The sequence below is a fragment of the Vibrio sp. QJM3NY_35 genome (assembly GCF_057785915.1).
In genome coordinates this window covers 1-115,343 of the sequence record NZ_CM173507.1, presented here as the reverse complement: position 1 = coordinate 115,343, position 115,343 = coordinate 1, and the positions used below count along the sequence as shown (strand labels likewise).

General features: G+C 45.6%; 91 protein-coding genes, 10 tRNA genes and 3 rRNA genes (1 of these 104 running past the window's edge). 36 read left to right on the top strand and 68 right to left on the bottom strand.

What is annotated here, in order from left to right:
• The 8 genes from gspJ to gspC form a co-directional block, all read right to left on the bottom strand.
• On the bottom strand, positions 1–247 hold the 5' portion of the coding sequence (gspJ, locus tag AC3CH3_RS00520) for a type II secretion system minor pseudopilin GspJ (RefSeq protein ID WP_019826472.1). It extends 503 nt beyond the left edge of the window; 247 of the gene's 750 nt are visible here — the first part of the coding sequence; its start codon is at positions 245–247; its stop codon lies beyond the left edge, outside the window.
• Positions 234–629, bottom strand: coding sequence for a type II secretion system minor pseudopilin GspI (gene gspI, locus AC3CH3_RS00515; RefSeq protein WP_019826474.1), 396 nt, complete (start codon positions 627–629; stop codon positions 234–236). Before gspI ends, gspJ begins: the two co-directional genes overlap by 14 nt.
• The gene (gene gspH, locus AC3CH3_RS00510) at positions 616–1,209 is read right to left on the bottom strand and encodes a type II secretion system minor pseudopilin GspH (RefSeq protein ID WP_017062484.1); all 594 of its coding nucleotides are present in this window, start codon (positions 1,207–1,209) and stop codon (positions 616–618) included. The genes gspI and gspH overlap by 14 nt, the downstream gene beginning before the upstream one ends.
• A gap of 95 nt (positions 1,210–1,304) precedes the next feature.
• The gene (gene gspG, locus AC3CH3_RS00505; RefSeq protein WP_017062485.1) at positions 1,305–1,748 is read right to left on the bottom strand and encodes a type II secretion system major pseudopilin GspG; all 444 of its coding nucleotides are present in this window, start codon (positions 1,746–1,748) and stop codon (positions 1,305–1,307) included.
• An 87-nt stretch (positions 1,749–1,835) separates the two neighbouring features.
• Positions 1,836–3,056 (bottom strand): type II secretion system inner membrane protein GspF, encoded by a 1,221-nt coding sequence (gspF, locus tag AC3CH3_RS00500; RefSeq protein WP_488537485.1) that lies wholly within the window; start codon positions 3,054–3,056, stop codon positions 1,836–1,838.
• 1 nt (position 3,057) lies between these two features.
• Complete coding sequence (gene gspE / locus AC3CH3_RS00495) at positions 3,058–4,560, bottom strand: type II secretion system ATPase GspE (RefSeq protein WP_488537484.1); 1,503 nt, start codon at positions 4,558–4,560, stop codon at positions 3,058–3,060.
• Positions 4,560–6,584 (bottom strand): type II secretion system secretin GspD, encoded by a 2,025-nt coding sequence (gene gspD, locus AC3CH3_RS00490; RefSeq protein WP_210447244.1) that lies wholly within the window; start codon positions 6,582–6,584, stop codon positions 4,560–4,562. Before gspD ends, gspE begins: the two co-directional genes overlap by 1 nt.
• A gap of 41 nt (positions 6,585–6,625) precedes the next feature.
• A complete protein-coding gene (gspC, locus tag AC3CH3_RS00485; protein WP_488537483.1) occupies positions 6,626–7,507 on the bottom strand; it encodes a type II secretion system protein GspC in 882 nt (293 codons plus the stop codon).
• A 330-nt stretch (positions 7,508–7,837) separates the two neighbouring features.
• Between gspC and hslR the strand changes: the two genes are divergently transcribed.
• From hslR to AC3CH3_RS00465, 4 genes are all read left to right on the top strand, one after another.
• Complete coding sequence (gene hslR / locus AC3CH3_RS00480) at positions 7,838–8,224, top strand: ribosome-associated heat shock protein Hsp15 (RefSeq protein ID WP_017067336.1); 387 nt, start codon at positions 7,838–7,840, stop codon at positions 8,222–8,224.
• Positions 8,225–8,242: 18 nt separating this feature from the next.
• Positions 8,243–9,136 (top strand): Hsp33 family molecular chaperone HslO, encoded by an 894-nt coding sequence (hslO, locus tag AC3CH3_RS00475; RefSeq protein WP_488537482.1) that lies wholly within the window; start codon positions 8,243–8,245, stop codon positions 9,134–9,136.
• A 337-nt stretch (positions 9,137–9,473) separates the two neighbouring features.
• On the top strand, positions 9,474–11,099 hold the full coding sequence (gene pckA / locus AC3CH3_RS00470) for a phosphoenolpyruvate carboxykinase (ATP) (protein ID WP_136977385.1): 1,626 nt from the start codon (positions 9,474–9,476) through the stop codon (positions 11,097–11,099).
• A gap of 154 nt (positions 11,100–11,253) precedes the next feature.
• Entirely contained in the window at positions 11,254–13,224 is a 1,971-nt protein-coding gene (locus tag AC3CH3_RS00465) for an AsmA family protein (RefSeq protein ID WP_488537481.1), read from the top strand.
• A 47-nt stretch (positions 13,225–13,271) separates the two neighbouring features.
• On the opposite strand, the gene AC3CH3_RS00460 is transcribed toward AC3CH3_RS00465, so the two are convergent.
• From AC3CH3_RS00460 to AC3CH3_RS00450, 3 genes are read right to left on the bottom strand one after another with little or no spacing between them, the layout of a single operon-like run.
• Entirely contained in the window at positions 13,272–14,207 is a 936-nt protein-coding gene (locus AC3CH3_RS00460; RefSeq protein ID WP_048612442.1) for a bifunctional GNAT family N-acetyltransferase/hotdog fold thioesterase, read from the bottom strand.
• A gap of 16 nt (positions 14,208–14,223) precedes the next feature.
• Complete coding sequence (gene dtd / locus AC3CH3_RS00455) at positions 14,224–14,658, bottom strand: D-aminoacyl-tRNA deacylase (protein WP_004735590.1); 435 nt, start codon at positions 14,656–14,658, stop codon at positions 14,224–14,226.
• Positions 14,630–15,571, bottom strand: coding sequence for a virulence factor BrkB family protein (locus tag AC3CH3_RS00450; RefSeq protein ID WP_488537480.1), 942 nt, complete (start codon positions 15,569–15,571; stop codon positions 14,630–14,632). The genes dtd and AC3CH3_RS00450 overlap by 29 nt, the downstream gene beginning before the upstream one ends.
• Before the next feature lie 42 nt (positions 15,572–15,613).
• On the opposite strand from AC3CH3_RS00450, the gene AC3CH3_RS00445 reads away from it, so the two are divergent.
• Both AC3CH3_RS00445 and AC3CH3_RS00440 read left to right on the top strand, forming a co-directional pair.
• Positions 15,614–16,255, top strand: a complete 642-nt coding sequence (locus AC3CH3_RS00445) for a DUF2959 domain-containing protein (RefSeq protein WP_488537479.1) — start codon at positions 15,614–15,616, stop codon at positions 16,253–16,255.
• 31 nt (positions 16,256–16,286) lie between these two features.
• A complete protein-coding gene (locus AC3CH3_RS00440; RefSeq protein ID WP_019826495.1) occupies positions 16,287–16,817 on the top strand; it encodes an AAA family ATPase in 531 nt (176 codons plus the stop codon).
• A 183-nt stretch (positions 16,818–17,000) separates the two neighbouring features.
• Here the strand turns inward: AC3CH3_RS00440 and typA are convergent, their stop codons facing one another.
• Positions 17,001–18,836, bottom strand: a complete 1,836-nt coding sequence (gene typA, locus AC3CH3_RS00435; RefSeq protein ID WP_017059220.1) for a translational GTPase TypA — start codon at positions 18,834–18,836, stop codon at positions 17,001–17,003.
• Positions 18,837–19,398: 562 nt separating this feature from the next.
• Between typA and glnA the strand changes: the two genes are divergently transcribed.
• From glnA to gepA, 5 genes are all read left to right on the top strand, one after another.
• Complete coding sequence (gene glnA, locus AC3CH3_RS00430) at positions 19,399–20,808, top strand: glutamate--ammonia ligase (protein ID WP_019826498.1); 1,410 nt, start codon at positions 19,399–19,401, stop codon at positions 20,806–20,808.
• A 226-nt stretch (positions 20,809–21,034) separates the two neighbouring features.
• On the top strand, positions 21,035–21,598 hold the full coding sequence (locus AC3CH3_RS00425; RefSeq protein ID WP_488537478.1) for a DUF4124 domain-containing protein: 564 nt from the start codon (positions 21,035–21,037) through the stop codon (positions 21,596–21,598).
• A 168-nt stretch (positions 21,599–21,766) separates the two neighbouring features.
• Positions 21,767–22,843: a nitrogen regulation protein NR(II) gene (gene glnL, locus AC3CH3_RS00420; protein ID WP_488537477.1), complete on the top strand. Its 1,077-nt coding sequence runs from the start codon at positions 21,767–21,769 to the stop codon at positions 22,841–22,843.
• 121 nt (positions 22,844–22,964) lie between these two features.
• A complete protein-coding gene (glnG, locus tag AC3CH3_RS00415) occupies positions 22,965–24,368 on the top strand; it encodes a nitrogen regulation protein NR(I) (RefSeq protein WP_488537476.1) in 1,404 nt (467 codons plus the stop codon).
• Positions 24,369–24,475: 107 nt separating this feature from the next.
• On the top strand, positions 24,476–27,046 hold the full coding sequence (gene gepA / locus AC3CH3_RS00410; RefSeq protein ID WP_488538144.1) for a phosphodiesterase GepA: 2,571 nt from the start codon (positions 24,476–24,478) through the stop codon (positions 27,044–27,046).
• An 85-nt stretch (positions 27,047–27,131) separates the two neighbouring features.
• Here gepA and hemN read toward each other — a convergent pair whose 3' ends face one another.
• The 5 genes from hemN to AC3CH3_RS00385 form a co-directional block, all read right to left on the bottom strand.
• Positions 27,132–28,523, bottom strand: a complete 1,392-nt coding sequence (hemN, locus tag AC3CH3_RS00405; protein WP_488537475.1) for an oxygen-independent coproporphyrinogen III oxidase — start codon at positions 28,521–28,523, stop codon at positions 27,132–27,134.
• A gap of 283 nt (positions 28,524–28,806) precedes the next feature.
• Positions 28,807–29,295, bottom strand: coding sequence for a DUF2489 domain-containing protein (locus tag AC3CH3_RS00400; protein WP_488537474.1), 489 nt, complete (start codon positions 29,293–29,295; stop codon positions 28,807–28,809).
• 6 nt (positions 29,296–29,301) lie between these two features.
• Positions 29,302–29,859, bottom strand: coding sequence for a Der GTPase-activating protein YihI (gene yihI / locus AC3CH3_RS00395; RefSeq protein ID WP_488537473.1), 558 nt, complete (start codon positions 29,857–29,859; stop codon positions 29,302–29,304).
• Complete coding sequence (locus AC3CH3_RS00390) at positions 29,859–30,497, bottom strand: class I SAM-dependent methyltransferase (protein ID WP_488537472.1); 639 nt, start codon at positions 30,495–30,497, stop codon at positions 29,859–29,861. The genes yihI and AC3CH3_RS00390 overlap by 1 nt, the downstream gene beginning before the upstream one ends.
• A 557-nt stretch (positions 30,498–31,054) precedes the next feature.
• Positions 31,055–31,672, bottom strand: a complete 618-nt coding sequence (locus AC3CH3_RS00385; RefSeq protein WP_012602993.1) for a c-type cytochrome — start codon at positions 31,670–31,672, stop codon at positions 31,055–31,057.
• Positions 31,673–31,820: 148 nt separating this feature from the next.
• Here AC3CH3_RS00385 and yihA point away from each other — a divergent pair, with 148 nt between their 5' ends.
• Complete coding sequence (gene yihA / locus AC3CH3_RS00380) at positions 31,821–32,480, top strand: ribosome biogenesis GTP-binding protein YihA/YsxC (protein WP_019826517.1); 660 nt, start codon at positions 31,821–31,823, stop codon at positions 32,478–32,480.
• 218 nt (positions 32,481–32,698) lie between these two features.
• Complete coding sequence (locus AC3CH3_RS00375) at positions 32,699–33,298, top strand: GTP-binding protein (protein WP_488537471.1); 600 nt, start codon at positions 32,699–32,701, stop codon at positions 33,296–33,298.
• A 266-nt stretch (positions 33,299–33,564) separates the two neighbouring features.
• Here AC3CH3_RS00375 and spfP read toward each other — a convergent pair whose 3' ends face one another.
• The 4 genes from spfP to hemB form a co-directional block, all read right to left on the bottom strand.
• Complete coding sequence (spfP, locus tag AC3CH3_RS00370) at positions 33,565–33,612, bottom strand: small protein SpfP (protein WP_438356636.1); 48 nt, start codon at positions 33,610–33,612, stop codon at positions 33,565–33,567.
• Between the two features lie 193 nt (positions 33,613–33,805).
• Entirely contained in the window at positions 33,806–36,604 is a 2,799-nt protein-coding gene (gene polA, locus AC3CH3_RS00365) for a DNA polymerase I (RefSeq protein ID WP_488537470.1), read from the bottom strand.
• A gap of 679 nt (positions 36,605–37,283) precedes the next feature.
• Positions 37,284–37,718: a GNAT family N-acetyltransferase gene (locus AC3CH3_RS00360; RefSeq protein ID WP_488537469.1), complete on the bottom strand. Its 435-nt coding sequence runs from the start codon at positions 37,716–37,718 to the stop codon at positions 37,284–37,286.
• Positions 37,719–37,793: 75 nt separating this feature from the next.
• The gene (gene hemB, locus AC3CH3_RS00355) at positions 37,794–38,837 is read right to left on the bottom strand and encodes a porphobilinogen synthase (protein WP_017060158.1); all 1,044 of its coding nucleotides are present in this window, start codon (positions 38,835–38,837) and stop codon (positions 37,794–37,796) included.
• A gap of 208 nt (positions 38,838–39,045) precedes the next feature.
• On the opposite strand from hemB, the gene AC3CH3_RS00350 reads away from it, so the two are divergent.
• A complete protein-coding gene (locus AC3CH3_RS00350) occupies positions 39,046–39,807 on the top strand; it encodes a TatD family hydrolase (protein ID WP_019826526.1) in 762 nt (253 codons plus the stop codon).
• A 342-nt stretch (positions 39,808–40,149) separates the two neighbouring features.
• Positions 40,150–41,457 (top strand): IS4 family transposase, encoded by a 1,308-nt coding sequence (locus AC3CH3_RS00345; protein ID WP_488537011.1) that lies wholly within the window; start codon positions 40,150–40,152, stop codon positions 41,455–41,457.
• A 61-nt stretch (positions 41,458–41,518) separates the two neighbouring features.
• On the opposite strand, the gene tatC is transcribed toward AC3CH3_RS00345, so the two are convergent.
• The 7 genes from tatC to rmuC all read right to left on the bottom strand — a co-directional run bounded on the left by tatC (position 41,519) and on the right by rmuC (position 47,819).
• The gene (gene tatC, locus AC3CH3_RS00340; RefSeq protein WP_017060156.1) at positions 41,519–42,274 is read right to left on the bottom strand and encodes a twin-arginine translocase subunit TatC; all 756 of its coding nucleotides are present in this window, start codon (positions 42,272–42,274) and stop codon (positions 41,519–41,521) included.
• Positions 42,275–42,386: 112 nt separating this feature from the next.
• Entirely contained in the window at positions 42,387–42,794 is a 408-nt protein-coding gene (gene tatB, locus AC3CH3_RS00335) for a Sec-independent protein translocase protein TatB (protein WP_019826529.1), read from the bottom strand.
• A gap of 3 nt (positions 42,795–42,797) precedes the next feature.
• Positions 42,798–43,052, bottom strand: a complete 255-nt coding sequence (tatA, locus tag AC3CH3_RS00330; RefSeq protein WP_017060154.1) for a Sec-independent protein translocase subunit TatA — start codon at positions 43,050–43,052, stop codon at positions 42,798–42,800.
• A 54-nt stretch (positions 43,053–43,106) separates the two neighbouring features.
• Positions 43,107–44,741, bottom strand: coding sequence for a ubiquinone biosynthesis regulatory protein kinase UbiB (gene ubiB, locus AC3CH3_RS00325; RefSeq protein ID WP_488537468.1), 1,635 nt, complete (start codon positions 44,739–44,741; stop codon positions 43,107–43,109).
• Positions 44,738–45,343 carry a ubiquinone biosynthesis accessory factor UbiJ gene (locus AC3CH3_RS00320; protein WP_017063051.1) on the bottom strand — a complete coding sequence of 202 codons (606 nt, stop codon included), beginning with the start codon at positions 45,341–45,343 and terminating at the stop codon, positions 44,738–44,740. Before AC3CH3_RS00320 ends, ubiB begins: the two co-directional genes overlap by 4 nt.
• Positions 45,344–45,441: 98 nt before the next feature.
• On the bottom strand, positions 45,442–46,221 hold the full coding sequence (gene ubiE, locus AC3CH3_RS00315; RefSeq protein WP_026012235.1) for a bifunctional demethylmenaquinone methyltransferase/2-methoxy-6-polyprenyl-1,4-benzoquinol methylase UbiE: 780 nt from the start codon (positions 46,219–46,221) through the stop codon (positions 45,442–45,444).
• Positions 46,222–46,286: 65 nt separating this feature from the next.
• The gene (gene rmuC, locus AC3CH3_RS00310) at positions 46,287–47,819 is read right to left on the bottom strand and encodes a DNA recombination protein RmuC (RefSeq protein WP_048612430.1); all 1,533 of its coding nucleotides are present in this window, start codon (positions 47,817–47,819) and stop codon (positions 46,287–46,289) included.
• 138 nt (positions 47,820–47,957) lie between these two features.
• Here rmuC and AC3CH3_RS00305 point away from each other — a divergent pair, with 138 nt between their 5' ends.
• Positions 47,958–48,854, top strand: coding sequence for a DMT family transporter (locus AC3CH3_RS00305; protein ID WP_488537467.1), 897 nt, complete (start codon positions 47,958–47,960; stop codon positions 48,852–48,854).
• Between the two features lie 141 nt (positions 48,855–48,995).
• Here AC3CH3_RS00305 and AC3CH3_RS00300 read toward each other — a convergent pair whose 3' ends face one another.
• The 3 genes from AC3CH3_RS00300 to ftnA all read right to left on the bottom strand — a co-directional run bounded on the left by AC3CH3_RS00300 (position 48,996) and on the right by ftnA (position 51,358).
• Positions 48,996–50,189 carry a BaiN/RdsA family NAD(P)/FAD-dependent oxidoreductase gene (locus AC3CH3_RS00300; RefSeq protein WP_488537466.1) on the bottom strand — a complete coding sequence of 398 codons (1,194 nt, stop codon included), beginning with the start codon at positions 50,187–50,189 and terminating at the stop codon, positions 48,996–48,998.
• 249 nt (positions 50,190–50,438) lie between these two features.
• On the bottom strand, positions 50,439–50,762 hold the full coding sequence (uspB, locus tag AC3CH3_RS00295; RefSeq protein ID WP_009848060.1) for a universal stress protein UspB: 324 nt from the start codon (positions 50,760–50,762) through the stop codon (positions 50,439–50,441).
• A gap of 68 nt (positions 50,763–50,830) precedes the next feature.
• Positions 50,831–51,358 (bottom strand): non-heme ferritin, encoded by a 528-nt coding sequence (ftnA, locus tag AC3CH3_RS00290; protein WP_488537465.1) that lies wholly within the window; start codon positions 51,356–51,358, stop codon positions 50,831–50,833.
• A gap of 189 nt (positions 51,359–51,547) precedes the next feature.
• Between ftnA and uspA the strand changes: the two genes are divergently transcribed.
• Positions 51,548–51,982, top strand: a complete 435-nt coding sequence (gene uspA, locus AC3CH3_RS00285) for a universal stress protein UspA (RefSeq protein WP_017060149.1) — start codon at positions 51,548–51,550, stop codon at positions 51,980–51,982.
• A 52-nt stretch (positions 51,983–52,034) separates the two neighbouring features.
• Entirely contained in the window at positions 52,035–52,913 is an 879-nt protein-coding gene (locus AC3CH3_RS00280) for a carboxylate/amino acid/amine transporter (protein ID WP_019826545.1), read from the top strand.
• Between the two features lie 112 nt (positions 52,914–53,025).
• Here AC3CH3_RS00280 and AC3CH3_RS00275 read toward each other — a convergent pair whose 3' ends face one another.
• The 3 genes from AC3CH3_RS00275 to AC3CH3_RS00265 all read right to left on the bottom strand — a co-directional run bounded on the left by AC3CH3_RS00275 (position 53,026) and on the right by AC3CH3_RS00265 (position 57,772).
• Entirely contained in the window at positions 53,026–53,616 is a 591-nt protein-coding gene (locus tag AC3CH3_RS00275) for a hypothetical protein (protein ID WP_488537464.1), read from the bottom strand.
• Between the two features lie 141 nt (positions 53,617–53,757).
• Entirely contained in the window at positions 53,758–54,537 is a 780-nt protein-coding gene (locus tag AC3CH3_RS00270) for a class I SAM-dependent methyltransferase (RefSeq protein WP_488537463.1), read from the bottom strand.
• A gap of 112 nt (positions 54,538–54,649) precedes the next feature.
• Positions 54,650–57,772: an EAL domain-containing protein gene (locus tag AC3CH3_RS00265; protein ID WP_488538143.1), complete on the bottom strand. Its 3,123-nt coding sequence runs from the start codon at positions 57,770–57,772 to the stop codon at positions 54,650–54,652.
• Positions 57,773–57,898: 126 nt separating this feature from the next.
• On the opposite strand from AC3CH3_RS00265, the gene asnC reads away from it, so the two are divergent.
• Positions 57,899–58,363, top strand: a complete 465-nt coding sequence (asnC, locus tag AC3CH3_RS00260) for a transcriptional regulator AsnC (RefSeq protein WP_008218581.1) — start codon at positions 57,899–57,901, stop codon at positions 58,361–58,363.
• 102 nt (positions 58,364–58,465) lie between these two features.
• Here asnC and prlC read toward each other — a convergent pair whose 3' ends face one another.
• Entirely contained in the window at positions 58,466–60,508 is a 2,043-nt protein-coding gene (prlC, locus tag AC3CH3_RS00255) for an oligopeptidase A (protein ID WP_488537462.1), read from the bottom strand.
• Between the two features lie 279 nt (positions 60,509–60,787).
• Between prlC and AC3CH3_RS00250 the strand changes: the two genes are divergently transcribed.
• The 3 genes from AC3CH3_RS00250 (at position 60,788) to AC3CH3_RS00240 (ending at position 63,553) form a co-directional block, all read left to right on the top strand.
• On the top strand, positions 60,788–61,627 hold the full coding sequence (locus AC3CH3_RS00250) for a 23S rRNA (adenine(2030)-N(6))-methyltransferase RlmJ (RefSeq protein WP_048612424.1): 840 nt from the start codon (positions 60,788–60,790) through the stop codon (positions 61,625–61,627).
• Positions 61,628–61,815: 188 nt separating this feature from the next.
• The gene (gene gorA / locus AC3CH3_RS00245; protein ID WP_488537461.1) at positions 61,816–63,171 is read left to right on the top strand and encodes a glutathione-disulfide reductase; all 1,356 of its coding nucleotides are present in this window, start codon (positions 61,816–61,818) and stop codon (positions 63,169–63,171) included.
• 130 nt (positions 63,172–63,301) lie between these two features.
• Positions 63,302–63,553: a DUF6482 family protein gene (locus AC3CH3_RS00240; protein WP_248638680.1), complete on the top strand. Its 252-nt coding sequence runs from the start codon at positions 63,302–63,304 to the stop codon at positions 63,551–63,553.
• A gap of 92 nt (positions 63,554–63,645) precedes the next feature.
• Here AC3CH3_RS00240 and AC3CH3_RS00235 read toward each other — a convergent pair whose 3' ends face one another.
• From AC3CH3_RS00235 to AC3CH3_RS00185, 11 genes are all read right to left on the bottom strand, one after another.
• Positions 63,646–64,887 carry an NADH:ubiquinone reductase (Na(+)-transporting) subunit B gene (locus AC3CH3_RS00235; RefSeq protein ID WP_488537460.1) on the bottom strand — a complete coding sequence of 414 codons (1,242 nt, stop codon included), beginning with the start codon at positions 64,885–64,887 and terminating at the stop codon, positions 63,646–63,648.
• Between the two features lie 198 nt (positions 64,888–65,085).
• Complete coding sequence (locus tag AC3CH3_RS00230) at positions 65,086–66,054, bottom strand: SPOR domain-containing protein (RefSeq protein ID WP_488537459.1); 969 nt, start codon at positions 66,052–66,054, stop codon at positions 65,086–65,088.
• Between the two features lie 187 nt (positions 66,055–66,241).
• On the bottom strand, positions 66,242–67,180 hold the full coding sequence (locus AC3CH3_RS00225; protein ID WP_004735541.1) for an ABC transporter permease: 939 nt from the start codon (positions 67,178–67,180) through the stop codon (positions 66,242–66,244).
• A gap of 2 nt (positions 67,181–67,182) precedes the next feature.
• On the bottom strand, positions 67,183–68,160 hold the full coding sequence (locus tag AC3CH3_RS00220) for an ABC transporter permease (protein ID WP_004735540.1): 978 nt from the start codon (positions 68,158–68,160) through the stop codon (positions 67,183–67,185).
• Between the two features lie 180 nt (positions 68,161–68,340).
• Positions 68,341–69,894 (bottom strand): ABC transporter substrate-binding protein, encoded by a 1,554-nt coding sequence (locus AC3CH3_RS00215; RefSeq protein WP_054548018.1) that lies wholly within the window; start codon positions 69,892–69,894, stop codon positions 68,341–68,343.
• A 94-nt stretch (positions 69,895–69,988) separates the two neighbouring features.
• Positions 69,989–71,716 carry a dipeptide ABC transporter ATP-binding protein gene (locus AC3CH3_RS00210; RefSeq protein WP_488537458.1) on the bottom strand — a complete coding sequence of 576 codons (1,728 nt, stop codon included), beginning with the start codon at positions 71,714–71,716 and terminating at the stop codon, positions 69,989–69,991.
• A 946-nt stretch (positions 71,717–72,662) separates the two neighbouring features.
• Positions 72,663–72,739 (bottom strand) — tRNA-Pro (locus AC3CH3_RS00205).
• Positions 72,740–72,794: 55 nt separating this feature from the next.
• Positions 72,795–72,870 (bottom strand) — tRNA-His (locus AC3CH3_RS00200).
• A 44-nt stretch (positions 72,871–72,914) separates the two neighbouring features.
• Positions 72,915–72,991, bottom strand: a tRNA-Pro gene (locus AC3CH3_RS00195).
• 77 nt (positions 72,992–73,068) lie between these two features.
• Positions 73,069–73,144, bottom strand: a tRNA-His gene (locus tag AC3CH3_RS00190).
• A gap of 48 nt (positions 73,145–73,192) precedes the next feature.
• Positions 73,193–73,269: transfer RNA gene (locus AC3CH3_RS00185), tRNA-Arg, on the bottom strand.
• 298 nt (positions 73,270–73,567) lie between these two features.
• Between AC3CH3_RS00185 and AC3CH3_RS00180 the strand changes: the two genes are divergently transcribed.
• Positions 73,568–73,981 (top strand): c-type cytochrome, encoded by a 414-nt coding sequence (locus tag AC3CH3_RS00180; protein ID WP_488537457.1) that lies wholly within the window; start codon positions 73,568–73,570, stop codon positions 73,979–73,981.
• An 81-nt stretch (positions 73,982–74,062) separates the two neighbouring features.
• Here the strand turns inward: AC3CH3_RS00180 and rep are convergent, their stop codons facing one another.
• Positions 74,063–76,081: a DNA helicase Rep gene (gene rep / locus AC3CH3_RS00175; RefSeq protein WP_017061960.1), complete on the bottom strand. Its 2,019-nt coding sequence runs from the start codon at positions 76,079–76,081 to the stop codon at positions 74,063–74,065.
• 180 nt (positions 76,082–76,261) lie between these two features.
• On the opposite strand from rep, the gene AC3CH3_RS00170 reads away from it, so the two are divergent.
• From AC3CH3_RS00170 to ubiK, 4 genes are all read left to right on the top strand, one after another.
• The gene (locus AC3CH3_RS00170) at positions 76,262–76,843 is read left to right on the top strand and encodes a TetR/AcrR family transcriptional regulator (RefSeq protein WP_017629442.1); all 582 of its coding nucleotides are present in this window, start codon (positions 76,262–76,264) and stop codon (positions 76,841–76,843) included.
• A gap of 18 nt (positions 76,844–76,861) precedes the next feature.
• A complete protein-coding gene (locus AC3CH3_RS00165; protein ID WP_019820916.1) occupies positions 76,862–77,968 on the top strand; it encodes an efflux RND transporter periplasmic adaptor subunit in 1,107 nt (368 codons plus the stop codon).
• 11 nt (positions 77,969–77,979) lie between these two features.
• Positions 77,980–81,102, top strand: a complete 3,123-nt coding sequence (locus tag AC3CH3_RS00160) for a multidrug efflux RND transporter permease subunit (RefSeq protein WP_488537456.1) — start codon at positions 77,980–77,982, stop codon at positions 81,100–81,102.
• Between the two features lie 119 nt (positions 81,103–81,221).
• A complete protein-coding gene (gene ubiK, locus AC3CH3_RS00155; RefSeq protein ID WP_004740921.1) occupies positions 81,222–81,473 on the top strand; it encodes a ubiquinone biosynthesis accessory factor UbiK in 252 nt (83 codons plus the stop codon).
• 309 nt (positions 81,474–81,782) lie between these two features.
• Here ubiK and ilvC read toward each other — a convergent pair whose 3' ends face one another.
• Positions 81,783–83,267, bottom strand: coding sequence for a ketol-acid reductoisomerase (ilvC, locus tag AC3CH3_RS00150; protein ID WP_017061965.1), 1,485 nt, complete (start codon positions 83,265–83,267; stop codon positions 81,783–81,785).
• Positions 83,268–83,413: 146 nt separating this feature from the next.
• On the opposite strand from ilvC, the gene ilvY reads away from it, so the two are divergent.
• A complete protein-coding gene (gene ilvY / locus AC3CH3_RS00145; protein WP_488537455.1) occupies positions 83,414–84,304 on the top strand; it encodes an HTH-type transcriptional activator IlvY in 891 nt (296 codons plus the stop codon).
• A 117-nt stretch (positions 84,305–84,421) separates the two neighbouring features.
• On the opposite strand, the gene AC3CH3_RS00140 is transcribed toward ilvY, so the two are convergent.
• From AC3CH3_RS00140 to AC3CH3_RS00090, 11 genes are all read right to left on the bottom strand, one after another.
• Positions 84,422–84,512 (bottom strand) — tRNA-Ser (locus tag AC3CH3_RS00140).
• A 69-nt stretch (positions 84,513–84,581) separates the two neighbouring features.
• Positions 84,582–84,697 (bottom strand): 5S ribosomal RNA (rrf, locus tag AC3CH3_RS00135).
• 97 nt (positions 84,698–84,794) lie between these two features.
• Positions 84,795–87,688: ribosomal RNA gene (locus AC3CH3_RS00130) — 23S ribosomal RNA — on the bottom strand.
• A gap of 345 nt (positions 87,689–88,033) precedes the next feature.
• Positions 88,034–88,109: transfer RNA gene (locus tag AC3CH3_RS00125), tRNA-Val, on the bottom strand.
• A gap of 29 nt (positions 88,110–88,138) precedes the next feature.
• Positions 88,139–88,214, bottom strand: a tRNA-Ala gene (locus AC3CH3_RS00120).
• A 25-nt stretch (positions 88,215–88,239) separates the two neighbouring features.
• Positions 88,240–88,315: transfer RNA gene (locus tag AC3CH3_RS00115), tRNA-Lys, on the bottom strand.
• 2 nt (positions 88,316–88,317) lie between these two features.
• A tRNA-Glu gene (locus tag AC3CH3_RS00110) sits at positions 88,318–88,393 on the bottom strand.
• 122 nt (positions 88,394–88,515) lie between these two features.
• A 16S ribosomal RNA gene (locus AC3CH3_RS00105) occupies positions 88,516–90,070 on the bottom strand.
• Together the 16S, 23S and 5S rRNA genes with 5 tRNA genes alongside form the textbook arrangement of a ribosomal RNA operon.
• Positions 90,071–90,599: 529 nt before the next feature.
• Positions 90,600–91,127 (bottom strand): menaquinone-dependent protoporphyrinogen IX dehydrogenase, encoded by a 528-nt coding sequence (gene hemG, locus AC3CH3_RS00100; protein WP_019825599.1) that lies wholly within the window; start codon positions 91,125–91,127, stop codon positions 90,600–90,602.
• A 10-nt stretch (positions 91,128–91,137) separates the two neighbouring features.
• Entirely contained in the window at positions 91,138–92,595 is a 1,458-nt protein-coding gene (locus AC3CH3_RS00095) for a TrkH family potassium uptake protein (RefSeq protein ID WP_010433127.1), read from the bottom strand.
• A gap of 34 nt (positions 92,596–92,629) precedes the next feature.
• Positions 92,630–93,253, bottom strand: coding sequence for a YigZ family protein (locus AC3CH3_RS00090; RefSeq protein ID WP_019825597.1), 624 nt, complete (start codon positions 93,251–93,253; stop codon positions 92,630–92,632).
• Positions 93,254–93,480: 227 nt separating this feature from the next.
• Here AC3CH3_RS00090 and fadB point away from each other — a divergent pair, with 227 nt between their 5' ends.
• The 3 genes from fadB to acuI all read left to right on the top strand — a co-directional run bounded on the left by fadB (position 93,481) and on the right by acuI (position 98,064).
• Positions 93,481–95,652 (top strand): fatty acid oxidation complex subunit alpha FadB, encoded by a 2,172-nt coding sequence (gene fadB, locus AC3CH3_RS00085; RefSeq protein ID WP_488537454.1) that lies wholly within the window; start codon positions 93,481–93,483, stop codon positions 95,650–95,652.
• A gap of 26 nt (positions 95,653–95,678) precedes the next feature.
• Entirely contained in the window at positions 95,679–96,842 is a 1,164-nt protein-coding gene (fadA, locus tag AC3CH3_RS00080) for an acetyl-CoA C-acyltransferase FadA (RefSeq protein ID WP_019825592.1), read from the top strand.
• Between the two features lie 241 nt (positions 96,843–97,083).
• Positions 97,084–98,064: an acrylyl-CoA reductase (NADPH) gene (gene acuI, locus AC3CH3_RS00075; protein WP_060983442.1), complete on the top strand. Its 981-nt coding sequence runs from the start codon at positions 97,084–97,086 to the stop codon at positions 98,062–98,064.
• 134 nt (positions 98,065–98,198) lie between these two features.
• Here acuI and AC3CH3_RS00070 read toward each other — a convergent pair whose 3' ends face one another.
• Together AC3CH3_RS00070 and AC3CH3_RS00065 are read right to left on the bottom strand one after the other, a co-directional pair.
• Positions 98,199–99,140, bottom strand: coding sequence for a LysR family transcriptional regulator (locus AC3CH3_RS00070; RefSeq protein WP_004736673.1), 942 nt, complete (start codon positions 99,138–99,140; stop codon positions 98,199–98,201).
• Between the two features lie 156 nt (positions 99,141–99,296).
• The gene (locus AC3CH3_RS00065; protein WP_004736674.1) at positions 99,297–99,482 is read right to left on the bottom strand and encodes a hypothetical protein; all 186 of its coding nucleotides are present in this window, start codon (positions 99,480–99,482) and stop codon (positions 99,297–99,299) included.
• 149 nt (positions 99,483–99,631) lie between these two features.
• Between AC3CH3_RS00065 and tusA the strand changes: the two genes are divergently transcribed.
• Positions 99,632–99,883 (top strand): sulfurtransferase TusA, encoded by a 252-nt coding sequence (gene tusA / locus AC3CH3_RS00060; RefSeq protein WP_004736675.1) that lies wholly within the window; start codon positions 99,632–99,634, stop codon positions 99,881–99,883.
• Positions 99,884–99,966: 83 nt separating this feature from the next.
• On the opposite strand, the gene AC3CH3_RS00055 is transcribed toward tusA, so the two are convergent.
• Entirely contained in the window at positions 99,967–100,221 is a 255-nt protein-coding gene (locus AC3CH3_RS00055; protein WP_488537453.1) for a hypothetical protein, read from the bottom strand.
• Between the two features lie 151 nt (positions 100,222–100,372).
• Positions 100,373–100,927 carry a TMEM165/GDT1 family protein gene (locus AC3CH3_RS00050; protein ID WP_488537452.1) on the bottom strand — a complete coding sequence of 185 codons (555 nt, stop codon included), beginning with the start codon at positions 100,925–100,927 and terminating at the stop codon, positions 100,373–100,375.
• A gap of 420 nt (positions 100,928–101,347) precedes the next feature.
• Here AC3CH3_RS00050 and glyQ point away from each other — a divergent pair, with 420 nt between their 5' ends.
• The 4 genes from glyQ (at position 101,348) to AC3CH3_RS00030 (ending at position 108,126) form a co-directional block, all read left to right on the top strand.
• Entirely contained in the window at positions 101,348–102,262 is a 915-nt protein-coding gene (gene glyQ / locus AC3CH3_RS00045; protein ID WP_017632669.1) for a glycine--tRNA ligase subunit alpha, read from the top strand.
• 2 nt (positions 102,263–102,264) lie between these two features.
• On the top strand, positions 102,265–104,331 hold the full coding sequence (gene glyS / locus AC3CH3_RS00040; RefSeq protein ID WP_048610822.1) for a glycine--tRNA ligase subunit beta: 2,067 nt from the start codon (positions 102,265–102,267) through the stop codon (positions 104,329–104,331).
• Between the two features lie 202 nt (positions 104,332–104,533).
• The gene (locus tag AC3CH3_RS00035) at positions 104,534–106,621 is read left to right on the top strand and encodes an alpha-amylase (RefSeq protein ID WP_488537451.1); all 2,088 of its coding nucleotides are present in this window, start codon (positions 104,534–104,536) and stop codon (positions 106,619–106,621) included.
• A gap of 254 nt (positions 106,622–106,875) precedes the next feature.
• Positions 106,876–108,126 carry a valine--pyruvate transaminase gene (locus tag AC3CH3_RS00030; protein ID WP_488537450.1) on the top strand — a complete coding sequence of 417 codons (1,251 nt, stop codon included), beginning with the start codon at positions 106,876–106,878 and terminating at the stop codon, positions 108,124–108,126.
• 106 nt (positions 108,127–108,232) lie between these two features.
• On the opposite strand, the gene AC3CH3_RS00025 is transcribed toward AC3CH3_RS00030, so the two are convergent.
• The 5 genes from AC3CH3_RS00025 to dnaA form a co-directional block, all read right to left on the bottom strand.
• Entirely contained in the window at positions 108,233–108,667 is a 435-nt protein-coding gene (locus AC3CH3_RS00025; protein ID WP_488537449.1) for an Hsp20 family protein, read from the bottom strand.
• Positions 108,668–109,171: 504 nt separating this feature from the next.
• On the bottom strand, positions 109,172–111,589 hold the full coding sequence (gene gyrB, locus AC3CH3_RS00020; RefSeq protein ID WP_488537448.1) for a DNA topoisomerase (ATP-hydrolyzing) subunit B: 2,418 nt from the start codon (positions 111,587–111,589) through the stop codon (positions 109,172–109,174).
• A 17-nt stretch (positions 111,590–111,606) separates the two neighbouring features.
• A complete protein-coding gene (gene recF, locus AC3CH3_RS00015; RefSeq protein ID WP_017080844.1) occupies positions 111,607–112,686 on the bottom strand; it encodes a DNA replication/repair protein RecF in 1,080 nt (359 codons plus the stop codon).
• 53 nt (positions 112,687–112,739) lie between these two features.
• Entirely contained in the window at positions 112,740–113,840 is a 1,101-nt protein-coding gene (dnaN, locus tag AC3CH3_RS00010; protein WP_010433159.1) for a DNA polymerase III subunit beta, read from the bottom strand.
• Positions 113,841–113,921: 81 nt separating this feature from the next.
• The gene (gene dnaA, locus AC3CH3_RS00005; RefSeq protein ID WP_019825569.1) at positions 113,922–115,343 is read right to left on the bottom strand and encodes a chromosomal replication initiator protein DnaA; all 1,422 of its coding nucleotides are present in this window, start codon (positions 115,341–115,343) and stop codon (positions 113,922–113,924) included.

Here is a 115,343-nt window from a genome sequence, read left to right as displayed (position 1 = left end):
CTAAAATGACTAAGCTACGTTGCAGTTGATTTAAACGAGCACTGCGCTCGATTGAAAGCTCGTTGCTGCGCTGAACCTGATTGACTACCTGATAAGCCGCCATGCTTAACGTGGCAAAGATAGCGATCGAGACCAAAACCTCAATTAAGGTAAAGCCTCTCCCTTTCGAAGATAGACCTTGTTTTCGAGGCACACGCTTATTGGCGGACATGCTCTTAGTTGACCACATGCTTTTAATTGACCACATAGCTGCGCACCGTGACCACTGGAGAAGCTTGTTTACTGGTTGCCACACTCACATCAAACGCCTTTAATAAATCATCGCTAGTATCGATTGGCGTGACCTTCCAAAACCACTCTCTCTCGGCCAACTCTTGTGTGCCCTGCGCTTTTTTTAGCTTCTCAGGATGCAGCATCACCAAAGCCATTTGATTATCAACGACCATAGCCGCGAAGGTTTTTTCTTCTAGATAACTGAGGGTATTGATGTGCTGAGTAACAGCACGAATCACACTGATCGCCGCAGTCGCAAAGATAGCGAGCGCAACCAATACCTCAAGCAGCGTCATTCCTCGAGAACCAAGGGGCATAACACGAGAACGATAAGGAGAACGGTTATTCCTCTTCATCTTCTTCTCCCGGTTCTAGCAGTCGAATCACACCATTGTCCAATACTCGAATACGCCAACCATCTTGTATGGTGTCTCCGGTATTTGGATAAAACGACAATACAAATGGCGTCATTTCAGCACTCGACAAGATATAGATCTGTGGTGGTTTCGGCTTCTTTTCCTCTTCAAGATCAGCAAACATATCTTCATCAAACAAGCTTCCTGGGTTGAACAACCGATCATCGTCTTCCCATGCGCCACCACCTAGGGTCAGTGACAATGCGAGTTCTTCCGGTAGTTCAGTTAAAGAGGGGATTTTTTCAAAATCAACTTCTTGCCAGCCTTCAGACTTAAGCGCCATCAGTACATAGGTCGATTTCTTTTCATCAACACGAACGCCAAAATCCAAACCACTCAAAATAGCCTCTTCGTTGAGTAATTGAACTCGCTGATAAAAGCTTTGAGCGTATTTTTTGGCGACGTCTTTGCTATTGGTAGGTATGGTCGCGATCACCGCGACCGCCGTTACTGACAGTAATACCAACACCAAAAGAATCTCAATTAAGGTGAAACCTGGCTGTGTTTGCTTAGTTTTCACCTTTAGACTCCATCTGTTTACGTCCTACCATCAATAACGTATCAAGCTCAATAACTTATCAACCAACAGCAACGAATCAAACAATAAGCTGAAGCTTATTGAAAATCCTGCATGTTCCAGTTGCCAATATCCGCAGCAATACCTTCACCACCTTCTTGACCATCAGCACCAAGAGTGAAAATATCGATAGTGCCGTTATCACCAGGGCTTAGATATTGGTACTCGTTACCCCATGGGTCGTTTGGCAGACGCTTGATGTAGCCACCGTCGCGGTAGTTGCGAGGCTCTGGGCTGCTTGGCTTAGAAACCAATGCATCAAGACCTTGATCCGTTGTTGGGTAAACGCTGTTATCCAGTTTGTACATATCTAGCGCGTTCTCTAGCGCCACGATATCAGTGATGGCTTTTTGTTGATCAGCCTTCTCTTTGTTACCCAATAGGTTAGGTACAACAAAGCTCGCCAATACGCCAAGGATAACCACAACAACCATCACTTCTAATAGGGTAAAGCCTGATTGTTTCTTCATTCTGTTTTTCATTATTTTCTCCAAATTACAGACAGCGAGTTGAAGGTAATAATGTCCTTCTTCTCGATAATCCAAAACTAACGTCTTATAAGCGGTAGGTTAACCGCTCATCAAATTATTCATTTCAAGCATCGGCATTAGAGTCGCCATCACAATGAACAGCACTAAACCTGCCATCAAAGCGATAAGTGCTGGCGTAAAGATACCTAACGCGATATTCACCGTCGATTCAAAGCTTTGGTCTTGGTTGTCCGCCGCTCTTGTCAGCATTTGTTCCAACTGACCACTCTGCTCACCACTGGCGATCATATGCAGCATCATTGGAGGGAAGAGTTTGGTTTGATCGAGCGCTTTACGCAGGCTTGCCCCCTCTCTAACACTGTCTGACGCCTGCAGTACTTGTTGCTTCACATGGTGATTCGACATCACATCTACCGCAACCTTCATCCCTTCAAGGATAGGAATCGCACTCGAGGTACAGATAGAGAGTGTTCGTGCAAAACGAGAGGTATTAATCCCTTTTGCTATCTTGCCGATCAGTGGAATGCTTAATAGCTTGCGATCCCAACTCATACGAACACCCGGCTTTTTCAGCGCGGTCTTAACCAATACAATCACACCGATGATCAACAACAGTAATTGGATGCCCCAATTCTGGATAAATTCACTCGATGCTAATAAAAATTGTGTCGATTGAGGAAGTTCTTGGCCCATTTGGATAATCGGTTCAACGATCTTAGGTACTACTGTTGCCAACAGGAACGAAACAATCGTCACCGCAAACACCACTAGCACGACTGGGTAGATCATCGCTTGCAGCAACTTAGAGCGCATCTTCTGACGGTTTTCTGCGTAATCAGCCAGTCGCTCCAATACCGCATCTAAGTGACCCGATTTCTCACCAGCTGCGACCATGGCTCTAAACAGTTCATCAAAGATGTGAGGGTAATCAGCCAAACTATCCGCTAGCGAATAACCTTCCGTTACCTTCGAACGAACCGCCAGTAACATGGTTCGAATACGAGGTTTTTCAGACTGTTCGGCAACGGCTTTCAAGCACTCTTCTAGCGGCATGCCTGATTGCACCAAGGTGGAAATTTGGCGAGTAATCAAAGCAAGGTCTGGCGTGCTGATACCACGCTTAAAGCTGGTCGTAGGCTGAGCACCTTTCGCTGTTTTGGCCTTGGCTTCGGTCATCTCAACCGGCATCAAGCCTTGTTCCTTTATGCGTTGGCGAGCCTGACGAGCGTTATCCGCTTCAATCGAGCCCTTTTTGCTTTTACCCTTGGCATCCAATGCTTTGTATTCAAATGCCGCCATACTAGACTTCCTTGGTCACGCGCATCACTTCTTCTAGGGACGTTACCCCTTTCAGAACTTTGCTCAAGCCATCATCTCGAATACTTGGTGTTGTGCCACGAATTGCTTTCTCAATTGCCTGTTCACCAGCTTCACTGTGAATCAGCTCTTGTACCGAATCGTCAATCATCAATAGCTCATGAATACCGGTACGGCCTCGATAGCCTTTGTGGCTGCAGCTTTCACACCCTTTGGCATGGTAAAGCGTCAGGCTGTCTTTCTTCTTCAACCCAAACAGTTTTTTCTGCTCTTTGTCCGCTTCATAAGGTTCTTTACAGTCGTTACACAGTGTGCGAACCAAGCGCTGAGCCAAAACACCCAGCAGTGAAGAAGAGATCAAGAAGGGTTCGATGCCCATATCACGTAGACGCGTAATCGCACCGATTGCAGTATTGGTATGCAGAGTCGACATTACTAAGTGACCGGTCAAAGAGGCTTGAACAGCGATCTCTGCAGTCTCTAAGTCACGTATCTCACCAATCATTACCACATCCGGGTCTTGACGAAGAATGGCACGTAAACCACGCGCAAAGGTCATATCAACCTTAGGGTTCACTTGTGTTTGGCCAATGCCATCGATATCGAACTCGATTGGGTCTTCAACGGTTAGAATATTTCGCTCATTACTGTTGAGCTCTTGCAGGCCAGCATACAAAGTCGTTGATTTACCAGAACCTGTAGGGCCGGTAACCAAGATAATGCCGTGTGGACGCTGAATAAGCTTACGGAAGTTTTCGTGGTTTTCGGCCGTCATGCCTAAACTGTGCAGGTCTAGACGAGTGGCGTTCTTGTCCAACAGACGCATTACCACACGCTCACCGTGTGATGAAGGCATGGTTGATACACGAACGTCGACCGCTCGACCACCAATACGCAGAGAAATACGACCATCTTGTGGCACGCGTTTTTCCGCAATGTCTAACTTAGCCATAACCTTCACACGCGAAACTAACAGCGGAGCCAATTTACGACTTGGCGCTAACACATCACGTAACACACCATCAATACGGAAACGGATAGACAGTGACTTCTCGAAGGTTTCGATATGAATATCCGAAGCGCCTTCTTTAATCGCCTCACCCAACATCGCATTGATTAACTTGATGATTGGCGCATCGTCTTCCGATTCGAGCAAGTCTTCATCTTGTGGCAGCTCTTCTGCCAATGAGAAGAAGTCATCACTGTCGGCACCGATATCTTCCATCAATTGGCGCGCTTCTGAAGAGTCGCGTTGGTAAGCATCGGTTAACTTCTTATCAAATTCGTCTGCAGTGATCGCTTGTGGTGTAAAACCATTTTTCACCACGCGACTTACTTCAATGATCGCTGCCGATTTCAGAGGTTCCACATAGTAAAGCACCGGCGGACGCTCTGGGTGCTGATATTCCAACACCATCTTGTAGCGATTCGCAAAGCTAAACGGCAAGCGCTGATAAGTACGTGCCGCCCCTACCAATTCAGCCATTATTCTGTTTCCATTTGATCGATGAAGGCTTGGATTTCAGCCGGGTGATTCATATCGGCACCAAATTTAGGCAATACCGGGATATTATCGTCAGCCATCAGTTTCAAGCCTTGCTCTGCCTTGTACAGCTGCTCAGCTCGAATGAAGTTGTATTTACGCTGAGTGATACCATCTGCTGTCATGCCATCACGGATGATGGTTGGCTTAATGAATACCATTAGATTCTTTTTCTCAACCTGAGTACTGGTTGATTTGAACAGGTGCCCAAGAACAGGAATATCACCTAGGAATGGCACTTTAGACTCACTCTCTAACGCACGTTCATCAATCAAACCACCAAGCACCAACATTTGGCCATCTTGAACAATCACAGACGTATTTAGCTGTCGTTTAGCAAAACGTACATCTACCGCGCCGTTCGCGCCCAATACGTTCGACACTTCTTGTTCAATATTCAGCTGAACTGAGTCACCTTCGTTGATCTGTGGCACCACTTTAAGCTTGATACCCACTTCTTTACGTTCAACCGTTTGGAATGGGTTATCGTTACTTGAACCCGCCGTCGAGCCAGTTAAAACCGGAACTTCTTCACCAACGATGAACGACGCTTCGCCGTTGTCCATCACGGTAATACTTGGAGAAGATAGGATGTTTGAATTGGAGTCGGTTGCTACCGCACTGATCAAGGCAGTCCAGTCACCCATTACCACGCTCATGGCTGCGCCATTAACACCTGAAAGTGCAGAGGCTAATGTTGAATAATCACCTTCTTCAGTGGTGGTTTCGTTTCGTAGGAATTTTCCGTCAGAGTCATAAACAGCGGTGGTTGTCGTAGAATCTTTAGCTTCTTCTAAACCCACCATTACGCCACCGATCGATGCACCAGTGTTGCTGTACTGGATCATTGCACCCGTTTCTAGGTTACCCCATTGCACACCAAGGTTAACGCCATCGCCTTCTGCCATTTCAACAATCAAGGCTTCAATCAATACTTGAGCACGACGAATATCCAGTTGTGCGATCACGTCTTGCAGCGCATTCATGATGTCTGGCTGTGCAGTAATAACCAAAGAGTTGGTATCACTGTGGGCGGAGATCATTACTTGGTTGCGTTGCGATGAGCTGCCTTTAGTTGATGACTGCTTCTCTGATTGTAGGTTGTCCGACACGCCTTTCAGCACATCAACCAAATCTTCAGCTTTTGCATACTTAAGATAGATAACTTGGTTGTTGCCCTTGGTTGCCATTTCGACATCAAGCTGCTCGATAAGCTTTCTTAATCGGCTACGAACCTTAGGGTCACCTGAAATAAGGATCGCATTGGTTCGCTCATCAGCAACCAATTTAGGCTGTAGGAACGCAGGTGTATTCTTCGCGTCGGTAGTTTTACTCAAAGCATCAACAATACGTACCATCTCAGCTGCTGACGCATTTTTTAGCTCAACCACTTCGATTTCTTTATCACCCGCTTGGTCAACACGCTTGATGATTTCCGCTAAACGATTTACCACCGCAGCTCGGCCAGTAATGAGGATAATGTTGGCTGGGTCGTAGTGCACAACGTTACCCGCGCCAGCATTGTCGTTAAGTTGACGAAGCAGAGGAGAAAGCTCACGAACCGAGACATTACGAACTGTCACAACGCGCGTAACCACACTATCACCAGTGATCGAATCACGGTCACCAACAACAGGGATTGCCGAAGTTTTCGAATCTTTGGCTTTGATGATCTTAAGAACACCTGAGTCCATTTCGACGACCGCGTAGCCATACACCTCTAATACATTTAAGAAGAAGCTGTAATATTGCTCTTCATTCAATACGTCGTAGCTGCGTACATCGATTTTTCCGCGCACCGATGGATCAACGATGATGGTCTTCTCTAGGTTACGACCAACAATATTAATAAACTCTTGAATATCAGTGCCTTTAAAGCTGGCACTAAAATCACTCGCGATGGCTGCGGGTGTGCAGATCAAGCTTCCTGCCAATAACCATGCACTTTTCTTAAACCAATGCTTCACGTACTTCTCCTACACTTTCGTCCTTCGTTAGACGCAAAGTTTTAAAATTCAATAAACACTTCATGTTGTTGACCATCTCTCTCGACGACGAGGTTTAGCTCTGTCAGCTCTGAGATAGAACGGAATATATTGCCCATAGCGGCTGGGTCTGTCAGGTCTTGTCCATTTAACTGAGTAGCAATATCTCCGTTTTGGAGCCCTACCGAGTTAAAAAGTTCTGAATCTTTGCCAGGGCTCACACGATAACCAATAACGCTATCATCGCGCTTCACCTGAGACAGTCGAACATATTGGAAGATTTGTTGCGGATCTTTCATTATCTTCGCTTTAATTTCATCAAGCTTCTCTTCTGCAGAAGCCGGGTTATTACCACGAACCGAAGAAGAGCTACGAGGTGGCGCAGGCGCTGATACAGCCAAACGCTTGTACTCAATACCTTCAAGCATCAAGGTTTCGTCTCGTCCTGAGTTATCAATGATAACGCGATCGATTAATACCGCTTTTAACTTGGCTCGAGTGCCTTCAATCTCTTCATTAATTCCGTAGGTCGCTTGCGTGCCGCGATTGGCGATCACCGCTAAGCTCAGTTTTGGATTCGAGCTCGCTACTGCACCCACTAAAACGAGATTTAATCGCGTCTTAGGCGCATCTTGGATAACTTGCTGTTCAACCACAGCGGGCGTGCTTGGGTTGTAAGCACCAAACATGTTGCTCTGCTGCAAAGAAGAGATATCAAGGGTCGATTGAGGTGCTGAAGATGATGAAGCGGTTGCTACCCAAGGCGCGACAGTTTGCTCAGCAGGTTCGATAAACCATGCAAGCTGTCCCAAAATCCATGCGGAAGCTGCAATCAATACACAACAGGTCGCTAAGCTTAGTTTCTGTTGAAGTACAAATCCATTCTCTAATAAGCGGCTCAACATAGGAGAATTCCCTACGCGATTTTTGAGCTCTAAAAAGTTCACTTTCCTAGTCCCTTTTCATGACGACAAACGCTGCAAATCATTAAACTTTCAGCTTTTTTATTCATTCGTTCGATACCAAGCTTATTTAAGCAATAAGATCCTGAACTATATCATAGCAAATCGATAAATCGGCATAACATGGCTATTTTGTATTATGACTTGAAAAAAATGCTAACCGCCTCCACTTTAAGCTTCTACTTAATGTGATAAGCATCATCAAAAACATGTTGCGCACTGTTCATTACAGTTAAACCGCATTCATTTCTAACTGAAAAGGCACTGTCCTATATGAAAACGACTAATGAAGCTGTCAGACTCGATAAATGGTTGTGGGCAGCACGCTTTTATAAGACTCGTTCAATTGCTCGCAACATGGTCGATGGTGGCAAAGTCCACTATAATGGTCAGCGCAGCAAGCCAAGTAAAATTGTCGAACTTGGGGCTGTGATTACACTGCGCCAAGGTAATGAAGAAAAGACGGTAACGATCGAGAAAATCTCAGCCCATCGTGGTGGAGCTCCGATCGCTCAAACCCTCTATGAAGAAACCACCGAAAGCTTGGCAAAAAGAGAAGAGTTTGCACAACAGCGCAAGCTAAATGCTCATAGCCCAGCCCCAGAACGTCGCCCAGATAAAAAGCAACGTCGTGACATCATCAAGTTCAAGACTCAATAAGCTAGAAGGAATAGCCAAATGGCAGACCCAATGTCTACAAGTAATGTTTTAAATCGCTACCTATTTGAAGACCTATCAGTACGTGGTGAATTGGTACAGATGGACGAAGCGTACCAACAGATTATTTCTAGCAAGGAATACCCAGCTCCAGTACAAAAGCTGTTGGGTGAGCTACTGGTTTCAACGACGCTACTAACGGCGACCCTAAAGTTTGAAGGTTCTATCACGATGCAGCTGCAAGGTGACGGCCCAGTATCTCTAGCAGTTATCAATGGCGATCACGATCAGAAGATCCGTGGTGTTGCTCGCTTTGAAGGCGATATCGCAGACGACGCTGGTCTACACGACCTAATGGGTAAAGGTCACCTAGTGATCACCATCGATCCTAAGAAAGGTGAGCGTTACCAAGGTATCGTTGGTCTTGAAGGTGACACGCTGGCACAAGTGCTTGAAGGCTACTTCGCTAACTCTGAACAGCTTAAGACTCGTCTATGGCTGCGCACTGGCGAGCATGAAGGCAAAGCACACGCTGCAGGTATGTTGCTACAAGTAATGCCTGACGGTACTGGTACGCCAGATGACTTCGAACACCTAGAACAGTTAACTGACACCGTAAAAAATGAAGAGTTGTTCTCTCTAGAAGCGAACGAACTGCTTTACCGTTTGTACAACCAAGAGAAAGTACAGCTATTCACACCACAACCGGTTGAATTCTTCTGCGGCTGTTCACGTGATCGAAGTGCAGCAGCAATCATTACCGTTGCTCAAGAAGAGATCTACGACATCCTAAGCACCGAAGGAAGCGTTGGTCTACACTGCGATTACTGTGGCACAAACTACTCGTTCGACAAGAATGATGTTGATGCACTGTACGCAGAAGCAGCAGATAAAGGCAGCAATACGGTTCATTAATTTACGGTGTACCAAAAACACGTAATTTACCCCAAAAAGGTCAGCACTCAGCTGGCCTTTTTTGTGATCAAAATGGCGCAAACTCCGTAACATCTCGTAATAAAATCACCGCTTAATTTTAATCAATTAATAACCTTCCCGCCCCTAGCGCAAAGGTTTGCGTACAGGATAGACTAGTTGGGCCAATATGTGACGAGACGCTTAAAACCCCATGGTTAATATGGATATTTTTTGAGCTATATCCCTGTTTCCCCCGAGTCTCGTTGCTAGCATGGTGAGCAGATAACAATAAAAAATTAATACAAAATCCCTACAAAATATCCTATAAGGAGCACCTATGACCGTTATGGAACATACAAAGGCTGCACAAATTGATCTAACTAAGCACGGACTGACTGGCGTTACTGAAGTTCTTCGTAATCCTAGCTACGAGCAGTTATTCGTTGAAGAAACACTGCCAGGTTTGGAAGGCTACGAAAAAGGCGTAGTAACGGAACTAGGCTCTGTTGCGGTTGACACTGGTATCTTTACTGGCCGCTCACCAAAAGATAAGTACATTGTTAAAGATGACACCACGCGCGATACCATGTGGTGGTCAGATCAAGGCAAAAATGACAACAAACCGATTACAACTGAAGTATGGGATGAGCTTAAAGAGCTTGTGACAACTCAGCTATCTGGCAAGCGCCTGTTTGTCATTGACGGTTACTGTGGTGCTAACCCTGATACGCGCTTAAGTGTACGTATTATCACTGAAGTAGCGTGGCAAGCGCACTTCGTTAAGAACATGTTCATTCGTCCAACTGACGAAGAGCTAGCAACGTTCGAACCTGATTTCGTGGTAATGAACGGTGCTAAAACAACTAACCCTAACTGGGAAAAGCAGGGTCTAAACTCTGAAAACTTCGTTGCTTTCAACCTAACAGAGCGCGTTCAAATCATCGGTGGTACTTGGTACGGCGGTGAGATGAAGAAAGGCATGTTCGCAATGATGAACTACCTGCTTCCTCTACAAGGCATTGCTTCAATGCACTGTAGTGCAAACGTCGGCGAGAAAGGCGATGTAGCCATCTTCTTCGGTCTATCGGGCACAGGTAAAACTACGCTTTCAACCGATCCTAAGCGTGAGCTAATCGGTGATGATGAGCACGGTTGGGATGACGATGGTATCTTCAACTTCGAAGGTGGTTGTTACGCGAAGACGATTCGTCTATCTAAAGAAGCAGAACCTGAAATCTACAATGCAATCCGTCGTGATGCACTACTAGAAAACGTAACGGTTCGTGGTGATGGTTCTATCGATTTTGATGACGGTTCAAAAACTGAGAACACTCGTGTTTCTTACCCGATTCACCACATCGATAACATCGTTAAACCAGTATCAAAAGCCGGTCACGCTCAAAAGGTTATCTTCCTGACTGCTGATGCATTCGGTGTACTACCACCCGTTTCTAAACTGACTCCAGAGCAAACGAAGTACCACTTCCTATCTGGCTTCACTGCGAAACTAGCGGGCACTGAGCGTGGTATTACTGAACCAACACCAACGTTCTCTGCGGCATTTGGTGCGGCGTTCCTTACTCTTCACCCAACTCAGTACGCTGAAGTACTTGTGAAGCGTATGGAAGCAGCTGGCGCTGAAGCTTACCTAGTGAACACAGGTTGGAACGGTACTGGTAAACGTATCTCTATCCAAGATACTCGCGGCATCATCGACGCTATCCTAGATGGCTCAATCGACAACGCTGAAACTAAGGTTATCCCTATGTTTAACCTAGAAGTACCTCTAGCGCTACACGATGTTGACCCAGCGATCCTTGACCCACGCGATACGTACACTGACCCTCTACAATGGGAAAGCAAAGCGAAAGATCTAGCAGAGCGCTTCATCAACAACTTTGATAAGTACACTGACAATGCTGAAGGTAAATCACTGGTTGCGGCTGGCCCTCAACTGGACTAACCCAATCATCTGCTCGGGCTTAGCCAAAAGCGAACGCCCAATTTAAAACGATATTTTTGTAGCAAGCCCCTCTTTTGAGGGGCTTTTTTGTTGATGCTTGACCCTTTTTGTTCCACTCTGTTTTGAGACTATTGAAATTTAAGGCTTTCAGGGAATGAAAAAGGTATTCATGGTGTTCGGCATTGTGTTGGCTATCGCCGTTGCAACTATCGCAGCGCTGCTATTAAGCCTGCAGACCCAATACCGTGCGGATGTTGCTAACTTTTTTATCAAACATACGATTGAACAACCTGTACTCATTGAAGATGTTGAGTATCAGGCGCCTTATCACATCACCTTAATGGGCATTACCCAAAGCCAACCAGAAAAGCAGACATCTCTGTATATCGACAAGATCGATCTTTGGTTCAGCCCCAGCTCGATGACAGAGGCCAAACTGGTCTTGGAATCTGTTTTGATCAGTGGCCTGCAATTAGAAGCAGACGATCTAAGAACACTGACATCTTTATTTACCCAGCCAAACATCAAGCTCCACCAGCTGGCCATCAACAATCTCGACTTTTCGACGCCAGAGTTTAATGCGCGAGGCATCGACCTGCAGATCTCCGCCCCAAAATGGAACAACGACAACTCACTTCTCCCTTATGGAAAAACCCAACTCTCTGCCTCACAACTGTATTGGCAAGGTGAAGCATTCGATAATCTGTTGATTGACCTAGACTTAAAACCTAGCAATAGCACGCTTTATGGTGCTTCATTTGACTGGCGTGGCGCCAAGATTGCCGGTCAAGCAGAGCAGTATCAACAAGATTGGTCGTTGGTGAACGTGACCGTCGATGGCTTACGACTCAATCAGAAACAGACCCAAAGCCTACTAAGCAAAGAATGGGATGTTGCAGATATTCAGATCAATCACATTAATAGCTTAGATATTCTACGTAGCGACGTAGAGTGGCAAGATGGCCACCTCGCAGCCTTTGATGCCTCACTAGAAAATATCCAACTACCTTTTGAAATCTGGAAGCAGCAGAAAGCCATTTTCTCTCTGCAAGCAGAAGGAGTGACCATTGATGATGACATGTTCATCGAGCCAAGCCTCAAGCTCAACCTAGAAACAAACCAGATTCTGATTGAAGATTTCTATACTCAACTCCTGCAAGGCACTGTTCAGCTCAATGGCGAAGTCACCCCTAGCAGCATTCAATTAGCGCAACTCGACCTGCAAGGCATCAAGTGGATTACCGAAAACCAAGATAGCCCTCTAGTCGTAGCTCGACTAATACCTTGGCTTACACAACTCCAGAACGTCGAGATTAGCCGACTTAATATAGAACGCAGTCAACTCATCCAACTCGCACAACAACCTTACTGGCAGGTCTCTGGATTACATGTCGAGGGGCATCAAGTTCAACTGCTGCAAGATAGAAAACTGGGCTTGTGGCAAGGGAAGCTGATGGCGAGCGCCAATGATGCCAGCTACCAAAATATTCTCAGCGCACAGCCTGTGGTTGAGATGAATAGCGAACAAGGAAAATGGACGCTGACACGTCTGTTTGCACCACTCAGGAATGGCTACATTGAAGCCAATGCAACGCTCGATTTTAACCAAATCAGCAAGCCATGGAGCTTAGACATTTCTGCCGATGGGTTACCCATTGCGCCGATGCTGCAGCAACTTGAATTACCGCTCGATGCAACCGGGTATGGCGAGTTTGAACTTCAAGCCGCAGGTTTATATGGCGACTCTCTGATGCTCGGTTACTCAACCACAGGGCAACTCACTGGCAGCGTTCGCCAAGGTGTGATGACCTTTAATGACAAGCTTTCTGAAACATCGACTGATAACGTGTTTGAAATTCCAGAGCTTAATGCGCATTTTGACCGTGGGCGCTTCACTCTCGAACCGATGCACATTATTGGTGCATCAGCAGCAGAGCAAGGCGAACAAAGGGTTCAAACGCTCAATGGCGAGGCTTCTGGAGAACTCGACTTGCTTAAAGCCGAGCAACACACCCTCTCGATTACCCTTTCCGATCCATGCCATCAAATCTCAGGAAAGCTCACCCAAGCTGAGTATTCGGAGATTAACGACTGCCAACAAAAAAACGCCACTCCTCAGGAGTAGCGCTTTTAATCAATATCTTAGCAAATCAACAGAGTGCTAGGTGTGGGCTATTCGCTCACATTGGTATCTGTCGAGAGTACCTTTTTGTAGTCAGGGATCAGCATATAGGTTCCCGTAAACTCTACCGCTTCCACATCGCCGCTATGAATGGTCACGTGAATGATGATACGTGCCTTTCTTCCTGACGCAAGGCGATCCAAGTCGCCACTGATCCCATCCAATGAAGTAGAGGCAACAGGGTTTTGCTCAACCGGGTGACGATAACGAATATTACTGTCTGCCAGCACGATATCACCGGTCAGCCCGCGCTCTTTCATCAATAACCAAGTCATACCCCAACCGGTTAAAGTCGCTAAGGTAAAAGCGGAGCCCGCAAACATGGTGTTATGCGGGTTCAAGTTGGGATTCAGCTGAGCACTACACTCAAATTGGTAACCCGTGTATTGGTTGATCTTGATGCCCATCTTGTCACTGATCGGGATCTGATGTTCCCAGCGCTGCTGAAGCTCATTACACCACTCAGGCTTGCGTAGAACGTCTGCCATTGGGTCAAGATGCTTAACCATCTGTTGGTGACGCACAGGGCCACGTTGATCGTTAATCTCACCGCGACGTTCAAATTCATTCTTCTCATAGAATGAGATCGCATCTTCACGTGCATTACACACCAAGCGCTTAGCACCCTCTTGGCGAGCCAATGACTCAAGTGCGACTAGAATCAACGAACCCATGCCTTTACTTTGGCGAGATTTCTTCACCGCCATGTAGCGGATCTGACCTTCCAGATCTGGGGTGATATACAGACGACCAATCGCCATCGGGCGACCACGACCATCAACAATCATGCGATGGTGACTCATTGGGTCATATTCATCGCGCTCAGAACCTACCGGCATTCGCCAAGGTTCACGGAGCATCTGCCAACGAAAATGGTAATACTTGTTTAGCTGATTTTCGGTGGTCGGTGTTATGAGTTTAAACATGCTTATTCCTTTAAGCCTAAACCTGCAGCCAGAATGTCACTGGGCCATCATTAACCAAAGACACTTTCATGTCGGCAGCGAATCGGCCACGTTCCGTTGGCAACACTGATTCACACTGGTCAGAGAAATAGTTGTAAAGACGCTCAGCATCTTCTGGGTGAGCACCACGAGAGAACCCTGCTCGAGTCCCTTTCTTGGTATCGGCCGGCAGAGTGAATTGAGACACCACTAATACCTTACCTTCTACCTGCTTCACGTTGAGGTTCATTTTATCGTCTTCATCTCCAAAGACACGATAAGTGGTCACTCGTTCCATCAAACGTTTGGCTTTGGCTTCGTCATCACCTTTTTCTACGCCTAACAGAACCAATAAGCCTTGCTCAATCTCACCAACTACTTCGCCATCAACACGGACGGCAGCTTCACTTACTCTCTGGATCAGTGCTATCACTGTTGTTTCCTTGCTCTGTGATTTTGTCTTTATCCGACGAGTGTACCATTTCTTTCGAGTCACTCCACTGTTCCTGCTCACCCAATGCAGCGGTCACCTCAGCACCCACCAACACAATCAACCAGCACAAATAAACCCATACAAAAAGAATTGGTATTGCCGCTAATGCGCCATAAATCAACTGGTAAGAAGGGAATTGAGTTATGTAAGCCGCGAAACCTTTCTTACTGAGTTCGAACAACAGAGCCGCCACTAGAGAACCTGCAGCCGCATGAGAAAAGTGTATCTTTTTGTTGGGAACCAACAGATACAGACCGAAAAACGCAAAGAAAGAGAGAATCAAAGGAAGTTTGCGAATCACGGTATTAAAGGCGCCAGACACCACCTCGTTTTGCAGCAAGCTCAATGATGTCACATAAGAAGTAGCAGCAATACTCGCCCCGACTAAGATAGGTCCTAGCGTAAGCACCATCCAGTACATAGAAAAAGACAGCACCGCACGTCGCTTCTCATCGACACGCCAGATGTAGTTTAAGTTCTTATCAATATTCGAGATCAGCATCAGCGCTGCAATGAATAAGAACACACTACCGACCGCCGTCATTTTTCCGGTATTGGCAACGAACTCTAACAACGCACCGTGTACGGCATCCCCAGACGCGGGAACAAAGTTGGTAATAACGAAGTTTTGAATCACGATACCAACATCAGCAAAGATGGAGAATGACGACAAGATAGAGAGCAGAACCGTCAGCATCGGTACGATCGAGAGCAAAGTAATGTACGCCAAGTAACCCGCATTCACATTGACTCTATCGTGCGTCATTCGCGCCAAAAGATAGCGATAAAACTGAATACTGAGTGTGGCGACCTTTTTTATCTTCAACTTGTAACTCCCTTGTAACTCGTTCATAGTCCTAATTAATATTCCTTTATTTAACTATAGGAAACTAGGATGCCTTATTTAATAGTTATAGTCCTCTCTATTTTTACTCTTACTGGATGCCAGTCAGCTTATTACTCCGCAATGGAGCAAGTGGGTTACCACAAGCGTGACATTATGGTCGATAGAGTGGAAGACGCTAAAGAGTCACAGCAGGATGCTCAGGAAGAGTTTACCAGCGCACTTGAAGCACTCAGCAGCCTGACTAACTTCAGTGGCGGCGACCTTGAAGACATGTACAACCAAATCAACGATAAATACCAAGACAGCGAGAAAGCTGCGCAAAATGTCAGTGACCGCATTGCTGCGATTGAAGATGTGTCGGATGCGCTATTTGAAGAGTGGCAGGGTGAGTTAGACCTCTACAGCAGTGATTCACTGCGCCGCTCGAGCGAGCAAAAGCTTCGTGAAACTAAATCGTCTTACCAAACGATGCTGTCAGCAATGAAGCGCGCCGAGAAGAAAATGGACCCCGTGCTCAATACCCTTCGCGACAACACGCTTTACTTAAAACATAACCTCAATGCGAGCGCTGTCGGTTCACTGCAGGGCGAGTTTATGAGCTTAGAAAAAGACATCGCCTACGCGATCCAACAGATGAATGCTGCGATCGCAGAATCGGATAAATTCCTTGCTCAACTAAACCAGAAATAACGCCCGTAGGCACAAATAAAGATAAGCTCGTATGAACCCAATCATTATTACTGGCGGCCCTGGCGCCGGAAAAACCAAATTGATCAATGCCTTGGGCGATGCGGGTTATCCTACCTTCGCTGAGTCCTCTCGCCAGTTAATCGAACAGCAGAGCCAACTTGAGAACGGTATATTACCTTGGTTAGACCTTCCGGGGTTTGCTCGCCTATGTTTAACCGTCATGAGCGAACAAAAAGACCAAGCCAGTCAGCATCCAGTCGCCTTTCTCGATCGCGCCATTCCAGATATCTGTGGTTACTTAACTCAGGCTAATCTAGAGATAGATGCGACCTATCTAGAAGCAAGCCAAGGTTATCACTCACAAGCCTTGTTCTGTCGCCCTGAAGCTTCAATTTATGTACAAGATGATGTGAGACCTTATCCGTTTGAGGAGGCGCTAGAGATTCACCACGCGTTAGTAACGGTCTATCAAGAACTTGGTTATGAGGTTGTTGAAGTGCCGTTTATGTCGGTCGCTGAACGAGTGCAGTTCGTTGAAAGTCACCTAGGAATCAAAAACTAGATTCCAGATATCTCGCCCCTCGATTCTGGAATGACGATTCGATGAGTAGATATGGAACACGCTCTTCGTATCTCGAATCTAAACAAACTAAAAAACAAAAGCCCCGAGCAGCTAGGCTACTCGGGGCTTTCTTACTTATTCTAAAACGTATTGCTTGTTAGCTAGAAGCTAGTCAGCTGGCAATTAAGCCTTAGCTGGACGTGCTGCACGCTTGCGTTCGTTTTCAGTAAGAAGCTTCTTACGGATACGAATGCTTACAGGCGTTACTTCTACTAGTTCGTCTTCGTCGATGAACTCAAGAGCTTGCTCTAGAGTGTGACGGATAGGTGGCGAAAGAACCTGTGCTTCATCAGTACCAGATGCACGAACGTTCGTTAGCTGCTTACCTTTCAGACAGTTTACTGTTAGGTCGTTTGAACGGTTATGAATACCGATGATTTGACCTTCGTATACTTCGTCTGCGTGCTCAGCAAATAGACGACCACGTTCTTGTAGGTTGAATAGTGCGTAAGTCAGAGCTTTACCAGTTGCGTTCGAGATTAGAACACCGTTGTTACGTTGACCGATTACGCCGCCTTTGTGAGGACCGTAGTGATCAAATGAGTGGTAAAGAAGACCAGAACCAGACGTTAGAGTTAGGAACTCAGTTTGGAAACCGATAAGACCACGAGAAGGCATCATGAAGTCCATGCGAACACGGCCTTTGCCATCTGGAGACATATCAGTTAGCTCACCTTTACGTAGACCGATGTTTTCCATGATGCCACCTTGGTGCTCTTCAAGCACGTCGATAGTCACAGTTTCAAACGGTTCAGTTAGGTTGCCATCTTCGTCTTTCTTGATGATAACTTCTGGACGAGATACAGCTAGCTCGAAGCCTTCACGACGCATGTTTTCGATCAGGATAGATAGGTGAAGCTCACCACGACCTGAAACACGGAAACGATCTGGGTTATCAGTTTCTTCAACACGTAGTGCAACGTTGTGTACTAGTTCTTTCTCTAGACGCTCAAGGATGTTACGAGAAGTAACGAACTTACCTTCTTTACCCGCGAACGGAGAAGTGTTTACTTGGAACGTCATTGTTACTGTTGGTTCATCAACAGAAAGCGGAGTCATTGCTTCAACATTGTTTACGTCACAGATAGTGTCTGAAATTTTCAGCTCACCAAGACCAGTGATTGCAATGATGTCGCCAGCGTTAGCTTGCTCAACTTCGTGACGGTCAAGACCTAGGTAACCAAGAACTGTACCTACTTTACCGTTACGTTTTTTGCCTTCTGCATTTACGATAGTTACTTGTTGGTTTGGTTTAACAGAACCACGAGTAACACGAGCAACACCGATAACACCCACGTAAGAGCTGTAATCAAGTTGCGAAATTTGCATTTGTAGTGGACCGTCAAGGTCAACTGCAGGCGCGTCTACTGTATCAACAACAGCTTGGAACAATGGTTCCATGTTCTCGCCAGTTTCGCCTTCAGTCATTGTTGCCCAACCGTTTAGAGCTGAAGCGTAAACAACTGTGAAGTCTAGTTGCTCATCAGTAGCACCTAGGTTGTCGAAAAGGTCGAATACTTGATCCATAACCCAATCAGGACGAGCGCCTGGGCGGTCAATCTTGTTGATTACAACGATTGGCTTAAGACCGTGTGCGAATGCTTTTTGCGTTACGAAACGAGTTTGAGGCATTGGGCCGTCAACTGCGTCAACGATAAGCAGAACAGAGTCAACCATAGACATGATACGCTCAACTTCACCACCGAAGTCCGCGTGTCCCGGAGTATCTACGATGTTGATACGGTAATCATTCCAGTTGATTGCTGTGTTCTTAGCAAGGATTGTAATGCCACGCTCTTTTTCGATGTCATTCGAATCCATGACACGCTCTTCAGCTTCACCACGAGACTCAAGAGTGCCTGACTGTTGTAGCAGTTTATCAACCAAAGTCGTTTTACCGTGGTCAACGTGCGCGATGATCGCGATATTTCTTAACTTATCAATCTGTGGAGTAGACATGGATTCTCGATTCACTCATAAAAGTAGCCGTCACTTATCTCAAAAGTTTGGATAATAACCGCTAGCTTGATTTAAAAAACGGTCAATAATATACCAGATTCTAGACAAAAACCCAGAAATATGTGATCTGAACCAAGGCTTTTTTCTTTATTAGCGATTCATATCCGCTTAACTTTGATTCAGTACAGTGTTGAGCAGCCAAATTCGTAGGACTCTAAAAAAGTATCACCTGCGAGTGGCGAGCCAAATCTCCCGCAAAATAACAAAAGTGGATTGACAACTTAGGCAATTCATTGCTGAATGGTGCTCGCTTATGTCTCACATTGGTGCACAGACAAACGGTTGCACCAACAAGGTGCATCTAGAGATCATTTTGGTGCAGAAACCAGATTAAGTAAAATCGAAAAACAAGTAAATCATTGAAATTAATGGAATAATTTTTTTGGCACGTTTTTGGCTATAGATAAATCAGCATCGATTAATGCACTTATAGACATTAATCAATGCTAGTTTCAACCGAATCGAGCTAATACCGAATTAATAACACTGGAGGTTATCCAAGATGTCAGTAGAAAATGTACTATCCCTGATCCAAGAGAACGAAGTTAAATTTATCGACTTACGTTTTACTGATACAAAAGGTAAAGAGCAGCATATCTCTATTCCTTCTCACCAAGTTGATGCAGACTTCTTCGAAGAAGGCAAAATGTTTGACGGCTCTTCAGTAGCTGGTTGGAAAGGCATTAACGAATCTGACATGGTAATGATGCCAGACGCAGCATCTGCTGTACTGGACCCATTCACAGAAGACGCAACGCTAAACATCCGTTGTGACATCCTTGAGCCTGCAACAATGCAAGGCTACGACCGTGACCCACGTTCTATCGCTAAACGTTCTGAAGAGTACCTACGTTCTACAGGTATCGCAGACACAGTTCTAGTTGGTCCAGAGCCAGAATTCTTCCTATTTGATGACGTTAAGTTCTCAAACGACATGTCCGGTTCTTTCTTCAAGATTGATGACGTAGAAGCAGCTTGGAACACAGGTTCTGACATCGAAGGCGGTAACAAAGGTCACCGTCCTGGCGTTAAAGGCGGTTACTTCCCAGTAGCTCCAGTAGATTCATCTCAAGACATCCGTTCAGCAATGTGTCTAGTAATGGAAGAGATGGGCCTAGTTGTTGAAGCTCACCACCACGAAGTAGCAACTGCGGGTCAAAACGAAATCGCAACTCGCTTCAACACGCTAACAGCGAAAGCTGATGAAACTCAAATCTACAAGTACGTTGTACACAACGTTGCTCACGCATTTGGTAAAACAGCGACATTCATGCCTAAGCCACTAGTTGGTGATAACGGTTCTGGTATGCACGTTCACCAATCTCTAGCAAAAGACGGCGTTAACCTGTTTGCTGGTGATAAGTACGGCGGCCTATCTGAAATGGCTCTTTACTACATCGGTGGTGTAATCAAGCACGCTCGTGCAATCAACGCGTTTGCTAACCCATCAACTAACTCGTACAAGCGTCTTGTACCTGGTTTCGAAGCACCTGTAATGCTTGCTTACTCAGCACGTAACCGTTCTGCTTCTATCCGTATCCCAGTAGTACCAAGCCCTAAAGCACGTCGTATCGAGCTACGTTTTGGTGACCCAGCAGCTAACCCATACCTATGCTACTCAGCAATGCTTATGGCTGGCCTTGACGGTATCAAGAACAAGATTCACCCAGGCGAAGCTATGGATAAAGATCTATACGACCTTCCTGCAGAAGAAGCAGCTGAAATCCCAACAGTTGCAGAATCTCTACAAGAAGCTCTAGCAGCGCTTAGCGAAGACCGTGAGTTCCTAACAGCTGGCGGCGTATTCTCTGACGATTTCATCGATTCTTACATCACTCTGAAATCTGACGACGTACAACGCGTGAACATGGCTACACACCCACTTGAGTTTGAACTGTACTACTCAGTTTAATCTCCTGTAGAGATAAGCTATTTCTTACTGCAACCTTGTAAGAATCGCTGACTAAATATTAGGCTCGCCTCGCAGGCGGGCCTTTTTTATATTCTCCCGACGCTCCCCTCCTCGTAACATACCTTAGACAAAAGCCCTCAGAGGCTGTCGCGCTAAATTCAAAAAAACCGATAACAAAACCAACGCCAAACGTGAAATCACCTAGCGGTGAAAAGAGGCTAAAGATATGAAAAACATACTGTTCCTGATCGGGTTAACAGTCACGCTCTCGTGCTCTGCTCAAACGGTGTATACCTGGGTAGATGAAGATGGCGTGCTCCACTTTAGTGATAACCCTAACGCTCAAGATGCCGAGGCTCTTCGCCTGCCAGATGTGCAAGCTTCAGCACCCGCCCCTAAATTTGAGGCCTCGACTCCGGTTGACGCCGCTACTTCCTCTACAACTAAAACGCCAGCTAAAACCCAGGCAGAAACCGAAACCACAGAGCGCGAGGTTCCCACTCAATTAGCCCTCACCATGTTGACTCCAGTTCATGATCAAACCATTCGTAGTAATCGCGGCTTAATCCCGATTCAGATAGAGCTCAACCGAAAACTTGGTATCGGGGAGCAATTACAATTGATGCTCGATGGCCGTCGATATGGCGCCCCACAGACCCAACCTATTTGGGAATTAAAAGGTATCGATCGAGGTACTCACACCATTGCAATTCAAGCACATAGAAGCGGCAAGCTTATTGCATCTACTAGTCCAGTCACCGTGTATTTACATCGAGCGACGCTCAAGTAGGCCAATGTGTTAAAAGAGACCAAATAAACTCTACTTTTCACCTAATCGAAGCAGCTTTCAGCAACTCTAATGAATTATCTTTAGCTTCTGGTTGATATGCGCCATACTTGAACTTAGCTACGCACCAATTTGGTGCAGTGAGAAAAACACCAGTTCAAGGACGAAATAGTGAATCGATCAGCCAAAAGCGACAGCATAGATACACATCATCTTTCCAGCGCCATTCTCGACAATATGGTGACTTCGACATTGATGCTCGATGAGCAACTGTATGTCCGATACGCCAATCCGGCGGCTGAGCAGCTCTTTTCACAGAGCGCACGACGCATCGTTGATCATCCACTGAGCCAACTTATCCAACACGCTTCACTTGATTTGGCACTTCTGACTCAACCGCTACAAAGTGGCCAGAGCATTACCGACAGTGACGTTACCTTTGTCGTCGACAACCGCCCGCTGATGCTTGAGGTGACGGTTAGTCCAATTACCTGGCAGCGTGAAACCCTGTTGCTCGTAGAGATGCGCAAGATAGACCAGCAAAGGCGCCTTAGCCAAGAGTTAAACCAACATGCGCAACAACAAGCGGCGAAGCTGTTAGTGCGCGGTTTAGCTCATGAAATAAAGAACCCTTTAGGTGGCTTAAGAGGGGCAGCGCAATTACTTGGAAAGATGCTTCCCGATCAGTCGCTGAATGAATACACCCAGATCATTATTGAGCAAGCCGACCGCTTGCGTGCTCTGGTCGACCGCCTACTTGGCCCACAAAAGCCGGGGACTAAATCAGAAGAGAACCTTCACCAGATACTTGAGAAAGTCAGGCAGCTCGTAGAACTTGAATCGGGCTCAACGCTCGCCATCGAAAGGGATTACGACCCTAGCCTGCCGGACATCTTGATGGATTCGGCACAGGTTGAACAAGCGATGCTCAATATCGTGAGCAACGCAGCGCAGATTCTAAAGACTCAGGATTCTGGAAAAATCACCATTCGCACCAGAACGGTGCATCAAGCAAATATTCACGGGCAGCGACACAAACTCGCGGCTCGTATTGAGATTAGCGATAACGGTCCGGGCATCCCCGATGATTTAAAAGACACCTTGTTTTACCCAATGGTCAGCGGACGAGAAGGTGGAACAGGGCTGGGGCTATCGATTTCTCAAAACCTGATCGATCAACACAATGGGAAAATTGATGTTGAAAGCTGGCCAGGCAACACCACATTCACGATTTATCTACCGATTTAGGTCACAAGAACCTCACTATTGGACAGCGAGATGAAAGGCTTAGCTCGGTAACACAAAGATTAAGACATCATAAAAACAACAATGATTATCACAATAGATTTGGCTGCAAAGGAATTGAATTATGAGTAAGGGATACGTTTGGGTCGTCGATGACGACAGCTCTATCCGCTGGGTAGTAGAGAAAACACTTTCATCTGCGGATATAAAGTGCGAAACATTTGCTGATGCTGAGAGCGTGTTACTTGCGCTTGAACGAGAAACGCCAGACGTTTTGGTGTCTGATATTCGCATGCCCGGCATTGATGGGATTGAGCTGTTACACCAAGTTCACCAGCGCTCTCCCGACCTGCCCGTGATCATTATGACCGCGCACTCAGACCTTGATGCGGCGGTGAATGCTTATCAAAAAGGCGCCTTTGAATATCTACCAAAGCCGTTCGATATTGATGAGACACTGACTCTAGTCGAACGAGCAATCGCACACAGCCAAGAACAGAAGCGCGAGCAAGCCAGTGAAGTTGCTGAAGACGCCAACGCACCAGAAATCATCGGTGAAGCACCGGCAATGCAGGAGGTTTTCCGAGCGATTGGCCGTTTGTCTCGCTCATCCATATCCGTGCTGATCAATGGTGAATCGGGTACCGGTAAAGAATTGGTCGCTCACGCTCTGCATCGTCACAGCCCAAGAGCTAAGAAGCCCTTCATTGCCTTGAACATGGCAGCAATCCCCAAAGATCTGATCGAGTCTGAACTGTTTGGCCACGAAAAAGGTGCCTTTACCGGTGCTAACAGCGTTCGCCAAGGACGCTTTGAGCAAGCCAACGGCGGCACGCTTTTTCTTGATGAAATCGGCGACATGCCACTCGATATTCAGACTCGCTTGCTACGTGTACTTTCTGATGGCCAATTTTATCGTGTGGGTGGACACTCTGCGGTTAAGGTTGACGTTCGTATCGTTGCCGCAACCCACCAAGATCTTGAGCGCTTAGTGCATGAAGGCGACTTCCGTGAAGACCTTTTCCATCGACTTAACGTCATTCGAATTCATATTCCAGCACTACGCGAACGTAAACAGGACATTGAAAAGCTGACTCACCACTTTTTAGCCTCAGCTGCAGAAGAGTTAGGCGTTGAAGTGAAGACACTGCATCCAGAAACGATTCTAAAGCTCAACCAACTGAATTGGCCTGGTAACGTACGTCAGCTTGAGAATATTTGTCGTTGGTTAACGGTGATGGCTAGCGGCAGCGAGATACTGCCTTCCGATCTACCACCGGAATTGTTGGAAGAAAAAGTCGTGACCACTTCAGGTTCAGGGGATAACTGGCAGCAACTGCTCGCGAATTGGGCGAAATGTGCGCTTGATTCAGGAGAAAAAGAGCTGCTCACTTACGCTCTACCAGAGTTTGAACGTATACTGCTCGAGGCTGCACTCAACCATACCAATGGTCATAAACAAGATGCAGCTAAGGTTTTAGGTTGGGGCAGAAACACCCTAACCCGTAAACTCAAAGAACTGTACTGACCTGATATGACTTTCGATGCAGCGACTTTTTAACCCAAAAAAGAGTCGCTTGGTTTGAGTAGTGTCGGTACAATTAAGGTATGCCATTCACTAAAGTTGTAGCGACGATGTCTTTGAAAACAAAAATTACATTAAGAACCGCTGTGGTTCTGCCATTCGTGATGATTTTTCTATTCACTATGAGCGTAATGGTTTTTACTCAAAAGCAAAGCTACAAAGAAATGGTGAGTGATCTTAGTGCGCGACAACTAACATCACTCACAGACAACGTTCATAAAAGTCTTTCTGAGTTTTTAGAAAAACCGTTTCACGCCAACCTCTCGCTGAGCCACAACATCGGTTACCACCACCTTTATCAATCGGGGAACCTCAGCAGAGTTCAAGACTATATTCTTTATAAGTTCTCTACGCATTTTCAGGCCGTTCCTCAACTGGATGTGATCGGCTTTGGCTCTGAAGACGGTAACTACGTTGGCTTTCGTCAAGAAGCCAACAATGGTTATACCTTGATGGTGCAAGATGACCGAACCCAAGATCAACTTGTCATTTATCGCGGCAGCACGATTAGTGAAGACATTCGCTCCGTCATTTCGGGATACGATCCGAGAATTCGTCCTTGGTACACGCCTGTTGTTAATCAAAAAACAGCTTCTTGGTCGCCCATTTACGCCAACGCTGATGAACGCCAAGAGATCACGCTTTCAGCCCTAGCACCTATCTATGACGACAACGAATTTAAAGCCGTGATTGTCAGTGACATCAAGATCAACACTTTCAACGCCTTCTTAAGAAACCTAAAAGCCGAAACCGATGCCTCTGTCTATATTATTGACCAACAGCAGCGCTTGGTGGCGCACTCTGGTGGGGGCAGCGTTGTCTCTTGGGGAACCGGTAAAACTCATAAAGGTCAGCGCTTATTAGCAACAGAAAGTGCTAACTCCATCATAAAAGAGAGCGCCAGTTACGTTGACCAATTTCATTTGATTGAAAATATGGGCGTGCAACGTTTCAAATTTACTCTTGATGGTGAACAATACTTCAATCAGATCACGCCTTATCAAGATGATCACGGCATCAATTGGTTTATTGGTATGTCGATCCCTGAAACCAACCTGCTTGGTGATTTACCTAAAAACCAAAGAAATAGCTGGCTACTTGGACTGCTTCTCAGCTGTATCGGTATTATCGCAGGATTGATCGCCTTTAATCGAGTTACCCAACCCATCACCTCCACAGCAGATGCCGCCAAACGTCTCGCGAACGGCGACTGGGACAGCGGCATGCCAAAATCTGGCAATAACATCTACGAAACCAGCCTGTTGGTAGAAGCCTTTAATGAGATGGCCAACAATTTAAAAGCTTCATTCCAGCAATTACAAGCTCAGCTTACCTATGACTCGCTAACCAAACTATACAGCCGTGAAGGCTTTATTGAGGCCGCTAAGACAAATGGCGATATCGAAAAAGGCACTCTGTATTTAGTGGGTATTGATCGCTTTCGCGACATTAATGACAGCTTAGGTCATTACAATGGTGACCAACTGCTTATCATCGCGGCAGCACGCCTAAGAGGCACACTGCCTAGTGAATACCTATTAGCCCGCACTGGTGGCGACGAATTTGCAATCTATGCCCCTAATGTCACCCAAGATGACGATATTCAATTACTGACCAACCGCTTACTTCAAACCTTTGCGTCTCCATTTGCTATGGAGTCAGAAAATGTTGTCATTAATGTTTCAATTGGAGTCGTAGGAGTCTCTAACGAGCAAGATATTACGCTGTGGCTACGCAATAGCAGCATTGCACTCAGCAACGCAAAGCAAGATAAGACTCGTGTCAGCGTATACAGCCCCGAGATGGGCAAAGCTTCTAGGCACCGAACTAAAATGCTCGCTCGTATGAACAAAGCCATCGAACTGCAACAGTTCGAGCCTTTTTATCAGCCAATTATTGACCTTGAATCTGGCTCAACAATTGGTGCGGAGGCCTTAGCACGCTGGATAACAGACGATGGTATCGTCGCCTCACCATTAGATTTCATCCCACTTGCAGAAGAGACTGGGCTTATTTACGACATCGGCCAGCAAATCCTGCACAAATCTTGTCGGGATACCGCCATCGCGATCGCGTCAGGAAAATGGGGTAAAGACTTTACAATTCACGTTAACCTCTCCGTCGACCAGTTGAGTGAAAGTAGCTTTGTTGATCGAGTCCAATCCATACTGAGTGAGACAAAGCTATCGGCTAACAATCTTACGTTAGAGATCACCGAATCGCGCATCGTAGATAATGACCCCATGATCATCGACAACATGCTGACTTTAAAAGCACTGGGTGTTTCCATTGCGATTGATGATTTTGGCACAGGATATTCATCGTTAGCGTACTTACATAAGCTGCCATTTGACTGCCTTAAAATCGATCGCAGCTTTGTTAGCAAGTTGGATAAGGAGAGCCTAGACAGCTCTATCGTTGCAGCAATCGTTAATATCACCAAGGGCTTCAAGGTAAGCATAGTCGCAGAAGGTGTAGAAACTCAGCAACAAGCGGATCTACTCAAACAGCTGAAATGCCCGCAGGCGCAGGGGTTCTTATACAGTCGCCCGGTTCCTTTTGAGCAATGGCCAACCGACCTCTGCAACGTAAGACAAAGCAGTAAAGAAAGCATGATGTAAAGTAGATAGAGAATTGACTTACAGACAGACAAAAAAATGCCAGCATGATGCTGGCATTTTTTATGTTTGTTTCTCGAACGTGTAATTAAATCACACGAGAGAATTGCTGCTGGCGAGCCTTTGCACGTAGGTATTTATCAAAACACATGCAGATGTTACGGATCAGCAAACGGCCACGCAAAGTCACGCGGATTTCTTTGTCATCCACTTCAACCAACTCATCATTGATGAAGGTTTGCAGTAGCCCTAAGTCTTCTTTGAAGTAACCATTAAAGTCTACAGAAAACTCAGACTCGATCATGGTTTTATCAAGCTTAAAGTTACAGATAAGCTGTTTAATGACCTCACGACGCACTAGGTCATCACTGTCTAATACCACACCTTTCCAAAGTGCATGACGCAGGTCATTCACCTGAGCGTAATACTTCTTCAGCTCTTTTTGGTTTTGAGCGTAAGCATCACCGACCATAGAGATAGCAGAGACACCGAAACCAATTAAGTCAGCTTCACCTTGGGTCGTGTAGCCTTGGAAGTTACGATGCAGAATGCCTTCACGCTGTGCAACCGCTAGCTCGTCTTCAGGTAGTGCAAAGTGATCCATTCCGATGAACTGGTAACCCGCTCCCGTTAGCGTCTCGATGGTATCTTGCAAGATAGCCATTTTCTCTTTCGCTTCAGGTAGATCTTCGTCTTTAATCTTACGCTGCGCCGCAAACAGCTGAGGCATGTGTGCGTAGTTAAATACCGATAAACGACCTGGTTTCATCTCTAGCACTTGCTTCAATGTTTCAGCGAACAAAGCTTGAGTCTGCTTTGGTAGGCCGTAGATCAAATCAAGGTTGGTTGAACGGAAGCCTAGCTCTTTCGCACGCTGAACCATCGCAATGATGAACTCTTCATCTTGCTCACGGTTAACCAGCTTCTGTACTTCTTTATTGAAGTCTTGAACACCAATACTCAGGCGGTTAAAGCCTTCGCTACGTAGGTGGTCGAGTACGTCTAACTCAATCTCACGCGGGTCAACCTCGATACTAATCTCAGCATCAGCCGTGAAGTTAAACTCATCACGCAGAATCATCATCAAACGAGTGATTTGTACTTTTGTTAGGAATGTCGGGGTACCGCCACCGAAGTGCAATTGCGTCACTTCGCGACCATTCAGCAAAGAAGCGCGTTGACGAATTTCGTGTTCAATCACATCTAGGTACTCATCCGCTTTGTGCGAATGACGGGTAATGACCTTGTTACAGCCGCAGTAGTAACAAAGCTTGTGACAGAACGGAATATGCACGTAAAGAGAGAGTGGACGCTCAGGGTATTGCGTACACGCCATGTCGTAATCAGCGACGGTAAACGCTTCATGAAACTCCAACGCAGTTGGGTATGAAGTGTAACGAGGTCCCGAATAGTTGTACTTGTTTAAGATTTCTTGATCCCAAACGATTTGCTGATTCGTTGTTACTGGCTTGCTCGACATAGCGGTAATTCCAATTTAGATCCGCGAGAACCTAAGGTCTCTCAAATCATTTTACATACATTAAAATATAGACGGGTTATTTTGCCACACGACCTATAAGGTCGTTTCAAGACAAAATCAATTTTTTAGACAAAAACTCAGAACTGCTAGCTTGATCACTAACAAAGCGTCGGGATTAACGAGACGCAAAAGGTAAGAAGGCTCATTTAACACTATCTCTAAAGATAAGGTGTCTCAAGAACACCCTGTATTAAACAAGCCTCTAGTTTAAAAGTCTTAGCGACTAGATCATCTGAATGTTGATTTGGTTGTTGAGAGGTTTAACCTTCTCTTGCAACCTTTTCAAATCTTCGATGACGGCATCATTCAAGCGAGTCTCTGCCTTGTGGCGTGTGAGATTCTGCTGCATGCGCTCTTTCTTGGTCAGTGCCTGTCTTGCCTCTCCGCGAGCCATGTCTTTTACGATATGGTACAGCTCAGAAAGAGCAGGATATTCAGAATCAAAATCGACACGCTCATCACCCTGAACATTATCCATAATGATACACACTCGGATACTGATCTCAGGTAAATCACACTGCCCTTGAATACCCGCTAGACACAAAGTATTCACGTTCTCGTAAATCTTTGCGTTACGTTTTTCAATGGCAAGTGCTTGATGCTGCTTTTGCAACTCCGTCTGCTTCTTCACTTGAAGTAGAAGGTAACCTGCATAAGAGCCCAAGCCGAGAATGATTATTCCGCCAGCAATTGCTAATAAGGTTACATTCATTGGCTCTTAACCTTTAAAGCTGTCTAAATCGAAGTCTTCGAATTGAGATAACAAGTCTTCATCAGAGCTTGCTTTCTTCTTAGAAACAACAGGTGCTTCTTCGAAAATCTCTTCTTCATCGTCTTCTGGCTCTAGCAGACCCAAGCGGCCCATTAGGTGTTCGATACGATCAAGTTTCTCATCAACGAACTTCTGTAGACCTGCACCTAGGTTTTCACCATTTTCGATACGATCTAATAGTGTATTCAGTTGAGCATCATTCTCAAGCATCTCTAACTCTTGTTCGTTAGATAGCTTGCGCTCTTGTTTCGTCGGCTTCTTCGCTGGTTCAACGATCAGCGGAATTTTTTTCTTGCTGCCTAAACGAGGGTCACGAGCTTGTGCAGCTTTACGCTGTTTTGCTTCGCTACCATCTGAGTGACGGCTGCCAGACTTAAGGCCTTTACGCTTTTTAACACGCTTACGTTCACGACCTTCAACATCAGATTCACTACGGTTACGAGTAACCATAGGCTCCGGAGCGCCAAGTGCTCCCGGCTTTCTTGATTTCTTACTACGACCCATTACTGCACTTTCCTCAGTAAAATTACATCATTTCCAAAAAATTCTAGTTCGAGCTTATCCCGCTCTGCCAAAAACTGGAATGTTTGACGACTAAAGAAGACGACATGTGTCGGGTCATTCTTGTAGTGCCAACCAGCAAACGCGTCTACGTCTATTACTAGTTTAGTCATAAGACCAATCCAGCCCTTGGGTTTAACTAAATTCAACCATTGCAGCCACACTTTGTCTGGGTGATAAAGATGCTCTATCACCTCCGTGGCAGTCATAAAGTCATACGTTTTTTCCAACACAGAGGGTTCTGGGTGGTAATAGATATCGTACAACTCCATGGTGTGTCCGGCTTCTTCTAACATAATAGATAGCGTAGGGCCTGGGCCACAACCAAAATCCAACCCTTGTGAGTTAGATGAAATTTTGTCTGTTAGTGGATCCGCGATGCGAGATAAAAAGCGGCGATAGCCTGCATCACTAGGATCGTTCTCATGGAGATCATAGTGTGCTTTTTCTTCTTTTGCTTCTAACCTTTGTTCAGGTTTAACAAATACCAGTTCACATTGCTGACACTGCAGATAGGCTCTGCGTTTGTCTTCAAAATAGTGATTCACGCCTTGGTGATGGCATAAGGGACAAGTATACATAGCACATCCTTAAACAGGGATGCGAAACATACCAGAAACTGAGTTTATAGTGGAGAGGTATTGGGTGTTTTTTCATCAAATCAATAAAAAAAGCGATAGGAAAACCTATCGCTCTCTAAATCTGCCTATATCGGCCAAAATTTGCATACTCAACTTGGTACACAAATCTCCATTTGTTATTGGTGCTTTCCATGCCAAATTTGTTTGTTGTTCATCGTCCTGATGAGTTTTGGCTATCCTTTTCTAACACCTTGTTGCTGGGCTGTCCTAGCCTGATCCGTTTCTGTCTATACCGTTAGACTAGATGATCATCCATACCTAAGTCAGCTCCTAGCTGATGGCGATTACTTTACCGTGTTACAAAAAGACTACAATAGTGCGACTTCACACTTTTGTACACAAATCGATCACACATTGATAAATCAGACATAAATACAAAATGCATTAATAAAACCAATACAAAAGAAAACGCCCCGACCATGACTGATCGGGGCGTCTCTTCAATCTCGCTCGAACGTACATTCCTTTACTCTGGCTAAGAGCAAGAAACCGACAAATTAGTGTAAACCACCAACGTACTTCGATAAGGTATCAATATCAGCGTCTGTTAACTTTTTAGCTACATCACGCATCATCGCATTCATGTCGTTATTACGGTCACCATCGCGGAATTTTTCAAGTTGAGCCTTGATGTAATCTGCGTGCTGACCTGAAATCTTAGGGAAACCAGAAAGTTCGGTACCATTACCACGTGGGCCATGACAAGCAATACACGCCGTTACGCCGCGTTCTGCGTTACCAGCAGTGTAAAGAACCTTACCTTCATCTACTACATTTTCAGGAGTAGAGTTACTAGAGATAGGTAGAGAGGCGTAGTATGCCGCTAGGTCAGCCATATCTTCTTCAGATAAAGGCATCGCCATTGCACCCATTACAGGTTCGTAACGACCTTGCTTACCACCACTTGTCATACCTAGCTTAAGCTCTTTTAACTGCTTCTCTAGATACTTCTCATGTTGACCGGCCAGCTTAGGGTACTGAGTGATCAAACTGTTGCCGTCAGCACCGTGGCAGGCAACACATGTTTGTGATTTGGCTTTACCAGCTTCAATACTACCTTGAGCCCATACTGAGCAGCTGGCTAAAAGACTCAAAATTAGCGCTAATTTCTTCATGACATTCCATTATAATTATCAAGCTTCCAGTACCACTCTATGTTGCCACTCATGGTACAATAGGCGACCTTATGCCGAGCACGGTTATTTTACACAAATTCACAAAAAAGTAATCAATCGACTACACAAAGTCGAGATGGAGTTAACAGTGAGCGTAAAAATTCATTATCAAAACACGCATTTCATTACCAGTGCACCTGATATTCGTCATTTACCAGAAGACGAAGGGATCGAAATTGCGTTTGCAGGACGCTCCAATGCTGGTAAATCTAGCGCGCTAAATCGCGTTACAAACCAAAAAAGCTTGGCGAAAACCAGTAAAACACCCGGTCGAACTCAGCTAATCAACCTATTTAAGGTAACGGACGGTTGTCATATCGTCGATTTACCTGGATATGGCTTTGCTCAAGTACCACTTGAGATGAAGAAAAAATGGCAGAAGTCGCTAGGTGAATACCTACAACGACGTGAAAGCCTGAAAGGTTTAGTGGTATTGATGGATATCCGTCACCCAATGAAAGACCTTGACCAACAAATGATCTACTGGGCTATCGATAGCCGTATCCCAGTGCAGGTTTTGTTAACAAAAGCAGACAAACTGAAAAGTGGTGCGCGTAAAGCACAGCTACTGAAAATCCGTAACGATGCAAAATCTTTCGGTGGTGATGTTGCGGTTGATGTCTTCTCTTCTATGAAGGGCATCGGCGTTGACCAACTGCGTGCCAAGATGGATGAGTGGTTTGCTCCAGCGTTTGCTGATCAAATCCTTGATGAGTTAGCGGACGAAGAGCATAACGACTCAGAGTAATTCCTCTACTTATCGCTATAGGTTAGAGCACTTACAACAGGTGATTTAGCCTTATCAATGCCCCTCCTTATATAGGTGGGGTATTTTTTTGCCCAAAAATTAGTGAGTTAAGCCTAAGTTTTTAGTGTTAAAGATCGGATTTAGCCACTAAAACCAATAGAAGTGAACCATACTAAAAGACACATCTAAATAATCAGAACAATGAGAAAGGAATACTCATGTGGAAAACACCATTGGCCATCATTGCACTTATGTTGGTCTCACTGACAGGGTTTGCCTCTGAAGCAGAACAAGAACAAGCCCCACTGATCAATGTCGATATGACATTAGACCTAGATGGCATGGAAAAGTACGCCCAAGATGCGAGTGAGTCTCTTGAGGTGATATCGCAATCTTTGCAGGCGATAGTCAACAACCCCAATCTAAGCGACGACCAGCAACAAGCCCTCAATCAAACCATTGAAAGCATCAATAAGCTTGCGAGCTCCACCAAGACATCCCTCAATCAACTGCCACAGGCCTTAGACCAATCTCGACTCGCCTTTAAACAAACCAGCCAAGTGCTGTTGGATGACATTCAGACCAAGATCATCATTGCGCTGGCGGCCGTTATCGGTGTGATTATTATCGCTTTGACCGCTATCTATCTGCTTATCCTGAAACCCATGCAGCAAACCTTGGTAAAAGCGACCAACAATATCTCTTCGATGGCGCAATCCATCCAGATCACCGCCGAAGCACTGAAATATAGCACCGAGAAACAACAGAAAATCATGGATTACATTGAGCATTCACCGACTCAATACACTGATAAATAAGGCGTGAGTCATCAATCCTTTATCGATAACTTGTAAAATAAAAGTTATTTCAAGTGATAAAACAATCGACTTAGAGACGGATTTAAATTACCAAACGCTGATCGAATTCCAGATCTAAGGCAAATCAGGGGTTTATCACTGTGCTTGAGAAAGTGTAATAAAAGGCGCTAAAAATGAGAGGTTTTACGGGGGAATGGTAGGTTGGAAATATTTTTCTTTCGCACAAGAAAAAACGCCCCAGTCAAATACTGACTGGGGCGGCTGAATCAGCCTAATCCAATAACGTGAAACAAAAGGTCTGAAAGATAGAACATCTTACCTCTGTACCCTACGAGATTTAATGTACAACAATTGCTCAGAAATGAAAACAACTTTTGTAGTTTTTTTTCATGAATGTTCTATTAAAACACCTAAATTCTTATTGCGACTTAACTTTATTTGAGACAAAAAAAAGCCAGTGTTTGTGCACTGGCTCATACTAATTTGCTTATTAAGGTCAAAAACTGATTAGTGGGCTTGATCCCAGTTGTCACCGTGGCCAGCTTCCGCGACAAGCGGCACTTCTAGTTCTGCAGCGGATTCCATCAATTCTTGTACTTTACTTTCAATTTCGGCTAAAGATGACTCTTCCACTTCAAACACCAATTCATCGTGTACCTGCATAAGCAGTTTCACACGACCATCGCCTTCCGCTTGAATCCACTCATCCACCAACAACATCGCTTTCTTAATGATGTCAGCCGCTGTGCCTTGCATTGGCGCGTTGATCGCCGCGCGTTCAGCAGCCTTACGACGCATGCCATTACGAGATTGAATCTCAGGAAGGTGCAGACGACGACCGTAAATGGTTTCAACGAAGCCTTGCTCTGAAGCTGCACTGCGCGTGTCTTCCATATACTGCATTACGCCAGGGTAACGCTCGAAGTAAGTATCCATGTAGTGTTGTGCTTCACCACGAGGAATACCCAGTTGCTTAGCCAAGCCAAAGGCACTCATACCGTAGATAAGACCGAAGTTAACGGCTTTAGCACGACGACGTTGTTCAGTGGTCACACTCTCAATATCAACACCAATGATCTCAGCCGCCGTTGCCGCGTGGATATCTTTGCCTTGTTGGAATGCTTCCAGAAGCGCTTTATCACCCGAAAGGTGCGCCATGATACGCAATTCAATTTGAGAGTAATCGACCGCTAGAATCTTCCAGCCATGTTGTGCAACAAATGCTTGGCGGATACGACGGCCTTCTTCATTACGAATTGGGATGTTCTGTAGGTTTGGATCTGTTGAAGACAAACGACCGGTTGCTGTCACCGCTTGGTGATAAGACGTATGAACACGACCCGTTTCAGCGTTGATCATCTTCGGTAGTTTATCTGTGTAGGTCGACTTTAGTTTCGCAAGGCCACGATACTCAATGATCAGCTTAGGTAGCGGGTAATCAAGAGCCAACTCTTGCAGCACTTCTTCATTGGTTGAAGGCGCACCTGATGGCGTTTTCTTGATAACTGGCAGACCCATTTTCTCAAACAGGATCGCTTGCAGCTGTTTTGGCGAGTTCATGTTGAACTCTTGCTCTGCAATCTCGTAAGCTTTCTGCTCTAACTCATCCAGACGAACCGCAATCTCTTGCGATTGAGCGCCTAGCAGCATGTCATCGATGAATACGCCAGTACGTTCAATGCGAGACATTACAGGGATCAGTGGTACTTCGATTTCTTCATAGATGGCTTTTAGCTTTTCATCTTGTTCAATGTTTTCCATCAAACGGTTATGAAGACGTAGTGTCACGTCAGCATCTTCTGCTGCGTATGGAGACGCTTCACCCAGCTCAATCTGGTTGAAAGTAAGCTGTTTCTTACCTTTACCTGCGATTTGCTCAAATGAGATGCAGCTGTGCTGAAGGAAACGCAGCGCTAGGCTGTCCATATCATGCTTGCCACCTACGCTATTGAAAACGTAAGACGCCAACATGGTGTCGTGTTTGATGCCTTTCATCTCGATACCGTAGCGCGCTAGCACACTCATATCGTACTTCAGGTTCTGACCTACTTTCGCTTGTGCATCATCTTCAAGAATCGGCTTAAGCTGTTCAAGTACCCAATCACGATCCAACTGCTGCGGTGCATCTAGGTAATCATGAGCAACCGGCACGTAAGCGGCAACGCCTTCTTCAGTCGCGAATGACAGGCCAACGAGGTTCGCCACCATGTAATCTAGGTTGTCTGTCTCAGTATCGAAAGCAAACACTTCAGCCGCTTTCAGTTTCTCTAGCCAAACATTGAATGACGCTTCATCGAGGATAGTTTCGTAGTTGCTGCGATCAATCGTCACGGCAGAGGTGTTCATTTCTACGGTAGAAGTGGTTGATGCCGTATTGCTACGCACTGCGCCCGACTTTTCATCCGCCTCAACCACACCATTGCCACCTTCAAGTAGCTCGTTCAACCAAGACTTGAAGACCAGTTGACCGTATAGTTTAATCAGCTCATCCGTGTTTGGTTGTGCTTTTACAAGCGACTCCGGTGTCTCTTCTAACTCGACGTCCAGTTTAATCGTTGCAAGCTCGTAAGACATCTCAGCGTTGTCTTTATTATCAATCAGCTTCTTAGCCATGGTTTTTGAACCACGGAAGCCAAGAGCGGCAATATCATCCAGGTTTTGATACAGCTTTTCGATGCTACCAATGCCTTGCAGCAGAGCAGTCGCTGTCTTGTCACCGACACCCGGAACACCTGGGATGTTATCGACTTTATCGCCCATCAGCGCAAGGTAGTCGATAATCAACTCTGGCGGAATGCCAAATTTCTCAATCACGCCTTCACGATCCATTACCACGTTGGTCATGGTGTTGATCAGAGTAACGTTGTCATCGACAAGCTGGGCCATATCTTTATCGCCAGTACTAATAAGCACAGGCATACCCATCGCAGAAGCTTGAGAAGCAAGCGTACCGATCACGTCATCCGCTTCAACGCCGGGAATAGAGATAAGTGGCAAACCCATTGCACGAATCACATTGTGCAAAGGCTCAATCTGGCAACGAAGATCATCAGGCATAGGTGGACGATTTGCCTTGTACTCTGGGTACATGTCATCACGGAACGTCTTTCCTTTCGCATCAAAAATTACCGCAATACGATCAGAAGCAAATTGACGCATCATGCTGCGCAGCATGTTAACTACACCGTAAACAGCGTTAGTTGGGATATCACCATTGCTCATTGTGCCAGGGTAAGCATGGAACGCGCGATATAGGTAAGAAGAGCCATCGATCAGAATCAATGGATTATCAGGAATACGAGCCATAATGTTTGTGTATCCAGTAAGTACAGAAATTATCTGTTAAGAATGCCACGTCTGTTGGTTGGATTCCACGTTGTCGATCTGTATCCGTTCACTCGGTTGTGTTCGTTATAATCGATTTGTTGTTATTTTTTGTTCTTAGACGCAAGCGTTCTGTGGATAACTCTGTTTATATTATTTATCCACCCTGTAGAGAACTAAGGTGAACAACTCAGAAAACACCAATAAATAATTGAAAATAAAGAATAATTTTACAGATCGAACAGATGATCAACGATCTTTTCTCGATCTTGCGTTGTGGAAAAGAATGCTGATGGCGTTTTATTCATAAAAATACGTGCCACTAAATATGCATCTTGTTGAAATGGTAGGTATAAAAAAAGCGACACCCGAAGATGTCGCCTAGCAAAAACCGGTAAAGCCATTCAAATTGAATACCACAGCTTTACCTAAAAGCTATAAATTACACTGGAAGCAATGTGAGCAATGTCGTGTCAAAAAGAACTTAGTACAAGTTCGCGAGAATTCTGTTGGGTAACCAAGTAGATACTTGAGTACTTAACATCCTTGTGAACATTTCCTCATTCCCTAAGACGAAGTTAATAATAATGATTCTCATTTAATAGTCAACACTTAAATGATAATAAATCTCATTTAATTTATGAGCCGTTAACAACAGTGCTTAAATTTGCTTCAAAAAATGGATTCTATGGTCATTAATGTCTTCTTTTTCTTCAAATTTTTCGATTAGGTAACCGTTTCTCAATAACAGGCGCAACATTGCAGGGAACTGGTTACGAGACTTAACCTTTAACTGCTTGTAACCCTGCTCTTTAACCCACTGTTCTTGAGCGTCTAATTGCACCTGTGCAACGCCTTTATTCCTCGCGAGCGGTGACACGCCACCAAACCAGCTGTAAAAAGTATCTTGCTCCAATTCATAGCCGATCTTAAAGCCAAGCAACACGCCAGCTTCTTCAGCCACTAAGATAAGGTTCTTTTTCCCTGCCAGTCGCTCTGATAGAGAAGCGACACTCTCTTTTTTAGCGAACTCAGAGATCTGCTCAACCACAGACACCACTTCTTCTAAAGAACCTTCACGTACGACAACTGACATCTTATTCATCCTTATAAACGAAAGGGCTGGCACAATGGCCAACCCTTTACTGATCACTTAAGTGAACTCTACCGATTACTTTTCTTTTAAGTGCTCTGCGGCTTGTGCATTGTCTTCTGCAAGCCATTCAGCCACATCTTTAGCGAAGTAAGTAAGAATGCCATCAGCACCAGCGCGCTTAAAGCACAGCAGTGATTCCATGACGGTTTCACGCTCTTTAAGCCAACCGTTTTGGATCGCTGCTTTGTGCATCGCATACTCACCAGACACTTGGTAGGCAAATGTCGGCGCTTGAAGTTCATGCTTCACACGGCGCACGATATCTAGGTAAGGCATGCCAGGCTTAACCATCACCATGTCGGCACCTTCATTAAGATCCATCGCAACTTCGTGAATCGCTTCATCACTGTTCGCAGGATCCATTTGGTAGTTCTTCTTGTTACCACCTTTCAGGTTCGAAGCACTGCCGACGGCATCACGGAATGGACCGTAGTAGCACGATGCATATTTCGCCGAGTAAGCCATGATTTGGGTATGAATATGACCTGCTTCTTCTAACGCTTCACGGATCTTACCAATGCGACCATCCATCATATCTGACGGTGCAACCACGTCAGCACCTGCTTCAGCGTGTGATAATGCTTGCTTGATCAACACTTCAGTCGTCTCGTCATTCATCACGTAACCATCTTCATCGATGATGCCGTCTTGGCCGTGAGTGGTGAACGGGTCTAGTGCTACGTCAGTAATAACGCCAATGTTTGGCACATGCTCTTTTAGTAAACGTACAGCGCGCTGCACCAAACCTTCTGAGTTATGAGCTTCAGCTGCGCATAAACTTTTAGCGTCTTGGTTCACGACTGGAAATAGAGCAATCGCAGGAACACCCAGTTTTGACAGGTAATCTGCTTCCTCGAGCATGTAATCGATCGACAAGCGTTCAACACCTGGCATTGACTCGACAGGCTCGCGGCGGTCTTTACCCATTAGGATAAACATTGGGTAGATTAGATCATCCACAGACAATTGATTTTCTGCCATTAGGCGACGGCTAAAGTCGTGCTTACGCATACGGCGCATACGGCGACCTGGGAATTGACCTTGAATTGAAACAGACACTAGATTCTCCTTGCCTAGTCTAAGTACCGAAATACTTAGATATGAAAAGTGCTAAATACAGGCAAAAGCATATCACTGATGGCTCAGGACGCTAGCAGTAAAATATAAAACCCACTCAAAAACAGGGAGAAATGGCAAAAAATGACCTTCTCCTCACACTGCCGTATACTCATGACAATTCAGTAAAGACCGCTTTCAGGACAAAACAATGATCGACACCCATGCTCATATTTACGCTAGCGAATTCGATGAAGACCGTGAACAAGTGGTGCATCGCGCAAAAGCTCAAGGTATTGATACCATTCTATTACCGAACATCGATTTAGAATCTATCGAGCCAATGTTAGCGACGGAAGCTCAGTTTCCTGATGTGTGCCGTTCAATGATGGGCTTACACCCTTGTTATGTGGATGCGAATATCGAGCAAACCCTGAAAACCATTCGAGCTTGGTTTGATAAGCATGACTTTATCGCCGTGGGTGAGATTGGTATCGACTTGTACTGGGATAAAACCTTCAAGGCTGAACAAGAGATGGCCTTCGTGACCCAACTGCAGTGGGCAAAAGAGCTCGATCTACCTGTGGTGATCCACACTCGTGATTCTATTGAAGAGACACTTGCCCTACTTCGAACAGAACAAGATGGCAGCTTACGCGGAGTGTTCCACTGTTTTGGTAGCAGCTTAGAGGAAGCTCAAGCAATCAATGCGTTAGGTTTTCACTTAGGTTTAGGCGGTGTTTCGACCTTTAAGAACTCAGGGATGGACAAGGTAATCCCACATCTTGATATGGATTACGTCATTCTAGAGACAGATTGCCCATACTTGGCACCAACACCGAATCGCGGTAAACGCAATGAGCCAGCCTATACAGAATTGGTGGCAAAACGCATCGCCGAATTGCGCGGAATTACCCTTGAAGAAGTCGAAAACATAACCAATACCAATGCTAAATCATTGTTTAATTTATGATAAATCTATTAATAAGTAATTATTACGGATTTGCCCTGAATTTATTTTAGAAAGCTAAGTGATATGTATAGTATCAACCACCTGCATATGGAGGTAGTTGATTATGTGTGACCATTCACAACACTTACAACGTCAACATCGAACTCTATGGCATAAAATTTTGGGCATCAAAGAGCTCTATATATGTCAGAACTGTGGCTATCAGTTAAAGATTCGATAAACAGACATAATAAAAAAGCGGCCCTAGGCCGTAATGCCGATCAGTTAGAGCCAAAGTGATCGGTTGAACGATCCTTCAGAGCTGTCAAAATCCAAGTGTATTTAATGCACTTGGATTTTTTTATGGATGTTTCTCAAGCTCTAAACATAATTAATGATTGGAAACCTAGCAACGTTGAAACTTTGTCTGACTTGCTTCCAATTGACCTCATCGACGAAGCTTATTCTCTTACTGATACTGTCACGATGAGAAAGAGGAAATTAACTCTAGAATCCATGGTTTGGTTACTTGTTGGAATGGCTATCTACAACAATAAATCCATGAAAGACTTAGTTAATCAGCTTGATATTGTCGACCGTACGGGTAAAGCTTTTGTCGCACCGAGCGCGTTGACTCAACGTCGAAAGACGTTGGGTGAAGACGCAATTAAAGCGGTCTTTGAGCGAATGACAACTTCATGGTTAAAAAGTGCAAAGTTACCTCAGTGGAATGGATTAACGCTGCTTGGCGTCGATGGAGTTGTTTGGCGAACGCCCGATAACCCGCAAAATGAAAATGCATTTTCTCGACAAAAAGGGACACAATATCCGCAAGTGAGAATGGTCTGCCAAATGGAACTAAGCAGTCACATTATCACGGCAAGTGCCTTTGATAATTACAATACAAACGAAATGGTATTAGCTGAAAAACTGGTAGAAACAACACCAAACCATAGCGTGACAATGTTCGATAAGGGGTTCTATTCTTTAGGTTTATTACATAAATGGCAAGACTCTGGCTCAGAGCGCCATTGGCTTATCCCCCTCAAGAAAAATACACAATATGACATTGTTCAATCTTTAGGGCGAAATGACAAACTTGTTCAATTACACAGTAACCCAAGAGCTAGAAAGCTATGGCCTGATTTACCAAAGTCGATAACCGCTCGACTTGTCACTCGTAAAATTAAAGGAAAAGACTACCAAGTATTAACCTCCATGACGGACTCCCTGCGTTACCCATCAAAAGATATTGCAGGCCTTTATGAACATCGTTGGGAAATAGAGCTAGGCTACCGAGAGCAAAAACAATACATGCTTGGAAACCGTCTTACGCTGCGAAGTCGTTTACCAGAGCTGGTCAAGCAGGAGTTATGGGGTATCTTGCTTACTTACAATTTAATCCGATATCAGATGGTCGAGCTCTGCTTAAATTTAAAGGGAAATTACCTTCCCTATCAACTGAGTTTTAACGGCACATTAGCTCATGTATCAGCGTTACTTGTAGGCTTACCTTACTCAACACCAGGAGCAATACCTCGTCAGTTAAAGGGGTTTCACAACATGGCTGAAAGCTTAATACTTGAAGGGCGAAGGGAAAGAACATTCCCTAGAACAGTTAAGCCTAGACCACAACGGTATGCTAAGAACAAAAATGCCGTTCACTCTTAAGTGAACGGCATTAGCCCTAGGCCGCTTTTTTATTATGTGATTCTTACTGAAGCATTCCGAATTAAGATTCAGCTTCTTCCTCTTCATCCGCATCTGGCTTACGCGTATAAAAACGTGCGAAGAACAGACCAATCTCAAACAGAATACACATTGGAATGGCCAACAGTGTCTGTGAGATCATATCGGGTGGTGTCAGCATCATACCGATGATGAAAGCACCTACGACGATGTAAGGACGCTTTTCAGACAGAGATTGAGGCGTTGTTGCACCCGTCCAACATAGCAAGATAATCGCAACGGGCACTTCAAAGGCAATACCAAAAGCAAAGAACAGCGCGAGTACAAAATCAAGATAGCTTGAGATGTCGGTTGCGAACTCTACTCCCCCTAATGATATGGCCGTAAAAAAGCCAAATACCAACGGGAATACAATGAAGTAAGCGAACGCCACACCACAGTAAAACAGCAATGAACTTGAAGCCAATAGCGGCATGATCAAGCGTTTTTCATGCTTGTATAAACCCGGAGCAACAAAAGCCCACACCTGATACAAAATAAACGGAACCGCGAGGAATATAGACGCGATCAAGGTTAATTTCAGTGGTGTAAAAAATGGCGATGCAACATCGGTTGCGATCATCGTCGCCCCTTCCGGTAGACGATCTACCAAAGGTGCTGATACGAATTCATAAATATCATTAGCAAAATAAATTAGCCCGACAAATATCACTAGCACCGCGACAATCGCACGTAGTAGGCGATTACGTAGTTCTAGAAGATGGCTAATTAAAGGTTGTGTCTGCTCAGTCGAAGACATGTCAAACCTCTTAAACAGGAAGATCGAAAAGGAGCCGCACGTGTTTCTATCTTACATAGCTATTTGCTTAAACATCTAGCTACTAAGTATCTGGCGACTCCTCCTTGCGAGACTATTCGGCTTTCTTATCTGACGATGCTGAAGCTTCGCTGTTGACCTGAATGGTTTCAGATTCCACAGTTTCCGTGACACTAGGTTTAGTCTCACTTGGCTTATCAGACTCAGGCTTAGCATACGGACGTTGAACTTCAGCAGCGGCCTGCTTAAGTTCATCGACTGACGCTTTAAGGTCTGGAGATAAATCTTCCATACCCATTTTTTCCGCCTTACGCAGGTTTTCTTGCAGCTCTTGCACCTTAAGCTCATGAGAAAGTTCATCTTTCACACTGTTTGCCATGCTTTTCGCTTGTCCAACAAACTTGGAAATACTGCGAATTGCCACAGGTAAACGCTCAGGCCCTAAAACCACCAACCCAACGACAGATATTAATACCAGTTCCCAAAAACCGATATCAAACACGATTTACGCCTGCTCTTTGTCTTTCTTTGTTTCAGCAGTTGTTTCAGCGTGAGCTTCTGTCTTCTGCTGTTCAATATTCTTTGGTTCAAAGTCTGCATCTTTCTTATCTGCAGGCTTGTCTTCATCGCTCATTGCCTTTTTGAAGCCTTTAACCGCTGAACCTAAGTCACCGCCCATGCCGCGCAGCTTCTTCGTTCCGAATAGCAAAATTACAATTACAGCAATGATTAGAAGTTGCCAAATACTGATACCACCCATTGTCATTGTCCTCGGGTCTGTCTACACATAAAAAATATTAAGGAAGTCTACTGTCTAACGACGGTAAGCTCGCCAACTTAACAGCCAAAATGTGACACCTGCGATGCCACAGCCCATAGATAGCTGCTCATAAGGGCTTGAAACTAATATTGCGGAGCATACGACTAAAGTGGCTCCAACGCCAAACAAAAACTTTCCAGTTGCTTGCTGACGCTTACTATCTCTATAACCTTGATAAAGCTGATCCATTCTATGGTTCATCGCTTTACCTTGGCGCAAGCTGTCATAAAGTAGCTCTGGCAGTTCTGGCAGTTTTTCTGCCCAGAATGGCGCACGCTCTTTTACTGCGTTGATCACAGCTTGTGGCCCCACCTGATTCATCATCCAGGTTTCAAGGAAAGGCTTCGCCGTTGCCCACAAATCAAGTTGCGGATACAACTGGCGGCCTAGGCCTTCCACATACAACAAGGTCTTCTGCAGAAGCACCAACTGAGGTTGAACCTCCATGTTGAAACGTCTTGCTGTATTAAATAAGTTTAGCAACACATGGCCAAATGAGATCTCGCCAAGTGGTTTTGCAAAAATCGGCTCACACACCATGCGAATCGCGAATTCGAAATCGTTAACGTTGGTGTCGTGTGGAACCCAACCTGAATCTACGTGAAGCTCGGCAACTTTACGATAATCTCGATTGAAGAAAGCCAGCAGGTTCTCTGCTAAATAGCGCTTATCTTCGCTGTTGAGCGTGCCGACAATGCCACAATCCAAACCAATCCACTGAGGGTTATCTGGATTCTCTGGGTTAACGAATACGTTGCCCGGGTGCATGTCTGCATGGAAAAAACTGTCGCGGAACACTTGAGTAAAGAATACCGTCACACCACGTTCAGCCAGCAATTTCATGTTAGTGCCGTTGGCGTTCAGAGTTTCAATATCGGATACTTGAATACCATAGATTCGCTCTGACACCATCAGGGTTTCACTGCTTAAATCAGGGATAACCTCTGGGACATACAGCTCTTCACTGCCTTCAAAATTACGTCGTAGTTGAATCGCATTCGCCGCCTCGCGGCGCAGGTCTAGTTCATCAAGTAACGTTTTTTCGTACTCGTGAACGACTTCAACCGGTTTCAAACGACGTGCTTCAGGAAGCGACTTAGCGACTATACGCGCCATTCGGTGCATTAGTTTTAGATCTGCATCAATCACCGGGCGAATATCAGGGCGAATAACCTTCAGAACAATCTCGCGACCACTCTCTTTGAGCTTTGCGGCATGCACCTGAGCGATAGAAGCAGAAGCCAATGGCTCGATATCAAAGTCGGTAAACCAGTTATCTAGGCTACCACCGAGCGCTTTTTCCATGTCTCGCTTAGCCAATTGACCATCAAATGGCGCCACTTGGTCTTGCAATAGTGCTAGCTGATCAGCGATATGAGGAGGAAATAGGTCGCGACGCGTTGACATCATCTGACCAAACTTAATCCAAACAGGCCCTAACTCTTGCAGTGCGAGACGTAAGCGATGACCCAACTCTTTATCTTGATGCTTGTTCTTAAGCCAAAACAGCGACTTTCGCGCCAGCAAAGGGGCTTTGGTCAATTGGTGCTCTGGCATCAACTCATCAAGGCCATATTCCAACTGTACCTTGATAATATGATAAAGACGTTTCAGTTCTGTTGGGGTCATGCTTTCTCCAACAGAGCGTTCAACTTAGCTTCAAGACGAGCAGCAGAGCTTTTTACGTCATCAACTTGGTCGCAAAAATGCGCGACTTCTAACGGTGCAGGTGCGATCTTCCACTCTTCAGTCAGAACTTGAGCAACATGGTTTTGATGCTTAGTCGCCTGTTTTGCCACAAAGCCACCGACGTTTTTAACGCCTTGTACCAAGGTATGCGCAACCACATCTCCAGTCACACGCGATAGCCACTCTTCCAAGTCAGGCTTGCAGTCTGTCATCAGTTGAGCAAACTTCTGAGCCAGTTGAATATCACCTTCTAAGATCAGCTTATCTTGCTTGATCAGTTTGGTGATGTTCGATTGCTCACGCAGTTCAGGTAACACCGATAGGTTCAAAGATAGGTAGCAGTCAGGCTGCCCTTCGTATTCTGACAACACATCAATTTGTTGGCTGAAAACGAAAGTGAGTGTTTTATTCAACTCTTTCAAATTGACTTGAATGATCTGCCCCTTTAAACGAGACAAACGACGAACCAAAGCTGGATCATCGTTCACGAAAGTATTTAAAGAGGTTTCAATAACCGCGGTTACCAATGGATCAAATGGCATGACTGTCCTTACCTTTGAAAACGGATAAGCCTTAACCTATCCGTTCTATCTTTATTCTTATTGTTTAGCACGCTCAGCGAGCCTGCTACCAAGCTCGACTAGAACTTGTAACCGCGGTGCAGCGCAACAATGCCGCCCGTTAGGTTGAAGTATTTAGTATTCTCGAAACCCGCTTCCTGCATCATGCCTTCCAAGGTTTCTTGGTTAGGGTGCATGCGGATAGATTCTGCAAGGTAACGATAGCTGTCTGCATCGTTAGCAATCAGCTCACCCATTTTTGGCAACAGGTGGAAAGAGTAGGCATCGTAAACCTTTGATAGTGGCTCAAGTACTGGCTTAGAAAACTCAAGAACCAACAGACGACCACCCGGCTTCAGCACACGGTACATTGAACGCAGCGCTTGGTCTTTGTCGGTAACATTACGCAGACAGAAGCTAATGGTAATGCAATCGAAGTAGTTGTCAGGGAAAGGCAGCTCTTCAGCATTGGCTTGAACGTAATGTACGTTGCCAACAATACCGCTATCACGCAGTTTATCGCGGCCAACATTCAGCATTGAGTTGTTGATATCAGCAAGAACCACGTGGCCTTTTTCACCAACGATACGCGAGAATTTCGCAGTCAGGTCGCCAGTACCACCACCAAGATCTAGGATACGTTGACCCGGGCGAACGCCACTGCAATCAATCGTGAATCGCTTCCACAAGCGGTGAACACCACCCGACATTAAGTCATTCATGATGTCGTATTTAGCGGCTACAGAGTGAAATACCTCTGCTACTTTCGCGACTTTTTCGTCTTTTGCGACTGTTTCGAAACCAAAGTGTGTGGTTTCTGACTCTACTGCTGAATTTGTCTGCACGCTTGTGTCCATAATGCTGTTATCTACCATGGTAAGTTCTCATCGACAGCGCTCTTTGTATTTAGAGGCGCTGCGGCCGATTAGTTTACTTTATCCTCAGCAGGTTGTCTTTCTACTAAGGAGGCATTTTCTGAAAAAGCCTCATTTTGCGCCATTTCAGCCAAACCAATCGAGATCGGTTTCTTCACTTCAACACCCAATTGTTTGAAGCTTTCCGCCTGACGAATCACGTTGCCTCGCCCCGTCACTAGCTTATTCATCGCCCCTTGGTAGCTTTGGTTGGCTCTATCAAGTGAGCTGCCAAGGCCTTCCATATCATCAACAAACAGGCGCAGCTTGTCGTAAAGCTTGCTCGCACGTTCCGCGATAACTTGTGCGTTCTGGTTCTGTCTGTCGTTGCGCCACAGGTTATCAATGGTACGCAGTGCCACCAGCAAAGTAGTTGGGCTGACCAAGATGATGTTTTGCTCCATCGCATCTTTCACCAAGCTAGGATCCGCCTGAATCGCCACTTGAAATGCTGGCTCAACCGGGATAAACATCAACACGTAATCCAGACTCTGTATGCCTTTGAGCTGATGATAATCTTTCTGGCTCAAGCCTTTGATGTGCGCTCGCAATGACACCAAGTGATCACGCAATGCAGCATCTCGCTGCTGGTCGGTTTCGGCATTGAAGTAGCGTTCAAATGCCACCAACGCCATTTTAGAATCGACCACCACTTGTTTATCTTGTGGCAAATGGACAATCACATCCGGTTGATAACGCTTGCCCGCATCGTTTTGCAGGTTCACTTGCGTTTGGTATTCGTGGCCTTCGCGCAGCCCTGATTCAGCAAGCACGCGAGCCAATACCACTTCGCCCCAGTTACCTTGTTGTTTGTTATCACCCTTGAGCGCTTGAGTCAGGTTCACCGCTTCACGCGTCATGCTCTCATTCAGACGCTGCAGGTTTTTAAGTTCATGTACCAAGGTGTGACGCTCTTTGGCCTCTTGGCTGAAGCTATCGTTCACTTGTTTCTTGAAGCCTTCCAACTGCTCTCTCAATGGAGACAACAAACCTTCTAAGCTTTGCTTGTTCTGCTGATCGACCTTAGCGGTTTTGGTTTCAAACAATTGGTTCGCTAACAATTCAAACTGCTGCTTAAGTCGAGACTCGGCTTGTTCTAGCAACTGTAGCTTTTCGCTATTGGCGAGGTTTTCTTGGTCATGCCTTGCTTCTTGCTCGCGCAGCTCGGCTTCTAATTCAGACTTATGATCCTTAAGTACATTGATCTCATCGGCGTATTGCTGGCGCTCTTGCTTCACTGCCTCAAAGTAGCGCAGCTTTTCCATCGCAGCCATCACCTTACCGTGCGCCTGCTTGAGCTCGAATGCCGCTTTGTCTCGGTCATCATCTAACTCATTGAGTTCTTGTTGCGCCTCTGCGAGTGATGATTTGAGCTGGGCTTGCTGAGATTCATGCAACAAACGATCGGACTCTAGCTGCTGCTCGAGCAATCGCTGCTGAAAAGAGAGCTTCTGTTTAATCCACCAACCCACCACACCGCCACTGACGAGCGCGCCAGAAATTGCAGCAATAAGCGTTGCCTGATGTTCGATAATCCATTGCATGATAATGATTTAGCCTAATTGGAAATAACTCATTAAATGGTATTTTGATACTGGATAAATGTCCAGTTTGCCGAATTAAAATTCGACAGATAGACTAGGCGCTCCGTATTCTGTCCCATCAAATTAGAATGAGTTGCCATGAATGAACGTCGTGCCTTGGGCTTTGGCCTTTCCGCAGTACTGCTGTGGTCAACGGTCGCTACTGCTTTTAAGCTGACCCTTGCTGAGTTTTCACCTATTCAAATGCTGACCATCGCTAGCATTGTGTCGTCGATTGCACTGATCGCAGTCTGCGCTTTTCAAGGCAAGCTTTCTCAGCTGAGTACAACGTTCCTTTCAAACCCTTGGTATTACCTGCTTCTCGGCTTGGTTAACCCATTGGCCTATTACCTGATTCTATTCAAAGCCTACGACCTGCTGCCCGCCTCTCAAGCTCAAGCCATCAACTACAGCTGGGCTATCACGCTAACCTTAATGGCGGCGGTTTTTCTGGGGCAGAAGATTCGTAAACAAGATTGGGTGGCGTGTACCTTCAGCTATGCAGGTGTGGTGGTTATTGCGACTAAAGGCGATGTGTTAGGCATGCAGTTCGATAGCCCACTTGGTGTGGCACTGGCGCTGCTTTCTACTCTGCTTTGGGCGGGATATTGGATTCTCAACACCAAAAACCAGGCTGACCCTGTGGTTGGCGTATTGCTTGGTTTCTTAGTAGCATTGCCCTTCGCGATCGGTTTAACCCTTTTTGAGGGCGAAAGCTTTAGCCAAATCACAGCGAAAGGTTGGATGGCCGTGACTTACGTCGGCCTATTTGAGATGGGCATTACCTTTGTCTTATGGCTATCAGCACTGAAGCTGACCAACAACACAGCGCGTATCAGCAATCTGATTTTTGCATCACCGTTTATCTCGTTGATGCTACTTTCGACCATCATTGGCGAAGAGATTCACCCAGCGACACTGTTTGGCTTGGTACTGATCATTGCTGGTTTAGTGATTCAGCAGATCAAGTTTTCAAAAAACAAAGCTCGTAAATAAGCGCTAAAAGATCCAATTGAGCACGAAAAGCCATCGATAAAGTCGAATCTAGAGCTAGAACACAATGTTAGATACAAAAATGGCGAGTCGTATGACTCGCCATTTTTATATAATTTAAAATCTAGTAAGTAAGCTAAAAGCTTAAACCCACTGACCTGCTGCAAAGCCAGAACTCCAACACCATTGGAAGTTATAACCACCAAGCCAGCCAGTAACGTCCATTACTTCACCGATGAAGTAGAGGCCAGAAACGCTCTTACATTCCATGGTTTTTGACGATAGGTGATTGGTGTCCACACCGCCTAGAGTTACTTCGGCCGTTCGGTAGCCTTCAGTGCCGTTTGGCGCGATTTTCCAATTTTCTAGGTGATCTACGATCTCGTTCAGCTGTTTTTCATTGAACTGCTTGAGCGGCTTGTCTTCCAGCTCTTTACGGTCAATCAAGACTTCCACAAAACGCTTCGGCAGTGCTTTCGCCAAGGTGTTTTTCAGGCTCTGATTTGGGTGCTTCTCGCGAGAGTTAGCCAGCAGCTCAGCTACATCGACTTCAGGTACTAGATTAATCGAAACCGACTGACCTGCTTTCCAGAACGAAGAAATTTGCAGAACTGAAGGACCCGATAGGCCGCGGTGAGTAAACAGCAACGCTTCTTTGAACAAGGTTCCGTCTTGCGCGGTGATCTCGGCAGGAATTGCGATTCCCGAAAGCTCTGCGAAAGCTTCTTTATCTTCTTTATGCAGAGTAAATGGCACTAAGCCTGCGGTAGTTGGCATCACAGACAAACCAAATTGCTCGGCAATCTTATAGCCAAATGGCGTTGCGCCCAGCTTAGGCATCGACAAACCACCTGTCGCGACAACCAGTGAGTCACACTCAACTTCGTCGGTATTGAGGTGCATCTTGAAGCCAGCCTCTGTTTTCTCGATGGAGTGAACATCACAACGGTAGCGTTGTTCGACTTTCGCCTGCTTACACTCGTCAAGCAGCATGCTCACGATGTCTTTTGCAGTGTGGTCATTTACACAGAACAATTGGCCGTGGTCTCGCTCTTCGAACTCAATACCGTACTTGCTCACCATCGAGATAAAATCCCAGTTGGTGTATTGAGATAAAGCTGACTTCACGAAGTGAGGGTTGTTACACAGGAAGTTGTTGGCTGAAACATCATAGTTAGTGAAGTTACAACGACCGCCACCTGAGATTAAAATTTTTCTGCCTGGTTTCTTTGCATGATCAACCACCAGCACTCGTCGGCCGCGTTTACCAGCTTCCGCAGCACACATTAAGCCTGCGGCGCCCGCACCAATTACGATTACATCAAATTTTTCACTCATGTGGTTCTGCTTTTCTTCACTTTTGCAGCCCGAGTACACCCTGTTCTCGAAATGCCATCAATAAAAAAGGATGTGCATAAACAGCACATCCTTACTAATTGCTCGCTATTTTAGCGGCAATTTTAAACTTTGCAATTGATGTTCAATTGTACAATTTGCAGACAGCAGCAAAACCACTACTTGGCTTAGCGAACCAACAACCAAAGCTTCACACCAAAACCTAAGCTCTACTTCACACGTACTAAAAACTTAGACGATGAAAGAAGACAGCAAGGTTACACCTAGCAGAGCGGAAGAGAGTATGAATAACTGTCTTACACGATCGCACTTCGAAGTAAAAACTTCGTCATGATGATGGTGATATTCTTTACTTTTGATGTAACTGAACAGGCGAACCTGTTTGGTCATATTGCCATGGGTTGTGAAAAAACCGCCTCCGTCTACTTGTTGATAAAGTAGAGGATGCGCTTCTCGCATAATATAAATGAGCGTTCTTAGCGCAGTAAAATAACGCGCCCAGTTCACGCAAGTCACAACCATTAGTGCAAATAGAATAGTGTCGCCGCTGATCATCCTTTCCTCCCTACATCTTCATAAGAAAACTCAAAAGAAAAAGATAATCAGTGTCTTTCTCGTACTACCTAAACGGCAGGAGCTTCCATAATTGAAGATGAACCATCTTTTGCCAATTGCGCTAGGTCTTTATCAATAAAGAACAGTGCTTTACCGTCTTCACCAACAAGCTCTAGCTTATCCAATACACCTTTAAACAACTTCTCTTCTTCGTGTTGCTCTGCAACGTACCATTGCAGGAAGTTAAAGGTTGAGTAGTCTTGTGTGCTGAAAGCAACGTGAGCCAGTTTGTTGATCTTTTGAGTAATCATCTGCTCATGTTCATAAGTTTCACGGAACACTGCACCAAGGCTATCAAATTCATGTTTTGGCGCTTCAATCGCACCTAGAATTGGCATTGCACCTGTTTCACTTACGTAAGTGAAAAGACGCTGCATATGTTCCATTTCTTCTACTGCATGACCACGCAGAAACTCTGCTGCACCTTCAAATCCTTTGTCTTCACACCAAGCACTCATTTGTAAGTATAGATTGGATGAGAAAAATTCTAGGTTAATTTGATCATTCAGTTGCTCAACCATAGTTTTTGACAGCATTTAAGACTCCTAATTACATCCTCAATTTTCTCTACTATATCACTATTTAATGAATATCTCGCAGGCCATTAGTTAACCAATATTTCGAGCTGTCATTACGCAAGACAGTGGATATGAGATCACTTCAGCAAAAAAAGCCATCGCATAGTGCTAATCTTAAATCAGACAATGAATAAAGGAGGTAGCGATATGAGTTACAAACATATTTTGGTCGCGGTCGATTTATCAGAAGACAGCAAATTAATTGTGGATAAAGCGGTAGCATTGGCTAAGCCATTGGAAGCCAAAGTCTCTTTTATCCATATCGATATTAACTACGCAGAGCTGTATACCGGCCTGATTGATATCAACATGGCCGAAACCCAGCACAACGCGATGGAAGCGTCTCGTATTCAGCTGCAAAATTTTGCGGAGCATGCCCAATACCCGATCACCCATACCCTAGTAGGCAGTGGTGATTTGAGTCATGAGCTGTGTGACACCATCAACGAGTTCAATGTTGATCTCGTGGTTTGCGGTCACCATCAAGACTTTTGGAGCAAGCTGCTCTCTTCAACACGCCAACTGATCAACGCCTCTCCGGTTGATATGCTGGTCGTGCCTCTAAGAGATTCAGAAGACTAATGATTTAAGGTTAGGTAACATACAGCTCATATCTTATTAACGAAGTTTTACTATGAGCTATTTAGCTGGTGTTACCCTCCTATGGGCCTTCTCTTTTAGCCTGATCGGCGTTTACCTTGCGGGTCAGGTTGATTCTTGGTTCTCTGTTTTAATGCGTGTTGCCCTTGCTGGCGTCGTATTTCTTCCTTTCCTAAAGTTTCGCGGCGTATCGCGTAAGCTGATCGCTAAATTGATGGCAATTGGTGGTGTCCAGCTTGGCCTGATGTACTGCTTCTACTATCAGTCTTTCTTACTGCTATCCGTTCCTGAAGTTCTTTTGTTTACCGTTTTCACGCCAATTTACGTCACGCTGATTTATGACTTTCTCAAAGGGCAATTCTCTCCGTGGTACCTAGTGACGGCGGCAATTGCGGTATTGGGCGCAGTATTCATTAAATTCGCAGGCATCAACGAAAACTTTTTAGTTGGCTTCCTCGTCGTGCAAGGCGCGAACCTGTGCTTTGCTATCGGTCAGGTGGGCTACAAGGTTGTGATGGAGAAGGAATCGACCGAGTTACCTCAGCGAACCGTATTTGGTTACTTCTACTTAGGAGCGTTATGCGTTGCGTCAGTGGCTTTCATGCTACTAGGCAACCCAGAGAAACTGCCCACCACCACACTTCAATGGGGAATCCTGATCTACCTTGGCTTGATTGCGTCGGGGCTGGGTTACTTTATGTGGAATAAAGGCGCATGCATGGTGAATGCTGGCGCGCTGGCAGTGATGAACAATGCCTTGGTTCCTGCTGGCCTGGTGGTGAATATCCTGATTTGGAACAGAGATGTCGATTTAGTTCGCTTGTCTATTGGTGGCGCCGTTATCTTGTTCTCTCTATTCGTCAATGAGACGTGGGTAAAGAAGCGCGTAGCAAGATCTGCAAGCAATGCCTAAGGGATTTAAATGAGCTGCATGAGTTAGCTCAGATAACCCAAAAAAGCAAAAGAGCGACCTAAGGTCGCTCTTTTTAAATCATCGCCGTAGCGATAAACCATTCGAATCAGCATCAATGGATGTGATTGTGGCTCATTACCTGAGTCTTGGTTTCAGTGAAAGCAACATCATCAAGTTGTAGGTTGATGCGTTCAAGATCACTTTCCAGTTTCTGGCTTTTCTTAAACAGCTTTTGCTGCTTCTTAATCATCTTCGCAAGCTTTTTGTTGTACTTTTCTTGTTTCTTAGCCGCTTTCTTCGCTTGTTTGAGCTCCGCTTTCTCATCACCGCTCGCCTTCGCCATCAGTTTTTTCACCTTGGCTTTCTTCTGCGCGGCTTCTTTTTTGGAAAGCTCAGGGGCAATATCAGCAGCGGCAGGATCGAACATTTGTACGCTCGGTTCAATTGTCTCGTTGATTTCCGCAAGCGATAACTCTGGTGCAGGTAATGTTTCCGCTAGCAGGCCGCATGCGACTTTCTCTTCAACGGGTTTGTTTTGACAATCAAGAGGTGGAATTGCGGTGGGTTTGCATAGATTCGCTTGATCCGCCGAAGAACGCGCGCAAGAACGACACACGAACTTAGGTTCAGTCACTAAGCTGTGGATCTCGCCCAAGTGCTCAGTGATATCTCGACGGTTTAACTTACAAAAGCGTTTAGCCATGCTACAACTCCAGCTAAGAATAATAATGATTCTTAGTTAGATATACATCCGTAACGCGACTATCGCAAGTGTTAAATGGCAATTTATCGTATTTATGACGGGAAATTTTCTTAGCGTGTAGCTAAGTTATTGATGCTTCCGCTAAGTCATTGATGCTTTCACATACACGTCAAAACGGTTCTTTTTGGTTTCGATCGCCATGCTCGGTTTTTGCTCGTCTAACCAAGCTGCGTAATCCGGTCTTTTAACCACAACTCGCTTCGATGCCAACTTCATCGCTGGCTCAAATAGACCATCAGCATCCAGATCGGCACCCACCAAAGATTGGAATACGCGCATCTCTTTTTTGACCAAAGCCGACTTCTTTTTGTTCTCTGGGTGTGGGTACATTGGGTCGAGGTACACCACGTCTGGCTGTTCGAAGTCAGGATCGCTGCTGAGCTTATCCAACGCATCGTGACTGGATGCGTGAATCAGCTTCATACGTTCACTGACCCAACCACCGATGTCTGGGTCTTGTTGCGCTCGCTGCAAGCCATCATCAAGCAGTGCAGCCACAACTGGATGACGCTCGACCATTTGCACCTTACAACCCAGAGAAGCCAACACAAACGCATCGCGCCCTAAGCCTGCAGTACCATCAAGAATAGTTGGCGTTGCGCCTTTGTTTAAACCCGCTGCTTTGGCAATCGCCTGACCTTTACCACCACCAAACTTACGTCGGTGACCAACAGCGCCTCCCACTAAATCAACAAAGATAGCGCCAAGCTTAGGCTCATCGACTTTACGTAACTCAAGTCGCTCACTAGTCAGTACCAAAGCAAAATCACTGCTTTCATCATGAGATAAGTTCCAGCGGGTCGCTAAGTCATTCAAATGATCGATTTGGGTAGCATCTTCGCAAATCAGTTGTAGTTGCAAGGTCGTCTCCAACAGACAGTAGTATTCAAAACAAAAGAGGCAACCAGTTTACCTGATTGCCTCAACAATACATATTAGCGGTGAAAAGTATTCCCAGCTAAAGTCGGCTTACCTAAACCAATGACTCTGTCTCTCGTTCTTGTCTTAACTCTTCAACGAGCTCTGCGAGTGGTTTAGGTCGGCCTATGATGTAGCCCTGCGCGTAGTTCACACCCAACTCAATCAGCTTGTCGATGATCTGGTTATTTTCAACGAACTCAGCTACGGTGTGCTTGCCCATCTGCTTGGCAAGATCATTGATCGAGCGAACCATCACATGGTCCATCTCATTGACATCAATATCACGCACAAACAGGCCATCGATCTTCACAATATCGACGGGCAGTTTTTTCAGATAACCAAATGACGATAGCCCTGAGCCAAAATCATCCAATGCAATCATGCAGCCAAGCTCTTTAATACGAGTGAAGAACTTGATCGCCTGCTTCATGTTACTCATGGCCGCTGTTTCGGTGATCTCTAAACAAATCTTATGACACGGTATCGATGAATCGCTCAGGCTATCTATCAAGAACTCGACAAACTCACGATTACCCATCGAATGACCAGAGAGGTTGATTGAACACATCCCCAACTCCTCAATAACCTCAGGGCGTTGCTCCAACCAACTCAAGGTTTGACTGACGACTTGGCGGTCAATCAAATGCGCGATGTTATAACGCTCTGAGGCTGGCATGAAGATCCCTGGCGAGATGTATTCCCCTTGGATGTTCTTGATGCGCACCAAGATCTCAAAGTGCATTTTATCGCTGTCTTCATCTAGGCCAAGAATTCGCTGAGCAAACAGTTCTAAGCGATCGTTAGCCAAGGCCTCATGCACTAGGTTAACGCACTCCATCTCTAGATGACGACGACGCAGGTCTTCATCATCTTGATGGTAAAGATGGTAGCGATTGCGACCTTCTTCTTTAGCGGCATGACAAGCAGCATCCGCCTGAGCGTGCACCATCTGCGGTGAAGCCGCAGTATGGTCAATCAATCGAATACCGATAGAGCACGTCAGGTTGAGTCGAATATCATCCCACAAGAATGGATTCTCACTCATCATCGAGATAATACTGCGACACACATTAACCGCGTCTCGCTCAGTACAGTCTTTCATTAATACTGCAAACTCATCACCACCCATTCGCGCTAACACCGCATTGTAAGGCAGTACGTCTTCTAGCAGTTTGGCGCTAAACAAGATCGCAGCATCACCCGCTTCATGTCCTGCGGTGTCGTTCAAGACCTTTAACTGATCCAAATCTAGGAACAACATTGCGTGAGTTCGCATGTGACTCTCAACCTCTTTCAGCGCTTTTTGCAGCTCTTGCTCAAAGTGGTTGCGGTTAAAAGTGTCAGTCAGTAGGTCATAGCGAGCCTGATACTCTAGCTTTTCAGAAAGCTCGTGCGTTTCGGTGATGTCTTCACCCACAATCAACAGCTGATCAGACTCCACCAACGGGCGGATATTTTCACGAATCCAGATCTTGCTGCCGTCGGCATGGCGATATTCGATATCACGACGCCACACACCACGAATCTTATGCTGAGGTTGCAGCAAGATATGACGAGGAATCATCGCGTTCTCATCAACATAGAATTCTCTAGGGCGATGGCCCAACAACTGATCGAGAGGGTATCCCAAAAGCTCTTCGACAAACTGGTTCACTTGTTGAATGCGATTATTGCCATCGAGCGTAATCATCATCACCGGCTGTTTATCGTAATACAGCTTCAAGTTTGCTTCACGTTGGAACAGCTTATTCTCAGCAAGCTTACGTGAGGTCACGTCGCGCGCCTCAAAGAGAAACTGAATGTCTTCGCCTTCACTGCCCGGCATCGGCTTCAATGAAATATCCAACACCATCGCACCGCGATCTCGACACCACACCTCGGCTTCAAATCGTAAGGCTGGGTGCTCACTTTTTGCGATGAAATATTCGGCTAGCACTTCTCTCGCAGAACTTTCCCAATGTTGGTGTTGTTGCAGCGGCGTTCCCAGTTTATAGCCTTGATTATAAAGCAGCTCATGTAACTTGCTGTTACTCGACAGCAGCACGCCACCCTTATCAATGATGCCCATGAACTGCAGGCTTTGGTCGAATATCGACTCAAGCAGCAGCTGACTTTTTCGGCTGGCACGTTCACTTTTTTTAAGGCGATTAAGGTAATACACCAAGGTCGCGATGACACACGACATCACCAAAAACAGCAAACCTATAGTGCGAATTTCATCGCGGTAGCGTACTAGAAATGACTTCGGCTTATTGAGGAAGGTTACTGAGGCTTCATTCTCTGCACCCAAATCCCAACGTGAGATCTGTTGGTAATCGAGTTTGATTTCTGGCGCGCCAGCAACCACTTGGGGCAGCGGTTTATCCGGATTAGCGAGCACATTCAGTAGCACTCGCCCAGTGTCTCGTCCTTGTGTTTCTCCACTGTGGATCACGCCACCAATCGCACCAAACCCAAGCCTTAAATCATGCACAATATACAATGGCATCTGAGTTTTTTTGTTGAGCTGACGCCAGTCTTCTTTGCTGCTGACACGACCATTGATGTCGCGGTAGTAGGCCCAGAACAACAAGCTTTTAGTTAGATCAGCGCGTTGCGCGAACGTCATCAGTTCTTGATAAGAATCAGGCGTATATTGCTCCACCAGCCCAGAAAACTCAGGGCGTTTGTGTAGAAATAAATCCACTTGAGCGCGAATAGCTTCACCCGTTACCGAGTGATCGGTAACCACGTAAACTTTTTTAACCGTCGATTGAAGTCGATTGATCAGCTCAATATTGCTCGCCATATCAATATCTTCAGTGATACCGGTTGCGTGCAAGCCTTCAATCATTTGCGGAGAAAAATTGTTGATGCCACCAAAAATAACGGGCGTGCCATTGAGTTCGGGCGCTAAGCGTTTCATCAGATTGAGGGCGTTATTATCACTGACGACTACAGCGGCAAACTCTTCATGCGACAGCTTAGTGCGGTATAGCTGATAAATTCGCTCTAAGTATTCAGCGTTTTGAGTTCGCTTGGTATCGAGATAAACAACCCGGTAAGACAAACCATCGCGATCGAGCTCATCAGATAGTCCTTTATGGAAATCATCTGTCCAGAAAAAGCCTTGATGATAAGAGTGAATAACCAACACATCTTTTGCCTGAGCTGAAGCAAAAACACTCCAACACATCACAATAAAAAATAACGAAAATCGCACTGAATTCACCCTAACCCTATAGTTACTGCTAATATTATCACCCTTGGCTATGATGTGTACTCAAGCCGGTATGTTTTTCATTCAACCTAAGGATTATGCATGTCCACAACCACAGCTCGTCTAGATGATCTAGACCGTGCCATTCTCAAAACCTTGATGGAAGATGCACGTACTCCTTATGCTGAAATGGCAAAGCAGTTCGATGTCAGCCCTGCAACGATTCACGTTCGCATCGAAAAGATGAGATCGGCAGACATTATTGAGCGAACGGAAGTTGTGGTAAACACCAAAAAGCTGGGTTACGACGTGTGTTGCTTTATTGGCATCAACCTTAATGCTGCCAAAGATTACCACTCGGCGATCGCTAAGCTGAATGCCTTAGACGAAGTGGTTGAGGCGTACTACACCACTGGTGCTTACAATATCTTTGTAAAGCTGATGTGTAAGTCGATAGAAGAGCTGCAGTTTGTATTGATCGATAAGCTGCAAGCGATCGATGAAGTTCAGTCGACAGAGACACTGATTTCATTGCAGAACCCTATCAACCGCAATGTGAATCCATAACATTGATTCGCCTTGCTTGGCATCAAACACAGACAAAAAAAGAGCCTCTAACTAGAGGCTCTTTTCGCAATTAACTCTTAATAAACTAGATAGTTACCGTAATTATGCGTTAATGCCCGCGTGACGAAGCATTGCGTCGATTTGTGGCTCACGACCACGGAAGCGTTTGAACAGCTCCATTGGCTCTTCACTGCCACCCATTTCAAGGATGTTGTTCAGGAAGCGATTACCCGTTTCAGTGTTGAAGATACCCTCTTCTTCAAATGCTGAGAACGCATCTGCCGATAGCACTTCTGCCCACAGGTAGCTGTAGTAGCCCGCGCTGTAACCACCAGCAAAGATGTGACCAAAGCTGTGTGAGAAACGGTTCCAATCTAGGCTTGGCAGTACCGATACCTTAGACTTAACATCCGCTAGCGTTTCTAGTACGCGACCACCCACTTCAGGGTCGTACTCTGTGTGTAGCGTGAAATCGAACAAACCAAGCTCTAGCTGACGCAGGATAAACATCGCAGATTGGAAGTTCTTCGCCGCTAGCATCTTCTCTAGCATCTCTTTTGGTAGCGCTTCACCCGTTTCGAAGTGACCAGAGATGAACGACAGCGCTTCCTCTTCCCAACACCAGTTTTCTAGGAACTGACTTGGCAATTCAACCGCATCCCAAGGCACGCCATTAATACCCGCAACTGCGCCCGCTTCTACTTGCGTCAGCATGTGGTGAATGCCGTGACCGAATTCGTGGAATAAGGTTACCACTTCATCGTGAGTAAACAGTGCTGGCTTATCACCAACAGGCTTGTTGAAGTTACACGTTAGGTAAGCAACCGGCGTTTGCAGCTCACCAGACTCAGTAATGCGACGACCACGACAGTCATCCATCCAAGCGCCACCACGTTTGTGTTCACGTGCGTATAGATCTAGGTAGAAGCTACCACGCAGTGTTCCGGTCGCATCAAAGATATCAAAGAAACGCACAGACTCATGCCAAGTGTCTACACCTTCACGCTCTGTTACCGACATACCAAACACGCGGTTCAGTACCTCAAACAGACCTGAAACCACATTAGATTCTGGGAAGTAAGGGCGAAGCTCTTCATCAGAGATCTCGAACAGCTTCTGTTTTTGTTTCTCGCTGTAGTAAGCGATGTCCCAAAGATTCAATTCAGAAACACCAAACTCTTTCTCAGCAAACTGACGTAGCTCTTCTACTTCGCGCTCACCTTGTGGTTTGGCTTTTACTGCTAAGTCGTTGAGGAAGCCAAGTACTTGGTCTGGCGTTTCTGCCATCTTGGTCGACAATGATTTTTCGCTGTAGGTGCTGAAACCCAGCATGCGAGCGATTTCGTGACGCAGCTTAAGTTGTTCAGTAATGATCTCAGTGTTGTCCCACTTACCTGCATTTGGACCGCGATCTGAAGCGCGAGTTACGTAAGCTTCGTACAGCTCTTTACGTAGCGCTTGGTTATCACAGTAAGTCATCACAGGTAGGTATGAAGGGATATCTAGAGTCAGTAGGTAACCTTCTTGTTCTTTAGACTCCGCTGCTGCTTTCGCTGCCGCCAGTGCTGATTCAGGCATACCTGCCAGTTCAGCGACATCTGTGATCTGCTTGCTCCAACCCATGGTTGCATCAAGTACATTATTTGAGAATTGAGAGCCTAGCTCAGACTGGCGCTTACTGATCTCGCCGTAACGATGCTGTTCATCTGCAGGTAAGCCAATGCCCGACAATTCGAAGTCACGCAAAGCGTCGGTAATGGTTTTTTGTTGAGCTTGGTTCAGTGCCGAGAATGCTTCACTCGCCTTGATCGCTTTATACGCTTCGAACAAGCCTTTGTGTTGGCCAACCCAAGTGCCGTATTCAGACAGCACAGGTAAGCAGCTCTCATACGCTTCACGCAATTCGTCACTGTTCACGACAGAGTTCATATGGCTTACAGGTGACCAAATGCGACCTAAACGATCATCCACTTCTTCAATTGGAGCAACCAGGTTGTCCCAGCTTGGTGAAGTATTACCTTCAAGTACTTGTTCTATCTTGTTGCGACACGCTTCAATCACTTGCTCAACTGCAGGCTTTACGTGCTCTGGCTTGATCTGTGAAAACGGAGGTAAGTCCGTGAAGGTTAATAGCGGATTAGACATATAAACATTCCTTTGGCTTTAGAGACTTTCGTCTTTTTTGTAATGAGGTCGTCTTACAGTCATCAGGCTAAAGTTCGCCCTAAAAAATCACCTGCGAATAGTTATTAAATAGTGCCCAACAAGGCAAATTTCAATAGTAGAACCAATAACTAACTGCATATTGCTAGTGACTGTTCCTGAATTGTTCGAGAATTTATGGTCCATTGAGGGTTATAATAGTCTGATTAACCCCACCTACACTAACCACACTCTAATTCGAGAGTGTTACGAGAGTTTAATTTGTTAAGTTATCGCCACAGCTTCCACGCGGGCAACCATGCCGACGTAGTAAAGCATATCGTACAGAGCCTTATTCTTAATTCTTTGAAACAGAAGGATAAGCCTTTTGTTTATCATGACACTCACTCTGGTGTAGGTCGTTACGACTTAACGCATGAATGGTCTGAAAAAACCGGTGAATACAAGCAAGGTATTGCCCGCGTTTGGGAGCAAAAAGACCTTCCTGAAGACATTCAAAGCTACCTTGAGTCTATTTCCATTCTAAATAATGGCGAGAAACTGCGTTACTACCCAGGTTCTCCACGTGTTGCACGTGCACACCTGCGTGACCAAGACCGCATGGTTCTGACTGAGCTTCACCCAGCCGATCACCCTCTGCTTGAGCAAGAGTTCCACCGCGATCGTCAGGTATCTATCTACAAAGAAGATGGGTTTAAGCGCTTAAAGGGCAGCCTGCCACCAAAAGAACGTCGTGGTTTAGTACTGATCGATCCACCTTACGAGCTAGCAAAAGAGTATCGTGATGTCGTGACAGCAATCGCTCAAAGCCACAAGCGCTGGGCAACTGGTATCTACGCAATTTGGTACCCGGTAGTAAACCGCTGTGATATCGAAGATATGATCGAAGGTCTCGAAGGCTTAGGCATCAACAAGATTCTACAAATCGAACTTGGCGTATCACCAGACACCAATGAGCGTGGCATGACAGCATCAGGCATGATCGTGATTAACCCGCCTTGGAAGTTAGAAAGCCAAATGAAAGAGATTCTTCCATTCTTGAAGGAAGCAATTGCTCCGGCGACCGGTCACTTCAAAGTAGAGTGGATCGTACCCGAGTAATCTCGAACTTAACGTCATGCTCTGACGAATATTCAGCAGATTGTGACGTACACGAATAAATTTTAAACAGGGAGATTGAGTTCAACCGATCTGCCCTCAATATAATAATTAGACAATTTAAGAATCTATAGGACGTAGGTGTTCAGTGCGCTCACTGTACCCACAGCCTTCAATAAATGGAGAAAGTAATGGCGACTCATTTTGATTACATCTGTATCGGCGGCGGTTCAGGCGGCATCGCATCAGCAAACCGCGCAGCAATGCACGGTGCAAAGGTTGCACTTATCGAAGCTCAAGACCTTGGTGGTACTTGTGTAAACGTTGGTTGTGTTCCTAAAAAGGTAATGTGGCACGGCGCTCAAGTTGCTGAAGCTATCAACCTATACTCTGAAGATTACGGCTTCGACGTTGACGTAAAAGGCTTCAACTGGAGCAAATTAGTGGAAAACCGCCAAGCGTACATTGGCCGTATCCACCAATCTTACGATCGCGTTCTTGGTAACAACAAAGTAAACGTAATCAAAGGCTTTGCTAAGTTCGTTGACGAGAAAACTGTTGAAGTTAACGGTGAACACTACACAGCTGATCACATCCTGATCGCAGTTGGTGGTCGTCCAACCATTCCAAACATCCCAGGCACAGAATACGGCATCGATTCAAATGGCTTCTTCGACCTAATGGAGCAACCTAAACGTGTCGCTGTTATCGGCGCAGGCTACATCGCAGTAGAAATCGCAGGCGTACTAAGCGCACTTGGCACAGAAACGCACCTGTTCTGTCGTAAAGAGTCACCACTTCGTAGCTTCGATCCAATGATCATCGAGACATTGGTTGAAGTAATGGAAGCGGAAGGCCCAACACTGCATACACACTCTGTTCCAAAAGAAGTAGTGAAAGAAGCTGACGGCACACTGACTCTACACCTAGAGAACGGCAACACTCAAAACGTTGACCACCTAATCTGGGCTATCGGTCGCCACCCAGCCACTGACGCTATCAACCTAGCATCAACTGGCGTTGCAACTAACGACCGTGGCTACATCAAAGTAGACGAGTTCCAAGCAACTAATGTTCCTGGCATCTACTGTGTTGGCGACATCATGGAAGGCGGTATCGAGCTAACACCTGTCGCTGTTAAAGCAGGTCGTCAGCTTTCAGAGCGCCTATTCAACGGCCAAACAAACGCGAAGATGGACTACAAGCTAGTTCCTACTGTTGTATTCAGCCACCCGCCTATCGGTACAATTGGTCTAACGACTCAAGAAGCTGAAGAGCAATACGGCAAAGACAACATCAAGGTTTACACGTCGGGCTTCACGGCAATGTACACAGCAGTAACCAAGCACCGTCAACCTTGTAAGATGAAACTAGTATGTGCTGGCGAAGAAGAGACTGTAGTTGGCCTACACGGCATCGGTTTCACTGTTGATGAAATGATTCAAGGCTTCGGCGTTGCAATGAAGATGGGCGCAACCAAAGCAGACTTCGACTCTGTTGTGGCGATTCACCCAACTGGCTCAGAAGAGTTTGTAACGATGAGATAATCGACACCTTTTGTTGATAACTCTTAAAAGCAGGCCTTGTGCCTGCTTTTTTATGCCCACTCTTGAACCTTACTCCCCAACTCCACGTAACACAGATACTAACCTATCTAGAACAGCAATGGAGTTTGTTATGAATCTACTAATTGAATCATTTGAAGGCGGGATCTACTTGGCTTACCAAGTTATTGGCGAGCAAAAGCAATTAATTAAAGATGACCACCAGCATCCTATGAAGTTTTTGAGTGTAAACCAAGCACGCGATCACTTTAGCGACCAAGCCGTGGCATCAGCAATGCTGGTTCATAACAGCGCCTACGACGAAATGTGTGGTGAACACTGTGGTAGCACACAACCTTTCGAGATTGATTTGAAGTGGAGTTAAATCAACCTCAAATCAATCGCGATAAAAATTGAAAGGCTTGCATCAATGCAAGCCTTTCTTATGGGAGTCACTTTCACTTTTAACCACTTAGATTAGCGCGATGTCCGTTTCAGTCTTCGTTTGATGTTCTGCTCTTTCACTACAAAGTCGAACAGCGGAGCGAACAGGTTGGCGAACAAGATAGCCAGCATGATGCCCTCTGGGTAGGCTGGATTGAGCACTCGTATACCAACCGTCATCACACCAATCAAAATCCCATAGGCCCATTTACTCTGATTGGTAAACGCGGCAGATACAGGGTCTGTTGCCATGAAGAAGGTACCAAAGGCAACACCACCCAACACAAAGTGCCAATAGAACGGCATTGAAAACATCGAGTTGGTTTCTGACCCTATCCAATTCATCAGGCTAGATGTCACAACGAGACCAATAATCACACCGGCGACAATGCGCCAAGACGCTATCTTCATCACAATCAAAATCAACCCCGTCAGCATGATAAGCAGTGACGATACCTCACCCATCGAACCAGGAATATTACCGACAAAGGCATCCATCCAAGTGATCGTCTCGCCAGTCATGTTATTGATGAGTAACGTGCTACCGCCTTCATACCATTGACTCAGTGGGGTCGCGCCTGAATAGCCATCAGCGGCAACCCACACAAGCCCACCCGACATGTTGGCTGGATAGGCGAAATAGAGAAACGCGCGGCCTGCAAGGGCTGGGTTCAAGAAATTTCGCCCTGTGCCACCGAACAACTCCTTGGCGACAACGATACCAAAGGTGATACCTAAAGCGGCTTGCCAAAGCGGGATGGTTGGCGGGAGGATGAGTGCAAACAGCACCGAGCTAACAAAGAAGCCTTCATTAACTTCGTGCTTGCGAACGACAGCAAACAGTACCTCCCAGAAGCCACCTACCACAAACACCGTGGCATAAACGGGTAGAAAATAGAGTGCACCAAGCAGCATCTGACTTGCCCAGCCACTTGCTATCAATGACTGCGCATCACCAAATGCCCACGACAAACGCCAGCTGCTTTCAATAACAGAGGCAAGTTCGTTAAGTTGATAGCTGGAGGTTAGTGCTAGGACGCTTTGGTGTCCGACGTTATACATCCCCCAGAACATTGCCGGGAAGGTCGCCAACCACACCAAAATCATAATACGCTTTAGGTCAATGCTGTCACGAACATGGGTTGTGCCGCGGTTTACGTTTCCGGGTGTATAGAATATTGTCGCGAAAGCCTCATACACAGGGTAAAGCTTTTCGTACTTCCCTCCGGCTTCAAAGCGTGGAGCCACGTCTTCTAATCGTTTTTTTAAACTCATAATCTCAATCACCTTATTGCTTGAGTTATGGTTTTCTACGCATCAACCGCACTATTTGAACAATTTTTAGCGATTTTTAATCAAATTCGCCTTGAAGAACGAGTGTCTAAAAGTCGAACCTATGTTGAAAAAGAAGGGTGTATAAACATCAAAGCCCCAGCAATGGCTGAGGCTTCTTTGGTTTGGTAACGGTCGTCGCTACTTAACGCACATCACGTTGAGCAATGAAGAACCTTTCAATTGGTTGACGTTTCCGTTGGTAAACAGGCCTTTCTTATCTGTGCCCCAATAAGGGAGATGCATTGGCCAGTTCTGTTTTTCCATAACTTTTGAGCTCAAGATGCTCTGCCATTGCTTTTCAGTCATCAGCTTCATGTTGACCTGATTACATACCAATTCAGCGCTATCGTAATCTAGGCGGCTCCAAGGCTTACCTTGTTCCATGTAGAACTGTTGTTGATGGTCTAGAAGGTAAGGGATCGCATACTGGCTACCCGCTACATCCGCTTTCACGCGAATCTCGATCTCTAGATCATTGTCTGAGCTCGCATTACCGCTTGGTAGCGTCTGAATAGCTGCCGCACTCGTTACCGCCGCTTGCTTAGCAGCCACAGGTTTCGGGGCAGGCTTAGTTGCAGGTTTTACAGGAGCCTTAACCGGTGTCGGTTTTGCTGCTTTAGGCTCGGCCGCTTTTGCCACGATAGGTTGTGATGAGGTCTGCGACTTATCAACCATACGAATAAAGGCTTCGCCATAACCTGGCACCTTGCGAACCTGAGCTAGATCTTTTCTTGCATCTGAAAATGTAGAGTAAGGACCAATCAAACAACGATAATCACCACCCTCAGGTTTCATCCATACGTTGGTCGAAATTTTGCCATAAAGAGGTTTTGCTTGGCTCAGTGACAAAGGCTTGTTCAGCAGGCCACATTGAACCCAAAACAGTTCGTTATCTGAATGACGTTTTGGTGCTTTACTGCCCCACACGCCCTTACCGATCGGACATGATTGCTCTAGCTGTGGTAATTGGTTGGTGCTTGCCTGAGTTGCATCACATAGAACCGACTCTGCATTCACTTGGCTAGATACCAAAAGAGATGCAGCGATAAGCCCCATACGATAATTTCTCGTCACAGCACGACATACAGCATTCATTGTCAATTTCATAACCACCACTTAAACCCTTGCGGGCTAATTATTACCGAATCTATGTCGATAAAATATGAATTCCATTTTAAGTATTATTGACACTATCAATGATACTAAGTTCCAGATCCATTAAGCAAAAAAAGAGCCGTAATTGCTTACGGCTCTTAGTTTAGTGACTTTTTTTACTAAAAATCAAACCGGGCTATCACCCTTTATAAATTTTCGGGTTAAACACGTCACGTAACCAGTCGCCTAATAGGTTAATAACGAGAACCAATGTTACCAAAAGCACACCTGGGAATGCTGTGATCCACCATGCTCCTGAGAAAATGTAGTTAAAACCAGTACTGATCAGGGCACCGAGTGACGGTTGGTCTACCGGAAGACCTAAACCTAGGAAAGAAAGTGCCGCTTCTGACATGATGGCATTTGCCACCTGTACCGTAGAGATAACCAAAATCGGTGATAAACAGTTAGGCAGAATATGACGGAACATGATGCGAGGCGCTCTAAAGCCCATCACACGTGCCGCTTCTACGTATTCTTTCTTCTTCTCTGCTAATACCGATGCACGGATAGTACGCGCATACTGTGGCCATTCTGCAATACCGATGATCACCACCAGCATAACAACGGCATATTGCGCGTAGAAGTCACTACCGAAACTTGCCTTAAAGATGGCCGAAACAATGATCGCAACCATCATGGTTGAGAACGAAAGCTGAACATCAGCGAAACGCATCAAGAAGCTATCAATACGGCCACCGAAATAACCCGCAGACAAGCCAATGATGATACCAAGCGTCAGTTGTAGGCCTACCGCTAAGAAACCAATGGTCAGTGATAAGCGCGAACCGTAAAGCATGGTAGATAAAATATCACGGCCTTGCTCATCCGTTCCGAGCAAGAAACGTTCTTCGCCGTCTTCCATCCATGATGGTGGCAGCTCTGAATCCATGATATCAATCGATGTCACGTCGTACGGGTCTGTTGGCGCTAGAATAGGTGCTGCTAGTGCCATCACTAAGAAGATTGAGAAAATGGCGAAACTCACCATGGCCACTTTGTCGCGTAAGAAGTAATACACAATGTCTGATTGCTTAAAACGTTCCCAGCGAGACGGCACTGTCGATGTCTGTTCCATGATTATGCTCCTTTCCCTGTGATGTTAACGGTTGGGTTGATAACACCGTAAAGCAAATCAACAATCGTGTTAGTCACTACGAAAATAAGACCAACAAAAATAACGTATGCGGTAATCAGCGGTGTATCTACACGGTTGATCGCTTCTAAAAATAAGAAACCTGTGCCGGGCCACTGGAAAACCGTTTCAGTAAGAATGGTGTATGCCACCATAGTACCAATCTGAACACCACCAACAGTAAGAACCGGTAGCATGGTGTTTTTCAATGCGTGTTGATAATAGATTTTGTTTAGCGCTAGGCCTTTCGCTTTACCAAACTTAATGTATTCAGAACTTAGAACTTCTAGCATTTCAGAACGAACTAGACGAATAAACAGAGGCAGCATGATAGATGCCAGTGCAATGCTCGGCAGTACCAAGTGTGCAAGACCATCGAGCGTTAAGAAGCCAGACTCCCAACCAAACCAGTTTGCAGTATCACCACGTCCAAATGACGGTAGCCAACCTAGCTCAATAGAGAACACATACATCAGCATGATTGCAGTTAAGAAAACAGGTACCGAGATGCCGATACTACTGCCCGCCATGACCAATTTAGTGAAGAAACTTTTTGGGTGTATTGCAGAATAAACGCCTAATGGAATCGACAGACAAACAATAATCAGAGAAGCACCGAACACAAGTTCAAGCGTCGCGACCAATTTGTCTAAAATTACGTCCACAGCAGGGCGTTTAAAGAAATATGAAGTACCAAGATCACCTTGTAGGGCTGCGCCTATAAAGCGAGTATATTTTGTAACGAAGGGATCATTTAAGCCGAGTTCATCGCGTAGCGCTTGACGCTCCGCCTCTGAAACAGATTGACCGACTAACTCACGTAACGGGTCGCCCAGGTTATCCTGAATGGCAAACGCCACCAAACTGATCACAAACATCACTATCAGTGCCTGAAACAGGCGCTTGACCAGAAACGTAACCATTCCTTGCCCCTTATCTATCCATGACTGTCTAATCGAAATCCGCGACTAGACAACAAAAAATTCAGTCTTAAAAAAGGTATTTAGCCAGACTGAAGGAAGACCAAATACCGAAACTTAAATCTATATCTTAATAATATTGAGAGCCTGAAAGCTTCAGGCTCTCGATTCTAGCAAGCTAGATTATTTTACAACTAGGTCGCCGAAGTAAGGCATAACCATTGGGTTTACTACGTCTGCTGCACCTACGTTAGATTTCGCGCCCCACGCTTCACTTTGCCAATGTAGAGGTACGAATACTGCGTCGTTGTAAAGTGTTGCTTCAACGCCTTTCAGCATCTTAGAACGCTTAACAGGGTCAGTTTCAGTGTTAGAAGCTTCTACAATCGCATCCATTTCTGGGTTTGAGTAACCAGAACAGTTGTATTGACCACGGCCAGTCTCTTCGTTACGAGTCATCGTTAGGAACTCGTTGAAGTTAGCTGAATCTTCTGTATCTGAGTGCCAGCCGATCATCATCATGTCTGCTGAACATAGGTCAAACTCAGGCCAGTACTGTGCTTTAGGCATCGTCTTAAGATCAACTTTGATACCAATCTTAGACAGCATTGCCGCAGACGCTTGCGCTACTTTCGCATCGTTCACGTAACGGTTGTTAGGCGCCGCCATAGTTAGTGTAAAGCCATCTTCGTAGCCCGCTTCTTTCATCAGCTCTTTCGCTTTTTTCAGATCGTAACGAGGAACTAGATCTTCGTTGTGACCCGCGTAGCCTGTTGGGCTTTGCTGACCCGCAGCTGTCGCGAAACCTTTCATGATTTTCTTAACAATACCTTCATTGTTAATCGCATGAACGATTGCTTGACGAACGCGCACATCTTTCAGTGCTTCGTTGCTGTTTTGGTTCATTTGGAACGTAATGATACGAGTACCAGGTAGCGTTACTAGATCGATGTTCTTAGCGTTTTTAACACGCTTGTGATCATTTGGTGCTACAGGGTGAATCATATCCACGTCACCAGAAAGAAGTGCTGCTACACGCGTTGCATCTTCTTTGATTGGCACAAGTGTTAGCTTGTCTACGTTACCTTCAGTTTCTGTGTCCCAGTAATCGTTGAAACGCTCGAACGTTACTTTAACGCCTTGCTCACGTTGAGTTACGATGAATGGGCCAGTACCTGAAACGTTAGTCGAAGCGAACGAGTTACCGTGCTTAACTAGCTCAGATTTATCATTACCTTCCGCTGTTTGACCAGAGTAAAACTTGCTGTCCATTGGGAAGATGTAAGTTGCTGTTTGTAGTACTAGTGGGTAAGCCGCTTTTGATACTAGCTCAACTGTGTAGTCATCCACTTTTACCATTTTTTCGTATGGCGTGAAGATAGACTTAAAGTCTGGAGAAGCTTGTAGACGTTCAAAAGTCCACACAACATCATCAGCAGTCAGTTCGTTACCAGAGTGGAATTTCACACCTTTACGTAGGTTAAAACGGAAAGTCGTATCATCAACACGCTCCCAGCTAGATGCTAGGCGGCCTTCAAAATCCATCTCTTGAGTGAAACGTACTAGAGGGTCAAACACCATGTGAGACATTTGCAGTGTGCCACCAGACAGCTGCTCGTGCGGATCAAGTGATACTGGGTCAGCTGCGTAGCCAACGGTAATATCTGCTGCTGCTGCACTAAAGCTTAGGCCAGCTGCCATTAAAGCTACTGCTAATTTGCTTTTCATGGTTTTCATTGCATAACTCCTTCATGCGGGAATCCAGATCCCTAGTTGTTGTATTTGCGTCTGTTTATTGTTTTTAGCAAGCCAAACTCCAGCCTGCTGATTTTTATATCGCGGCTTTTGCCACTGCTTTTTCTTCTCTTAAACCCGTAAATTCAGGCATTAAAGAAATTAGGTGTTTGCTGTATTCATGCTGAGGCGATTGGAATAGCTGCTCGGTTGGCGCAACTTCCAATAGTTCTCCCATTTGCATCACACCAACACGATCACACATTTGGCGAATAACCGGTAAATCGTGACTGATGAACAGCATGGTTAGGTTTAGCTCGTCTTGTAAGTCTTTTAGTAGGTTAAGGATCTGAGCCTGTACCGACACATCCAGTGCCGATGTTGGTTCATCACAAATCAAAAGACGCGGGCGAGTTGCCAAGGCGCGAGCGATAGAAATACGCTGACGTTGGCCACCTGAGAATTCGTGTGGATACTTAACCCCGGCCATTACGCCCAAACCAACGTGCTCTAGCAGATCGTTCACGATCTGACGAGTTTCATTCTCGTTGCGCGTAAGTTTATGGAATCGGATAGGTTCAGCAATGATGTCGAATATCTTCATTCGAGGGTTCATTGATGTGTAAGGGTTTTGGAAAACCATCTGCATTTGACGACGCATAGGGCGACGTTCTTTTTCAGATTTAAGACCAGTAAGATCAACGCCTTCAAACGTTACCTTGCCTGAATTCGGTGCGTACAAGCCAGCAATCACACGAGCAATCGTTGATTTACCTGAACCTGATTCACCTACTAAACCAAACGTCTCACCTTCATGCACTTCAAAGCTCACGTTGTTTGATGCTTGAACGTACTCACGACGGCTCTCAAAGAAAGAATCTTTGGTAGTAAAGCGTAAGTTTACGTTCTCAACGTTCAACAGAGGGCCAGTGTAATCACGGTGATCTTGGCTTTGACCTAACCAGTGGTTCTTCACATCCAATGGTTCCATCTCTTGTGCTTCTTCGATGTAGCTAACAAGAGGGAAACGATCGAGTTTGCGATCCGAACGAGGAACCGCAGAGATAAGACTGTGTGTGTATGGGTGCTCGGGAGTACCAAGGACTTTCGCCGTCGGACCAAACTCAACCAAATCACCACGATACATCACGGCTACGCGATCAGTAACATTCGATACCACACCCATGTCGTGCGTGACCAACATACAACCTACATTCTTCTTGATACATAGGTCGCGAATCAACCCCAAGATCTGGTCTTGGATAGAAACATCCAGTGCTGTTGTTGGTTCATCTGCGATGATTAGGTCAGGTTCACCAGCCAACGCGATCGCGATAACCACACGCTGACGCATACCGCCAGAGAATTGGTGAGGGTATTGCTTTAAACGGTTTTCTGGTTGTGGGATACCCACTTGGTTCATCAAGTCTAATGAGCGCTGGTAGGCTTCTTGATCCGAAACCTTCATATTGGCATGAATCGTCTCTTTTAACTGCTGTTCTACTGTGAATAGAGGATTAAGAGAAGTCATTGGGTCTTGGAAGATAAAACCAATCTTTGAGCCGCGAACAGAACGCATCTGTTCAGGAGATAAACCAGAGACTTTTTCGCCATCCAGAAATACCTCGCCGCTAGCAATCCGGCCAGGAGGGCTCAGCAAATCGATCACAGCATTACCTACTGTTGATTTACCTGCACCAGACTCGCCTACAACACCAACAATCTCACCACGTTCAATGTTGAACGAAAGTGATTTGACTGCGGCGTGAACTCCATGACGAGATGGGTATTCGATACGAAGATTTTTTACTTCTAAAAGTGACATTACCAGACCTCTACTGCTTTGGCAGCTTTCTGCCCTGTCTGCAAAATTGAATCCATTCTTACCAGAATATTGTTCTGATATTTTATACGGTTGACAATTTGGCAAATAATTCACAGAAAAGCAACAAAAATAGGATAAAAAGTCGACATTAAACGCTTAGCAAGCAAAAGTGCCACATAACTATTCACCCAGAGAGCATATAGTAAGAAAAATCAACATTATATTATCGGCAAGAAATACTCACAAACTCCTTACCACTGCTTACTTGTAGAGTTAAACCTGTGCTTCAAAGCAGATCTCACTACCATTCAATAAAAAAAATAATTATTCCAAAAAACAATTAACACTATAGAAACAAACGCTAACTTTGTTAATTTAAACAAATAAAACAACTAGATACACGCCAAGTAACCATACATTTAACCGTTTATATTTTTTTGATAAATACAAACCAGAGAAACGAAAGGCTTAATAAATCTGAGGAGTTTTGAACGACCAAATGCGTAGAAAGCTGTCAAATACATGGGTTAGTGAGCAGATTAAGGGCCAAATTCAACTTTTCACAAAAATCTCTAGACCAGACCTATTAATTTGTCGAATTATTGAGTGGTTATTTTATATAAAATTAGATATAGATCTTTCCGTTTGATAAATGAACTACCTCCATACAGACGTAATAATCGAGGAGATCGAAGGTGGGATTCTTGCTTCTAAAAGGAGTTTATTAAAGAGGAGCGAGTCGAACTGGACCAATTCAACACTGTGAGAAGCAATAATTGAAGAATACTGACACGACATATGCAACAAAGCCCATCATTTCTGATGATGCTTCTTAAGTGAGCGGTGAAGAGACATTCTTTGAACATCAGGCGAACCCCACTCTGTTCAAGTTATCTAAATTTCAGATGTAAAAAAGCCCTAGTCTTTCGACTAAGGCTTCTTAAGGTGGTCGGTGAAGAGGGATTCGAACCCCCGACCCTCTGGTCCCAAACCAGATGCGCTACCAAGCTGCGCTATTCACCGAGACGTTTCGTTTGATTTCTCAAACTGGGAACTTCAAAGAAGCTACCAAAATTAATGGGGTGGCTAACGAGATTCGAACTCGCGACCACCGGAATCACAATCCAGGGCTCTACCAACTGAGCTATAGCCACCACTAATTTTTTATATAACCGCTTAAAAGCGATTATTGAAATAGTGGTCGGTGAAGAGGGATTCGAACCCCCGACCCTCTGGTCCCAAACCAGATGCGCTACCAAGCTGCGCTATTCACCGACTAGTTTTGTATCGACTCTTGGGAATAATGAATCAACACTGGAAGCCGAAGCTACCGATATTTTGTAAAGAAAGAATGGGGTGGCTAACGAGATTCGAACTCGCGACCACCGGAATCACAATCCAGGGCTCTACCAACTGAGCTATAGCCACCATTATTTCTTTTTGCCAATTTCTCACTTACCGAAGTAAGAGACCGGATGGCGCGCCTGAAAGGATTCGAACCTTCGGCCTTTGGCTCCGGAGGCCAACGCTCTATCCAGCTGAGCTACAGGCGCATGCCCTGTCGGCGGAGTGGAATAATACGTATATCACCCAATGCCGTCTAGTACTTTTTTAACTTTTTTTTCTGTTTGGTCTCTTTTTCGACAGTTAATATGTGATAAACCCCTTATTTGAGTACTACAACCCGCCACAGCTTATAAGTTGTTGTTTATTGCAACAACTTATCGGGATATAATCACCCATTATTTACATTGGTTTAACAGTTGCTCTTTGCTGATTAAAGCCAAAACACCCTTCCAACACTATAAATTGGTAAGCATGTACTTACCTTGGGAATGTAAAGTGAGTTTAATGGATATGTCTCGTCGAATTTTAAGCGTTGTCATCGCAGTTTTAACCTTTTCAACTGGCGCAATGGCTGCAGGCCTAAGCGAAGCAGAGCACGATGCAATTGCTGAACGCATCAAACCAGTTGGCCAAGTTTACCTAGTCGACAGCGAGCCAGTAGCCGCAGAACCAACAGGCCCTCGTGATGGCGCAGCAGTTTACGGTACCTTTTGTATCGCTTGTCACGCATCTGGCGTAAGTGGCGCACCTAAAACAGGTGATGCTGGTGACTGGGGTCCTCGTATTGCTCAAGGTCGCGACATCCTAGCGGACCACGCAATCAACGGTTTCAATGCGATGCCAGCGAAAGGTTCATGTATGGACTGTTCAGACGACGAAATCAAAGATGCTATCGAGCACATGATTGCTGGTCTGTAATTAAAAATGCCAGATTCAAAAAAGGTGACCTCATGGTCACCTTTTTTATTGGCTTCTATATCGTGCTATTGAAGCAGAGCATTACTTCTTATTGAACATCGCTCGAATATTCGCAATGTGCGCCTGCCCTTTTTCCATTCTTTCTTCAGCGGATTGAGGCTTCTTAACGCTTTCCCACTCCACATCATCATGTGGCAGCTCATCAAGGAAGCGGCTTTGTGTTGGCTTGATTAATTCACCATATTGACGACGTTCACGACACTTAGTAAAGGTCAGTTCCTTCTGCGCTCGAGTAATCCCCACATACATAAGACGACGTTCTTCTTCTACGTTGCCTTCATCGACACTGGTTTGGTGCGGCAAGATGCCCTCTTCTGCACCCATCAGAAATACATATGGGAACTCTAGACCTTTCGATGCATGCAATGTCATTAATTGGACTTGATCTGCATCGTCATCATCCTCACCACGCTCCATCATATCGCGCAGCGTTAAACGTTGAACCACCTCGCGCAGGGTTTTCTCTTCTTTATCGTAGTTGTCACCCTCAAGATCGGCCACAATCCAGCTATACAGATCAGAGACGTTCTTCATTCGCATTTCAGCGGCTTTCGGGCTCGCTGAGGTTTCGTACAACCAATCTTCGTAGTTGATGTCACGAACCAAAGAACGAACGGCTTCAACCGTGTTACCACGCTCGGCATTGTCTGAGATACGAACAATCCAGTCACCGAAGCGGCGCAAATTTTCTAAACCACGCCCCGTCAGTGTCTGCTCTAAGCCCATCTCAAAACTGGCTTCAAACAGACTCTTACCACGCATATTGGCGTAACTACCTAATTTCTCAAGCGTCACCGGACCAATCTCACGACGCGGTGTGTTTACAATACGTAGAAAGGCGTTGTCATCATCTGGGTTCACCAACACACGCAGGTAAGCCATGATGTCTTTAATCTCGGCTCTCGCAAAGAAAGAGGTACCGCCAGAGATCTTGTAAGGCACACGGTTCTGCATCAAGGCTTTTTCAATCAAGCGCGATTGGTGGTTACCACGGTAAAGCACTGCGTAATCTTTGTATTCAGTACGGTTCAAAAACTTGTGGGCAATGATCTCGCCGGTAATACGCTCTGCTTCATGCTCTTCATTCTTAGCATTCAATACCTTGAGCTTTTCACCGTCTGGGATCTCTGAGAACAGTGACTTTTCATAAACGTGTGGGTTGTTGGCGATCAAGATGTTCGCCGCACGTAAGATTCGACTGGTTGAACGATAGTTTTGCTCGAGTTTGATCAAACGAAGATTCGGATAGTCCTCACCCAGCAACACCAAGTTTTGCGGTTTTGCACCACGCCATGAATAGATAGATTGGTCATCGTCGCCTACTACCGTCAAACGACCACGCTCTCCTACTAGTAAACGAACCAACTCATATTGGCTGGTGTTGGTATCTTGGTATTCATCCACTAATAGATAGCGGATACGCGACTGCCAGCGCTCACGCACCTCTTGATTGGTTTTCAGTAACAATACCGGCATCGCGATCAGATCATCAAAATCAAGCGCGTTGTATGCCTTCATCTGTTTCTGGTACATCTCAAAACAGAATGCAAACAACTGCTCTTGTTCGCCTTGAGCTCGAGCTTTCGCCTGATCTGGCGTCAGCATGTCATTCTTCCAATTCGAAATGGTGCTCATTAAAGCGCGCAGCAAATCCTTATCACCATCGATCTGCCTCTCTGTTAGCTCTTTTAACAAAGCTAGTTGGTCTTGGTCATCAAACAGAGAGAAACCCGCTTTCAAACCCAGCGCTTTGTATTCACGACGAATGATGGTTAAACCCATGGTATGAAAGGTCGAAACAATCAGCCCTTTCGATTCGCCCTTACCCAGAGTTTGCCCAACACGCTCTTTCATCTCGCGTGCCGCTTTATTAGTAAAGGTCACCGCCGCAATATTACGCGCCTTATAGCCACATTCCTGAACCAGATAAGCAATTTTATTGGTGATAACACGTGTTTTACCGGATCCAGCGCCCGCTAATACTAAGCAGGGGCCCGAAACATATTTCACGGCTTCATCTTGTCTTGGGTTCAGTTTCATTTGATTCTCAGTTTGGTCTAGAGGGGCGAATTCAATTGCGCGCCTATAATAATGCTGCAACACCACGAATGCTACGTTCTCTTATACAAGATTTTTACGCTGAATATGTAAAACTTTGTTGCACATGTGTATGGTTATTAGGCTATAATGAATGAACGTTCATTCATTGGTGGTTGAAATATGACAACTCATGCACCTCGGGATAAACGCCAGCAAATACTTTCTGCAGCTGAAAAGCTAATTGCAGAGGTCGGTTTCCAAGGCCTTTCAATGCAAAAATTAGCCAAAGAAGCGGGAGTGGCTGCAGGCACTATCTATCGCTACTTCGATGATAAAGAGCATTTGATAGAAGATGTTCGAATGCTCGTGACTCAAAGAGTAGCTGATGCTGTTCAAGAAGGGGTTAATGATTCGGATCCAATTAAACAACGCTACCGTACTATGTGGTTGAACATATGGAACTTAGCAGGAACGAATTTAGCCGCAATAAAAAATCGGGTTCAGTATGACTCTCTACCCATCACAAATAGCCTAAACTTCAGGGAACTAGAACGTAAAATGTTTGCCCAAGTTGAGCTGCTATTTAATGAGGGGAAAGAACAAGGATTGTTTAAACCACTTAACAATGAAGTATTAGGTGGATTGAGCTTGGCGGCTAGTGTTTCTCTAGCACGCAAGCATTCTTTAGGATTTTACCAACTTGATGAGGCAGAACTAGAATCTGCAATCGAAGCCAGTTGGGATGCAATAATTAAACACTAGATCGGAGTTTTGACCATAATGAAAAAGTGGACTTTCTTCATGTTACTCATCGCTGTACTACTTTTCGGCAGCGTTATTGGGTTTAACATGTTCAAACAACAAAAAATTGCTGAGTATATGGCCAACCGCCCTGAACCAGAGTTTCCAGTAACGGTAACTGAAGTTCAGCCGATCGACTGGGTTCCAGTGATTGAAGCTATCGGCTTCATCGAACCTAACCAAGGCGTGACACTAGCGAACGAAACCAGCGGTGTTATTGACCAGATCTCTTTCGAGTCAGGTACTGATGTTAAGAATGGTCAGCAACTGGTACGTCTTGATTCTGACGTAGAGAAAGCAAACCTAAAGAGTTCTGAAGCTCGTTTGCCTGCTGCGAAAGCAAAATACAAGCGTTACCAAGGTCTATTCAAGAAAGGTTCTATCTCTAAAGAAGCGTACGATGAAGCAGAAGCAAACTACTTCTCTCTATCTGCTGATATTGAAAGCCTGAAAGCCTCGATCGAACGCCGTGAAATTCGCGCACCTTTTGATGGCAAGGTTGGTATTCGTAACGTATACCTAGGTCAATACCTACAATCGGGTACCGATATCGTTCGTTTAGAAGACACCAGTGTCATGCGCCTGCGCTTCACAGTTTCTCAAACAGATATCTCTCGCATTAATGTTGGCCAGGCTATCGACATCTTTGTTGATGCTTACCCAGAAAAACCGTTTGAAGGCTCTATCAGTGCTATTGAACCTGCAGTAAGCATCCAAAGTGGTCTTATCCAAGTTCAAGCGGATATTCCAAACAATGATGGCAAGCTTCGTAGTGGCATGTTCGCTCGCGCTAACATCATTCTGCCTAAACTAGAGAACCAAGTAACTCTGCCTCAAACAGCGATTACTTTCACTCTATATGGTGACAATGTTTACATCCTGACTGAAGAAGACGGCGTTCAACGTGTTGCTCAACATGTTGTAAAAGTAGGTGAGCGTACAGCTGATATTGCACACATCCTTGAAGGCGTTAAAGCCGGCGATACGGTTGTAACTTCTGGCCAAGTACGTCTAAGTAACGGTGCCAAAGTTAAGGTTGTTGAAAGTGATGCAATCACTCCACCATCTGAAACACCTAAGCTGTAACTGGAGGCACAATGCGCTTTACTGATGTTTTTATTAAACGTCCAGTTCTAGCGGTATCCATCAGCTTTTTGATTGCGCTGCTTGGCTTACAAGCAATCTTCAAAATGCAGGTGCGTGAATACCCTGAAATGACGAATACCGTAGTAACCGTAACCACGAGTTACTACGGTGCAAGTGCCGATCTTATCCAAGGCTTTATCACCCAGCCCCTCGAACAGGCTGTGGCTCAAGCTGATAACATCGATTATATGACTTCTTCTTCTGTGCTCGGTAGCTCTACTATTACCGTTAACATGAAGTTGAACACCGACCCGAATGCGGCGCTGTCTGACATACTGGCCAAGACTAACTCGGTGCGTTCTCAGCTTCCTAAAGAAGCCGAAGATCCAACCGTAACCATGTCTACCGGTTCAACGACGGCGGTACTCTACATTGGTTTTACCAGTGATGAGTTGGTGTCGAGCCAAATTACCGACTATCTAGAGCGTGTAATCAACCCGCAACTATTCACGGTAAATGGTGTTTCTAAAGTTGACCTATATGGTGGTATGAAATACGCACTGCGCGTGTGGCTAGATCCATCAAAAATGGCGGCGGTAAACCTAACTGCAACTGACGTTATGGCGGTATTGGATGCGAACAACTACCAATCAGCTACGGGTCAAGCAACGGGGGAATTTGTTCTTTATAACGGCAGTGCCGACACGCAAGTATCGAACACTGAAGAGTTAGAGAACTTAGTCGTTAGAAGTGGTGAAGGTGAGATTATTCGTCTGTCTGACATCGCTAAGGTTTCTCTAGAGAAAAGCCACGACGTTTATCGTGCAAGTGCGAACGGTCAGGAGGCGGTTGTTGCAGCAATTAATGCGGCACCAAGTGCGAACCCGATCAACATCGCTGCAGATGTCCTTGAGCTTCTTCCTCAGCTAGAGAAGAACCTTCCAAGCAACATCTCAATGAACGTAATGTACGATTCAACCATTGCGATTAACGAGTCAATTCAGGAAGTTATCAAGACAATTCTTGAAGCGGCATTAATTGTATTGATCGTAATTACCTTGTTCTTAGGTTCATTCCGAGCGGTACTGATCCCTATCGTTACTATCCCACTATCACTGATTGGTGTGGCAATGGTAATGCAGGCGATGGGCTTCTCTTGGAACCTAATGACACTGCTGGCAATGGTACTCGCCATCGGTCTGGTGGTCGATGATGCGATCGTGGTACTTGAGAACGTCGACAGGCATATCAAGCTCGGAGAGTCCCCTTTCCGCGCTGCGATCATCGGTACTCGTGAAATTGCGGTCCCTGTTATCGCAATGACACTAACGCTAGGTGCGGTATACGCTCCAATCGCAATGATGGGCGGTATCACGGGCTCACTATTTAAAGAGTTCGCATTAACCCTAGCCGGTTCTGTATTTGTATCAGGTATCGTGGCACTAACGCTGTCGCCAATGATGTGTTCAAAAATGCTCAAAGCTCACGCTGAGCCGAGCAAGTTTGAGCAGAAGGTTCATAGCGTTTTGGATGGTATGACTAACCGTTACGAGCGTATGCTTGCCGCGGTAATGCAACATCGTCCAGTATTTATTGGCTTTGCTATCATCGTATTTGCAAGTTTGCCGATGTTGTTCAAGTTCATCCCTAGTGAATTAGCACCTTCAGAAGATAAAGGTGTAATCATGCTGATGGGTACGGCACCATCTAATGCGAACTTAGACTTCATGCAAAATACCATGAACGACGTAAACAAGATTCTGTCTGATCAGCCAGAAGTCGCTTACGCGCAAGTGTTCACTGGTGTTCCTAATGCAAACCAAGCGTTTGGTATCGCATCTATGGTGCCTTGGAGTGAACGTGAGACGAGTCAATCAGAAGTTGCAAACCGTGTAGGTGAGCTTGTTAAAGATGTTCCTGGAATGGCAGTAACCGCCTTCCAAATGCCAGAACTACCAGGTGCAGGTTCAGGTCTTCCAATTCAGTTTGTTATTACAACGCCAAACAGTTTTGAGAGCTTGTTCCAAATCACTACTGACATCTTGACTGATGTAGCGACCAACCCACTGTTCGTATACTCGGATCTCGATCTGAACTATGACTCAGCAACGATGAAAGTACACATCGACAAGGATAAAGCGGGCGCTTACGGCGTGACCATGCAAGATATCGGTATCACGCTAGGTACCATGATGTCTGATGGCTACGTAAACCGTATCGACTTGAATGGTCGTTCTTACGAGGTTATCCCTCAGGTTGAACGTAAATTCCGTTTGAACCCAGAATCGATGAATAACTACTACGTACGTGCTGCGGACGGTAATGCTGTACCACTAGGCAGTTTGATCACGATTGATGTTGTGGCAGAGCCTCGTTCTCTTCCTCACTTCAACCAATTGAACTCAGCAACAATCGGGGCAGTACCAGCGCCTGGCGCGGCAATGGGTGATGCGATTGCATGGTTTGAAGAGACAGCAGCGAACAAGCTACCAAGTGGCTACAACCACGATTACATGGGTGAAGCTCGCCAATACGTAACGGAAGGTAGTGCACTTTACGCGACCTTTGGTCTAGCACTGGCAATCATCTTCTTGGTACTGGCGATTCAATTTGAATCTCTGAAAGATCCACTGGTTATCATGGTATCTGTACCACTGGCGATCTGTGGTGCCCTAATCGCTCTGGCTTGGGGTGCGGCAACGATGAACATTTACTCGCAAGTAGGTTTGATCACCTTGGTCGGCCTGATTACCAAGCACGGTATCTTGATCTGTGAGGTAGCAAAAGAAGAACAGCTACATCACCACAAGACACGTATTGAAGCAGTAATGGAAGCTGCGAAGGTTCGTCTTCGTCCAATCCTGATGACAACTGCGGCGATGATTGCAGGTCTAATCCCGCTAATGTACGCAACGGGTGCGGGTGCGGCTCAGCGTTTCAGTATCGGTATTGTTATCGTTGCTGGTCTAGCGATTGGTACTATCTTCACGCTATTTGTACTGCCAGTGATTTACAGCTACTTGGCTGAAAAACACAAACCTTTACCTGTATTTGTTGAAGACAAAGACCTAGAAAAGCTAGCTCGCGTCGATGAAGCAAAAGCGGCACACAGAGAATTAGCTGATAATAAGTAATCGCTAAGTCGTATTAACAATAAAAAGGCTACCTCGGTGGCCTTTTTTTATACGCCATAGGCGACATCTCAAGTGTGATTAAATAGAATAGTAGTAAATATTCAGGAGTTTTAATTGATATGTTTGATCCAAAAAAACTAGAGCAGATTGCTAAGCAGATCCACGATTCTATGCCTCAACCAGTGAAAGAGCTTGGTTCAGACGTAGATCAAAAAGTTCGCCAGGTTATCCAAGGCCAACTAAACAAGCTAGACGTTGTGAGCCGTGAAGAGTTTGATGTTCAAACACAAGTACTGCTTCGCACTCGCCAAAAGCTAACTGAAATGGAACAAAAGCTAGCAGAGCTAGAAGCTAAGCTTGCAGACAAGTAAGCACTCAAGCAAGAAAAGATAAGTGGGCTGGCGTGAAAACGTCAGCCCTTTTTTATACGAGTGAGAATAATATAGAGAGATTCCTTACCACGTTCATTCGCTGTTTTCGGGAATGATTCAGCTTTAAAGCCATCATCTTCAGGTACGCGAAGCTCTCTCAATTCCCCACCTGAAAAACAAAAAAGGCTTGGTCAACGGCGACCAAGCCTTTTCATTAGATGTTGTGTTGCTTATTCCTAACTCCAACCTGTAAGGAGTTATTGATACTGCTTTGCTTTTTCTACAAATTCGCAGTATCTAAGCGACGAATTAACCGCCTACAGCGATACGTTTCATGTCGCTCATGTAGCTACGTAGCTCTTCACCAATGTACTCTACAGGGTGGTTGCGGATAGCTTCGTTAACTTCAATTAGTTTAGCGTTATCAACTTGGTTAGATGTTTCACCTAGACCACGACCGATTACGTCAGTTGCAACTGAAGGCATGAACTTCTCACGTAGTAGCGGTGTCGCTACGTTAGCGAATAGGTAGTTACCGTACTCAGCTGTATCAGAGATTACTACGTTCATTTCGTAAAGACGCTTACGAGCAACTGTGTTAGCGATTAGTGGAAGCTCATGTAGAGATTCGTAGTAAGCAGACTCGTCGATGATACCTGATGCTGTCATTGCTTCGAATGCTAGCTCAACACCAGCGCGAACCATCGCAACCATAAGAATACCGTTATCGAAGTACTCTTGCTCTGAGATTTCTACGTCAGAAGCTGGGTAGTTTTCGAATGCCGTTTCACCAGTCTCTTCACGCCAACCTAGTAGGTTCACATCATCGTTCGCCCAGTCAGCCATCATTGTGCTAGAGAAGTGACCAGAGATGATGTCATCCATGTGCTTGTTGTAAAGCGGACGCATTAGGTCTTTAAGCTCTTCAGAAAGCTCAAACGCTTTAACTTTAGCTGGGTTAGATAGGCGATCCATCATGTGAGTTACGCCACCGAACTTTAGTGCTTCAGTAATCGTTTCCCAACCGTATTGTAGAAGTTTGCCTGCGTAGCCAGGTTCGATGCCATCAGCGATCATCTTCTCGTACGATACGATAGAACCCGCTTGTAGCATGCCACAAAGGATAGTTTGCTCACCCATAAGGTCAGATTTAACTTCCGCTACGAAAGAAGACTCTAGGCAACCTGCACGGTGACCACCAGTACCCGCAGCCCAAGCTTTAGCGATATCCCAGCCTTCGCCTTTAGGGTCGTTTTCTGGGTGAACAGCGATAAGTGTTGGTACGCCGAAACCACGCTTGTACTCTTCACGTACTTCAGAACCTGGACACTTAGGTGCAACCATTACCACAGTAAGGTCAGCACGTAATTGCATGCCTTCTTCAACAACGTTAAAGCCGTGAGAATAACCAAGAGCAGCGCCTTGCTTCATTAGAGGCATTACTGTTTCAACAACGTTTGTGTGTTGCTTATCAGGAGTAAGGTTGATTACTAGGTCTGCTTGAGGGATTAGCGTTTCGTAGCTACCCACAACAAAGCCGTTTTCATCAGCATTTTTGAATGATTGACGCTTTTCATCAATTGCCGCTTGGCGTAGAGCGTAAGATACATCTAGACCAGAATCACGCATGTTTAGACCTTGGTTTAGGCCTTGAGCACCACAACCAACAATTACGATTTTCTTACCTTCAAGGTATTCAGCTTCTGTCGCGAATTCTTCACGATCCATAAAGCGGCAACGACCTAATTGGTCTAGTTGTTCACGAAGGTTTAATGTATTGAAATAGTTAGCCATTCTAGGGCACTCCTTTAAAAATAAGTCCGTAAGGTCGATATCTCTCTATCGAATGACTTCATACTAAAACAGACACTCCGTTGCTGAAAGTGATATATTCACAATTAGTTATTGCAATAAATGCAACATGGAAACGATCGCAGAACATGAACATAAAATCTCTACAATTATTTATACATTTATGTGACAGCAAGAGTTTCAGCAAAACCGCTGCTGCTATGCACGTCAGTCCTTCAGCGCTGAGCCGTCAGATACAAAAGCTTGAAGAGGAAACAGGGCAAGAGCTGCTTATCAGAGACAACCGCAGTGTAGATCTCACTCCAGCAGGGAAACACCTACTACCTGTAGCATTGAGCATCGTGGGAGAATGGCAGCAATATAACCTTCACCTGAAGGGCGGAGAGCAAGAGCTTAAAGGTGAGATACGTATATTTTGTTCAGTAACGGCTAGCTACAGTCACTTACCAGAACTGATTACTGAATTCAGAGCCATTCATCCGTATATCGAATTCAAACTCTCTACGGGCGATCCTGCTCAATCTATCGACAAAATCTTAAACGATGAAGCAGATATCGCTATCTCAGCAAAGCCAGACATCCTTCCTTCAAGGTTAGAATTCGAAACCATCAGCGATATTCCACTGTCAGTCATCATTCCATCTGGTGTGAGTAGCTTTAGCCAACAACTGCAATCCGATAAGCCAAACTGGAATGAAGTGCCTTTTATCATTCCGGAAGCTGGGACTGCGCGAGAACGTGCGAACGCATGGTTCAAAAAGATGAAGATAAAACCCAATATTTACGCTCAGGTATCTGGTCATGAAGCGATCGTCAGTATGGTAGCCCTTGGTTGTGGGGTTGGTATTGCCCCTGATGTCGTCATCAACAACAGCCCTGTACGTGACAAAGTAGACCGTTTAAAGATAGAGCCAATCAAACCATTTGAATTAGGCGTATGTTGTAAGCGAGCGCAGCTAGATAACCCTCTAATTCGAGCGTTCTGGCAAGTCGCAGAAGGAAAATATTTAGCGAACTAGTCATCATTGTTTTAAACACAAAAAAGGGAAGAGCACGTCAGTACTCTTCCCTTTTTTATTTATGTATATCGCAGATAAGAAAAAAGCCCGCTGATTTCTCAGCGGGCTTTCTAATGGTGGTGGAGGGATAGGGATTTGAACCCTAGAACCGCTATTAACGGTTGCCGGTTTTCAAGACCGGTGCTTTCGACCACTCAGCCATCCCTCCAACAAATTGTCATCAACAGATTAGTACGCTGTTGAGGTTGTTATTTGCTACGCAAATAACGAATTTAAAGCCTGGCGATGTCCTACTCTCACATGGGGAAGCCCCACACTACCATCGGCGCTATTGTGTTTCACTTCTGAGTTCGGCATGGAATCAGGTGGGTCCACAATGCTATGGTCGCCAAGCAAATTTTAAAATTCGGAAAACTGATTTAAAAGTATTTCTCTTCAAACTCATTCAAGGTCTGGTACATCTGAGTCCACAAAACCCCTTGGGTGTTGTATGGTTAAGCCTCACGGGCAATTAGTACAGGTTAGCTCAATGCCTCGCAGCACTTACACACCCTGCCTATCAACGTCGTAGTCTACGACAACCCTTTAGGACACTTATAGTGCCAGGGAAAACTCATCTCAAGGCTCGCTTCCCGCTTAGATGCTTTCAGCGGTTATCGATTCCGAACTTAGCTACCGGGCAATGCCATTGGCATGACAACCCGAACACCAGAGGTTCGTCCACTCCGGTCCTCTCGTACTAGGAGCAGCCCCTTTCAATTTTCCAACGCCCACGGCAGATAGGGACCGAACTGTCTCACGACGTTCTAAACCCAGCTCGCGTACCACTTTAAATGGCGAACAGCCATACCCTTGGGACCGACTTCAGCCCCAGGATGTGATGAGCCGACATCGAGGTGCCAAACACCGCCGTCGATATGAACTCTTGGGCGGTATCAGCCTGTTATCCCCGGAGTACCTTTTATCCGTTGAGCGATGGCCCTTCCATTCAGAACCACCGGATCACTATGACCTGCTTTCGCACCTGCTCGAATTGTCATTCTCGCAGTCAAGCGGGCTTATGCCATTGCACTAACCACACGATGTCCAACCGTGTTTAGCCCACCTTCGTGCTCCTCCGTTACTCTTTGGGAGGAGACCGCCCCAGTCAAACTACCCACCAGGCACTGTCCGTAATCCCGATTCAGGGACCAACGTTAGAACATCAAAACTACAAGGGTGGTATTTCAAGGACGACTCCACCACATCTAGCGACGCGGTTTCATAGTCTCCCACCTATCCTACACATGTAGGTTCAATGTTCAGTGCCAAGCTGTAGTAAAGGTTCACGGGGTCTTTCCGTCTAGCCGCGGGTACACTGCATCTTCACAGCGATTTCAATTTCACTGAGTCTCGGGTGGAGACAGCGTGGCCATCATTACGCCATTCGTGCAGGTCGGAACTTACCCGACAAGGAATTTCGCTACCTTAGGACCGTTATAGTTACGGCCGCCGTTTACCGGGGCTTCGATCAAGAGCTTCGACCGAAGTCTAACCCCATCAATTAACCTTCCGGCACCGGGCAGGCGTCACACCGTATACGTCATCTTACGATTTTGCACAGTGCTGTGTTTTTAATAAACAGTTGCAGCCACCTGGTATCTGCGACTCTCGTCTGCTCCATCCGCAAGGGACTTCACTGATAAGAGCGTACCTTCTCCCGAAGTTACGGTACCATTTTGCCTAGTTCCTTCACCCGAGTTCTCTCAAGCGCCTTGGTATTCTCTACCCGACCACCTGTGTCGGTTTGGGGTACGATTCCTTACAATCTGAAGCTTAGAGGCTTTTCCTGGAAGCATGGCATCAATGACTTCACTACCGTAGTAGCTCGACATCGTATCTCAGCGTTAGTAGCGGTCCGGATTTACCTAAACCACCCGCCTACGTACTTGAACCTGGACAACCGTCGCCAGGCCCACCTAGCCTTCTCCGTCCCCCCATCGCAATTGTAAGAAGTACGGGAATATTAACCCGTTTCCCATCGACTACGCCTTTCGGCCTCGCCTTAGGAGTCGACTTACCCTGCCCCGATTAACGTTGGACAGGAACCCTTGGTCTTCCGGCGAGGGAGTTTTTCACTCCCTTTATCGTTACTCATGTCAGCATTCGCACTTCTGATACCTCCAGCAGCCCTTACAGACCACCTTCAACGGCTTACAGAACGCTCCCCTACCCCACATACCCTAAGGTACGTAGCCGCAGCTTCGGTGTATAGCTTAGCCCCGTTACATCTTCCGCGCAGGCCGACTCGACCAGTGAGCTATTACGCTTTCTTTAAATGATGGCTGCTTCTAAGCCAACATCCTGGCTGTCTGAGCCTTCCCACATCGTTTCCCACTTAGCTATACTTTGGGACCTTAGCTGGCGGTCTGGGTTGTTTCCCTCTCCACGACGGACGTTAGCACCCGCCGTGTGTCTCCCGGATAGTACTTACTGGTATTCGGAGTTTGCAAAGGGTTGGTAAGTCGGGATGACCCCCTAGCCTTAACAGTGCTCTACCCCCAGTAGTATTCGTCCGAGGCGCTACCTAAATAGCTTTCGGGGAGAACCAGCTATCTCCAGGTTTGATTGGCCTTTCACCCCTAGCCACAAGTCATCCGCTAATTTTTCAACATTAGTCGGTTCGGTCCTCCAGTTGATGTTACTCAACCTTCAACCTGCCCATGGCTAGATCACCTGGTTTCGGGTCTAATCCTAGCAACTGTACGCCCAGTTAAGACTCGGTTTCCCTACGGCTCCCCTAAACGGTTAACCTTGCTACTAAAATTAAGTCGCTGACCCATTATACAAAAGGTACGCAGTCACACCACGAAGGTGCTCCTACTGCTTGTACGTACACGGTTTCAGGTTCTATTTCACTCCCCTCACAGGGGTTCTTTTCGCCTTTCCCTCACGGTACTGGTTCACTATCGGTCAGTCAGTAGTATTTAGCCTTGGAGGATGGTCCCCCCATATTCAGACAGGATATCACGTGTCCCGCCCTACTCGTTTTCACTGATTATGATGTGTCGGTTACGGGGCTATCACCCTTTGTTGCGAGACTTTCCAGACTCTTCACCTGCATCATTAAAAGCTTAAGGGCTAATCCAATTTCGCTCGCCGCTACTTTCGGAATCTCGGTTGATTTCTCTTCCTCGGGGTACTTAGATGTTTCAGTTCCCCCGGTTTGCCTCCTGTTGCTATGTATTCACAACAGGATACTTACTTATGTAAGTGGGTTTCCCCATTCAGGAATCCCAGACTCAAAAGGTTATTACTACCTAATCTGGGCTTATCGCAAGTTATTACGCCTTTCATCGCCTCTGACTGCCAAGGCATCCACCGTGTACGCTTAGTCACTTAACCATACAACCCGAAAGGGTTTCTATTTGCTTTCACTTTAAAAAGTGAAGACAAATAAGCGTATGGCAACTAACCAAGGTTTTTGGTTGTCATCAAGAAGGGTTAATTCTTGATAACTGTTTGCCGGACTCAATTGTGAATCAAACTAAGTTTGATTCGAATACAAGACACTTGAATGTGTTTGTTGTGTTTATCTAATGAAAGATAAACATTGAGAACTTTTAAATTTGATTGAATTACTCGTAAGTAATCAATCAGTCAGCTTTCCAAATTGTTAAAGAGCAAGAGTTTTAAGTGTTAAACTTTTAAACCCATTTTTAAATACTCTCTTACGAGAATGCTTAAAGATGGTGGGCGATACCGGGCTCGAACCAGTGACCCCCTGCTTGTAAGGCAGGTGCTCTCCCAACTGAGCTAATCGCCCATAAAAGTTTTAATTCCTTATGGAAGGAATGGTGGAGCTATGCGGGATCGAACCGCAGACCTCCTGCGTGCAAGGCAGGCGCTCTCCCAGCTGAGCTATAGCCCCATATTTTTATTTCCTTGGGAGGAAATGGTGGGTCGTGCAGGATTCGAACCTGCGACCAATTGATTAAAAGTCAACTGCTCTACCAACTGAGCTAACGACCCAATGGTATCCCGTAGGGGAGTCGAACCCCTGTTACCGCCGTGAAAGGGCGGTGTCCTAGGCCTCTAGACGAACGGGACACTGCAATTCATCTCTACTTTAAAAAGTAGAAACAAACTTCGAAGAACTTGGGAGTTCTTCATCTCTTTGCTTTTCTAAACCTAATCAATCTGTGTGGGTACTCATCGTAAATATCTTCGTATAAGGAGGTGATCCAGCCCCAGGTTCCCCTAGGGCTACCTTGTTACGACTTCACCCCAGTCATGAACCACAAAGTGGTGAGCGTCCTCCCCGAAAGGTTAAACTACCCACTTCTTTTGCAGCCCACTCCCATGGTGTGACGGGCGGTGTGTACAAGGCCCGGGAACGTATTCACCGTGACATTCTGATTCACGATTACTAGCGATTCCGACTTCATGGAGTCGAGTTGCAGACTCCAATCCGGACTACGACGCACTTTTTGGGATTCGCTCACTATCGCTAGCTTGCTGCCCTCTGTATGCGCCATTGTAGCACGTGTGTAGCCCTACTCGTAAGGGCCATGATGACTTGACGTCGTCCCCACCTTCCTCCGGTTTATCACCGGCAGTCTCCCTGGAGTTCCCGACATTACTCGCTGGCAAACAAGGATAAGGGTTGCGCTCGTTGCGGGACTTAACCCAACATTTCACAACACGAGCTGACGACAGCCATGCAGCACCTGTCTCAGAGCTCCCGAAGGCACTCCTGCGTCTCCGCTGGATTCTCTGGATGTCAAGAGTAGGTAAGGTTCTTCGCGTTGCATCGAATTAAACCACATGCTCCACCGCTTGTGCGGGCCCCCGTCAATTCATTTGAGTTTTAATCTTGCGACCGTACTCCCCAGGCGGTCTACTTAACGCGTTAGCTCCGAAAGCCACGGCTCAAGGCCACAACCTCCAAGTAGACATCGTTTACGGCGTGGACTACCAGGGTATCTAATCCTGTTTGCTCCCCACGCTTTCGCATCTGAGTGTCAGTGTCTGTCCAGGGGGCCGCCTTCGCCACTGGTATTCCTTCAGATCTCTACGCATTTCACCGCTACACCTGAAATTCTACCCCCCTCTACAGCACTCTAGTTCACCAGTTTCAAATGCAGTTCCGAGGTTGAGCCCCGGGCTTTCACATCTGACTTAATGAACCACCTGCATGCGCTTTACGCCCAGTAATTCCGATTAACGCTCGCACCCTCCGTATTACCGCGGCTGCTGGCACGGAGTTAGCCGGTGCTTCTTCTGTTGCTAACGTCAAGAGATAGCGCTATTAACGCTACCCCCTTCCTCACAACTGAAAGTACTTTACAACCCGAAGGCCTTCTTCATACACGCGGCATGGCTGCATCAGGCTTTCGCCCATTGTGCAATATTCCCCACTGCTGCCTCCCGTAGGAGTCTGGACCGTGTCTCAGTTCCAGTGTGGCTGATCATCCTCTCAGACCAGCTAGGGATCGTCGCCTTGGTGAGCCATTACCTCACCAACTAGCTAATCCCACCTAGGCATATCTTGACGCGAGAGGCCCGAAGGTCCCCCTCTTTGGCCCGTAGGCATTATGCGGTATTAGCCATCGTTTCCAATGGTTATCCCCCACATCAAGGCAATTTCCTAGGCATTACTCACCCGTCCGCCGCTCGACGCCCATTAACGCACCCGAAGGATTGTTAGTGTCGTTTCCGCTCGACTTGCATGTGTTAGGCCTGCCGCCAGCGTTCAATCTGAGCCATGATCAAACTCTTCAATTTAAGATTTTGTGACTCAACGAATACTGACTTCAAAACTATTCTTTATAAATAAAGAGTGTAATTTTAAAGCTATTACCATTCCAACAGAATGGTAATGAATTGACTGTGCCGAATAACTACAAGTAGTTAAACGTATTGGTCACTCAGTTCATTGAAATCAATTTTGATTCCGAAGAATCTGTTTTATCTAACGATAAAACGTTTTGATATTCATCAACGAGTGCCCACACAGATTGATAGGTTTAAATTGTTAAAGAGCTTTTCCTTTTTGAGCTTCGCTCAAATCGGACGGCCATTTTAGCGATTTAAGTTTTAGTGTCAACCACTATTTTCAAAACTTTTTTCAAGCGCTTAGCTTGGCTAATTTGACTTGCTGATTCATTTTGGTTTCTTACGAAGCCATCCCGTGTCAGCGAGGTGGCATTATAGAGATTTCGATCACACTGGCAAGCCCTTTTTGAAGTTTTTCTCGTTTTTTTATTCGTTCGATTAAAAAGAACTCAAAACGCCTCAAAAGTAGGCTTTTCTCTTACATCTCTTGCAGTTTCTTAGAGAATAAAGAGACTTTTTCCCAGTTTGTGTACTCAACTTCCTTGGTTGTATCCGTTTCTCCACCTGTCATATTCATAATGAAGCGAATCATGGTTTTATCGAACCAGTTATAACGTGGGTAATAGAGAGCCCCCGCGAATACACCGATCAAAGTAGGTTGCCATGGGGACTTAAGAAGAAACTTCTTAATATAAGCGCTACCTTCAGGAGTATCTTTACCTTGGTCTTCTTTACGAGCTGTTAAGTTAACGCAGAAGAAAGCGACCTTGTTTGATTGCAACTGAGCAAGGTTGGCATCAATGAACTGATATAGCTTCTTATTGAGGTGGCCATAACGAATCGATGCGCCAATCAAGACTCTGTCGTATTGAGCAAAGTCGACACTAGTAACAGTGTGCAGATCTTGAAGCTCACATTCGAACTCATTCACTTCTTCTTTTATATAGTTCAAGATTTTCTTGGTCTGCCCTTCACGGCTTGAATACAAAAATAGAGCTTTTGCCACAATGTTGTCCTTAGCTACGCCAAAACGTAGGGGTCAATAAAATTAATAAGGTGAATATCTCTAAACGACCAAACAGCATAGATACGATCAGCACCCACTTAGCCTTGTCATTCACATCGCCGAAATGCATTGCCACTTCACCTAAGCCCGGGCCAAGGTTATTCAATGTTGCCGCTACGGCAGAGAAAGCACTCAGCTCATCCATACCGGTTGCAATAAGAGCCAACATACAAACCACAAAAACCAAGGCGTATGCAGAGAAGAAGCCCCAAACCGCATCCACGACACGTTGTGGTAACGCAGAACCGCCAACCTTGATGGTATAGACAGCACGAGGGTGAACAAGACGCTTCATTTCACGAGCACCTTGCAGAGTAAGCAATAAGATTCGAATGACCTTCATCCCACCGCCCGTTGAACCTGCACATCCCCCTATAAAAGAAGAGAATAGGAGTAACACGGGTAAGAACAGTGGCCACTCTGAAAAACCAGTCGTAGTGAAACCAGCAGTCGTGGATATAGATACCGTTTGGAACAAGGCTTGATCAAAAGCATCATAGTACGAATCATAAGAGTGGTGATTCAGCAGTAATAAGAAACAAACTAAGAACAAGACCACCTGAATAAAGATAAAGGCGCGGAATTCCGGATCTTTCCAGTAATACTTAGGGTGCACACCACCAGAAGCAAACGCTGCAAAGTGAAGAGAATAGTTACATGCAGAGATAAGCAGGAACACGACCGTAATCATATTGATTGCAGGACTGTTGAAATAGCCCATGCTTGCATCGTGAGTCGAGAAGCCACCAATCGCAATAGTAGAGAAGCTATGGCTAATTGCATCAAAGAAGCTCATACCTGCAAGCCAAAAAGCTACTGCACAAGCAATCGTTAGGCTCAGGTAGATATACCAAAGCGCTTTTGCCGTTTCAGCAATACGCGGAGTCATCTTGCTATCTTTTACTGGACCAGGGATTTCAGCACGATATAGCTGCATACCACCGATACCCAGAACAGGGAGGATAGCTACCGCCAATACGATGATACCCATACCACCAAACCATTGTAGGAACTGACGGTAAAATAGAATCGCCTTAGGCAGATCATCAAGGCCAACAATCACAGTCGCGCCGGTGGTAGTTAATGCAGAAAAGGATTCGAAGAAAGCATCGGTTACCGACACATTGGGGTTATCGGCGATCAAAAACGGCAGCGCACCCGCACTACCGATTACCGTCCAAAACAGAACAACAATCAAAAAGCCATCACGCGCTTTCAATTCATGCTTATAACGTCGGTTTGGAAACCAGCAAGTTGCTCCACAGAATAAGAGAACGAAGAAGGTCGTCACAAATGGCACACCCGCACCATCTCGATAGATCAGTGCGACGAGCGCAGGAGCAAGCATTGATACACTAAAAAGTGCTAATAATAATCCGACGATTCGAATAATTGAGCGAAATTGCATGAGCTATTGAACGAAGCGAAATGCTTCAAACTTCCTAGTTGTCTTTGACTTTCGTTACCAGTGCCTTAGCACCGCTTTTATTGATCATGGTTTGGGTAAACGAATCTACCTGAAGGAGCTCTATTTCAATAATAAGCTCAACTTGAACACCATAATCCGCTTGGACCTCAACAGCCTGATGCTGAGCCATGATGGATTGTGCGATCGGCACAAAGCCATAGTCTAACTCTAGCCGTAATTTTGTGGTTATTTTTTTCTCGATAGTTTGAAGCAGCTTGAGAGCTTGTTGTACGCCACCACCATAAGCCTTAACCAAACCACCTGTACCAAGCTTGATTCCGCCAGAATAACGAGTGACTACGGCCGTTAATTCACCGACGCCAGAACCAGACAGTTGCGCCAAAATCGGCTTACCCGCTGTACCTGAAGGTTCACCATCATCACTAAAACCCCAAAGCATTGAGTCTTCAGGTCGACCAGCAACAAAACCCCAACAGTTATGTCGTGCTAAAGAATGCTCTTTTTTCACCTGTTCTACGAACTGTTTTGCAGCTTCTACACTTGGAGTATGAGCAAGATGCGTAATAAAGACGCTCTTTTTTATCTCTTCTTCAAACAGAGCCGACGCAGAAGGTATTAAATAAGGCTGTTCATTCATATCGTTAACTTAGTTAATAAGAGCGACGGAGTGTATCACGCGTGAATAATAAGGGTTAGAGGATCTGTGCTATCGCACAATGTTAAACAATTGTTTAAAAAATGTATTGAAATTAATCAAGCAGAGGTACAGACTAAGATAACTGGTCTTACCAGGTATTCTACAATAATAGAAAGATAACAAGATTCTCTCAAACAATCGTGGATTGTATGTCATGGAGATAGACAATGATTTACCAAGCTAACACCCTACAGGTAAAGGAATTACAAGATGGTATTGCGGAATTAAGCTTCTGTGCACCAGCCTCTGTAAACAAACTCGACCTTGCTACTTTAGAATCACTAGACAAAGCGTTAGATGCTCTTAATGCTCACGCAGGATTACGTGGTTTAATCTTAACTTCAAACAAAGACGCGTTCATTGTAGGCGCAGACATCACTGAATTTCTCGGCCTATTTGCTAAGCCAGAAGCAGAACTTGATGAGTGGTTAAGATTCGCAAATTCAATCTTCAGCAAGCTCGAAGACCTTCCTGTCCCAACTCTTTCAATGATGCGTGGCCATGCCCTTGGCGGCGGCTGTGAATGTGTACTCGCTACTGATTTCCGTATCGGTGACAAGACCACCAGCATTGGCCTACCTGAAACCAAACTTGGCATCATGCCTGGTTTTGGTGGTTGTGTGCGCCTACCTCGTGTTATCGGTGCTGACAGCGCTATGGAAATTATCACGCAAGGCAAAGCATGCCGTGCAGATGAAGCGCTTAAAGTTGGCTTGTTAGATGCGATTGTTGAAACAGACCAGTTACTAGAATCGGCAATCAACACCGTTTCTCTGGCTGCTAATGAAAAATTAGACTGGCAATTACGCCGTAAACAAAAAACATCAGCGCTTTCACTAAGCAAACTCGAAGCGATGATGAGCTTTACTATGGCTAAAGGCTTAGTGGCTCAAAAAGCAGGGCCTCACTACCCAGCTCCAATTACTTCTGTGATTGCGATTGAAGAAGCAGCACGTAGCAATCGCGATGCAGCACTCGACATCGAACGTAAACACTTCGTTAAGCTAGCAAAATCTGAAGAAGCGAAAGCACTGGTTGGCCTATTCTTAAATGACCAATATATTAAAGGCTTAGCAAAACAGGCTGGTAAATCTGCAAATAAAGCGACTGAACGTGCTGCAGTACTTGGTGCTGGCATCATGGGCGGCGGTATTGCTTACCAGTCAGCATTGAAGGGCGTGCCAGTGATGATGAAAGACATCGCACAGGCGTCTCTTGATCTTGGTATGAACGAAGCTTCTAAGCTGTTGAATAAACGCTTATCACGCGGTCGCCTAGATGGATTCAAGATGGCAGGTATTCTGTCTTCTATTACTCCAAGTCTACATTATGCAGGTGTTGAACAGTCAGATGTGATTGTGGAAGCCGTTGTAGAAAACCCTAAAGTAAAAGCAGCAGTGCTGAGTGAAGTTGAAGGTCTCGTGGGTGAAGATACAGTTCTTACATCAAACACCTCAACAATTCCGATCAACCTGTTAGCTAAATCTCTAAAACGCCCAGAAAACTTCTGTGGCATGCACTTCTTTAACCCAGTACACCGCATGCCTTTGGTTGAGATCATCCGTGGTGAGCACACTTCAGAAGAAACAATCAATCGCGTAGTCGCTTACGCTGCGAAGATGGGTAAATCTCCTATCGTTGTTAACGACTGCCCAGGCTTCTTCGTTAACCGTGTACTTTTCCCTTACTTTGGCGGTTTCAGCATGTTGCTACGCGACGGTGCTGACTTCACTAAGATCGATAAAGTCATGGAGCGCAAGTTCGGTTGGCCAATGGGCCCTGCGTACCTATTAGACGTTGTTGGTCTAGATACAGCACACCACGCGCAAGCTGTGATGGCGCAAGGTTTCCCTGAGCGTATGGGTAAAAAAGGTCGTGATGCGATTGACGCACTTTATGTCGCTGAGAAATACGGTCAGAAGAACGGCAGCGGTTTCTACACATACAGCGTAGATAAACGCGGTCGCCCGAAGAAGACCTTCTCTGAAGACATTCTTCCTATCTTAGCTGACGTATGCCAACAGCCACAAGACTTTGATGACCAGACAATTATCCAACGTGTGATGATTCCAATGATCAACGAAGTAGTGCTTTGTCTAGAAGAAGGCATTATCGCAACACCGCAAGAAGCGGATATGGCACTGGTTTACGGTTTAGGCTTCCCTCCATTCAGAGGCGGCGTATTCCGCTACTTAGACAGTGTGGGCATTGGTAACTTCGTTGAAATGGCGAAAGGCTACCAAGACTTAGGTGCAATGTACCAAGTTCCTCAACTATTGCTTGATATGGCTGCGAAAGGCGAAAGCTTTTACGACGCTCAACAAGCCAGTTCTCTGTAACCCACATTTGGAAAAGGAATAGCAAAATGAAAAATGTAGTTGTTGTTGATTGCCTTCGTACCCCAATGGGACGTTCCAAAGGTGGAGCTTTCCGTCACACTCGCGCTGAAGATCTGTCGGCACATTTGATGAAAGGCATTTTAGAGCGCAACCCAGAAGTAAACCCTGTCGAAATTGAAGATATCTACTGGGGTTGTGTACAACAAACGCTAGAGCAAGGCTTCAACGTTGCACGTAACGCTGCTTTGCTTGCTGGTCTACCGATTGAGATTGGTGCGGTGACGGTCAACCGTTTATGTGGGTCATCTATGCAAGCTCTGCATGATGCAAGTCGCTCTATCATGGTTGGCGATGCTGAAATCTGCCTGATCGGTGGTGTGGAGCACATGGGCCACGTACCAATGAACCACGGTGTTGATTTTCACCCTGGCATGTCTAAACACGTAGCGAAAGCGGCGGGCATGATGGGCCTAACCGCTGAGATGCTAGGTAAAATGCACGGTATTAGCCGTGAAGACCAAGATGCATTCGCAGCACGCTCACATGCTCGTGCTCAGGCAGCAACAGTTGAAGGTCGTTTCAAGAATGAAATCCTGCCAACCGAAGCTCACGCTGCAGACGGTTCTCTGTTCACTCTGGATTACGATGAAGTGATTCGTCCAGAGACAACAGTTGAAGGCTTATCTCAGCTTCGTCCGGTATTTGATCCAGCAAATGGCACGGTAACAGCAGGTACTTCATCAGCCCTGTCTGATGGTGCTTCAGCAATGCTTATCATGAGCGAAGAGAAAGCCAACGCACTTGGCCTTAAAATTCGAGCTCGCGTGAAATCGATGGCTATCGCAGGTTGCGATCCTTCAATCATGGGTTACGGCCCAGTACCAGCAACCCAAAAAGCACTTAAACGTGCAGGGCTAACCATTGAAGATATGGGTGTCATTGAGTTAAATGAAGCGTTTGCTGCTCAATCTCTTCCATGTGCGAAAGACCTAGGTCTACTGGATGTGGTCGATGAGAAAGTAAACCTTAACGGCGGTGCGATTGCGCTTGGCCACCCACTAGGTTGTTCTGGTTCTCGTATCTCTACAACCCTAATTAACCTAATGGAAGCACAAGACGTGAAATACGGCTTAGCGACTATGTGTATTGGCTTAGGCCAAGGTATTGCAACGGTATTTGAACGCCCATAGCGATCACTGGCTGTAATACTTGAAGGATAATCTTATGTGCAGCTATATTTATATAGCTGCATTTTTTATTACTCAACGTTCAACAATACGTCGATTCATTCAGCGAACTCAACGAAAGAGAAACCAGCACCAACATCTATGCACAAAACGCATAGATTCAATGTTGATGTTTCATTATTTTTTCTCGGATTATTCAACTAAAGTTACTTCAGTTTCCTAATATTCCTCCACGGAGCAGATCATGTTTAAAGCACTTGTACTAAACCAAGAAGACAAAAAAACTATCGCGTCAGTTTCTCAAATTGAAGAGTCTCAATTACCGGAAGGTAACGTGAAGATCGATGTTAGCTACTCTTCTTTGAACTACAAAGATGGTTTGGCGATTACAGGTAAAGGGCGCATTGTTCGTAACTTCCCAATGGTTCCTGGTATCGACCTTTCAGGTGTTGTTTCACAATCTGATGACCCTCGCTATAAAGCAGGCGACGAAGTTGTTCTAACGGGTTGGGGTGTTGGTGAAGGTCACTGGGGCGGCATGGCTGAAAAAGCGAGCCTAAACGGTGATTGGTTAGTGCCAATGCCAGCCGGTCTAGACGCAAAGAAAGTCATGGCGATCGGTACAGCAGGCTTCACAGCAATGCTTTGTGTGCAAGCTATCGTAGATGCAGGCATCAAACCAGAAGACGGTGAAATCCTAGTAACGGGGGCAAGTGGCGGCGTAGGTAGCGTATCTATCACTCTACTGAACCAACTGGGCTACAAAGTGGCAGCTGTGACTGGTCGTGCTTCTGCAAACGGTGAACTACTTAAATCACTAGGCGCGACACGCATTGTAGAACGTGCTGAACTAGAAGAACCAGCTAAGCCACTAGAGAAACAACTGTGGGCTGGCGCTATCGATACTGTAGGCAGCAAAGTGCTTGCGAAAGTATTGGCGCAAATTGATTACAACGGTGCAGTTGCGATGTGTGGTCTAGCAGGCGGTTTTGACTTACCAACTACGGTAATGCCATTCATTCTGCGTAACGTTCGCCTACAAGGTGTTGATTCTGTAATGTGCCCTCGTGAAAAACGTATCAAAGCGTGGGAACAACTGGCTGAGCTACTACCAGAATCTTTCTATGCTCAAGCAACCAAAGAAGTGTCTTTAGACGGTGCGATTCAAGCAGCAGAAGACATCACTAACGGTCAAATCACTGGTCGCGTAGTCATTAAGCTATAGATTCTCAAACATAAAGTTATCAAACCTTAAGTAACTGCTTTAGGCTTGGATAACCCAAAACAACAAAGGGCTGATTTTTATCAGCCCTTTTGCGTTTTTGTCATTAGGGTCAGTGAACCCAGACTCAGTCCTAGTTAGCCCAAACCGACATCCGCAATACGCTTCTGAATCAACTCACCACACTCTTCTTTTACCACTCTTCTTAACCATTGTTGTGAAGCAGAAGAATCGCAACGCGAGTGCCAGATCAGTGAGTAATCAAACGGCATAAACTCGAATGGTAGCGGTTTAACGACTAAGTCATAACGCTCAGCCACCAAATAAGCCAAATCAGCAGGTACCGTAATCACTAATGGCATTCTATCGACAATCGCCAATGCAGCTTCAAGGTGATAAGCACGCAACACCATTTTACGAGGCTGTTGATTGGCTAATGCGTTGTCTAATAAAGCCTTAACACCATCACTGATCGCAATCATCGCATGCGGGAGTGAAACATAATCTTCAAGGCTTAAAGGCTGGTCCGCCAATGGATGGTTTTTAGATAACAGACACGACACACCAACCGGCCCCAAGACCTCTTGATGAAGTGGTGCAATGCTGCCACTCGGACGACAGATCGCCATATCAACGCGTTCGGTGCTGAGTTGCTTAAACAAATGTTCATGCTGCAGCGGTGCAAACTCCAAAGAGATGTTCGGCGCTTGCTCATAAATCTTCGGTAGTGCATAAGGTAGGATGGTTTGCATCGCGTAGTCAGTGGTCGCAATCAGGAAGCGCTCACTGCAGTAGTAGGGGTCAAAATCACTCGGACTCAGCAATTGGCGAAAAGACTCCAAAGGCTGATCAATACGCTGACTGATCTCGAGTGCTTTCTTGGTAGGAATAAGGTGCTGACCTTGGCGTGTAAACAGCGGATCGTTTAGTAATTCTCTTAAACGCCCTAGTACTCGACTGGTTGCCGATTGGCTTAAGTTAAGACGAAGCGCGGCCTGGCTTACGCTGCCCTCTTCAATCAATACCTTTAAAGCGACCAATAAATTAAGGTCTCTACGATAGATGTCTTCTAATTCCACGCCACTTACCTAGCTGTCTACGATTGCCATTAGTCACTAAGTTGTTTATAGCATGCTTTAGATAAAAAAAATCCCGCAATTACGCGGGGAAGCCCAAGAAAATTTGGGGATAGTGTCGGAATGTTGTCGTATCGGAATTCGCTTGCTGTATTCGGGTTAGTGCTCTTGCTCTTCGGCTATGCCTTGCCAACGGCGCATCTCTACCCAAATACCAATAATCGTTGCTACTATGCCAAAAATAGGCATCAGTGAGGTCTCTGTCGATGAGCGTAGTACTAACGCACAAAAAGAAATAAAACAGAGAACCGAATAAATTGTTAATCTATCTAATCCTGTCAACATCGCCACTCCTTAGCTAGTTGCCTTTGCTTTAAGTTGTTATCAACTTGTTAACTAAGTTATAGGAAATGATTCTGTTTGCCAAGCACTTATTGCATATTTTTTCTGCAGACGTATTATTCACTCGTTAGATAGATATAGAGATACAAACCATGACATTCAAACCTGAACTGGCAACCCATACTTTAGAAGCTGAAGGCCTGCGTTGCCCGGAACCAGTAATGATGGTCAGGAAGACAATTAGAAACATGCAGGATGGCGATGTGTTACTGGTAAAAGCTGACGATCCTTCGACAACTCGAGATATTCCGAGCTTTTGTCGATTCATGGATCACCAGTTGGTAGGCCAAGCAACAGAAACCTTGCCTTACCAGTATTTGATCAGAAAGGGATTGGAAGCGTAACGCCCCACCGACTATCAAGTATCAAAAAAGCCGCTCGTACCTTATGTTCTTAAACAGAACTCAGAGTACGAGCGGCTTTTTGTTTATTCGCTTCTAGACTTGTTTTGCAGATGCTCCAGCTGATGCTGAATTTCTCGGATATCTTTGCGCATCGGAATAATATGCGCGACCCGAATCCAAGCCTCAACCGCAAGCCCTGTCATGATGATGGCACCTGCGACCATTGGCAGCCACATGTCCGTCAACACCATGCCTAGTAGTGTAAGTGCAAGACCAAAGGTAAATAGATAACTTTGGCTTTGTGGAGTAATACCCATATAACGCGTCAACATAATCATGCCCTCGTGTTCTTAACTCACAAGATTAAAATATCATGACAAGTATGACAGTTATATGTCCATCCGCTCGATAAACCCCACATTACTGCAAGAGTATGACCTACAACACATTACTCCACTGATTGAGTATTATAAGACTCAATACTGCCTATTAATAGAAAGCCGCTGCGATAGCTAAGCCCACGAATAACAAGGCTGTGATCTTACGAATTAGATCAAGAGGCATCTTATCCGCAGACAGTTTACCTATGATCACTACGGGTACATTCGCCAGCAACATACCGACAGTCGTACCCAAAATCACCCACGCTAATGCATCAGAATATTGAGCACCTAGAATCGACGTCGCAATCTGGGTTTTATCGCCAATTTCAGCGATAAAGAAAGCAATAAAACTGGCGACAAATGGGCCTCGGTTAGAGATCTGCTCATCGTCATCCAACTTATCCGGAATCAGAATCCAACCCGCCATAGCGATGAAACTGACCACCAGCACCCACTTTAATACTTCAGGTGAAAGATAGTCGGCGACCACAACCCCGAGCCATGCAGCAAGGGCATGATTGGCAATGGTGGCAAAGAAGATAGCCGCAATGATAGGTATCGGTTTTCGATATCGACTGGCTAATAAAAGGGATAGCAACTGGGTCTTATCACCGATTTCGGCTAAGGCGACAGTTGTAATTGAAATAGCTAAAACGCTCACGACATGCTCATTTGGGATGGAGATTATTATATTTAACCAAAGACAAACCTCGCGCCCCATCCCGGTTCACGATGCTTGTCTAAGGTCTTGCTAAGCGCCACCAAGGTGGTGGTTGCCTCGAACGCCATGATGATTTTGCATCAATTGTGTTGACGAACGAACTCATTCAATAGGGTATGAATAAGTAAGCTACTCCCCAAAGACCGCGAGATTTTAATCACCCACGCTTTCAAACACAAGTGTCAAACTTATCAAAATATCCACTTGTGCCGAAAAACAAACATTAAAGGCAAAAAAATCCACTAAACGACATTTTAGACCACTAATTAAACAAGATTACCCCTACTCGCTTTACGAATATCTCGGTATACTCAGAGGTTATTTTTCTCATTCATTTAAAAGAATCGCGCGAACCTGACTATGCAAAAATACGATATCAAAACCTTCCAGGGAATGATCCTCGCGCTGCAGGATTACTGGGCTCAAAACGGTTGTACCATTGTTCAACCTCTAGATATGGAAGTAGGTGCAGGCACCTCTCACCCAATGACATGTCTACGAGCACTTGGCCCAGAGCCAATGTCTACAGCTTACGTTCAACCTTCTCGTCGTCCGACCGATGGCCGTTACGGTGAAAACCCTAACCGTCTGCAGCACTACTACCAATTCCAAGTAGCGCTAAAACCATCGCCAGACAATATCCAAGAGTTGTACCTAGGCTCCCTAGAGGTTCTTGGTGTTGACCCACTTGTTCACGACATTCGCTTCGTTGAAGATAACTGGGAAAACCCAACACTAGGCGCATGGGGCCTTGGTTGGGAAGTATGGCTAAACGGCATGGAAGTAACACAGTTTACTTACTTCCAACAGGTTGGCGGCCTTGAGTGTAAGCCTGTAACAGGTGAGATCACTTACGGTATCGAGCGTCTAGCAATGTACATCCAGGAAGTAGATTCTGTTTACGACCTAGTATGGAACGTAGCACCAGACGGTTCTAACGTGACTTACGGTGACATCTTCCACCAAAACGAAGTTGAGCAATCAACGTACAACTTCGAGCACGCAGACGTAGATTTCCTATTCACTTTCTTCGACCAGTGCGAAAAAGAGTGTAAAGAGCTACTTGAGCTTGAGAAGCCACTGCCGCTTCCAGCTTACGAGCGCATTCTAAAAGCAGGTCACGCATTCAACATCCTTGATGCGCGCAAAGCTATCTCTGTAACAGAGCGTCAACGTTACATCCTTCGTATCCGCAACCTGACTAAATCAGTTGCTGAGGCGTACTACGCGTCACGTGAAGCGCTTGGCTTCCCAATGTGTAAGAAGGACAAATAATCATGGCGAAGAATTTTCTAATTGAACTGGGTACCGAAGAGCTTCCACCAACAGCACTTCGTTCTCTAGCAGAAGCATTTGCTTCTAACTTTGAAGCAGGCCTTAAAACGGCTGAGCTTTCTCACGAAGGCATCAAGTGGTACGCAGCACCTCGTCGTCTAGCACTTAAAGTAACTGCACTGGCTGAAGGCCAAGCAGACAAAGTGGTTGAGAAACGTGGTCCTGCTGTTTCTGTGGCATTCGATGCTGAAGGCAACGCGACCAAAGCGGCACAAGGTTGGGCTCGTGGTAACGGTATTACTGTTGAGCAAGCTGACCGTCTGAAAACAGACAAAGGCGAGTGGCTTCTTTTCAAACAAGAAGTAGCTGGCAAACCAGTTCAAGAATTGGTAATGGACATCGCTGCTAAAGCACTGGCTGGCCTACCAATTCCTAAAGCAATGCGCTGGGGTAACTCAGACATTCAATTTATCCGTCCAGTAAAAACACTGACAGTACTACTAGGTGATGAGCTTGTTGAAGGCGAAATCCTAGGCGTAGCATCTGCTCGTACTATCCGTGGCCACCGTTTCATGGGCGAACAAGAGTTCACGATCGACTCTGCTGACCAATACCCTGCGATCCTAGAAGAGCGCGGTAAAGTAATGGCGGATTACGAAGCGCGTAAAGCGATCATCCTTGCTGATTCGCAAAAAGCGGCAGCTGCGGTTGGCGGTACAGCTGACCTAGAAGATGACCTTGTTGAAGAAGTAACGTCTCTGGTTGAATGGCCAGTAGTACTTACAGCGAAGTTCGAAGAAGAGTTCCTAAAAGTCCCTTCTGAAGCTTTGGTTTACACCATGAAAGGTGACCAAAAGTACTTCCCTGTTTACGATGACAATAAGAAGCTATTACCGAACTTCATCTTCGTTTCGAACATCGAGTCTAAAGAGCCTCGTCACGTAATCGAAGGTAACGAGAAGGTGGTACGTCCGCGTCTTGCTGATGCTGAGTTCTTCTTCAACACAGACCGTAAGCGTCCGCTTATCGACCGTCTTGCTGAACTAGACCAAGCTATCTTCCAGAAGCAATTGGGTACGATCAAAGACAAAACAGACCGCATCACAGAGCTTGCAGGCTACATTGCTGAGCAAATCGATGCTGACGTTGAGAAATCTAAGCGTGCTGGCCTACTGGCTAAGTGTGACCTAATGACATCAATGGTATTCGAATTTACGGATACTCAAGGTGTAATGGGCATGCACTACGCAACTCACGATGGCGAAGACGAGCAAGTTGCACTAGCACTTTACGAGCAGTACATGCCTCGTTTCGCGGGTGACGACCTGCCAAGCACTGGTATCTCTTCAGCAGTAGCAATGGCAGACAAGCTAGACACTATCGTAGGTATCTTCGGTATTGGCCAAGCACCAAAAGGTTCTGATCCATTTGCTCTACGTCGTGCATCACTAGGTGTGCTTCGTATCATCGTTGAAAACGGCTACAACCTAGACCTAACCGATCTAATCGGTAAAGCGAAAGAGCTACTAGGCGACAAGCTAACCAACGACAACGTAGAAGCTGACGTTATCGACTTCATGCTAGGTCGTTTCCGCGCATGGTACCAAGATGCTGGTTTCAGTGTTGATATCATCCAAGCGGTACTAGCACGTCGTCCAACTAAGCCAGCTGATTTTGACCAACGTGTTAAAGCGGTTTCTCACTTCCGTGAACTGGAAGCAGCAGAAGCACTAGCAGCAGCGAACAAGCGTGTAGGTAACATCCTTGCTAAATTCGATGGCGAGCTACCTGCTGAAATCGATCTTGCTCTTCTTCAAGAAGACGCAGAGAAAGCACTGGCTGAAAACGTTGAAGTCATGACTGAAGCACTAGAACCAGCATTCGCAACAGGCAACTACCAAGAAGCCCTAAGCAAGCTTGCTGATCTACGTGAACCTGTTGATGCATTCTTCGATAACGTAATGGTTATGGCTGATGACGAAGCGCTTAAGAAGAACCGTCTAACGCTACTGAATAACCTACGTAACCTTTTCCTACAGATTGCTGACATATCTCTACTGCAAAAATAAGCACAAGTGAGACAGTTACTCTAAGTCATACTCTGAGTAATTAACGGTAAACACCCAAAGGGAAGCGAAAGCTTCCCTTTTTGTTTTTGTGAACCAAGCATTTGTTTGTAGAGGTGTTATTGATTAAGTGAATGAAATAGCACTCAGACTGTAGAGGGCATTGTTTGCTATAACTGACCTGTTTATTCAGGGGAAGGGAACAATGAAAAAAACAGTACTCGCGCTTTCAATACTCGCACTCAGCGCATGCAGCCAAACCAGTGATGACAGCTTATTGCTGACAATTGATAACAACACTGTCGTATTTGAATCAACAGGTAAAGGCACAGTTATTGCTGAACAGGAACTCGCTAAAGGTAGCTATACCTTCTCTATCAGCGATACTCAAAATACCTGTGGTACCAACTTTGCGCTGGCTGAAGAGAGCCGCATCAAATTCAATAAGCCCCTTCGCCTAGACGACTGCGCCGATAAATCTGAAATTGATATTAAGGTCTTTCGTGCTAACACCTACCAATTTACGCTCAACCCTCAGACTAATGAGCTGACGGTTCAAGTAAAGCCAAAGCAGCAACAAGTACAAAACTTTGCTTGTCCGATTCCTAGTGATCAGCCAACCACTATCGATGTTGATCAAACCTTTGATGATGGCACCGTGGTAAGAGACGCTCTTTCAGGCAAACAAGTCACAGTAACTAATGGCAGCGTCACCATGCAGCCAGCAGAAAACAGCCAAGGTGTTCTGCTACTAGAGAAAGTAGAACCAGAAACCAAAGCTGATTTTAGTTGGGACAACGCCACGGTTTACTTCGTGATGACCGATCGCTTCCACAACGGTAACCCTGACAACGACAATAGCTATGGTCGCAGTCAAGATGGACAAGATGAAATCGGCACCTTCCACGGTGGTGACCTAGCAGGCTTAACCGAAAAGCTCGACTACATTGAATCGCTCGGGGCCAATGCTATCTGGATTACCTCTCCACTAGAGCAAATCCACGGCTGGGTTGGCGGTGGTGATCGCGGTGACTTCAAACATTATGGCTATCATGGCTACTACCATCAAGATTGGACTAAGCTCGATGACAACATGGGTACCGAAGACGAGCTGAAAACCTTCATCGATACCGCGCACAGCAAAGGCATTCGCGTTGTTTGGGATGTGGTAATGAACCACACGGGTTATGCGACGCTTGCCGACATGCAAGAGTTTGATTTTGGTAAGCTCAACCTAACGGACGAAGAAGCCAAACAAACACTTGGCGAAAACTGGACAGACTGGCAGCCCGCTAAAGGTCAAAATTGGCACTACTTCAACAACTACATATCTTACAGCGACAAAGAAGCGTGGGAAAAGTGGTGGGGAAAAGCTTGGCTGCGCAGCGATATCGGTGCCTATGACTCTCCGGGCTACAATAACCTCACTATGTCTTTGGCGCATCTGCCCGATTTCAAAACAGAATCGACCGAGACAACCGGACTGCCTAACTTCTATCGCAATAAATCCACCAGCGCGACCGATGAACTCAAAACACCTCGTGACCATTTAATCACTTGGTTATCAGATTGGGTGCGCGAATATGGTGTCGATGGTTTCAGGGTCGATACCGCTAAACACGTTGAACTCGAAGCATGGGCAGAACTGAAAGAGAGCACCAACCAAGCACTTGCCGAGTGGAAACAGAACAACCCAGACAAGGCCTTGGATGACTTACCCTTCTGGATGACTGGCGAAGTATGGGCACACAGCGTGGTCAAATCAGATTACTTCGCTAACGGATTTGATTCGATCATCAACTTTGAATTCCAGAGTGATATCGCACCAAAGGCGCTCAAGTGCCTATCCGATCTTGATGCTGATTACCTTCGATACGCAGAGAAGATCAACAACGACAGCGAGTTCAACGTACTGAGTTACCTTTCGTCTCACGACACCTCGCTATTCTGGACACAACATGGCAGTGACTTTGCAAAACAAACCAAAGCTGCAAACGCGTTGATGCTGGCTCCCGGTGCGGTGCAAATCTATTACGGTGATGAAATCGCTCGTGATTTCGGCCCAACAGGCTCCGACCCAATGCAAGGCACTCGCTCAGACATGCCTTGGGATCAAATCACTGGCGAGCGTGCAGAGCTGCTAGAACACTGGCAAGCGCTTGGCCAATTCCGCCAACGCCACCCAGCTGTCGCGCAAGGTAAGCACATCATCCGTAACAGCAAGGGTTATTACGCCTTCGAACGCCAATACCAAGATGACAAGGTGTTGGTTGTTTATACGGGGTCGAAGTAATCGTTAATTGACATAAAACAGTAGAAACTAAAGGGGAAGCTTCGGCTTCCCTTTTTTGATCACTAAAAGCACGTTCAATAAGCAAACTGTCACTCATTAGCCAAACTTTATAGAAGTTTTTTTCGTGTTAGAGCATTTGGCGCTATGCGTCGCAAAAACATTGCGGTATGTTCAAGGAATACACTGATGGCAGACATAAGGTCTGCCTTAATGACACATAACAAGCAATCACAATGAATTAGGTAAAATAAGTAATGCAGTTCTCTAAGTTTGGCGAAAAGTTTAATCGATACTCTGGAATCACTCGTTTAATGGATGATTTGAATGATGGTCTGCGCACTCCTGGCGCTATCATGCTCGGTGGTGGTAACCCAGCCGCTATCCCAGCCATGCTCGATTACTTCAACCAAACCAGTGCCGACATGCTCGCCAATGGAGAACTCATCGCCGCCCTCGCCAACTACGATGGCCCGCAGGGTAAAGACAGCTTCATTAAGTCATTAGCTGCAATGCTAAAAGAGACTTATGGCTGGGACATCAGCGAGAAGAACATCAGCCTAACTAACGGCAGTCAAAGCGGCTTCTTTTATCTATTCAACCTACTAGCAGGCCAACAACCTGACGGTTCGCACAAGAAGATTTTGTTACCGATCGCGCCGGAATACATCGGCTACGGCGATGCTGGCATTGATGACGACATCTTTATTTCTTACCACCCAGAGATCGAGCTGCTAGAAAACCGTCAGTTCAAATACCACGTCGATTTTGAACAACTAAAGGTTGATGACTCAGTCGCGGCTATCTGTGCATCTCGTCCAACCAACCCAACGGGTAACGTACTGACCGACGAAGAAGTACGTAAATTGGATAAGCTGGCGCGTGAAAACAACATCCCACTGCTAATCGACAATGCTTACGGCCTGCCGTTTCCAAACATCATCTTTGAAGATGTCGAACCGTTCTGGAATGAAAATACCATTCTGTGTATGAGCCTTTCTAAGCTTGGTTTGCCGGGAGTGCGTTGCGGTATCGTGATTGCTAGCGAAGAAGTCACCCAAGCGCTAACCAACATGAATGGCATCATCAGCTTAGCGCCAAACAGTGTCGGCCCTGCGATTGCCAATCACATGATTGAAAAAGGCGATTTACTACACTTGAGCAGTGAGGTGATCAAACCTTTCTACAAAGATAAGTCACTACGTGCAGTTGAACTGTTACAAGACGCTATCGACGACCCTCGCTTCCGTATTCACAAGCCTGAAGGCGCTATCTTCTTATGGCTATGGTTTGATGAGTTGCCGATCACCACAATGGAACTGTACGACCGCCTTAAAGCTCGCGGCGTGTTGATTGTTCCGGGTGAATACTTCTTTATCGGTCAAGAAGACGAGTGGGATCATGCTCACCAGTGCTTACGTATGAACTACGTGCAAGATGATGAAGCGATGCAGAAAGGCATAGCGATCATCGCTGAAGAAGTGAAAAAGGCTTACTCAGAGCAGTAATCAGGGCTTTTAGCTTACCGTAGACCAAATACAAAAAGAGCACCTCATTAGGTGCTCTTTCACTTTTACTTCCCGATATTTATTAGCTCTAAGGAGCTAACAGTAATTAACCTTCTAGTAGGCTATTACCATTGATAGCAATCTTACGTGGTTGCATCGCTTCTGGGATTTCGCGTTCTAGGTCGATGTGAAGAAGACCATTTTCCATGCTTGCACCTACCACTTTTACGTAGTCAGCCAGTTGGAATTTACGCTCGAAATCGCGCTCTGCGATACCTTGGTATACGAAGGCTTTCTCTGCTTCAGCTTTACGCTCACCTTTCACAATTAGCATGTTCTCTCTCTGAGTTAGATCTAATTGGTCATCAGCAAAACCAGCAACTGCCATAGTAATACGGTAGTTGTTTTCGTCTTTTTGCTCGATGTTGTATGGAGGGTAACCGCCAGAAGAGTTCTTCGATGTGTTCGCTTCCATCATGTTGAATAGACGATCGAAGCCGATTGCGTTGCGGTAAAGTGGAGTGAAATCTACAGTTCTCATAATGCTATCCTTTTAGTAAGCAATAGTCTTAGCTGCGAATTTTACTTGGATCTAATCTGTGTGTGACCCAGTAAACAGCTAAGAGATTCAATTCGCATTCCTCGGGTTTCGCCTCTATTGGCGACAACGCTGGGACATGGCAATGAATCAATTTTTAAGTTGTGTGCTGCCAAAGTTATCCTCTATTGAGCGATACTTCGTTAGCGGTAATGAAGGTTCTGTTTCTTCTCTTTTGAGCAAGACAGTCATCCTCTTCACAACTAGATATGTGGATTGAGCAAATCAGTTTCAAGGGATTATTTTCAATTATTTTACAAAATCATTATTTTTCAAATACTTAAAAAACAAAAAAGACCGCCATTTCGGGCAGTCTTTTAAATAATATATTGAGTTTTTTGAGACGAAGCTATTTCGTTTTAGTTCAAGGAAGAGACGCGGAGCATACGAATGTATGTGAGCACCTCTGACACAGAAATTAAGCGAAAGAGCGAAGTATCAAAGAGACTAAACGTCTAGGTTTGCTACTTTAAGTGCATTCTCTTCGATGAAGTTACGACGCGGTTCTACTTGGTCGCCCATCAACGTTGTAAACAACAGATCAGCACCAACAGCATCTTCAATCGTTACTTGCATCATACGGCGAGTTTCAGGATCCATCGTGGTTTCCCAAAGTTGATCAGGGTTCATCTCACCTAGACCTTTGTATCGCTGTAGGCTTAGACCACGACGAGACTCTTTCACTAACCAGTTCAGAGCATCAACGAAGCTAGAAACTTCTTGAGTACGCTCACCACGCTTAATGTAAGCGCCATCTTCAATCAAGCCATCAAGTGCTTCAGAAAGATCCGCTAGCTTACCAAACTCTTTAGAGTTGATAAGATCGATGCTCAGTAGGTGTTCATGAGTCACACCATGAGTACGAACCACAATCTTAGGAACGCTTAAACCTAACTCTTCGTGTTTTTCAACTTCAAGGCTGTATTGGCTTGCACCTACTTCTTTCGCGTTTAGCTGCTCAACAAGCTGCTTACCCCAAGCTTCAACTGCCGCGTCATCATGACACTGCTCAGCGGTTAGACGAGGAACGTAAATCAGTTCGTGAACCAATGCGCGTGGGTAACGGCGGCTCATACGATCAACAAGCTTGATACCTGCATTGTATTGCTGAACAAGCTTCTCTAAACCTTCACCTGCAAACGCTGGCGCTTCAGGGTTTACGTGCAGTTCTGCATTGTCTAAAGCCAAAGATACTTGATACTGGTTCATCGCATCTTCATCTTTAATGTACTGCTCTTGCTTACCTTTCTTCACTTTGTAAAGTGGCGGTTGAGCAATGTAGATGTAACCACGTTCAATCAGCTCTGGCATTTGACGGTAGAAGAACGTCAGTAGCAGAGTACGGATGTGAGAACCATCGACATCGGCATCGGTCATGATGATGATGTTGTGGTAACGCAGTTTATCTGGGTTGTATTCGTCACGGCCAATACCACAACCAAGAGCTGTGATTAGCGTTGCTACTTCTTGAGAAGACAGCATTTTATCGAAACGTGCTTTCTCTACGTTAAGGATTTTACCTTTCAGTGGTAGGATTGCTTGGTTCTTACGGTTACGCCCCTGCTTAGCTGAACCGCCAGCAGAGTCTCCCTCCACAATGTATAGTTCAGACAGTGCAGGATCTTTTTCCTGACAGTCAGCAAGCTTACCTGGAAGACCCGCTAAATCTAATGCGCCTTTACGACGAGTCATTTCACGAGCTTTACGCGCTGCATCACGAGCACGTGCTGCATCAATGATTTTAGAACAAACTGTTTTCGCTTCACCTGGGTTCTCAATCAGGAACTCAGACAACTTCTCACCCATTGTAGATTCAACGGCAGACTTCACTTCTGAAGAAACCAGCTTATCTTTAGTTTGGCTTGAGAACTTAGGATCAGGCACTTTAACAGAAACAATCGCCGTCAGACCTTCACGAGCATCATCACCAGAGGTCGCAGTCTTCGCTTTCTTAGAGAAGCCTTCCTTGTCCATGAAGCTGTTCAGAGTACGCGTTAGCGCCGCACGGAAACCTGCTAAGTGAGCACCACCATCGCGTTGAGGGATGTTGTTGGTGAAACAGTAGATGTTTTCTTGGTAGCCGTCATTCCACTGCATCGCAACTTCAACGGTAATACCGTCTTCGCGCTCAGAGTTAAAGTGGAAGATTTTTTGGATGATTGGCGTTTTGTTAGTATTAAGGTGTTCAACAAACGCTTGGATACCGCCTTCGTATTCGAAGTGATCCATTTTGTCTTCTTCGCGCTCGTCAATTAGCTTAATTGATACACCTGAGTTCAAGAATGATAGCTCACGTAGACGCTTAGCTAAAATGTCGTAATGGAACTCGATGTTAGTGAAGGTTTCTTCACTCGGCCAGAAACGAATCTCTGTACCTGTTTTATCCGTGTCACCGATAACCGCTAGTGGCGCTTGAGGCTCACCGTGGCTGTAGGTTTGAGTGTGGATTTTGCCACCGCGGTGGATAGTAAGAGTAACTTGCTTAGAAAGTGCGTTAACTACTGAAACACCAACACCGTGCAGACCACCAGATACCTTGTATGAGTTATCATCGAACTTACCACCAGCGTGAAGAACCGTCATGATAACTTCTGCTGCTGATACGTTTTCTTCTGGGTGTAATTCTGTTGGAATACCACGGCCGTCATCGCTCACAGACACAGAACTATCTTCATGGATAGTTACAATGATGTCATTACAGTGACCAGCTAGCGCTTCATCAATAGAGTTATCTACCACCTCAAAAACCATGTGGTGCAGACCGGTACCATCATCCGTGTCGCCAATGTACATTCCAGGACGCTTACGTACCGCATCCAGACCCTTCAGTACTTTAATACTCGATGAATCGTAATTATCTGACATAGTTACTCTCTGACTAATTATCCTTGCTCTATTTTGCCATGTTCCACATGAAACATCCTGCTATTTTCGTCATGCATATCTGCAATCTGATCAGCGGTAATAGAGCTTACAAAAACTTGAGCCTGGGTCGCCTTTAAACACTCAGCAAGACGTGCTCGGCGTTGGCTATCTAATTCGGAAGCGAAGTCATCTATCAAATAGATGCACTGCTTACCTGTCATTTGAGTGAGGTGTTGCCCTTGTGCTACTCGTAGCGCGCACACCATCAACTTCAATTGACCTCGTGACAAGACATCTTCCACTGGAGTGCCGTTCACTTTTATCTTCAGATCCGCTTTGTTTGGCCCACTAAATGTGTAACCAAGCTGCTGATCCCTTTCAAAATTCTTTTCTAATATCTCAGCGTATGGGGTGTCTTTATCCCAACCACGATAGTAGTTAATCTTTATCTCAAACTCAGGAAGGAAGGTCGCACAGATTTCCTCTGCCACTTCTTTTAACTGCTCAACGTAGGTAGCGCGCCATTGGCTGATGCTTTCTGCTAAACGGGCTAATTCTTGATCCCAATAGCTTAGCTCTCGATAATTCGTTGCCGTTTTCAATAATGCATTACGCTGTTTATTGAGTCGCTTGACCCTGCCCCATGCATCATAAAAACCAGACTCACTGTGGAAGACTCCCCAATCAATGAATGCTCGGCGATGTTTAGGTCCATCCGTCAGTAAATCAAACCCTTCAGGATGAATCAACTGCAATGGTAATACTTGAGCTAGCTGAGCTAATTTTTGCCCAGTTTGACCGCTTATTTTAACCTCTGTCGTGCCATCGCGCTGCTTATTAATGCCAATTGGCAGCTCAAATTGATCCGAGGTCATAAAACGGCCATGAACAAACAGTTCGCTACACTCATTTTGAATGATACGACCGGTTAATGAGCTTTTGAATGAGCGACCATGTCCGAGCAGATACACCGCTTCCAGGACACTGGTTTTGCCGCTACCGTTAGCCCCTATAAGAAAGTTAAAGCCTGATGACGGTTGAATGTCACAGGCTTCTATATTTCTAAATTGCTTAACGATTAAGCGCGATAAAGGCATAACGTCTTCATATTAATCTTCAATCACGACTCGGTAGGTCAACATATTGCAGCTTATAAACGAATTGGCATAACAACGTACATCGCGCTGTCATCTTGTGCATTTTCAATCAAGGCACTCGCATTAGCGTCTGACATTGAGATACGAACTTGTTCACAACGCAGTGTGTTCAGAACATCCAATACGTAGCTTACGTTAAAGCCAATCTCTAGCGCGTCACCGTCGAAGTTAACATCTAGCACTTCTTCTGCTTCTTCTTGTTCTGGGTTGTTCGCTGTAATACGCATCTCGCTATCCACAAGATTAACTCGAACACCACGGAATTTTTCATTCGACAGAATCGCTGCACGAGAAAATGCGGAGCGTAATTCATCACAACCGGCTTCAAGTGTCTTGGTAGTATTTTGCGGCATTACGCGGCGATAATCAGGGAAACGACCATCAACCAGTTTAGAAGTAAAGACATAGTTGTTCACTTCAGCACGCACATTAGAGTTGCCAATTTGCAGCGTTACAGGCTGTTCAGGCGCATCCAATAACTTCACTAGCTCTTGAACACCTTTACGGGGAACAATGATCTGCTTCTGGGCAAAGTCAGCACCCAATTGCGCTTGAGATACTGCCATACGGTGACCATCAGTCGCTACGCTGCGTAAGATAGAACCTTCAATCTCAAACAACATGCCGTTGAGGTAGTAACGAACATCCTGGTTCGCCATTGAGAATTGGGTTTTCTCGATAAGACCGCGTAGCTCAGCCTGTGTCACAGACACTTCAACTTCACTGCTCCAGTCTTCAATGTTTGGAAAATCTGCCGCTGGTAATGTTGCCAATGAGAAACGGCTACGACCAGAGCGAACCTGAATACGGTCACCATCCAATACCACAGTGATCACTGAGCTGTCTGGTAAACCACGGCAAATATCTAGGAACTTACGTGAAGGCACAGTAATGCTGCCCGCTTCGAAATCACCTTCAAGCGTTACACGGCTGATCAATTCAACTTCTAGATCCGTCGCTGTCATCGACAACACGTTATCTTCTACTTTAATTAGTAGGTTTCCTAGAATTGGAAGCGTTGGCCTGCCACCGAGTGCGCCAGATACTTGTTGTAATGGCTTAATCAGGTGACTACGTTCAATGGTAAATTTCATATCTTGCTCTTACGGTCTAAATGGCACTGCGTAATAGTACGTGGCCAAGATTCTGCTTATTAAGGTTAAGAATACTGTGTATTAAGAAGAAAGGGTACGAATCAAGTTCGAATAATCTTCTTTAATGTCGTGGCTCTCTTCACGCAGCTGAGCAATTTTACGACAAGCATGCAGTACAGTCGTGTGGTCACGGCCACCGAATGCATCGCCAATCTCAGGCAAGCTGTGGTTTGTTAGCTCTTTAGCCAGAGCCATCGCCAATTGACGTGGACGAGCAACAGAACGAGAGCGACGTTTCGACAAGAGATCGGCTACTTTGATTTTGTAGTACTCGGCTACTGTCTTCTGAATATTATCAATGGTGACCAATTTCTCTTGCAGTGCAAGTAGGTCACGCAGTGCTTCACGTACGAAATCGATCGTAATCGGGCGACCAGTGAAGTTCGCATTCGCGATAACACGGTTCAATGCGCCTTCCAGTTCACGAACGTTAGAACGTAGACGCTTAGCAATAAAGAAAGCCACTTCATCTGCAAGGTGGATTTGGTGGTCTTCTGCTTTCTTCATCAAGATAGCAACCCGCGTCTCAAGCTCTGGTGGCTCAATCGCTACCGTCAAACCCCAGCCAAAGCGAGATTTAAGACGATCTTCTACCCCGTTGATCTCTTTTGGATAACGGTCAGACGTTAGGATGATCTGTTGGTTGCCTTCAAGCAGCGCATTAAAGGTATGGAAGAACTCTTCTTGAGAACGCTCTTTATTAGCAAAGAATTGGATGTCATCGATGAGCAATGCATCAACACTACGGTAGTAGCGCTTAAATTCTTCGATCGCGTTGTTTTGTAGGGCTTTTACCATATCCTGAACAAAACGCTCTGAGTGCATGTAAACCACTTTCGCATTCGGCTTATTATCAACAATGGCGTTACCCACTGCATGCAACAAGTGCGTTTTACCTAAACCAGTGCCGCCGTATAGGAACAACGGGTTGTAGGCTGTACCTGGATTATCAGAAACCTGACGTGCCGCTGCCAAACCCAGTTGGTTCGACTTACCTTCAACAAAGTTATTGAACTTATGTTTTGGGTTCACGTTTGAGCGGTGATTCAAGTCAACCGCGACAGGCTCTTCATCACGCCAGATATTATGGACAGGCTTGCGAGCTTGTAATTGCGCAGGTGCTGATGACTCAGCGGCCACATCGGCTGCAGTACGAGTCTGAGTTGGTGCCGGTGTCGCTGGCTTTGGTGCAATCACACGCTTGCTTCCCACTTCAAAATGAAGATGTGGGATATCGTTACCGCAATATTCTTGCAGCAGACGGTTAATGCTATTTAGATACTTATCACGAACCCAATCGAGTACGAAACGGTTCGGTGCAAATAGAGTTAGAGTATTGTCATTGAGTTCCGCTTGTAACGGACGAACCCACATACTGAATTCTGTAGCTGGTAACTCTTCTTGAAGCTGTTGCAAACACTGCAACCAAAGCGAAGATGACAC

What these genes read in the sequence shown, in the direction of transcription:
- AC3CH3_RS00090 (WP_019825597.1), bottom strand. Translation starts at nt 93,253, where the DNA reads ATGAATGAACAGCCTTATTTAATACCTTCTGCGTCGGCTCTGTTTGAA.
- pckA (WP_136977385.1), top strand. Translation starts at nt 9,474, where the DNA reads ATGACCGTTATGGAACATACAAAGGCTGCACAAATTGATCTAACTAAG.
- rmuC (WP_048612430.1), bottom strand. Translation starts at nt 47,819, where the DNA reads ATGCAATGGATTATCGAACATCAGGCAACGCTTATTGCTGCAATTTCT.
- AC3CH3_RS00300 (WP_488537466.1), bottom strand. Translation starts at nt 50,189, where the DNA reads ATGAGTGAAAAATTTGATGTAATCGTAATTGGTGCGGGCGCCGCAGGC.
- glyS (WP_048610822.1), top strand. Translation starts at nt 102,265, where the DNA reads ATGGCGAAGAATTTTCTAATTGAACTGGGTACCGAAGAGCTTCCACCA.
- hslR (WP_017067336.1), top strand. Translation starts at nt 7,838, where the DNA reads ATGAAAACGACTAATGAAGCTGTCAGACTCGATAAATGGTTGTGGGCA.
- recF (WP_017080844.1), bottom strand. Translation starts at nt 112,686, where the DNA reads ATGCCTTTATCGCGCTTAATCGTTAAGCAATTTAGAAATATAGAAGCC.
- ubiK (WP_004740921.1), top strand. Translation starts at nt 81,222, where the DNA reads ATGTTTGATCCAAAAAAACTAGAGCAGATTGCTAAGCAGATCCACGAT.
- acuI (WP_060983442.1), top strand. Translation starts at nt 97,084, where the DNA reads ATGTTTAAAGCACTTGTACTAAACCAAGAAGACAAAAAAACTATCGCG.
- uspA (WP_017060149.1), top strand. Translation starts at nt 51,548, where the DNA reads ATGAGTTACAAACATATTTTGGTCGCGGTCGATTTATCAGAAGACAGC.
- AC3CH3_RS00375 (WP_488537471.1), top strand. Translation starts at nt 32,699, where the DNA reads ATGTGGAAAACACCATTGGCCATCATTGCACTTATGTTGGTCTCACTG.
- typA (WP_017059220.1), bottom strand. Translation starts at nt 18,836, where the DNA reads ATGTCTACTCCACAGATTGATAAGTTAAGAAATATCGCGATCATCGCG.
- gspG (WP_017062485.1), bottom strand. Translation starts at nt 1,748, where the DNA reads ATGAAAAACAGAATGAAGAAACAATCAGGCTTTACCCTATTAGAAGTG.
- AC3CH3_RS00425 (WP_488537478.1), top strand. Translation starts at nt 21,035, where the DNA reads ATGAAAAACATACTGTTCCTGATCGGGTTAACAGTCACGCTCTCGTGC.
- AC3CH3_RS00165 (WP_019820916.1), top strand. Translation starts at nt 76,862, where the DNA reads ATGAAAAAGTGGACTTTCTTCATGTTACTCATCGCTGTACTACTTTTC.
- AC3CH3_RS00220 (WP_004735540.1), bottom strand. Translation starts at nt 68,160, where the DNA reads ATGGTTACGTTTCTGGTCAAGCGCCTGTTTCAGGCACTGATAGTGATG.
- fadA (WP_019825592.1), top strand. Translation starts at nt 95,679, where the DNA reads ATGAAAAATGTAGTTGTTGTTGATTGCCTTCGTACCCCAATGGGACGT.
- AC3CH3_RS00440 (WP_019826495.1), top strand. Translation starts at nt 16,287, where the DNA reads ATGAACCCAATCATTATTACTGGCGGCCCTGGCGCCGGAAAAACCAAA.
- AC3CH3_RS00390 (WP_488537472.1), bottom strand. Translation starts at nt 30,497, where the DNA reads ATGTATACTTGTCCCTTATGCCATCACCAAGGCGTGAATCACTATTTT.
- AC3CH3_RS00210 (WP_488537458.1), bottom strand. Translation starts at nt 71,716, where the DNA reads ATGTCACTTTTAGAAGTAAAAAATCTTCGTATCGAATACCCATCTCGT.
- fadB (WP_488537454.1), top strand. Translation starts at nt 93,481, where the DNA reads ATGATTTACCAAGCTAACACCCTACAGGTAAAGGAATTACAAGATGGT.
- AC3CH3_RS00460 (WP_048612442.1), bottom strand. Translation starts at nt 14,207, where the DNA reads ATGTTTAAACTCATAACACCGACCACCGAAAATCAGCTAAACAAGTAT.
- gorA (WP_488537461.1), top strand. Translation starts at nt 61,816, where the DNA reads ATGGCGACTCATTTTGATTACATCTGTATCGGCGGCGGTTCAGGCGGC.
- yihI (WP_488537473.1), bottom strand. Translation starts at nt 29,859, where the DNA reads ATGGGTCGTAGTAAGAAATCAAGAAAGCCGGGAGCACTTGGCGCTCCG.
- gspI (WP_019826474.1), bottom strand. Translation starts at nt 629, where the DNA reads ATGAAGAGGAATAACCGTTCTCCTTATCGTTCTCGTGTTATGCCCCTT.
- AC3CH3_RS00030 (WP_488537450.1), top strand. Translation starts at nt 106,876, where the DNA reads ATGCAGTTCTCTAAGTTTGGCGAAAAGTTTAATCGATACTCTGGAATC.
- AC3CH3_RS00350 (WP_019826526.1), top strand. Translation starts at nt 39,046, where the DNA reads ATGATCGACACCCATGCTCATATTTACGCTAGCGAATTCGATGAAGAC.
- hemN (WP_488537475.1), bottom strand. Translation starts at nt 28,523, where the DNA reads ATGTCGAGCAAGCCAGTAACAACGAATCAGCAAATCGTTTGGGATCAA.
- AC3CH3_RS00280 (WP_019826545.1), top strand. Translation starts at nt 52,035, where the DNA reads ATGAGCTATTTAGCTGGTGTTACCCTCCTATGGGCCTTCTCTTTTAGC.
- AC3CH3_RS00055 (WP_488537453.1), bottom strand. Translation starts at nt 100,221, where the DNA reads ATGATTATGTTGACGCGTTATATGGGTATTACTCCACAAAGCCAAAGT.
- uspB (WP_009848060.1), bottom strand. Translation starts at nt 50,762, where the DNA reads ATGATCAGCGGCGACACTATTCTATTTGCACTAATGGTTGTGACTTGC.
- tatC (WP_017060156.1), bottom strand. Translation starts at nt 42,274, where the DNA reads ATGTCTTCGACTGAGCAGACACAACCTTTAATTAGCCATCTTCTAGAA.
- AC3CH3_RS00180 (WP_488537457.1), top strand. Translation starts at nt 73,568, where the DNA reads ATGGATATGTCTCGTCGAATTTTAAGCGTTGTCATCGCAGTTTTAACC.
- dnaN (WP_010433159.1), bottom strand. Translation starts at nt 113,840, where the DNA reads ATGAAATTTACCATTGAACGTAGTCACCTGATTAAGCCATTACAACAA.
- AC3CH3_RS00400 (WP_488537474.1), bottom strand. Translation starts at nt 29,295, where the DNA reads ATGAATGTAACCTTATTAGCAATTGCTGGCGGAATAATCATTCTCGGC.
- AC3CH3_RS00320 (WP_017063051.1), bottom strand. Translation starts at nt 45,343, where the DNA reads ATGCCATTTGATCCATTGGTAACCGCGGTTATTGAAACCTCTTTAAAT.
- AC3CH3_RS00465 (WP_488537481.1), top strand. Translation starts at nt 11,254, where the DNA reads ATGAAAAAGGTATTCATGGTGTTCGGCATTGTGTTGGCTATCGCCGTT.
- AC3CH3_RS00160 (WP_488537456.1), top strand. Translation starts at nt 77,980, where the DNA reads ATGCGCTTTACTGATGTTTTTATTAAACGTCCAGTTCTAGCGGTATCC.
- hslO (WP_488537482.1), top strand. Translation starts at nt 8,243, where the DNA reads ATGGCAGACCCAATGTCTACAAGTAATGTTTTAAATCGCTACCTATTT.
- AC3CH3_RS00305 (WP_488537467.1), top strand. Translation starts at nt 47,958, where the DNA reads ATGAATGAACGTCGTGCCTTGGGCTTTGGCCTTTCCGCAGTACTGCTG.
- AC3CH3_RS00450 (WP_488537480.1), bottom strand. Translation starts at nt 15,571, where the DNA reads ATGAACGAGTTACAAGGGAGTTACAAGTTGAAGATAAAAAAGGTCGCC.
- AC3CH3_RS00275 (WP_488537464.1), bottom strand. Translation starts at nt 53,616, where the DNA reads ATGGCTAAACGCTTTTGTAAGTTAAACCGTCGAGATATCACTGAGCAC.
- rep (WP_017061960.1), bottom strand. Translation starts at nt 76,081, where the DNA reads ATGAAACTGAACCCAAGACAAGATGAAGCCGTGAAATATGTTTCGGGC.
- AC3CH3_RS00235 (WP_488537460.1), bottom strand. Translation starts at nt 64,887, where the DNA reads ATGAGTTTAAAAAAACGATTAGAAGACGTGGCTCCACGCTTTGAAGCC.
- AC3CH3_RS00035 (WP_488537451.1), top strand. Translation starts at nt 104,534, where the DNA reads ATGAAAAAAACAGTACTCGCGCTTTCAATACTCGCACTCAGCGCATGC.
- gspC (WP_488537483.1), bottom strand. Translation starts at nt 7,507, where the DNA reads ATGTTGAGCCGCTTATTAGAGAATGGATTTGTACTTCAACAGAAACTA.
- tatA (WP_017060154.1), bottom strand. Translation starts at nt 43,052, where the DNA reads ATGGGTGGTATCAGTATTTGGCAACTTCTAATCATTGCTGTAATTGTA.
- AC3CH3_RS00065 (WP_004736674.1), bottom strand. Translation starts at nt 99,482, where the DNA reads ATGTTGACAGGATTAGATAGATTAACAATTTATTCGGTTCTCTGTTTT.
- AC3CH3_RS00225 (WP_004735541.1), bottom strand. Translation starts at nt 67,180, where the DNA reads ATGGAACAGACATCGACAGTGCCGTCTCGCTGGGAACGTTTTAAGCAA.
- AC3CH3_RS00360 (WP_488537469.1), bottom strand. Translation starts at nt 37,718, where the DNA reads ATGTCAGTTGTCGTACGTGAAGGTTCTTTAGAAGAAGTGGTGTCTGTG.
- AC3CH3_RS00385 (WP_012602993.1), bottom strand. Translation starts at nt 31,672, where the DNA reads ATGAAGAAATTAGCGCTAATTTTGAGTCTTTTAGCCAGCTGCTCAGTA.
- AC3CH3_RS00025 (WP_488537449.1), bottom strand. Translation starts at nt 108,667, where the DNA reads ATGAGAACTGTAGATTTCACTCCACTTTACCGCAACGCAATCGGCTTC.
- AC3CH3_RS00345 (WP_488537011.1), top strand. Translation starts at nt 40,150, where the DNA reads ATGGATGTTTCTCAAGCTCTAAACATAATTAATGATTGGAAACCTAGC.
- tusA (WP_004736675.1), top strand. Translation starts at nt 99,632, where the DNA reads ATGACATTCAAACCTGAACTGGCAACCCATACTTTAGAAGCTGAAGGC.
- asnC (WP_008218581.1), top strand. Translation starts at nt 57,899, where the DNA reads ATGTCCACAACCACAGCTCGTCTAGATGATCTAGACCGTGCCATTCTC.
- ubiB (WP_488537468.1), bottom strand. Translation starts at nt 44,741, where the DNA reads ATGACCCCAACAGAACTGAAACGTCTTTATCATATTATCAAGGTACAG.
- polA (WP_488537470.1), bottom strand. Translation starts at nt 36,604, where the DNA reads ATGGCTCGTATTCCTGATAATCCATTGATTCTGATCGATGGCTCTTCT.
- gyrB (WP_488537448.1), bottom strand. Translation starts at nt 111,589, where the DNA reads ATGTCAGATAATTACGATTCATCGAGTATTAAAGTACTGAAGGGTCTG.
- prlC (WP_488537462.1), bottom strand. Translation starts at nt 60,508, where the DNA reads ATGTCTAATCCGCTATTAACCTTCACGGACTTACCTCCGTTTTCACAG.
- glnG (WP_488537476.1), top strand. Translation starts at nt 22,965, where the DNA reads ATGAGTAAGGGATACGTTTGGGTCGTCGATGACGACAGCTCTATCCGC.
- AC3CH3_RS00230 (WP_488537459.1), bottom strand. Translation starts at nt 66,054, where the DNA reads ATGAAATTGACAATGAATGCTGTATGTCGTGCTGTGACGAGAAATTAT.
- AC3CH3_RS00215 (WP_054548018.1), bottom strand. Translation starts at nt 69,894, where the DNA reads ATGAAAACCATGAAAAGCAAATTAGCAGTAGCTTTAATGGCAGCTGGC.
- ilvC (WP_017061965.1), bottom strand. Translation starts at nt 83,267, where the DNA reads ATGGCTAACTATTTCAATACATTAAACCTTCGTGAACAACTAGACCAA.
- AC3CH3_RS00095 (WP_010433127.1), bottom strand. Translation starts at nt 92,595, where the DNA reads ATGCAATTTCGCTCAATTATTCGAATCGTCGGATTATTATTAGCACTT.
- gspF (WP_488537485.1), bottom strand. Translation starts at nt 3,056, where the DNA reads ATGGCGGCATTTGAATACAAAGCATTGGATGCCAAGGGTAAAAGCAAA.
- gspE (WP_488537484.1), bottom strand. Translation starts at nt 4,560, where the DNA reads ATGGCTGAATTGGTAGGGGCGGCACGTACTTATCAGCGCTTGCCGTTT.
- gepA (WP_488538144.1), top strand. Translation starts at nt 24,476, where the DNA reads ATGTCTTTGAAAACAAAAATTACATTAAGAACCGCTGTGGTTCTGCCA.
- AC3CH3_RS00170 (WP_017629442.1), top strand. Translation starts at nt 76,262, where the DNA reads ATGACAACTCATGCACCTCGGGATAAACGCCAGCAAATACTTTCTGCA.
- AC3CH3_RS00240 (WP_248638680.1), top strand. Translation starts at nt 63,302, where the DNA reads ATGAATCTACTAATTGAATCATTTGAAGGCGGGATCTACTTGGCTTAC.
- ftnA (WP_488537465.1), bottom strand. Translation starts at nt 51,358, where the DNA reads ATGCTGTCAAAAACTATGGTTGAGCAACTGAATGATCAAATTAACCTA.
- AC3CH3_RS00445 (WP_488537479.1), top strand. Translation starts at nt 15,614, where the DNA reads ATGCCTTATTTAATAGTTATAGTCCTCTCTATTTTTACTCTTACTGGA.
- glnA (WP_019826498.1), top strand. Translation starts at nt 19,399, where the DNA reads ATGTCAGTAGAAAATGTACTATCCCTGATCCAAGAGAACGAAGTTAAA.
- AC3CH3_RS00265 (WP_488538143.1), bottom strand. Translation starts at nt 57,772, where the DNA reads ATGTGTTGGAGTGTTTTTGCTTCAGCTCAGGCAAAAGATGTGTTGGTT.
- ilvY (WP_488537455.1), top strand. Translation starts at nt 83,414, where the DNA reads ATGAACATAAAATCTCTACAATTATTTATACATTTATGTGACAGCAAG.
- glyQ (WP_017632669.1), top strand. Translation starts at nt 101,348, where the DNA reads ATGCAAAAATACGATATCAAAACCTTCCAGGGAATGATCCTCGCGCTG.